Raw genomic sequence first — 114766 nt, forward strand, 5'->3', positions numbered from 1 at the left:
ATGCTAATGAATTCTTGATTCTGGCACGCTTGACCGCAATTGCCTTTGATTTACCAGATCGATTTAATAGAACCAAAGAATACTTTAAACACTCACTCAATGCAGCGCATACTCTTGAAAACACTCGTGAGTATGCCTACTTTTTACATCAACATAATCAATTCAATGATGCTGCTCCATTTTACCAAGAAGCATTAGATTTCTGTCGAATCCTGGCTGAGACTAATCCACAGCCCTATTTTCCAGAAGTGGCTAGGTTACTGAATAATATTGGTAATTTGCAACTGGTAAAAAAAGATTTTCCAGCTGCTGAGACTGCGCTTCTGGAAGCTTTACGAATTAACAGGAGTCTGACTGGAAGCGATCCACAGACCTATCAGCCAGACTTGGCGATTACCCTCATAAATCTGGCGAATTTGAAACACGACAAAAACGATTTTCCAGCTGCGGAGGATGATTATCAGGAAGCCTTAGGGATTTATCGAAGTCTGACAGTAAACGATCCGCAGACCCATTTGCCGGATATGGCGATTACATTAAACAATCTTGCGAGTTTACAGGTTAAGAACGAAACTCCAGAAGCGGAAGCTACGTTTCAGGAAGCTATGAATATATTCACTCGCTTGGCTAAGACCAATCCAAAGGCGTATCAACCATATATAGCGGGAATACTGAACAACTTAGCGACTTTGTGTGCGGACAAAAATGATTTTCCGGCTGCAGGGATTGCATTTCAAAAAGCTTTAACGATTTACCGAGATCTGTCTAAGGACAATCCATTTACCTATTTGCCCGATGTAGCAATGACAGCAGGGAATATGAGCAGTTTCTATTTAAAGAATGTTCCCAAAAGGGCTAAATCTCTTGCTTATGCAAAGGAAGCATTAATTGCCGGATTACCGTTTGTAGAAACTATCCCAGTGGTTCAGAGTTATATAGGAAGCGTGCTAGCAGTTGCCGAGGCATGGGGAATGAATCGAAAAGTTTTTTTTGAAAAAGCAGTCAGTGCATGGCAAAAAAAGTAAAGAAAAAATGTAGGGTTGGCATCTAGCTCGGACAATAGACAGAGAGTGCTACATCTAAGCCGTTATCGGCAAAATTGCTTTCCATATCTGACTTGACGTCGCCTATACTACAGTAACAGAATCAATAAGCGAGCTTATCAGATGTAAATTACAGATAGCGGAAGAACAAGAACAGGTCGCGAATCGAGAATATTATCGATCTACATATTTTTGTTTCGTAATCTACGATTTGTGATTCTGATCTCTTCTCGCATAAATAACCCACATGAATACACCCTTTTTGCTTAATAACGTTCATATCATCCCCTGACATCTTAGTAATTTTTAAGTTAGCTGCGGCTCAAATTACAATAAATACCCGGTATTGGTGCGTATTCCACTGAAAGCTGCCACTGATTCCACGCGAAGGCTGCCACCTAAACCGGTGAAAGCTGCCACCCTATCGGAGCGAAGCGACGCAGGTTTTTTATTTTTACTTGGTTAGTCAGTTTCTGTCAATTTAGCTTGTTTCTTTCGCATAGATTCTCCTCTTAAATTGATCTTATAGGCGTTATGAACCAATCGATCCATAATGGCATCTGCCAAGGTTGCATCACCAATAATGGCGTGCCATTGATCCAAGGGTAATTGACTAGTGATAATCGTCGCGCGTGATCCATGCCGGTCTTCCAGGATTTCCAGCAAATCACGGCGCTGTTCTGCATTTAATTTTTCCAGTCCCCAATCATCCAGAATCAGGACATCGGTTTTGGCCAGACGTGCCAACAGCTTGGCATAACTGCCATCGCCTCTGGCCAAGGGCAGTTCCTGCAACAATCTTGGCAGACGCTGATACCAAGCGGTATGGCCTTCTCTGCATACTTTGTTTGCCAGGGCACAAGCGATCCAGGATTTACCAACGCCGGTTGGGCCGGTAATCAGGATATTGATGGGTTTTTTCACCCATTGGCAGTCACTCAGTTTTTGTAGCAGGGTTTTATCCAGTCCTCGACTCGCTTGATAATCAATGTCTTCCAAACAGGCTTGTTGTTTGAGTCGTGCCTGACGTAACCGGTTGGTCAGTTGGCGATTGTCACGTTCGGTGATTTCTCGATCAACCAGAAGACCTAAACGTTCTTCAAAACTGAATTGCGTTATATCGGCGCATTGCATTTGCTCTTCTAATGCATGACACATGCCATTGAATTTGAGCATTTTGAGTTTATCCAGGGTGGGATGATTTAGCATGGTTGTTTCCTTTTGATTTAATGGTAGTAGCCTGGGCCGCGAATATTGTCATGGTGCTGCAAATTCTGCGCCGGTGATTCTTGCAAAGGTTGGTTATCCAGGTTATTTTTTAAGATGGATTCAATACTTTTATAACGGTGGGTTCCAAGTATAAGTGCGCGCCGACAGGCTGCTTCCAGGCGCTCGGGATGATATGTTCTGGCTAACCGCAAAATACCCAGACAGGCACGATAACCTTGTTGGGGGTGCCGCCGTGAAGTCAGGATGGCAGTAATCACCTGAGTGGTTGCCGGACCTATTTTATCGGCCCAAAGATAAAACCGTTGTGGCGACCAGTCGCCGTATTTACGATGCGCTTCTGGCATGTGTTCATTCAAGGTGGTATGTCCGCCTTGTCGTGCTGAGCGCGGATGACTGGCTACGCGTTGAGCACGGTGAAACATCTCGATTGTCCGCTGGGTCAGCCGCGCATCCAGGGTCTGCTTGATCAGGGTATACGGGACGGAATAGTAATGACCATCCACTTCGACGTGGTAATCGATGTGTACCCGGACTTTTTTCCATTCTGCATAGACATAAGGCTGAACTGGCAAAGGATTCAACGCCGGGTAATCCAGGGTTTTAAAGAGGTGTTCGCGAGATCCGGGTAATTTCTTGAACGATCGTTGATTTAAGCGAATAAGGAGCGCCTGAATAGACTGGTTCAATTCCAATAAGGAGAAGAACGTCTGATGCCGCAGTGCGGCCAGTATCCAGCGCTCTACGATTTGCACTCCGACTTCTACTTTGGATTTATCTTTGGGGTGACGTACGCGTGCAGGCACCACGGCAACACCATAATGCGCAGCCAAATCCTGATAGGTGGGGTTAATATCCGGCTCATACCGATGTGCCTTAGTGACACCAGACAGCAAATTATCGGGCACAACAACCTCAGGTGTGCCATCTAAATAAGTAAAGGTGCGCTGATGGGAGCTGATCCAATCCGGTAAAGCTTGAGTCCAGGTGGCCTCTGCATAGGTGTAATTGGATGCACCCAGTACCGCGACAAAAATCTGAGCGTAACGAATTTCACCACTACCTGGATCGACAATGGGAACCGTTTGGCCAGCATAATCGACAAACAATTTCTCGCCGACCCGATGAGTCTGGCGCATGACCCAGTCTTGTTTTCCTAACCACAACCGATATTGGGAACAGAACCAGCTGTATTGATAGCCTTGATCATGGCGTTCCCGATATTCTTGCCAGAGCAAAAATAAAGTGACACTTTTCTTCTTCATCTCTTGATGAACTTCGGCCCAGACCGGTATGACCCGTTCCGGAACTGAACCTTTGTGCGGCTCTGGAAACAATATTTGTTCCAGTTTGGCATCATCCCATTCATCTGATAGCGGCCAGGATAATCCGGCCTGCTCGGCTCGCCGCAGGTATTCGTTAACCGTGGGACGAGCAATGCCACAGCTGTGAGCAATCTTTCTGTTACTTAGGCCGTTAGCCCATTTCAGACGCAATATTTCTTTTATCTTACGCATGGATAACCTCTTTGCTGGCATCTCAATCCTCTTCACGATGATGAAAAGAATCAGGATGCCGTGTTTAGTTATCCTACGTCGGTTTCGCTATGCCTCCCTAAAATCAGGGTGGCAGGAATCAATGGATTGGGTGGCAGCTTTCGTTTGGAATGGGTGGCAGCTTTGCCGTGGAATCAGTGGCAGCTTTGGTCTGGAATATGCAGGTATTGGAATCGATCTAATTTGATCCAAATCAATTTTCCATATCACCGCAATTGGCATGTTGCGAATCGTTGTAACACAAGGTTTGATTATCAATTGTCCATTAAAAGGTTTCATATGCGAATTTCATACTTTTTTCTAGTACTTGGCGCAGGACATGCATTAGCGTAGCGGCGCCCGCATAAGCGGCCTTTTATCAGCCAGGAAACGGCTTGGGAATAATCTGGCAGCATAAAAAAATCAACTGTTGATTAATTGCTGATAAATTACCGGCAATAGGCGGGAGAGGCGATCCGGCTTGGCTACAATTGCATAACCGCCTCTGCCGAATAGGTAGGGAAAGTAATCCTGCGCTTCATGGTCTATCGTGATTCCAAATACCGATAAACCGGTACGGCGGGCTTCAATGATGGCTTGCCGGGTATCTTCAACACCGTAACGGCCTTCGTAATAATCCAGATCATTCGGCTTGCCATCGGTCAGCAGCAGAATCAGACGGTGGCGTTCGGATCGCTGGCTCAGGAGGTGTTGAGTGTGACGCAAAGCTGCACCCATGCGGGTGTAATACCCGGGTCGCAATGCTGTGATGCGGCGTAATACCTGGGTGTTAAACGATTCGTTAAAATCTTTGATGCCGGTCACGCGCACGTAATCGCGCTTGCGTGAGGTGAACGTGTAAATGGCGAATGTATCCCGGCATGTGGCCAGCCCTGTCGCGAGCGTGATCAATGCTTCTTTCTCGATGTCGAGAATACGCCGCCCGCCAATCCAGCTGTCGGTCGACAAGGAGACATCCATTAAAATGGCGACGCTCAAATCACGCGCATGTTGCCGCACATCGAGATATATGCGATCCGAGCTGTTGCCGGTCGCAGACATGTCACACTGCGCGCGCACCAATGCATCCATATCGAGTTCAGCACCATCCAGCTGACGGCGAAGTATTTCCCGCTTTGGCCGCAGCGCCTCGAATTGACGGCGGATTTTACGCAAACGTTTTCTTGCCTGAAGACCGGGTTCCCAGTGCTCAACGCTTTCCGTGGCATGCTGAAAAATAATCCGGCATTGCCGGTCATGATACTGCCGGCGTCTGAAATCCCATTCCGGATAGGTAAGCTCGGAAATCAATAGCGCCGGATTGACGTCATCCGGAGACAAATCCAGATCAAACTTCAACCGCGTAGCGGCGCGTTGCGTATTAGGACTGAGCGTGATCTCCTCCAGCGCTTTTGCGGCATCCCTGGCGGCATCCGCATCGTCATCCTGCACGGCACGGTTGACATTAACCATTTCAGACCAGCTCATCAGCTTTTCAAAACGATTCAATAGCAGCGGATCATCGCGCATGCTCTGATCCTGCTTTTCCCGTCGGCTTTTCTTTTTGTGCTGTTTCTCATCGGCTTCTGCGCTGGTACCGATGCTATCATCCAGCGTATCCGGTCTGACATTTGCCGATTTCAGGAAGGCGTTCATCACGCCCCATAATGGCACTGGCAGAAAAGTACGATAATGCCGGGAGGCTTGCCAGCGCGAAAATTCTGGCGCGCAATGCCGGATGGCGTGCAAAAAGACACTGCCTAAATCATCTGCACAAGTTTGATTGCACAGCAACGCATGAATCACAGCCTCAACAGCCTGCTCTTGGGGCGTAAGCGCCCGCTGCGGCCGCCGGTTCCAGATGGCGGCGCCAAGACTACGGTAACTGAGCGCCAAACCGGAGTAGCGTTCACAGACATTCACGCTGGTCCAATAAGCGCGGTGCAAAAAAGCCAGATCAGCTTGCAGGGGGTCGGTATATTCAGGACGTAATGGACTACCGGAATCATGCGCCGTGGCGAAATATGCGGCGAGCCAGAAATAGTGCCGCCGGTTCAGGCTGCTATCCGGAAAGTAGCCCAGTGTGTCGGGCAGCAGCATGCGTTCCGCATTGCATTCGATGCGGGCGAGCGATTCCTGCATTAAGCCGAGCCGCTGGCGCAATGTCAGGCGATGCTGCGACGACTGCGGCGTTCCCGCGATGATGCCTATCCCCGGTGAACCACCCAGTCCGCGAAAAAATACACCGAGCGCAACGCGCACGTCCTCCAGCGATACGGCTGCTTCCGGGTAATACCGGTAACTGGCGGTGTTGCCGACCATCCGATGCCAGATACGGCCGGTCTGTTCTTCCAGCTCGGTGAATTCAAGCCATTTCATCGCTAGCCGAAAGCCGCATGAATCAGCTCCATCAACCCCTGCCTGACATCCGGATCATCGCACAAAGGCTCCACCAGAGCCGCTTCGGCTGCCTGATAGGGATCAATGCCATTCTTCAGCAGCGTGGCGCAATAAATCAGCAAGCGCGTTGACACTACTTCTTCCAGATCAACGTCCTTCAATGCGCGCAGCCGTTGCGCCAGAGCAGCCAAGGAGACGCATTGCGATTCGGGCAAGCCGCTTTCGGCGGCGATGATCTGGGCTTCGACCTCGGGTGGCGGAAAATCGAAGCTGATGGAAACAAAACGTTGGCGCGTGCTGGGCTTCAGGGATTTCAGAATATTCTGATAGCCCGGATTATAAGACGCGACCAGCATGAATGACTGCGGCGCTTGCAACAGCTCTCCGGTACGCTCCAATGGCAAAATCCTGCGGTCATCGGTCAACGGATGCAGCACCACTGTCACATCCTTGCGCGCTTCAACAACTTCATCGAGATAGCAGATGCTCCCTTCACGCACGGCGCGTGTCAGCGGACCATCCACCCACCTTGTTTCACCACCTTGCAATAAATAACGCCCGGTCAAATCCGCCGCAGTCAGGTCGTCGTGACAGGAAACCGTGTGCAACGGCCTTCCCAAACGAGCGGCCATATGCATGACAAACCGGGTTTTGCCGCAACCGGTCGGTCCTTTGATCAACAGCGGCAAACCTTCGCGGTAAACCGCTTCAAACAATGCACATTCATTGCCTAACGGGCGGTAAAATGGAATGCCTTCCGTGCCCGGCCGGCCAGGCGCAGTGCCGTGCGCCGCCTGGCCGGTTTTGTTATCGATCATCGCAGTCAGTGCGCGTGCTTTGCCGTCATGGTCTGTTCACGCACCGGCCCTAATGCCGAATAAATGAACATCAACGCGCCGATGATAAAAAATACTCCGGCGCCCAAGCGTAGCCAGTAAAACAATTCGATTTGCGATTGCACTTGCATGTACCCCATCTCCAGTACCCGTTGCAGGTGCGTCTGCAGGACACCGGCGAATATCAACGCAAATGTAATGCCGATCATGGCCGCGTTCATCAGCCAGAAACTCCATATGTTCAGCGTTTGATTGAAAGGTTGCACCTTGCGCAATGCGGGCAGTGCGTAAGTGAAAAACGCCAGATTCAGCATCACGTAGGCGCCGTAAAAAGCCAAATGCCCGTGCGCGGCGGTCAGCTGGGTTCCATGCGTATAGAAATTGATTGATGGAAAACTATGCATCAGGCCAAGTAACCCCGCGCCGATGAAAGCCATGACCGGACAACCCAGGCTCCAGAGAATGGCGGCTTTGTTGGGATGATCCCGGCCGCTTTTTTTGACCAGATAAAAAGCCCACAGCATCATGGCGAAAAACGGCACAACTTCCAGAAAAGAAAAAATGATACCGATCCAGTGCCAGTACTCCGGCGCTCCGATCCAATAATAGTGATGACCGGTGCCCAGCAAGCCGCTGAATAAAGAAAATCCTACGATGACATACAGCCATTTCTCGATGACTTCACGATCGACACCGGTCAGTTTAATCAGCAGGAACGCCAGCATGGCCGCCATAATGAGCTCCCATACGCCTTCCACCCATACATGCACCACCCACCACCAGTACAATTTATCGACAGCGAGATTATCGGGATTATAAAACGCAAACATGAAGAAAATGGCCGCGCCCCATAAACCCAGCAACAACACAATAGACACTACCGTTTTGCGGCCTTTGAGCACGGTCATGGTGACATTGTAAATAAATATCAGAAAGGCAACGGCCATCAAGATCTTGACCCAGAAAGGCTGCTCCAGAAATTCCCGCCCTTCGTGTACGCCCGAAAGATAACTACCGACGGCAGCCAGCGCGGCGAAAACAAAAATACCCAGTTGCAGCCAGGCCAGTTTAGGACTATGAATCTCGCGCTCACTTTCTTCCGGAATCAAAAAATAACTGGCACCAAAATAGCCGAGCAGCAACCAAACCAACAGTGCATTGGTATGAATCATGCGGATGATATGAAAAGGCACCGATTCAGACAGGAAGTTAGGAAACACGTAGACGGTACCCGCCAGGAGGCCAGCCAAAATCTGAATCAGAAATAAAGCAAGTGCAGCGATAAAGTAGGGAAAAGCAAGTGCCTGCGTATGATATTTCATTGCCGTGCCTCCATTGAAACGTCTTGATCAATAAATTCGCCAGAAACTTGTCCGAAAAATTGGACGACTAGCCAGAAATTCCGGGAGGCCAGCCAAGCGTATTGATGCGACTGGTCCATTCAAGAAAATCCACGAGGTCGTCGAGTTCCTGTTCCGATAAGTTGAACTGAGGCATTTGCCGCCGGCCTTCCACGCCGGTCGGTTGAGCGCGCATCCAGGCTTTTAGTCCGGCGCGCGCGCCTTCCGGGCTTTGGTTGCCGCCGTAGCGAATCCAGACATTGCCCAGTTCCGGCGCAAAATATGCACCCTCACCAAGCAGCGAATGACAATTGATGCAGGAATGACGTTCCCAAACATGTTTGCCACGCACTACGGATTCCGTCAGCGTGGATTCATCGGTCGCCACATTCACCATGTAAAAATGCGTGTGAATGGTTAACGCCGCGAAAACAACCAGAAAGAAAATCGAACCGCCATAAAAAATGTTACGCGCGGCTGACTTGGTGAGATACTCGGCCATGTGCGATGCCCTCCTTGATTGATATTTTCAAAACTCTTTTATCGGTCAGATATTTTGCCCATAATTATCAAATGGATATATCGCTTTTCTCGAAACCTGATTCAATTCTAGCTTAAATAACAGAAGATGGAAAGGCGCGCCTGGCGGGATAAGGTTAATAAAAGAGTTTTTCGATGGCGCACCGATACCGATATCCATCTGCTGCATGATCCATGCATAACCAAAGAAAACATACATGGAGAGTATTATCGATAGCTTGTTGCAAATATTTTTTGTCTTCTAATCCGCTGATTCGTGATTTTGATCTCTTTTGTGCATTACCTCATCGCTTGGCCTGGTTCTGTTAGAATCAAGCCAATTAAAGCATTAATCCTTCCGTTCCTCTGAAATAAATCATCCACATGAGCACATCCTTTCCGTTTGATAACATTCGCATCATCCTCAGTCACACCAGTCATCCCGGCAATATCGGCGCGACGGCACGGGCGATGAAAACAATGGGGTTGAGTTCGCTTTATTTGCTTAATCCCAAGACTTTCCCGGATAAGGAAGCGGATGCGCGGGCTGTCAGTGCGCGTGATATCCTGGAGAAAATAAAGATCTGCACTACGTTGGATGAAGCGCTGGAAAACACCGTGTTGACCGCTGCGATGACGGCGCGGCCGCGCGATCTTTCGCATGATGTTTTCAATGCGCGGCAAGGTGCGCGGGAATTATTGCGCTATGCGCGGCAACATCCCGTTGCTCTGCTGTTTGGCACGGAAACTTCCGGCCTGACGACAGCGGAAGTGAGTAAATGCCAGATGATCATCCATATTCCCGCCAATTCCGGATTTACTTCGCTGAACCTGGCGAGCGCCGTGCAGGTAATGGCATATGAGTTACACATGGCGCTGATCGAAAATGAAGAACCCGCAGCCCCGGTTGGGTCACCGGCCAGTTTTAATGATCTTGAATTACTCTATGCGCATCTTGAGCAAGCGATGATTGCGAGTGGTTTCCTCGATCCGCAAAAACCCAGACTGTTGATGCAGCGCATCCGTCGCTTGTTTGGCCGCGCGCGGCTGGAGAAAGAGGAAGTGCAGATTCTGCGGGGTATTTTGACGGCTTTGGGGAAGCGCTGGTAGATGCTGCAAAATTATTCAGCGTTTCCTTAGTTTTCCTTAATCAACGTCCCCACCCCTTGATCGGTCAGAATTTCCAGCAACAACGCATGCTCCACGCGCCCGTCAATAATATGGCAGGATTTCACGCCTTTTTTGACCGCATCCAGCGCCGAGCCGATTTTGGGCAGCATGCCGCCGGAAATGGTGCCGTCGGCGAATAACTCATCAACCCGCTGCGCCGTCAGGCCTGTCAGCAGATTGCCATCCTTATCCAGTACGCCGGGGATATTGGACAACAGAATCAGTTTTTCCGCTCTGAGAATTTCCGCCAATTTACCCGCCACCAGGTCGGCGTTAATGTTATACGATTCGCCTTCGGGACCCACGCCAATCGGTGCAATGACGGGAATAAAATCCTGCGTATCAAGCAACGCGATGAGCGCCGGATCGATTGATTCGATTTCGCCGACCTGGCCGATATTGATCCATTTTCCTGCGGTTTCGCGATCGGCCATGAGCATTTTCCTGGCGCGGATAAAAGCGCCGTCCTTGCCCGTCAAACCAACCGCTTTGCCACCATGACGATTGATCAGATTGACGATGTTTTTGTTGATCGAACCACCTAGCACCATTTCAACCACATCCATGGTTTCGGCATCGGTTACGCGCATACCCTGGATGAATTCGCCTTGCTTGCCGACACGTTTGAGCATGCTGTCAATCTGCGGACCGCCGCCATGCACGATCACCGGATTCATGCCCACCAGCTTCAACAGCACGACGTCCCGCGCAAACCCCTGCTTGAGATTCTCCTCCACCATCGCATTGCCACCGTATTTGATCACAATGGTTTTGCCATGAAATCGCTGGATATACGGCAAGGCTTCAGCCAGAATTCTGGCTTTATTTTTTGCTGTTGACTGGGAAATCGACATGATTCTCTTAATCTCTATTCAGATAATGTTAAATAAAAACGTGTTGACCTGCCGGATCAAACAAAGAATCATCCACGAGCGATCTGCAAGAATTTTTCCTCGCGGATCAGTGCAAACAAACTCAGCTCCTGCCATAAACGACCCCCTGTATCCTGGTACGGCTTGATATCGCTTTGGGATGATTTTTTCCTGACCGTTTTAATCGGGGTGAATTCAGACAAGCTTCTGATTCCCAACATGCTGTTCACGATGAATCCGCCATATAGTTTATCAGCGGGTGATGCTAATAATATTCTTGATTTTTGATTGAACGGATTGGAATCTTTTCCCAGATAAGCACCTAAATCCGTAATTCCATAGAGATTGCCACGCACATTAGCCAAACCCAGAAACCAGGGCTGCGTCAACGGGACATGAGTTAATCTGGGAATCGTTATGACTTCGCTAACCTCGGCCATAGGTACCAGATAGCGATCCTCGCCCACAGCGACACCAAGCACCGCTGATAAGGCTTGGCTATCTTCCGTGCTCGCTCTCTTTTGATTGATCGTCCGCTGCGGTTTTTTTGCACTCATGCTCTCTGTTAGATCACGCTTTGGCTAATGGATTATTCGTTATCCGGTTATTTTACTGTATTATCAGGCCTGAAATTTTGAATTCTGTGGAGTTAATCAAATGAAATATCTTAATTGGCACTGGTTGTCTCTTTTACTTTGTTTTCCTTTATTGACTGGCTGCCCTATGTATTCAGTGAGCACGGCTTCAGGATCGAATTCTTATATTTCAGAAGATCGCAGAACCAGCGGTATTTTTATTGAGGATGAAGGCATTGAACTCAAAACTTCGCGACGCATCCATCAACAATTCGGCAACAGCGTCCATATCAATGTGACCAGCTATAACCGTATTGTGCTATTAACCGGGGAAGCGCCTACAGAAACCGTCAAGACAGATATTGAAAGACTGGTCATGGGCGTCGATAATGTACGCCGGATCCACAACGAAATCGCCATCGCAGCTAACACTGCATTGTCATCCCGCAGCAGTGACACACTGCTGACCTCTAAAGTAAAAGCGCGTTTCCTGGCCGAACGTAAGTTCCAGATCAATCACGTCAAAATCGTTACTGAAAATGGTGTCGTATATTTGCTGGGAATGGTAACACGAGAAGAAGGCGATAATGCAGCTCAGATTGCCAGTCTTACTTCAGGCGTGCGCAAGGTCGTTAAGGCATTCGAATATCTTAATTAATTCTTTCAAGTTAATTTTTTCCCATGCTGCCGGCTAATTTGTTCACCGAACTGCAGCGCACATTCCCGCCCGATCGTTTTTATACTGATCCGGTGGATTGTTACTCGTATGCTTATGACAACAGCCGCAAGATCTTTCCCCCGGATGCTGTACTGTTCCCTTTAACCACGGAAGAAGTGCATCAGATCGTCTCATTGTGCAATCAATATCATGTTCCACTGATTCCCCGTGGCCGAGGTACTGGCACAGCAGGCGGCAGCTTGCCTGAATTTGGTGGTATCGCCTTGTCGATGGAACGCATGCTGAACATCATTTCGATCGATCCCGCCAATCGGATCATCGTGGCTGAACCCGGCGTGCTAAATCAAACGGTGCAGGATGCCGCCAGACCTCATGGTTTTTTCTGGCCACCGGATCCTTCAAGCGCTCAATTTTCGAGTATTGGCGGCAATATTGCCACGAGCGCAGGCGGGCCGCATGCGGTTAAATACGGCACCACACGAGAGCATGTTTTGGGCTTGAAAGCCGTGACCGGCATGGGAAATTTGATCACTACCGGATGTTATACTACCAAAGGCGTGGTCGGTTATGATCTGACCCGGCTTTTAATTGGTTCCGAAGGAACGCTGGCTGTTATTACCGAAGCTACTTTAAAGCTCTCCGCACTGCCCAGCACTGTTGTTGGCATTACAGCGCATTTTAATGATCTCTCAAGTTGCACCCAAGCCATCGTTAATATTATGGCGTTACCGCAACTGCCAAGCGCACTGGAATTTCTTGATGCCGGGTCGCTCAATCTCATTCGCGGACGCTATCCGGATATGCTGCCGATGCATACCCATGCGATGCTGATGATTGAGGTCGATGGCTCTGACCAGGACATTTCCACTTCAATTACCGCCATCCTGGAAGCATGCCGTAGCGATGGATTGATTAGCGCTCAGCAGGCTCATGATACGGCAGCACTGTGGCAGGCACGCAAAGCCTTATCACCCTTACTGAAAGAAATTGCACCGAAAAAAATCAATGAAGATGTCGTGGTACCGGTAAGCACCTTACCGCAATTTTTGGCGGGCTTGAAAAGGCTTAGCGATCACTATCAATTACATAATGTCAATTTTGGCCATGCAGGTAATGGCAATATTCACGTCAATCTGTTAATCAACCCTGACAATGCGGAAGAAGTATCTCGCGCTGAACGCTGTCTGGACGAGATATTTGATTTGGTGATCAAGCTGCGCGGCACATTATCGGGCGAGCACGGTATCGGCAGCGAGAAGCGCGCTTTTGTGACAAAAGAAATTGATCGTGTAACGCTTGATCTAATGAGAAATATTAAGCAGGTATTCGACCCAAACAACATCTTGAATCCGGGAAAAATATTTCCCGCCGGGTCTTAAATTAAATTCTATTTTTCTACGTTTGCAATACTTACCGATTGCTTGTGTAATCGAGGTATTGCAAACGTAGAATAAGCTTCTTCTTATAATACTGATCTAGAAAAAGAAATAGTGATCTACCAATAACGCAACAAACAGCAGCGCTAGATAAAGGATCGAATAACGAAATGCTTCTCGTGCCAATTTATCACTATAGTTACGATAAATTTCTATCGCGTAATACATGAAAACACCGTTTAACAAAATAGAGCTGACCAAGTAGATCAGACCGCTCATCTGCGTGATATAAGGCAAGGTAGTTACCAAACACAAGATAATTGTATACAGCACTACATGTAATTTCGTGAATTGATCGCCATGGGTTACCGGCAACATAGGCATGCCAATTGAGGCATATTCTTTTTTTCTGTAGAGTGCAAGCGCCCAAAAATGCGGTGGTGTCCAAGCAAAAATAATTAGAAACAACAGCAGTGCATCGCTGGAAATCTCTCCGGTTACTGCTGTCCATCCTAATACTGGCGGCATAGCTCCCGATGCGCCGCCAATAACAATATTCTGTGGCGTTAATGGTTTCAGGATTACAGTATAAATAATGGCATATCCCACAAATGTTCCCAATGTTAACCACATCGTGAGCTCATTAATCCAGTAATACAGAATAAAAAGCCCTGTTCCACCAACAAGTAACAAAAAGAACAAAGTTTCGGGAACGCTTACCTTACCTTGTGGCAATGGCCTGCCTTTAGTACGCGCCATTACCGCGTCCATTTTCTGCTCTACAAGGCAATTCAAGGCAGCAGCAGCCCCCGCCACTAACGCTATGCCTAAGGTAGCCAATAACAAGATATCGATAGGTACAGCGCCCGGAACAGCCAGAAACATCCCGATTACCGCCGTAAAAACAATCAACGATACTACGCGTGGCTTTGTCAATCGATAAAATTGATTAATTCGCGAAGCTGTTTCATGCCAAACCATACTAGTGGCCATGTCATAATCTCCTATGTTTATTCTCAAATGTTCTTTGTTGTTGCATCGCATCATGCTGTCGCACGAAGCGCTAAATACTTAATGTTCTATTTGTGAAACGTGCAACAATCGCTTCAAATCGTGCCCCATTTTGGTGCCATCAACTTTTTCAGGAAAACGCATCATTAAATTTCCCATCGGATCAATTAAATAAATATGCTTTGTTTGTGTTTCCTGAGTTTCGATATATCCGAGTATTTCGCTAACTTTTGCACTGACAAAATAAGTGCCTTCATATTGCTCTTTTAATTCATCATCAGGTTTAACATCGTCATTGATTAACCAAAGCCGTTCAATTCGATGGCTTTGCTTTCCTTGCACCAAACGTACTTGGCGCATGAAATAAAGCTTTTCTTTACACGCCTCATCACAGTAGCCTGAATCCACTGTTACCAGTACCCACTTGCCGTGCAGATCTTTCATACGAAGTATCGTATTATCGTTTTGATTCGTACCCGTCCCGACAACCTTGACGATAGGTATCAAATCACCATAGTGAGTACTCTCCGGTCTGTACTCCATAAAATACAAGGCATAAGAAACCACTACGGGAGCGCACATTAAGACCAGCAATAATAGGAACTTACGTCTATTTGACTTCTGAATTTGTACGTTTGACATTCAAAACTATGAAAATAATAAATGTTGTAATTGCTAGTGCAAACCATTGCACCGCATAGCCAATATTTTTCGATGCGCCGGATTCGGGCTTTTCCCATGCCCGCACCAAGCCGTCTTCAATTATATCTTTTTGCAAAACCATGATAGGTTGCATTTTCAAACCTGTAATTTCCTGATACTTATCCAGACTAAATGTAGTCCATACTGGACCTTGTACTATGGTGTTTGAAATTTCAAATGTTCTTATTTCTGGAGATATCACCGTACCAGTAATTATGACTTCCCCTGAATCAGTTGTAATCAAAGGCAATACCGATCTATCATTTCCAGTTGCCACCCAACCTCTATTAATCACCACATGCAGCGGGCTATTCGCAATTTTCAATGGGGTCATCACATGATATCCAGCACGCCCTTGATAGGTCTTATTATCTAGAAAGATCGTATGTTCAATAAGATATTCACCTCGCATTTCAACATCACGATATTGATAGTCCGTTAATTTAACCAGACTGCCTGGTAATGTAACCGCGGGTTGCTTTGAGTACTTCTCTAGTTGCTCATGTTGCGTATTTCTCTCATCCGCTCGAGACAGCTGCCACCTACCCAATGCGACAAAAATTATTACAAACAAAATAGTCAGAACAATTGACCAAAGTCTTGGTTTAAAGCGATACCCCATTTCGATCATTTTTCTGCTTGAGTCTGAGGGAGTGAATTAATTTTTTTAATCATGCTACCGTAACTAATTCAGCTTAAATAACAAATTAATTCACATAGACTCTGAACTAATTCTAGTTTCATGAAACTTGAACACAGAGAACTAAATTACTGCTCAAGCTTCATGAAATCCGGAATCTTGACTCCGCATGTATTAAGCTATTTACATCAAATAAACGAATATAAACAGACCCAACCATACCACGTCAACAAAGTGCCAATACCAAGCCACGCCCTCGAATCCAAAATGATGTTCTGGGGTGAAGTGTCCTGCTGCGCTACGGAAGTAAATCACAATCAACATAATCGTGCCGATTGTTACATGAAATCCATGAAAACCCGTCAGCATGAAAAATGTTGAGCCGTATGCACCCGTTGTCATTTTCAGATTCAAATCGTTATAAGCGTGCACATACTCGTAAGCCTGACAACCAATAAACAACGCGCCTAGAGCTATCGTAGCCAACAACCACAATTTCAAACCATCACGTCTGTTTTCCTTTAATCTCCAGTGCGCTATTGTGACTGTAACACCGGAAGTCAATAGCAACAATGTATTAAAAGCCGGCAGTCCCCATGCGCCCATCGGAGTAAATGCTTCATGAACCCCAGGACCAGCGGTTGGCCAAGTACCATCGTACGATGACCAAAACTCATTCCCTAGCACGGTGCTCTCATCTATCAACCATGGTATGGATAAATTGCGCATGTAGAATAATGCTCCAAAGAACGCACAGAAAAACATCACTTCGGTAAAAATAAACCAGCCCATACCCCAGCGAAATGACAAATCCACTTGTTCTCCATACTTGCCACTTTCACTTTCTCTGGCAACAGTTCCAAACCATCCAAACAACATGTATATCAGAATAGCGAAACCGATCCCTAATAACCCATAGCCAAGCTCTATTTTATTCATAGTCAGTGCAGCGCCTGATCCCATGAACAATACTGCCGTTGATCCAATAATTGGATACATCGACGGAGCTGGGACGTAATAATGTCCAGATTCTTGACTCATTCTTCTCTCCTTCTACTTATGATTTTTCGATATCTAACTAACCACTAACCTAACCACTAACATAATGCTAAGTACAAAAATAATTGCTCCGACAATCCCACCAATAATTACTTGCGCAGGTGTTAATGTTGCCGCATCATGTTCGAGATCGCTTTTTTTCCGAACTCCCATAAAAGCGAACATTACTGCTTTAGCAATTTGCCAAATACGTGCACCAGATTGTTTTTCAGTAATCTTATTCACCTTTCGATTTCCTATTTTTTGACCGGGCTTGCGCCAGCAGGCAACTCAAAAAATGTATATGAAATCGTCACAGTATTTATTTCTGCTGGCAATTCTGAATCAATCACGAACTGAACAGGCATTTGCAGAGTTTCATTTGGCTTTAGCACTTGTTTTGTAAAACAAAAACATTCAAATTTCTTTAAATGCTTATCCAGAAAACGGGGGCTGTAACTGGGGATTGCTTGCCCAGTTACTTCCCGATCTGAATTGTTTGTAATCTCATACATCACATTAATCGGCTCACCTGGGTGTATGCGAGCACTGGTTTGCAACGGCTTAAATTGCCAAGGTAATCCTCTTACATTGGCATCAAACTCAATTGCTATCCAGCGATCTTCATCCACCCGGTTATCTTTAGCCAGTACATCCGGCTGTAACAAATTATTAATCCCGGTCACTTCGCAGAACTTTTCATAAAATGGCACTAAAGCATAGCCAAATACAAACATTATCAATGTGAAAATCAACAACTTTTTCATCATTAAGATATTCGATTTTGAATTAGCTTCTACCATACTTTTAATATAACCGTTATATAAATTGCTACAACCGTAGCGAACAGAATAATTGCCGTTACAAGTTTCTTACGCTTTTTATCCGTTTCTTGTGACATATGTTTTCTATTATCGCTTTACTTAACAATCGGTGGTTTCTCAAAACTATGGTACGGAGCTGGACATGGTAAATGTGTCCATTCCAAAGTTGTTGCACCATCCCAAGGTTTCTCTGGTGATTTTTCTCCACTACGAATGCAACTAATCACAATGTATAGGAAAAGCAATTGTGTCAATCCAAACCCAAATGCACCTATGCTAGATACCATATTAAAATCAGCGAATTGCAGATTATAATCCGGGATTCTTCGTGGCATACCGGCCAAGCCCAAGAAATGCTGCACAAAGAATGTCAAGTTAAAGAAGAACATTGACAACCAGAAATGCCATTTACCTAGCGTTTCGTTGTACATATTACCGGTCCATTTTGGCAACCAGTAATATACGCCTGCAAACAATGAGAACAATGCTCCCGATACCAATACATAATGAAAATGAGCTATTACGTAGTAGGTATCTTGAACCTGTATGTCAATTGGCACAATGGCGCAAATTACGCCGCTAAATCCACCAATCACAAACAAGAAAATAAAACCAATCGCAAATAACATCGGTGTTTCAAACGTCATCGAACCACGCCACATCGTAGCTGTCCAGTTAAATACTTTAACGCCTGTTGGCACAGCAATCAGCATCGTTGCATACATGAAGAATAACTGTCCTACTGTTGGCATACCTGCAGTAAACATGTGATGCGCCCATACGACACAAGACAAAATTGCGATTGATGCCGTTGCATAAACCATTGAAGAATAACCAAACAGTGGTTTACGCGCAAAAGTTGGAATAATTTCCGATACGATACCGAATGCGGGCAAAATCATGATGTAAACTTCTGGATGACCAAAGAACCAAAAGATATGCTGGAACATTACAGGATCGCCACCACCGGCTGCATTAAAGAAGCTGGTACCAAAATGACGATCTGTCAACAACATGGTTACCACACCAGCCAAAACAGGCATAACCAGAACCAGCAAATAAGCTGTAATCAACCATGTCCACACAAACATTGGCATTTTCATCAATGTCATGCCAGGTGCACGCATATTCAAAATGGTTGTAATGATATTGATCGATCCCATGATTGAGGAAGCGCCCAAGATATGAACCGCAAAAATCATCAAATCAACGCCCAATCCACCTTGCGTCGAAAGCGGAGGATAAAATGTCCAGCCACCTGCTGCGGCACCACCCGGCACGAAGAAAGAACTCACAAGCAAAGTTCCCGCTACTGGCAATAACCAAAAACTCCAGTTATTCATCCGCGCAAATGCCATGTCGGGGGCTCCGATCATCAACGGCACCTGCCAGTTAGCGAAACCCACAAAAGCCGGCATGATGGCACCAAATACCATTATCAAACCGTGCAAGGTTGTAAATTGATTAAATAACTCTGGTTGCAGAATCTGAATACCCGGTTGATATAACTCTGCACGAATCCCCATTGCCAGAAATCCACCAATCAGGAACATCGTAAAACTAAACCACAAATACATTGTACCAATGTCTTTATGATTGGTAGTTGTAACCCAACGCATTATTCCACTGGGATGATGATCATCATGTCCGTGTGCGTCACCATGTACTGCTGCCATAATTATCTCCTTTTACTTATTTTCTACATGCATTGATGTTTTAACTGCAGATGCACTTTGCTGAGCCGCTACCCACTGAGTGTAGTCATCCGCCTCCATCACCTCTACCACAATTGGCATAAATCCATGATCTTTTCCACACAATTCAGCGCATTGACCACGATAAATTCCTGCCTTATCAGCCGTGAACCATGAATCACGAATAAAACCCGGAATAGCATCTTGCTTGACGCCTAACGCGGGCACCCACCAAGCATGAATCACATCATTGGCGGTTAGGATAACACGCACTTTCTTACCCACGGGTACTACGACGCGATTATCAACTTCCAAGAGATAGTGCTCACCCTTTGGCTCTTTATTTTCGTATTGCGCTCTAGGCGTAGATAATTTACTAAAAAAACTTATACCCTCGCCCTCTCCCTGAAGGTAATCGTACCCCCACATCCACTGATAACCCGTCGCTTTAATGGTCATATCAGGGCTTGAAGTATCTTTCATCGCAATAACTGTTTTTGTTGCCGGATACGCCATAAAAATAAGTATAAGACATGGTATTACAGTCCATACTATCTCAACCGCAGTACTATGATGAAAATTTGCTGCCTTATAGCCCAAAGATTTCCGATGCTTGAGTATTGAGTAAAACATAACACCGAACACACCAATAAAAATGACCAAGCAAATCCACATGAGCATTATATGCTGATCATAGATATCTTGTGCTATGACACTCTGCGGTTCGGGAAAATTATACTTAGATTGCTGCCCCACCGCCATGCTTGAGTACAAAGTAAAAGCGGACACCCCCGCCCAGGTTATTACTGATTTACTTCCCATATTTCCCCCACATGATTACTAATTTTACAGACTTCAGGTACAACTATGAACGCTACAAACCTGAACCATTATCTTGCTCGGCCAGCTTACGAGCCCCATACGCCACAATCTTGTTTTGTTAAAACCATATCGCGATTGACGACAATCATATTTTTTGGCCGAATTTCCTTATTATCCGCAACTTAGATTTTCTTAGTTATAGATACCTTCTACGTGCTAATTAATCAAGTAGAAATTCTAGCATGCCACTGTTGCCCAAACAAGGAAAATTCATGATTTTTATAGGAATATTCCCATGCTTATAAAATGGTATTGCTATAAAGGGACATCTAAAAACATTGCATAAGCAAAAAATTTCATCCCCATTCATAACGCAGCTTACTGCTTTTCTTATAAAAGAACTTACTCGAAAATTCAACGATCAGTTATGCGCTGCCAAGTAAAAATTCCGGTTTGAGAATGAATTAGCAGGTACGGGAAAACCCAATTTTTCTGGGCATGCTCTTTCTGTCGCCCAGCGTGCTGTTTTGACAGTAAGATTCCTCGGACAAATAAAAACCCGCGCCAAGATGAACAGATTCATGACCAGGAAGTTACTATTAATCCATGCGACAGATGTATCAGCGCACCTGTTCGAATATTGTTGATTCGATATCCATACTTTCCTTGGCCAAACTTCCCTTCAATTGGAATGCGCTCGCGATATCCCTGTCGACGCTGTGCTTTCTGACGCATCAATTCATCTTTGTTTTCAGGTGTAATAGTGAACGTCCCAGTGCAGCTTGTCGACATGCACCAACTCTTCGTCAATCAGATTCACGCTTATCTTTGCGCCAAACTCTGCTGTCTTGCTTTCCCTCTGATGAATAGGCCTGATACAGCTGATTGATACTGACAATGCGATCATTACAGCGTCTGACGTTGGCTTTGTATATCTCATAGCGTTGTCGGTATAGATGGAGCAAATATCCAGTAGCTGCGTAATAACTCACTGGGTAACGGTACGGGTGCGCCAAGTGGATATTCTGTCAACATTTCTTCAATATGCTTTAAATTTCGCTGCAAAAACTGCAATTTCTGCCTAATACCGACACGGCGTTTTTTGTTGCATGGTCGCCTCAGTTTGACCATCTTGAGGTAGGCTTTTCCGGCAATCTCGCCCGCAGTATCCAATCTCTCAGTTTTACCCGACGATTATTGGAATCAAGAATCACGCCGGGCGGTGCATCAAATCCCTCGAGAGGCAGCTGCTTCTGACTGACAGAGCGAGGCATAGCGCACAGTTTTTTTATATTAATTCAAATACTTATTTATCTATTCTACCAAAAACATGCTCTTATTAAGCTTAATCAGATGCTTATACTTTTTGAGTAAACTCTCATTAAGATTCGCCGGAACCGATTGACAGAACAAGGCAGTAAAGAAATAAGCGATAGACTCTTTTGGGTTACAGATAGAGATGAGGAAAAACTTTATGTCAGATGTTACCAAGCAACCAACGGATTAGCGGAGTCAAGCTACATCAGCAAAGGTTCATCCAGATCATTAGATTAATGGACACTCTATATTTACATTTATCATTCGATCAATAATATTGGGGCATCCATTGCTTTTTTTGTTTTTAGGACATCATTGATAATTATTACAAAACAAATTATGCCTATGAATTATTTTCAGCTTAACAGAATAAGGGATTAAGTGATGAAAGGGAAAGAGCTGAATTATCATCCAAACTCCTTAATACGTGTCTGATCCAGACTCAAGTGAAAGTGATATAAATGCATAAATAAATTATGGACAATCTGCTCCAAATACTTATGCGTATCTCATCAAACAATCAAACCAATTTAACCAGTAACAGAATAAATAGTACTATCACAACAATCGGAATAACGAAACTCATCCAATCGGAAGATGTACCTTTTGGACTATTTTTCATCATATGCCGAGTTGCTGGAAACAAGACAACAATAAACATGACTAATGCCAAAGCAGAAATAATTTGCATCCAATCCATGATTCATCCTTCTCTTTTAAATTCCTTTGTTCAAAACAAAACCCCGGCTAAACCGGGGTTTTGAGAGTTATTCTAAGATCTGGAAACTAATCGTCATTACCCATGATACCCAGTATTTGCAGCAAGCTAATGAAGATATTAAAAATTGTCATATATAAACCAATAGTAGCCAGCACGTAATTGGTCTCGCCACCATGGATGATGCGGCTCGTGTCATACAAAATAAAACCACTCATAATCATGATGACAACAGCAGATATCATCAATGACATAGCCGGTATTTGCAGAAATATATTAGCCAGGGCTGCTAGTAACACTAGCAAAAATCCCACCATCAAAAATCCACCGAGAAAGCTGAAATCCTTCCGTGTAGTCAATACATACACCGACAGTCCCATGAATATGGCTCCTGTTCCAGCAAGCGACAATGTAATAATATTTCCACCATTAGGAAGAGACGCATACATGGTTAATATCGGCCCCAGTCCAAATCCTAACAAACCAGTAATCAGAAATACAATCCCAATCCCAGCTGGCGAATTTGCAAAGCGAGGCAATACAAACATTGCAATTACCATCCCGCCAATCACTGATATTAAATAAGTCATTGGCGGCATATTCATAAACATTGATATGGCAGCAGTTAATCCGCTGAACAATAATGTTAGGGACAACAGCATATACGTATTACGCAATACTTTATTTGTTGCTATCGCAGAAGTTGATCTTTGCGAAACGGTTGATAAATTTTGATTCATTATTAAATAGCCTCCACTGTAAAATTTATAACAAACGATTCTAACGATCGATAAGACTACTATATACATAACATAGTTCAAAACACAATATCATGAATTATGCCGTATTTTTTGGATTTTACTCGTTTAAAGCTCTTGCTAAAGTAAAATTATACACAACAAAAAAACCTCCTCGCTCTATCAAAGTAATATTTAAACTAATTGGTCCCGCATCAAAATTGGCAATTCCTGAATAATTAATGCGCTTTTCTCCAACCAACGAGAATGCGCTAACAGTACGAGAAAAATTAAGCGCCTCAATGGATTGAAACCGACCGAAGCTGCGATACAAATCCATCAGCTTATCAAGTTGATCATCGCTTATGGTTTGCTTAGCTTCTGGAGCCAAATGATGCAAAAATACTTGCTTTTCCCAACTCGAAATTTCAGTTAATATTTGAGCAATAGCAGGTTCAGCACTCTTACTGTAAAAATCCTTTTCGCGGTTGGTATAAAAATACAGCATAACCACGAGTGTCAGTAATACGGCTACAATAAATCGCAATGTTTGAATTTGCATGTGTTGATAAGCAATAGAATTAATTATAAATTTCTTTCTTCCCAAAGTTCACCGCTTAATCCGCTGCTTAGTTGCGCAATACCAAAATGCTGATAAGCCGCTGTCGTTGCCATACGCCCCCTTGATGTACGCTTCAGAAATCCTTGCTGAATTAAGTAAGGCTCTAGCACATCTTCAATCGTGTCGCGCTCTTCACTAATCGCAGCAGCGAGATTGTCAACTCCGACCGGACCGCCGTCAAACTTCTCCAATACTGCTAATAACAGTTTCCGGTCCATTACATCCAATCCAATCGCATCGACATCCAACATGCTCAAAGCGGCATCCGCCACAAGACGAGTAATATGCCCATCCGCCTTCACCTGAGCATAATCACGTACCCGGCGCAGTAACCGATTAACAATTCGTGGTGTACCACGCGAACGGCGAGCAATCTCCAGTGCGCCATCAGATGAAATCTCTACTTTTAACAACCCGGCAGAACGAATAACTATTTTGCCAAGTTCTTCCGATGTATAAAACTCTAAGCGTGACACAATACCGAAACGGTCACGCAATGGATTTGTAAGCATGCCAGCGCGCGTCGTTGCACCTACCAATGTAAATGAAGGCAAGTCGAGCTTCACAGACCGAGCTGCCGGCCCCTCTCCTATCATAATATCCAATTGATAATCTTCCAGGGCTGGATAAAGAATTTCTTCCACTATCGGTGAAAGACGATGAATCTCATCGATAAACAGGACATCATTAGGTTCCAGATTAGTCAATAGAGCCGCCAAATCACCTGGACGTTCCAGTACTGGACCAGAAGTTTGTCGCAGATTAACGCCCATTTCGCTGGCGATAATATGCGCAAGTGTCGTCTTACCTAATCCGGGCGGCCCGAATAATAAAACATGATCAAGTGCCTCGCGTCGATTCCTGGCGGCCTCAATGAATATCTGCAGTTGCCCGCGAATTTTTTCCTGACCGACATACTCATTAAGTTGCTTAGGACGTAATGCTCGCTCTAATATTTCTTCTTGTGAAGACGAGGAAATAGCAGTTACAAGCCGATCGGTTTCAATCATTCATACCCTCGTGATTATTTACTATCTTTCTTTAGATAATAATTGCAACGCTTGCCGTATGCCATCGGACACCATCGCATTCGGAGAAATCTGCTTCATAGCCCAACTGGCTTCACGATCGCTATATCCCAATGATAATAATGCATTAAGAATGTCACTCTCACTGGTTGACGATAGAACCCGATCGGAACTGAGCAACGCCAAGTCCAATTTATCCCGCAACTCTAGTAATAAACGCTCCGCCGTCTTTTTCCCAATACCAGGCACTTTGACTAATTGTGCACTATCCTGAATACTCACTGCATGATGCAAATCAGCTACGCTCAAACCAGATAAAAGTGCTAATGCTGTTCTTGCGCCTATGCCAGATATTTTTATCAACTGCCGAAATGTCTGGCGCTCCGGCTCTGTCGCAAAGCCAAACAGTAAGTGCATATCTTCACGTATTACCAGGTGGGTATACAATGTAATTTCGACTCCGATTGCAGGAAGATCATAAAAAGTACTCATCGGTACATCAATTTCATAACCAACCCCCTGCACTTCCAGCAACACCTGAGGCGGGTGTTTTTCCAACAGTTTTCCGGTTAATCGCCCAATCAAACTAACCGCCCGCGCTTCATTCGATAGCCAATTGTCGCAATTTTTCCCAAGCCTAGCCCGCCATTTGCATGACAGATCGCACAAGCCAAAGCATCAGCTGCATCCGCACCTGGACTCCCACTCAACTTAAGCAATCGCACCACCATTTCTTGTACTTGATCTTTTTTTGCATGACCGTTTCCAACAACTGCTTGCTTAATTTGCAAAGCAGTATATTCAGCCACCATCAGATCATTCATTACTGCTGCACAAATCGCCGCGCCACGTGCCTGACCCAGCAATAATGTTGATTTAGGATTGATATTGACAAAAACCTGCTCTATGGAAACATGTTGTGGACGATACCGATTAATAATTTCAGATAAATTATCTAAAATCAACTTAAGACGGAACGGCAGCTCACCTTTTGAGGTTTTAACACTGCCACTGCTGACGTAGGTTAGATTGCTTCCATTCTTATCTATCACGCCAAAGCCAGTAATACATAACCCAGGATCTATGCCAAGAATGCGGATTTTCCCACCTCATGATGGCTTAACTTATTGCTCTTCAAGCACGGCTGTAGTATATACATTTTGCACATCGTCCAAATTTTCCAGCGCATCCAATAATTTCTGCATTTTTATCGCCTCATCACCCGAGAGTACTGTTTCATTTCCTGGCTTCATAGTCACTTCGGCTAATTCTGCTTTAAAACCCGCTTTCTCTAAAGCATCTTTTATATTTATGAACTCATAAGGCGCAGTAACTACTTCGATACTACCATCTTCACTACCAATCACGTCTTCAGCTCCATTCTCCAATGCTGCTTCTATAATCTCATCTTCATTTGTTCCTGGTGCAAAAATTAACTGACCACAGTGTTTGAATAGAAAACTAACGGAACCATCCGTCCCCAGGTTTCCACCATATTTGGTAAATGCATGGCGCACATCAGCCACGGTTCGAACGCGATTATCGGTCATGCAATCCACCATCACCGCAGCCCCTGCTATTCCATATCCTTCATAACGAATTTCTTCATAATCGACGCCATCCAACGCACCGCAGCCTCGTTTAATCGCACGCTCAATGTTATCTTTTGGCATATTCTGACCATATGCTTTATCCATCGCCAAACGCAGGCGCGGATTACTGTCCGGATCTCCACCGCCCATCCGCGCAGCCACTGTAATCTCCTTAATAAGTCGGGTAAATATTTTGCCGCGCTTGGCATCCTGCGCTGCTTTCTTATGCTTAATATTCGCCCACTTGCTATGGCCAGCCATTTATTAACACCCTTAACTAAAGTAAGTTGATATTACCATTCTCTATTCTGTGGATAAAGTGCCTAGCTTCGCAGCGATAAAGATAAGAACATGTTATTCAGTCCCGCGTGAAGATTCTTAGCCGCATATATTCCACTTTCTATTCATCCCAGCCAATGCTACTCAACCGTCACAGCTTTCGCAAGATTCCGCGGCTTATCAACATCAGTATCCTTCACTAAGGCCACATGATAAGCCAGTAACTGTAATGGTATGGTATGTAAGATCGGACTCAGCAAACCCGCATGCTCAGATAGGCGTATTACATGCAGATTCTCGCTTTGTGTTATTTGAGAATCTGCATCTGCAAATACATAGAGTTCACCACCCCGTGCATGCACTTCTTGCAAATTTGATTTAAGTTTACCTATCAATTGATCATTAGGCGCAATTGCTACAACAGGCATTTCATTATCAACCAAAGCCAGCGGTCCATGCTTCAACTCTCCTGCTGCATAAGCTTCGGCATGAATGTATGAAATTTCTTTAAGCTTAAGCGCTCCTTCCATCGCAATAGGGTAATGAACCCCACGCCCAAGAAATAATGCATGACGCTTCTGTGCAAAACTTTTTGCCCAAACCTTCACTTGCGGCTCGATTTGCAATGCATGCTGCAGAGCCATCGGTAAATGTCGAAGCGCCATAATCATCTGCCGCTCATTCTTAGCTGATAATTTATGACGCATTTTTGCCAATACCATTGTCAACAACAATAATGAAGCCAATTGTGCAGTAAATGCTTTCGTTGAAGCCACTCCAATCTCTGGACCTGCATGTGTGAGAAAGCACAAGTCAGCTTGCCGTATTAAGGCACTCTCCGGTACATTACAAATAGCAAGACTATATTGATGGCCTAACTTTTTAGCATAACTTATCGCCGCCAGAGTATCTGCAGTTTCACCGGACTGAGAAATACCGACCACTAAGGCAGCCTGATCTGCCATGGGGTTACGGTAACGGTATTCGCTGGCAATTTCAACATTGCAAGGAATTCCAGCCACAGTTTCCAGCCAATACCTTGCCACTAAACCTGCATGATAACTAGTTCCACAAGTCAAAATCAGAACATCCTTGGTTCCAGAAAATACTTCTTCAGCCTTGTTACCAAATAAATTGGGTGAAATTGATTTAGCATCTAAAATCATTTCTAGAGTATTAGCTACAGCGCTGGGTTGCTCGAAAATTTCTTTCTGCATGAAATGTGCATAGGGCCCCAATTCAATTGCCTCACTTGATAAATTACTTTCGTGAATAGAACGCTTCACTTCTTTCATTAAGTTCGTATTTAGACAATTGACAATACGATATCTGTCGCAGGTAAGTTCAGCCACATCGCCTTCTTCCAAATAAATCATATTTCTAGTTGCTTTTAGCAAAGCAGATGCATCAGAAGCTGCATAATTACCGCTTTCACCTAGACCCAATAATAGCGGCGCCCCATTACGTGCAACAACAATCCTTTCTGGCCGGGCTTCTTCCATAACCGCTATCGCATAAGCGCCCTGTAATTCAGCAATGGAGGCGCAAACTGCTGCTATCAAATCGCCGGTATGCTTAAGGTTAAAAGAAATTAAATGTGCAATTACTTCAGAGTCAGTATCAGAAATAAATTCAAATCCTTCTACCTGCAGGCGTTTTCGCATTGCTTCATGGTTCTCAATTATCCCATTGTGCGTAATGGCTATTCGTGCAAGAGATTCTGATATTTTGGAAAAATGAGGGTGTGCATTACGCTCGGAAGGATCTCCATGCGTCGCCCAGCGAGTATGTGCAATACCGGCGAAACCTTGTATATTCTTTTCATGGGCAAGCTTTTGTAACTCGGCTACACGGCCTGTTGTGCGCAATCTTTGCAGACCATTACAAGTCACCACGAGACCAGCGGAATCATACCCTCGGTATTCTAAATGTAATAATCCACCCAACAACATTGGAACAATATTATTATTTGCTACTGCACCCACTATCCCACACATATCGCATTTTCCTGCTGCTCAGGCTGACAAAAAAACTACTTAGATAGTAGAAAATACCATTCTATTTTTTGATTTTTGGAGGGCGCTTCCATCCACTAACGCTGATCTGCTTGGATCTGGATAAAGTAAGTTGATTCTCGGGTGTTTCTTTTGTAATCGTTGATCCAGCACCAATTGTTGAACCTTTTGATATCTTAACCGGCGCAACAAGTTGCGTATCCGATCCAATAAATACATCATCCTCGACAATGGTAGTGTGTTTGTTAGCACCATCGTAATTACAAGTAATTGTTCCAGCACCGATATTGACATTTTTCCCTACGCATGAATCGCCAATATAACTTAAATGGTTTGCTTTGCTCTCCACGCCAATCTGGCTATTTTTAACTTCAACGAAATTACCGATCTGTACTTTACTGGAAAGTCTAGTTCCAGGTCGGATGCGAGCATAAGGGCCTATCTTGCAATTTTCACTAATTTCCGCCCCCTCTATCATGCTATATGGATGAATAATACTCCCGGCCGCTACTGTTACGTTCCTGAGTATGCAATGAGCGCCTACCCGCACAAAATTGCCTAGCTTTACAGTTCCTTCAAAAATACAATTAATATCAATCTCAACATCGGATTCACAGATGAGTTCACCCCGTATATCAATTCGTGCGGGATCAATTAAACTAACCCCTGCACTCAATAACTCATTGGCACAATGTCTCTGAAATAATCTTTCAAGTTCTGCCAATTGGTATTTATTATTAACACCCATTACTTCCCAGAAATTCTTAACCTGCGAGGTTGCCACATGCACACCATCTTTAACAGCCATCGCAATAATATCTGTTAAGTAATATTCATGTTGAGTATTTTTATTTCTTATCTTAGGTAACCATTTGTGTAAATACACATTGGGTATAAGCATAATACCCGTGTTAATTTCATGTATATCTTGCTGTTCAGCGCTAGCATCTTTTTGTTCAACAATTGCAGTAATTGCCCTGGTATCTACATCACGCACAATTCTGCCATAGCCAAAAGGATTTTCTACGATTGTGGATAACACAGCACAGCTTTTCCCATCTACCACGATCAATAATAATTGGCACAACTCTTGCTCGCTGATTAATGGAACATCCCCATAAAGAACAAGCGTCAAACCATCATCATCAAGCTGAGACAATGCTTGCGTTAACGCATGCCCGGTACCCAATTGTTGCTCCTGTATTACCCACGTCAAATCATCTCCGATGATTGATTGTTTTATTTTTTCTCCACCATGACCAATAACCACACAAATTTTATTAGGCGATAGCTTTCGGGCCGTATTGATAACATGCGTGAGCAGGGGCCGACCTGCCAAAGTATGCAATACTTTTGGAAGAGAAGAATACATACGCTTTCCAGCGCCTGCTGCGAGAATTACTACATTAAGCTTCAACATAATTATGAACGATTTTAAAATAAATATTGCAATCTAATTGAATGAAATAGCTTTTGTAAATTAGCTGATTGCTCATTTTAAATATTTTCCACTTTACTTTAGAAAGAAGACACAAAAAAGGCGACATATGTCGCCTTTTTTGTGTCTTCTTTCTAAAGTAAATATACCACAAGCAAATTGAATAACAATTGCACTCCTCGATTCACTTTTATTCAGTCACTTTTCAACAAAAAATGAAAATCGATCTATATATCAACTAATGCCTGCGTTTTCTTAGTTTATCTATTGCAGCAAGCTGTGCCATTGCTTCTATCAATTCAGCCTGTGCTTTGACATAATCTAATTCTGACTCTTTATTTTTCATAGCTTCCTCAGCAGCTCGTTTTACTTCAAGCGCTTTGGCTTCATCAAGATCGTGGCTTCGCACAGCGGTATCAGCTAATATTGTAACAATATCCGGCTGAACCTCCAGCATGCCTCCAGATACATATATTAGCTCTTCTTCCTTTAATTGAGCTTTTATACGCACCATTCCAGATTTTATTTTTGTCAACATCGGTGTGTGCCGTGGATAGATTCCCACCTCGCCCATCTGAGCCGGAGCGACCATAAACTCTACAGGTCCAGAATAAATTGACTCTTCAGCACTAACTATATCAAGATGAAAAATGGTACCCATCATTATTTTCTCTGAAATTATTGAAGTGTTTTGGCTTTCTCGATTGCCTCTTCGATATTGCCAACCATATAAAATGCTTGCTCAGGAAGATCGTCGTATTCACCCTCAACAATGCCTTTAAAACCTTTAATAGTATCTTTTAAGGATACATATTTTCCTGGTGAACCGGTAAACACTTCTGCAACATTGAATGGTTGAGATAAAAATCGCTGAATCTTACGAGCTCGACTTACAGCTAATTTATCTTCAGGAGACAGTTCATCCATGCCTAAAATAGCAATAATATCCCTCAATTCTTTATAGCGCTGCAAGGTCTGCTGCACCGAACGCGCAGTGTTATAATGCTCCTCCCCTACAACTTGCGGGTCAAGTTGACGTGAGGTTGAATCAAGCGGATCCACAGCTGGATAAATACCTAAGGAAGCAATATCACGCGACAACACTACAGTAGCATCCAGATGACCAAAAGTGGTTGCAGGCGAAGGATCGGTTAAATCGTCAGCTGGTACATACACAGCTTGAATTGATGTAATTGATCCAGTTTTAGTTGATGTAATACGCTCTTGCAATCGTCCCATTTCTTCCGCGAGTGTTGGTTGGTATCCAACCGCTGATGGCATACGTCCAAGCAAAGCGGAAACTTCTGTTCCAGCCAAGGTATAGCGATATATATTATCTACAAAAAAAAGCACATCACGACCTTCATCACGGAACGATTCAGCCATTGTCAGACCAGTTAACGCAACACGCAAGCGATTCCCAGGCGGCTCGTTCATTTGTCCATAAACAAGCGCCACCTTATCAAGTACCTTAGATTCTTTCATCTCATGGTAAAAATCATTTCCCTCACGAGTACGCTCTCCCACACCTGCGAATACTGAATATCCGCTGTGCTCAATCGCGATGTTACGAATCAATTCCATCATATTGACGGTTTTTCCAACGCCGGCACCACCGAATAAACCAACTTTTCCACCTTTAGCAAAAGGGCAAATCAAGTCTATCACTTTGATACCGGTTTCCAGCAATTCCGTCGATGCCGCAAGTTCATCAAAAGCAGGAGCTTCACGATGTATCGACATATGCTGTTCAGCACCAATATCCCCCATCTCATCGATTGGGCGACCCAGAACATCCATAATGCGTCCTAGCGTTTTGGTCCCAACGGGAACATTAATTTGTTTTCCGCTGTTTTGAACTATCATTCCACGACGCAAACCATCTGAAGAGCCAAGAGCAATCGTGCGAACCACACCATCACCCAGATGCTGTTGGACTTCGAGCGTAAGCTCGGAATCCTCCATTACTAGTGCATCATAAACTCTTGGAAGAGATTCACGTGAAAACTCCACATCAATCACCGCACCGATACACTGAACAATTTTTCCTTGATTCATCGTTGTTCCCTAAACTAATACAAAATTTTTAAACAGCTGCAGCGCCTCCGACAATCTCAGACAATTCCTTCGTGATCGCTGCTTGCCTTGATTTGTTATAAATCAATGTCAATTCATCAATAACGTTACCGGCATTGTCGGAAGCAGCCTTCATCGCCACCATTCTTGCTGATTGCTCTGATGCCATATTCTCAGCAACAGCCTGATATATCAATGCCTCAACGTACCGAACCATAACATCATCAATGACCGACTTCGCTTCTGGCTCATAGATATAATCCCATGACGTTTTCTGCTTTTCATCGCTCCCAGCTTCGCTCTGCATAAGCTCATCAGTTAAAGGCAGCAGTTGCTCCATAACTGGTTGTTGCTTCATGGTATTGATAAAACGATTATAAAAAATATATACTTGATCAAACTTATCATGTGTATAACCGTCCAACACCACTTTAACCGCGCCAATGAGTCTAGTAATATCTGGTGTATCACCAAGTCCCACAACTTGAGACGTGATATTCGCACCAATCCGGCTCATAAAACCTAATCCTTTGTTACCAATACAACAAACCTCAATCTGCTCCCCCTCATTATTCCATAGCTTCATTTGACTCAGAGTCTTGCGCAAAACGTTAGTATTCAATCCGCCACATAACCCTTTGTCTGAGGTTACGACAATAATGCCAATCCTTTTGACGGTATCCCGCTCGATCAAGAATGGATGTCTATACTCAGTATTCGCCCGACTCATATGCGCAGCTACATTGCGTATTTTTTCTCCATAGGGGCGCGCCTTCTTCATACGATCTTGAGCCTTACGCATTTTTGATGCCGCAACCATCTCCATGGCACGCGTTATTTTTTGCGTATTTTTTACACTCTTTATTTTATTGCGTATTTCTCTGCTACCGGCCATTTGCTTAATATGTTCCGCTTTGCTTAAATTCCAGGATTGCTGCTGTCAATTCCTTTTCAGTTCCAGCATCAAGCTCTTTATTTCTCTCAATATTATCAAGAATATTTCCATGTTGGCCGCGAATATAGCTTTTCAGTGCCGACTCGAATGCCAAAGCACGAGCGACTTCAACATCATCGAAATAGCCATTATTAATAGCAAATAAAGTAAGTGCCATATCTGAAACGCTAAGAGTCGCATATTGAGGTTGCTTCATAAGCTCAGTCGCCATTTTCCCACGCTCCAGCTGTTTGCGCGTTGCTTCATCCAAATCAGATGCAAATTGAGCAAACGCCGCTAGTTCGCGATATTGTGCTAGAGCCAAACGTATGCCACCACCAAGCTTTTTTATCACTTTGGTTTGCGCTGCACCGCCTACACGAGAGACAGAAACACCTGCATTAATTGCCGGACGTATACCTGCATTAAACAAATCTGTTTCAAGGAAAATTTGCCCATCCGTGATAGAAATTACATTAGTTGGCACGAAAGCGGTTACGTCACCCGCTTGCGTTTCAATGATCGGCAATGCCGTTAAAGAACCTGTCTTTCCTTTTACCGCACCATTTGTTGCTTTTTCAACATAAGCCGCACTCACTCGCGCCGCTCTTTCTAACAAACGCGAATGAAGATAAAAAACATCGCCCGGATATGCTTCACGACCCGGAGGTCGTCTCAGAAGTAAAGAAATCTGCCTATAGGCCCATGCTTGTTTAGTTAAATCATCATAAACAATCAAAGCATCTTGACCTTTGTCTCGGAAGTACTCACCCATAGTACAACCTGAATAAGGCGCAATAAATTGCATTGCCGCTGATTCTGATGCCGTCGCTGCCACCACAATGGTATATTCCATTGCGCCATGCTCTTCAAGTTTGCGCACTACGTTTGCAATCGATGATGCTTTCTGTCCGACCGCAACATATATACAGAGCATATCTTGACCTTTCTGATTCAGGATCGCATCAATTGCAACAGCAGTTTTACCTGTCTGACGATCACCGATGATCAATTCCCGCTGCCCCCGACCAATCGGCACCATGGAATCCACTGACTTCAATCCAGTTTGCACTGGCTGATCAACAGATTGCCTCCATATAACACCCGGTGCAATTTTCTCAATTGGCTCCGACCTAGCGGCTGTAACAGGACCCTTTCCATCTATCGGCTGCCCCAGTGCATTCACGACACGCCCCAACAAACCTTCTCCAACTGGAACCTCGAGAATACGCCCAGTACATTTGACTATATCACCTTCACGGATATGCTCATAGGCTCCCATAATAACTGCGCCCACTGAGTCCCTTTCAAGATTCAATGCCAGACCAAAAGTATTGCCCGGAAACTCCAACATTTCTCCTTGCATTACATCTGACAGTCCATGTATACGCACAATACCGTCTGTTACAGAAACGATAGTTCCTTGCGTACGAATCTCTGCCGTATCCGCAAGTCCCTCAATCCTTTTTTTAATCAGCTCACTGATTTCGGATGGATTTAACTGCATTTAATTTAACTCCTAGCTTTTAAGGGCAACAGCCATGGCTTCTAGTTTCCCGCGAACTGATGCATCCAAAGTTTCATCACCAATTTCCACTTTGACACCACCTATCAATTCGGGATCAACACTCACTTGAGCTTCTATCTTACGATTAAACTTTCGCTCTAAATTATTAATCAATCTATCAACTTGATCGCTCTGCATTTTAAATGCACTTATGATTTTAGCCTCTAAAACACCTTCATGCTGCGCTTTTAGCTGCTCAAACAGTTGACTCACTTGAGATAACAGCAGCACACGTTTATTTTCAACCAGCAACATGATTAGATTCCGCGCATCAGCAGGGAATTTTTTTCCACCAATATCCAGAATCAATTCACTTAACTGACTAACTGATATCCGCGGATTCCCGACAAGAAGCTTCATTTGACCATCTTCTGCTATCGAAGCCGCAAGCTGCAATATTTTTGACCATTGAGATAATTCTTTTTTTTCAACAGCGAACTTATATGCCGCTTCCGCATACGGTCTTGCAACAGTAATTGCTTCAGCCATTATTTTAAATCTTCCCGTATTGCAGCAAGCAGATCAGCATGCGCTTTGGCATCCACTTCGCGACGTAAAATTTTTGCCGCTCCCGCCACTGCCAATTCCGAAACTTGCTGCCTTAGCACTTCTTTTGCACTGAAAATTTCATGCTCTATATCCGCTTTAGCACCAGCAACTATTCGATCACCTTCCTCTTTTGCAGACTTTTTTGCCTCTTCAATAACTTCTGCGGCACGTTTCTCAGCTTGAATAATTATCTCTGAAGCACGTTGTTTCGCATCTCTCAGCACATCCGAAGAACGTTGACTGGCCAATTCCAGTTCATGACGTCCACGCTCACCAGCAGCCAAGCCGTCAGCAATCGTTTTTTGCCGTTCTTCTATTGCGCGCAACAATGGTGGCCATACATACCTGACAGTAAACCAAATGAAGACTGAAAAGGCTATCGCCTGAGAAATTAAAGTAAAGTTAATATTCATTACAAGCCTGTATTATCTGATCTAAACAGCAATGACATTATTACTGAATTACTGCCAGCAATGGATTACCAAATGCAAACAACATTGCCAGACCAACAGCAATAATAAATGACGCGTCTGTCAATCCCAACAAAAGAAACACCTTACCTTGCAAAGTTGGAATCATCTCAGGTTGACGTGCCGCACCTTCAAGAAAGCGGCTACACATAACGCCAACCCCTATACACGCACCAGCCGCACCAAGACCAATCATCAAACCGATGCCTATTCCAGTATATGCCTGAATCATTGCCAAATACTGCAAATTCTCCATTTTAATTCCTTTCTATAAGATTAAAAATATGCAACAACAAAAAAAACCAGAACTTAATGCGATTCATGCGCCATCGACAGATACACAACCGTCAACATCATGAAGATAAATGCTTGCAAAGTTACAATCAAGATATGGAATATCGCCCAACCCGCTCCCAATACTGCGCCAAAGATTGTACCCGATATACCGGTTGCTGCCCACATGCCCAACAATAGGAAAATAATTTCGCCAGCGTATATATTTCCAAAAAGCCGCAGAGAGTGGGATAATGGTTTTGATACATATTCAATAAAATTGAATAATAAATTCAATGGCCATAGCAATGGGTTTTTTCCAAATGGCGTGCAGAAAAGCTCATGCATCCAACCACCCAACCCCTTAACCTTTACATTGAAGAAAAGCATAAGCAGCCAGATTGATAGAGCCAACGCAAAAGTTGTATTAACATCTGTTGTTGGCACTATCTTCCAATTGTGCAAACCAAATGCATGCTCCATAATCCATGCCATAATATCGATGGGCAGAATATCCATGGCATTCATCATCAAAACCCACACAAAAATTGTTAATGCTGCAGGCGCAACAAATACATGCCGATTGCCGTGAAATGTATTCTTGACTTCATTATCAATGAACTCAACAGCCAGCTCGACAAAAGCTTGAGTCTTGGACGGCACCCCAGAAGTTGCTTTACGTACCACCAGCCATATAAATCCCAGGCTTATAACACCCAGAACAATGGATGTCACCAAGGTATCGACATGAAGAACCCAGAATGCCCCTTCCCGGACTTGCGTTGTTAAATAGGTGAGATGATGCTCAATGTATGACGTGGGTGTAAGTTCTGTATCGGATGCCATGTGCTGCCTGCTTTACTTATGAATTTATCTTATCTTCTTAGTATTGTCTGCTACGAATAACACCATGCTATAAACCAAAACCATGAGAATGAACGTTCCAATAAATACAAGCGCATTAACGCTTGCATAAAACTTGAATACCATCCATAACAAGCCAACTATTAATATTATTTTAGCCGCCTCGGCTCTTAGCGCAGTTCTAATCGCATCGCCTGCCGTATATCCTTGATGACGCGATACAATTAATGCAAATACTGCTGATGAAATTACGCTTATCCCTCCACCCAGCATCGCTGAAATTGCGCCGTGCTTGCCAAGAGCAAGCAAAAAGACAATTACTAACGCAAATGTAACCAGCAATTGCACAAGCAGAACAACCCTAAGCGATCTACTCTTTATCCAAGACATTCTTTACCTGCCCTTGGAACAGACAGCATATCTGCACTTAAAAAAGGCGCAACTATAGCCTAATTGTCCCCTTCAGTCAACGCAAACTCGCATTTAACTTTTATGATGTATACGATTATTACGCTTCTTTTTTTACCAGGCATCAAGCAAACCCTACACCGCACCGCTATTCATGTTTTTCAAAGATTGCCGCAATCCCTTGACCGCCTCCAATGCACATAGTTACCAATGCATAGCGCCCACCAGTGCGCTGCAATTCATGCAGCGCCTTGATTGTTAAAATACAACCTGTCGCACCTATCGGGTGGCCTAATGCCACCGCCCCTCCATTCGGATTAGTTTTGTCCGGATCAAATTGCAATTCTTTTGCGACCGCACAAGCTTGTACAGCAAATGCTTCATTGGACTCAATTACATCCAGCTCAGCTAGCTTGATATTTGCACGCTGCAATGCCATTTGCACAGCGGGTACCGGTCCGATGCCCATAAATTTAGGATCTACACCGGCATGACCATAGGCAACCAACCGCGCCATCGGTTTTAAACCCATTTTCCGTGCCGCATCACTCTCCATCAAAACCACTGCAGCTGCACTATCGTTTATACCGGAGGCATTACCTGCGGTTACCGTGCCCTCTTTTTTAAAAATAGATCGAAGCTTGCCCAAACTCTCTAAACTCGCATCTTCACGAGGATGCTCATCAGTATCAAAAAAAATTGTTTTTTTACCGACAACTATTTCAACAGGCAATATTTGCTCTTTGAAATAGCCATTATTAATCGCATGCAAGGCACGACGATGACTTTCCAGTGCAAATGCATCTTGCTCCGCTCTGCTAATTTGCCATTTTTCTGCAATATTCTCGGCTGTGACTCCCATATGCACGAGATCGAATGGATCAGTAAGTGCACCAACCATCATGTCCACGGTATCTCCGTTATTCATGCGCTGCCCCCAACGCAATGCCGGCAATAAATAACCACCTCGACTCATGGATTCCGCACCGCCCGCGACTGCCACATCAGTATCATTAAGCATAATACTTTGGCTGGCCGAAATAATGGCTTGCAAACCGCTCCCGCACAAACGATTAACTGCCAGCGCCGAAGTATGTTGCGACAAGCCGCCATTGATACAGGCCACACGTGCCAGATACATATCGCGCGATTCTCCGTGAATCACATTACCAAAAATCAGATGCCCAACATCATTAGGATCAATTTTTGCTCGCAATACGGCTTCTCGCACTACTTTTGCCGCTAGATCAGCCGGAGCAATCTGCCGCAATGAACCACCATAATCACCTATGGCTGTTCGTACCCCACTTAAAACCACTACATTTCTCATGTATTTTCCTTGGTTAAAACGCACAGAGCAGTCATAATTCAGTACAACGATTATTTGGGTAGCAACCCCCATAGCAAACGATAGCTTGCAATAACTTCAAGAATGAAATTGCAAATACCGACGGGCCGACTTCTATTATAATAATAGTGGCACATTTAGCATCATCTATGCATGCCCCTCGCCCCGGTTCCTGGTTTTAACTCTTACTCCTAACCTATTAACATACATTGCATGGATTATGTCGTTTTGCCAATAATTAGCGTATCATAAGCTTCCAATAAATTAGGTATAATCAGCTTGGCTTCTTGGCGCGTACGATTAATTCGCTCCAATCCGGTTTCTTATGAACAAAACTCGGGGAATATCTCTACTACTGATAACTGTATTGATGGCAATGTCACCATCAATATTTAGTCAGCAAACCAGAAAATTTCCTGTCAATAGTCAACTAGGGAATTTAACCGCCGTTTCCTTTCCTTTATTCGTTATTAATAACCAGCAAATGCAAATAGGACCAGGCGGACAAATCCGAGGGATAGATAATTTGATCATTTTACCCAATGCCGCGAACTATGTTGGCCTCGTCCGTTATCAGTTGGATATTATGGGAAATCTGCATCGCGTTTGGATTTTGACCCCGGAAGAAGCCAAGGAAGCTGAAAACCAAGGACAGCAAATACCTCGATAACACGTAACCTTTTTACACTTCAAGAGCCAATCCGTGAGCAATAAACTTTATATCAAAACCTTTGGATGCCAAATGAACGAGTACGACTCGGAAAAAATGGCTGATGTGCTGCATGCCGCTTATGGCATGGAATCGACCAATGACCCGGCTGAAGCTGATATGATATTATTCAATACCTGCTCTGTGCGCGAGAAAGCACAAGAAAAAGTATTCCATGACCTTGGGCGGGTACGGCACTTGAAAGAACGCAATCCTGATTTGTTGATCGGGGTGGGTGGATGTGTCGCCAGCCAGGAAGGCAAAGCGATTGTCAGCCGAGCGCCATTTGTCGACATCGTATTTGGTCCGCAAACCTTGCACCGATTGCCGCAACTCATAGAAACACGCAAAGCAACCGGGCGCTCGCAAGTTGATATCTCTTTTCCTGAGATAGAAAAATTCGACCATCTACCTCCTGCCCGCACTGAAGGTGTCACAGCGTTTGTCTCAATCATGGAAGGTTGCAGCAAATACTGTAGTTTCTGCGTGGTTCCTTACACGCGAGGCGAAGAAGTTTCCCGCCCGCTGGATGATGTACTGACAGAAATCGCCGTACTTGCCGATCAGGGCATTAAAGAAATCACTTTGCTAGGACAGAATGTCAATGCTTACCTGGGGATGATGACTGATGGTGAAATTGCTGATTTCGCCTTGCTACTCGAGTACCTTCATGAAATACCAGGAATTGAGCGCATCCGCTACACGACATCTCATCCTAAAGAGTTTACTACGCGCCTGATTCAGACTTACAACCAGTTACCCAAGCTGGTCAATCACTTGCATCTGCCGGTGCAATCCGGCTCTGACCGTATACTGGCGGCCATGAAACGAGGTTATAGCGTATTGGAATACAAATCCATTATCAGGAAGCTGCGAACTATACGTCCAGATATTTCATTATCATCAGATTTCATTGTTGGCTTCCCCGGAGAAACCGAGGCGGATTTCCAAGCAACGCTGAAGCTGGTCGAAGAGATGAATTTTGACGATTCATACAGTTTCGTATACAGTCCTCGCCCCGGTACGCCCGCAGCCGACTTACCCGATGATTTGCCACAGGAAAAGAAACTGGAACGGCTGCATCGCTTACAAGCGCAGTTGAGTTTGCAATCCCGCAAAATCAGCCTGCAAATGATCGGCACGGTTCAGCGAGTGTTGCTGGAAGGTGCATCTAAAAAGAACCTCGATGAACTGAGTGGGCGCACGGATAACAACCGTGTCGTCAATTTAGCCGGCAATTCTGAATTGATTGGGCAATTTGTCAACGTACTGATCACTGAAGCCCGCGCGCATTCTCTGCGCGGAGATCTCGTATATGAATAAACATATATCCATAGCATGAGTTTTACTTGCAAAGTATCCCGTGCGCTGCGAAAATCATCCTATCAAAACAGCATTCTCCGACATTGAAACCAACTCCCTTAGAAATTTCTTTTACACCCACCGACAACCAACGCCTTGCCAATCTGTGCGGTGCGCTGGATGAAAATTTAAAACAAGTTGAAACTGCGCTGGATGTCACCATTTCCCGGCGTGGCGAACACTTCAGCTTATCGGGCAAATCCGGTCAAACAAAGCTTGCGGCAAAAGTGCTGCGCAATTTTTACAACCAATCACAACACCACTTAAGCCTGGAGCATATTCAACTCGGCTTGATCGAAGCGATGAATCCACATTACACAACGGAGGACGACAGTGTCACCGCCGATAGTACCGGCATTGCACAACCAGAAACATCCGGGCTGCTGACACGCCGCACCAATTTATATGGCCGAACACCGCATCAAATTCAATATCTGCAGCAAATTCAGGAGCACGACATCACCTTCGCCATCGGTCCCGCCGGTACCGGAAAAACTTATCTAGCGGTAGCCAGCGCAGTCGATGCACTTGAACGCGGCCTGGTATCCCGCTTGATTCTGGTTCGCCCGGCTGTTGAGGCTGGTGAACGTTTAGGTTTTTTACCCGGTGATATGACTCAAAAGGTCGATCCGTATTTACGTCCGCTGTATGATGCGCTATATGATTTAATGGGCTTTGATAAGACAAGCAAACAATTTGAGCGCAATACCATCGAAATCGCGCCACTGGCTTTTATGCGTGGACGCACGCTGAATCAGTCATTCATTATTCTGGATGAGGCGCAAAACACTACACCGGAACAAATGAAAATGTTTCTAACTCGCATGGGGCTTGGCTCAAAAGCAGTCATCACCGGCGATATCACACAAATTGATCTGCCAAAACACCAGAAAAGCGGTTTAATCGAGGCCCAGCACATTCTAAAAAACATACGCGGCATCGCCTTTACCCATTTTCTGTCTGAAGATGTAGTAAGGCATCCGCTCGTTCAACGCATTGTCACCGCCTATGAAAAGCACGGCAAACAAACCCGGCAATCCTGATCATCTTGTACAGAAAACAAATTCATTCAGGCTGATGGTGCAATACGCAACAGAATGCACAACAGTACCCAGCCGACCGCAATTTCGCCGTTGGACCAAAGTTGCATTGATGCAAGAAGCCGAGGTTGTTTTACGGCTCGTCGATGAAAATGAAGGACGAGAGCTTAATCAGCAATTTCGTAATAAAAATTACGCCACTAACGTGCTAACCTTTGTTTATGACGATGCAAAGCCTTTAACGGGCGATATCATACTATGCGCGCCTGTAATTAACGAAGAGGCGCAACAACAGGACAAAAACCTAATGGCGCATTACGCCCATTTAACCATTCATGGCCTGTTACATTTACAAGGCTATGATCACATTGAAGATTCAGATGCTGCATCAATGGAACAATTGGAAATACAAATATTGACCAAACTTGGTTTTACAAACCCTTATCTGGAATATGGCAATGCAAATTTTGTGTCATAGTCCTGTAATACTCTTATCCCCGCGAAGCTGCCAAAGAAAATTTCTGCTTCATTTTTTTTTCACATCCACTGGATTTCAAATACATCATGGACGAACCCCCACCTAAAAGCGGTTGGTTGGAGCGATTAAGCGCAATGCTCATCCGCAAACCGGAGGATCGCGAACAACTGATCACACTGTTGCACTCTGCTTTTGAGCGCAATTTACTCGATTCCGATGCACTCAGCATGATCGAAGGCGTCATGCAGGTTTCCGAAATGCAGGCACGCGATATCATGGTGCCATGCTCGCAAATGGATGTTGTCGACATCAGCAAGAAACCGGAGCAATTCATTCCATTTGTCATTGAAGCCGCGCATTCCCGTTTTCCGGTTACAGAAGGCTGCGAAGATGAAATTATCGGTATTCTGTTGGCCAAGGATTTACTGCGCTATTACGCCGATCCGGAAGAATTCAATATCCGCGGCATGTTGCGTCCGGCTGTATTCATCCCCGAATCCAAGCGGCTCAATATCCTGCTTAAGGAATTCCGCAGTAATCGCAATCACATGGCCATCGTCGTAAATGAATACGGAGGGGTGGCCGGCCTGGTGACGATTGAAGATGTACTCGAACAGATCGTGGGAGAAATTGAAGACGAATACGACTTTGATGATGAGGAAGATAACATCGTCATGGAGTCGGATGGACTATACCGTGTCAAGGCAATCACCGAGATTGACAGCTTCAACGAAGTACTTGGCGCGCACTTCAGCAACGAAGATTTCGATACCATAGGCGGGCTGGTACTCAACAAATTTGGCCGCTTGCCTAATCGCGGCGAAACTGTCGTGATCGGTCACTTTACATTCACCGTGCAACGGGTTGATAGCCGCCGCTTGCACGTTCTTAAAGTGGAAAAACTTGCAGCAGAGGCAGAAATACCTGCAGAATAAATTCGTTCTTAAATTTTGCGCACTATTACTTCTTCGATACATGACCAGGATCACTACCCGTTCATATAATTTACAGTCTTTCCAAATGCTGCATGACTGCGGATTACCTCCGGTACTTGCACGTATTTTTGCTGCACGGGGCATTGAAGACTCAAGCCAGCTCGAAACCGAACTGATACGCCTGATTCCATTCGGGCAACTCAAAAACATCACGGTGACCGCGGCCCTGCTTGCCGATGCCATTGCCGCAAAAAAGCGTCTGCTGATAATAGCTGATTACGACTCCGATGGCGCTACGGCATGTGCGGTCGGTATGCGCATTTTACGCAAGTTTGGCGCCACCATTGACTATCTGGTACCCAATCGGTTTGAATTCGGATATGGCCTGACTCCGGAAATCGTACATCTGGCACACGAAACTAAGCAGCCTGATCTACTGATTACCGTCGATAACGGCATCGCCAGCGTTGAAGGCGTATCAGCCGCCAACCGCCTGGGCATGCAAGTAATCATCACCGATCATCACTTGCCCGGCAATGAATTGCCTGCGGCCATGGCTATTATCAATCCCAATCAACCGAGCTGTCTCTTTCCCAGCAAAAGTATTGCCGGTGTAGGCGTCATTTTTTATCTAATGCTGGCGCTACGCGCAGAATTGCGTCAACGTGGCGCTTTCGCAACAAGCCAGGAGCCGAATCTTGCCGGTTTCCTCGATCTGGTCGCACTAGGTACCGTCGCCGATGTCGTCAAACTGGATAGTAATAACCGCATCCTGGTACAGCAGGGCTTAGAGCGGATCCGGAAGGGACGCGCTTGCGCGGGCATCAATGCGCTATTGCAAGTATCACGGCGCGACTATGCGCAAATCTCCACCTATGAACTGGGCTTTATGCTGGGACCGCGACTCAATGCAGCGGGGAGATTGGACGATATGTCACTCGGCATTGAATGCTTGATTACCGATGATGAAGCCTATGCATTGGAAATTGCCAAACAGTTGGATGAACTGAACCGGCAACGCCGGGAAATTGAATCCACCATGCAGGAAAGCGCGTTGATCAAGCTGGAGGAAACCCTCAAAACCCGCGATGAACAAATTCAGACCGCCTATAGCATCTGCCTGTTCGATCAAGATTGGCACCAAGGCGTCATCGGCATACTCGCATCACGCATCAAGGATAAATATCACCGGCCGGTAATCATTTTTGCACCCGGCAGTCACGGCGAAATCAAAGGTTCCGGGCGATCAATCAACGGTTTTCATTTGCGCGATGCACTGGATCTGGTCGCTAAACGACACCCCGAGCTGATTAGAAAATTCGGCGGTCACGCTGCTGCTGCGGGATTGACTATCAATACCGGCGATCTTGAGAAATTCCGCGATGCTTTTGAGCGGGTGGCGCAAATCTTGCTGACACCCGCCAATTTGACACAAGTCATCGAAACCGATGGTGATCTGGAGCCTGCAGAAATCAACCTGGAATTGGCGGCATACCTTGATCGTCAGGTGTGGGGGCAAGGTTTTCCTCAACCTTCGTTCAATGCCCGGTTTTATGTCGAAAGTCAACGCATTGTCGGCGAAAAACACTTGAAATTGAAGCTCAGAAAACTGGATTGCGCAGACAACGATCAATTACGAAAATCGGATAATACTTTCGACGGCATCCTGTTTTTTCAGAACGACCCGCTGCCTGAGATCATCGACGCGGTGTATCGATTACAACTCAATGAATACAATGGCAAAACATCTCTACAATTTCTGCTTGAACACTGGTTTCAAGCAGACTTACCCATAATCGGCAATGCATCCTGAATTCACACTTAATGGCGAATTAGCGGCTTTGCCGCATTTTCTAACCAGCCTGGCGATCGGCTTGCTGATCGGGTTGGAACGTGAGCGTAGCCCGGGATCTCGAGCAGGATTAAGAACTTTTGCGCTGGTTGCATTATTCGGCACGCTGGCTGCCATGCTGTCGGAAAAAGCCACGCCCTGGCTGCTGCCGAGCGGCTTGGTGATTGTCGGTCTGATGACCATCTCCGCTTATCTCCGCGCCAAAGACAAAAACGCGGATCCGGGCACTACGACAGTAGCCGCGATCCTGGTCTGCTATGGCCTGGGTGCCGCAGTGTGGTACGGTTACAATAACCTGGCCGTCATGCTGGCGATTATCACCACAATATTGCTGTATTTCAAAGCGGAATTGCACGGCATCACGCAGAATCTGAGCCGGCGCGATTTGATTTCGGTATTACAGTTTGCCGTACTGTCGTTTATTATCCTGCCGATCCTGCCGGATAAGAATTTTGGGCCTTATGAGGCAACCAATCCTCATCAGATCTGGCTCATGGTGGTATTGATATCGGGCGTCAGCCTGGCGGGGTATATCGCACTGCGGCTCATCAGGCAACGTCATGGCGGCGCTATTTTGGGGTTATTCGGCGGACTGGTTTCCAGTACCGCCACAACGCTGGTATACGCGCGCCGCAGCGTTGAAAATCAGAGTTTCACTCAACTGGCCGTCGTGGTTATCCTGATCGCCAACCTGACCGTGTTGATCCGTTTGGCCATTATCAGCACGGTGGTTTCTCCCGCCATATTGCCGCAATTGCTACCCGTTCTGGGCAGCGGCTTTCTATTAGGGGCAAGTGTTACGGCTTACTGGTGGCACAAACTCAGCAGGCTGCAAGAAGATGCACCCATGCCGGAAATCAAGAATCCTACCGAGATTCGCACCGCAGCGACTTTTGGGCTGATTTATGGCGTTGTTCTGTTCTGTGCCGCATGGCTTTCCGACATCGCAGGCAGCCGAGGATTATACGTGGTCGCGCTGATCTCCGGCTTAACCGATGTCGATGCCATCACCTTGTCAAGCTTGCGTTTATACGAACTGGGCAAACTGGAAATCTCGCAAACCGTCATAGCCATTTCATTGGGATTGCTCTCCAACATCGGCTTCAAACTGGGGCTTATTTTTTTCTTCGGCCACCGTTTATTAGCGAAACAATGTATTTCGGGCATGCTGGCAACGGCTGGCGGCATTGGACTGGCGTTGCTGTTTTTGATTGAGCCGATCTGACAAGAAATTTCCGCACATGAGTTTTCCCATCGATATCCGTGAACAAGCCGGGGTGCGCACATTGCATTTCGGCTCCGACTGGATCCAGGGCGCGATGCGCATTGCGCGCCCCTGGCGCTTGGAACTCGACTACACCCGGGAAATGATGGCCAGCCTGCTGCTGAGAGACCATGCGAACTTTCCGCGCACCGTGCTGTTGATCGGCCTTGGCGCAGCATCACTGACCAAATTTATTTATCGTCACTATCCGCTAGCGGAACTCACCGTGGTCGAAATCGAACCGAGCGTGGTAGCCGCAGCCAGGCAATTCTTCAAACTGCCGCAAGACCCGTCACGCCTCAATATCGTAATTGCAGACGGCTCACAGTATATCGCCGGTCATGACACGACTTACGACCTGATCCTGGTGGATGGTTTCGATGCCAATGCGCGCCCCGGTGAACTGAATAGGCTGCCGTTTTACCGGATGTGCCGCGCGCGATTGAACCATAACGGCATTCTTGCAGTGAATTTACTCGGGCGCAGCCGCGGGTACCAGTCCAGCCTGGAGCGCATCAAAACATCGTTCGGCGAACGCGCCCTGGCTTTCCCTTCGTGCGACAGCGGCAACGTCATAGCGCTGGCCACAACCGGAGAGAAAATAGAAATCACACTGAATGAACTCAGGAAACAGGCTCTCGAACTGAAAGAAAGAACCGACCTCAACCTGCTGCCGACGCTGGTGCGCCTGGAGCAGGCAAAATCCTGTCCGGGTGGAATTCTGACTATTTAACAAAAGGTAAAAAGAACTCTGCTGACCCCGTTTTCTGCTAATCACACACTCCCAAATTTTGCAATGGATTATCCAATTCAAAAACAATGTTTCCATTTTGTGATAACTCAGGAGCAAAACGCAGTGATGCCCAATATTCGTTAACATTACCATCCTGACTAATCACAGTGACTCTTGGAATATGCAGACGGAAATTATCATCCACTAGAGAACCGGTTCGAACACAACCGTCTTTTTCTACAACCACACCAGTCAATTGACTGCACTGATCTTCTTTATTTCCCCCAACCACATTGCCCCCTCCTGTAGGAGCCGGCGCATTCTCTTTACATTGTAGATTACCTTTAATTTTATTCTGCTGGATTTCAATGCTGGCGGTATTCTGAAAAACCTGCACACTACCTCCTACCTGGTTACGCAATGCTTTGAATGGCGACGCGTTGCTCTCGAATTGGATATCGCCATCAATGATGCTGTCGCTAATGACGCTGCCTCCCCCTTGCTTCAACTGAACTGATCCACCAATCCTGGAATTATCCAGGATATTGATTTGTTGTGAATTATCAGCCTGAATATTACCGATCACCACTATTCTCTGTGCGACCAGTGTTGCATTATTTTCAATCTTGATGGTGCCTAAAACTCGCGTGCTATCCAAACTACAGTTCGTATTACTAGGCACCAGCAAATTATCAACCGTGGTAACACCAAGACTACTGCTACAAATCGTTTCTTCAGCAATTGCCGTGGCAGTCAGCATGATCAATACAAAACCAAGAAGTTTTGGATGGCTATTGAGGATAAATCTATACATAGTTTTAACTCCTTATAAAATACATACATTTAATGCCGAAACACAATGATAACAAGAATGTCAGAGACCGAATTAGTTTAGTTTTTGAGCTCATAAAATGAGCAGAATCCGAGAGCGTCAAGCAAATAAAATTAACAGATTTGCCAGTTCACAAACAAAAAGTGCAGAATCAAGAATATAGATTGTCAAGCTTAAATATTTGCGATTCATCGACAACGTGATTCGGTGCCTGAACTCGTTCTCAGAGTTTCTTTCGATGCGGAGTCACTGATAGATAGCATTATTATGGAAGATCCAGCCATTCACATGAATTCCTTCAGGATCATCATGTGTCCAATGAATGACTCCACCTTTATCATTCCATTCATATTCCCCGAAAAATTCAATTTTATCATTTAGGGATAATCCATCAATTCTTGGCGCTAAATCTATATTATGAGCGATCAGCAGCGTCTGCTTTGATTTTAACTCAATGATAAATCTTTGATGACGGCTGCCGTCGAGATCATCCGATAAAATGGAAATCACAACACCTGATCCATAAACTTGCACATTACTCTGACCACTTCCGAATAATTGAGCGAGTAATTCATCGCTATCAGGCTCCAACGCTATAAAATTCGAAATTACTCCGACTTTTAAAAGCCCATTGAAAACATCACCATAAGCATAGACATCTTCTCCGACAGTTCCAAGATAATTGCCTGTATCGGGATAGTAGCGCACCAAATAATTATTTAAACTAAACGTTCCTGTGTTAGCAGGACTAAAAAACTCCGGATAAGATTCTTCAGCAAAATTAAATAATTTATTACTATTCACCAAGAGGTTTTCAGCACATGCAATTACCGGAGCTAATATTAAAAACAATAAAATAGTAAATCTCATGGCTAGGCGTTGATTCCCAATATAACTAACTCATAAACAATCAAGGATATTTTTCTCATAAAAAGCATTCATATAAAAAATGAATGGGTAGATTCGTTACGGCAGGATTTTATGAATCTAAACTCTCACGCAGACACAACAGCGCCGCTCTTGTGTAGTATTGATGACAGATTGGCTAGGTGGATTGCTAAATTTCCTATATAGTCCGACTCATGGATGAAAATCGAGATCCGGATAGCGGCTTACCACGATACAAATTATGACAAATTCGGATTTACTGTATTCGCAAATACCTATAGAAAGAATTGATTCGATTGGTCATCAAACACTGCTACAGGAATTTCAGGAAGTTGGTGAAGCTTTTCTAAGGGAATTTAAGATACGCTGCAATCTCCTTCCAAACAGTAGTTTTATGGATATTGGCTGTGGTATAGGACGGCTCGCGATTCCGTTGACCGATTATCTGGATGCTACAGGCCGCTATGAGGGATTCGACATAACACCAGAGAATATCAAATGGTGTCAACATCATATTACGACTTGCCGCTCGAATTTCAGCTTTCAGGTAGCAGATATCTTCAATCATCGTTATAACCCAAAGGGACGTTATCCAGCCCGAGAGTATCTGTTTCCTTATCAAGAAAATACATTCGATGTTGCCTGCGCTGCATCTGTTTTCACTCATCTTCTTGCAGAAGATAGTGAGCATTATCTTTCTGAAATAACAAGAGTTCTAAAACCAGATGGTTATTTTCTTGGAACATACTTTTTACTCAATGAGCCATCTGTTAAAGCACTCAAAGAGCAAAAAAGTAGCCAGCCGTTTTTTCATGAGATTAAGAATTGCTGGGTCATTGATCCACAGATTCCGGAAGCTGCCGTCGCATACGATGAAGCTTTTATAGCTGAGATTTATCGTAAGGCTGGATTAGAAATTAAGGAAATACACTATGGTTTATGGTCTGGAAGAGAACCGACAGTTTATGGCGGCTATCAAGATATGATCATAGCAAAAAAATGACATCGTAATTATTGTTTCAAAATAAACAAAGGGGCAAGGGCAAGCACAAAATCGAAAATATAGATTATCGAACATAAATATTTTCGATTAACGATTTCCCATGATGATAAATTCAAGCAATTGATATTAATATAGAATTCTATTATAATCTACGATCTCTCCGAACCGCCTTCCAATACATTCCATTCTCATGTCGGCATGTGAATTCTAAAATTTCATAAGCAACAAGAGTATTATTCACCCTGTTCTGAATGTTGGGTGAGTTAATATTGGAACCCAAGCTATAAGATACTTACCGGTATCGGGTTCTGCTGCCATTAGCTCTCAGTCAAATCAATATCATACAGTTAATCAATTTATAACCAAGGCATTGTGTTAGACATTCAATCTTTAACCTACTTACAGGGTGGCATGCCGTTGCTGGAGAATTGCAATTTGCAAATTTTTTCCAATCAGCGCGTGGGCCTGGTCGGTAAGAATGGCAGCGGCAAATCGACTTTGTTCCGGTTGATTCGCGGCGTGCTCAAACCGGATAGTGGAGAAGTGAGCTTCCAATCCGGGAAAACGGTCGCTTTTGTCGAACAGGAGATCATCGATTCTGATCAATCGGCTATTGCATTCGTGTTGGATGGCGATGTAGAGCTGTGTCAGCTGGAGAAAATTCTGGCGCAGGTCGAACATGATGCAGCCTGGTTTGAAGCGCAGCAACGCTACGAAACGATTGGTGGCTATAGCGCACGATCACGGGCAGCGCAGTTATTGAATGGATTGGGATTCGCTCATTCTATATTGGAGAAACCGGTCAATCATTTTTCCGGCGGCTGGCGCATGCGTCTGAATCTGGCCCGTGCCTTAATGCATCGCGCTGACTTGTTGTTGCTGGATGAGCCTACCAATCACCTGGATCTCGAAGCCATTCTTTGGCTGGAGCAGTATTTGGCACGCTATCCGGGAAGTGTGATCGTTGTTTCTCACGATCGTGAGTTTCTCAATGCTTGCGTGCAGCGCATTGCGCATATCAACAACCGGAAAATTGATAGCTATAGCGGCAACTACGATGATTTCGAGCGCGCGCGGGCTGAACATCTTGCGCAACATGTCCAGGCGTTTCAACAACAACAGAAACAGATTGCGCACATGGAAGATTTTGTGCGGCGCTTTCGTGCCAAGGCAACCAAAGCCAAACAGGCGCAAAGCCGGATCAAGGCCTTGGATCGGCTGGCGCGTCTTGCACCGGTGCACATTGAAGACGGTCATTTTGGGCTACAGATTGAAGCGCCTGAACGCAGCCCTGATGTTTTGCTGCGGATAAAAGACATGAGCTTTGGTTACGGTGATCATCAGCTATTCCAGCATGTCAATCTTGTGCTGCAAGCCGGTGCGCGCATTGCATTACTGGGACCGAACGGTGCTGGAAAATCCACCTTGATAAAATTAATGACCGGGGAAATCAAGCCCACTTCAGGTTTTATTGAGCAAGCGCCTAACATCGGGATTGGCTACTTTGCCCAGCATCAGCTGGAAAATCTCGATAGTGAATCCACACCTTTGCAACATATGAAACGGCTTGATCCGGCGCAAACCGAATTGAGTTTGCGTAATTTTCTGGGCAGGTTTGGTCTGGGCGGGGATCACGAAGATCGTCCGGTAGCAACCTTCTCCGGTGGAGAAAAGAGCCGCTTGGCGCTGGCAATGCTGGCATGGCAAAAACCCCATTTTCTATTGCTGGATGAACCCACTAATCATTTGGATCTGGATATGCGCGATGCCCTAACGCTGGCGTTGGAGGCCTATACCGGGGCTGTGGTGCTGGTTTCGCATGATCGCAGCCTGGTGCGTGCGGTAGCGGATGAATTGTGGCTGGTGGCGGATGGTCAAGCGCAATTGCTGGATGGCGATTTGGAAGATTATAAACGCTGGATAGAGGCTCGCCGTGCCAGAGAAGCTGAAGAATTACGCTCAGCCGCACCCAAAACGCAAGTTAAGGTAGCAGCCAGACCAAACAAGAAGATTCTGCTGTCCAGGCAATCAAAACTTGAAGCTGCTTTGACGATTGCACAGAAAGAATTGACCGAGGCAAACCGCCGCTTGGCAGATCCGGCTACTTATGCGAACTGTTCCCGGAATGAAATTGATCAACTGAGTGAGACGCTCGTCACACTCGAGAAAAAAGTAGCGGAATTGGAGGAAAATTGGCTGGAGCTGGAAATGGCGCTGGAAGAATAGCGCAAGCGATATCTGCACCGCCTGCGGGCAGAGTCCGGTTAAACCTGCATATTCATAATTTCCTGGTAGGCGGTTACCAGCTTGTTTCTGACTTGAACCATCGATTGAAAGGAAACGTTGGCCTTTTGCAGTGAAATCATTACCTCATGCAAATCCACATTGGATTGGTCGCTGACAAACTGTTCGCTCAATCTGTCAGCACTCACCTGCGATTTATTGACTTGATCAATAGCGGATTTAAGCTTTTCGCTAAAATCAACGCTGGCTACTTCATCATTGCCCAATTGTTTTTTGGTGCCGGAAGCAAGCGCTGAAGCCGCTTGCAACTGCTGCAAAATATTATCAATTCCGTTCTTGTCCATGATTCACCTCAACATCAATTTTTCAAACTATCGCTCAGAATCCAGAAATGCTCAAATATTATATAAAGTTGCGCGTAACTGTCTATAGGCAATAGGTGTTACGTTGTCATACGATATTGTTGTAATTTATAGCGCAAGGTTCGCTCTGAAATACCTAACCTTTTAACGGCCAGTTTACGCGAACCATTAACAGCTTCAAGCGTTTCCAGAATATGCTTTCGTTCGAGCGCCTTGATATCCTGAATCGATGATTCTGCAGTCATTTGATTTTTTTCATGCGCTGAAGCTGTTTCCGGCAAATGGATATGTTCGCTCTCAATGGTGTTATCCATTGCCAGAATGATGGCGCGCTGCATGACATTCTCCAGCTCTCGGACATTGCCTGGCCAGTAATATCGGGTCAACTTTTTAATGGCTGGCTGGGTCATTCTGCAAGATGGTTTTTCTGAGCCGATTGCCGCTGCCGCCAGTATACGCTGCGCCAAGGGCTCTATATCCAGCGGCCGTTCACGCAGCGATGGAATTTCGATAGGAAACACATTGAGCCTGTAATACAGATCTTCACGGAATCGGCCATTTTTTACCATTGCCATCATGTCACGGTTCGAGGTTGCCAAAACGCGGATATCCAGTTTGATTGTTTTATGTCCGCCTACTCTCTCCACTTCTCTTTCCTGCAATACGCGTAATAGTTTTGCCTGCAACTCCAAAGGCATTTCAGAAATTTCATCCAATAGCAGCGTACCGCCTTGCGCTTGCTCAAATTTTCCGGGTTGAGCCTGTACCGCACCGGTAAAAGAACCCTTTTCATATCCAAATAGAGTGGCCTCCAGAAGATTCTCCGGAATAGCCGCACAATTGATCGCCACAAACGGTTTAGCGGAACGTACTGAATGTTGATGAATAAAACGTGCAATCACTTCCTTTCCGCAGCCGCTTTCACCTGTCAGCATGACGGTCGCCGGTGATTGCGCAACGCGTTTGGCCAGTGACAATAATGATCGTGTGCGCGGATCTTTAGCCACTACTTTATCGTCCTGTCCGGATTCGGATAATGCATAGCGTTTGATTTGAACCAGCAGACTATCCGGATCAAAAGGTTTCAGCAGATAATCGCAAGCACCGACACGCATCGCGGCAACCGCCTTTTCGATATCTGCGTAAGCGGTCATTAGCAATACGGGCAATTCCGGATCGAATGCTTTGGCTTTTGTTAACAATGTAAATCCATCGATAGGCTGCATTTGGACATCACTGACAACCATCCCTATCTGGCGCTCTTGCAGCACTTGCATGGCATCGTTTCCATTGCACGCGGCGGAGGTCTCATAGCCGCTTAATTTCAGGGAGGTGCAAATCGCTTCCAATAAATCCTGATCGTCTTCTACGACTAGAATAGGTAATGTTTTCATTGTTTCAATCTCCATTGCATCTGGGCAGATGTATTACAAACTCGGTACCCGTCCCGGTTGAGGAGTTGATCTGTATACTGCCGCCCATAGACTGTATAACGCTTCTAGCAATGGCCAAACCCAAGCCGGTGCCTTCGGAGCGAGTGGTAAAGAAAGGCTCGAACAGCCTTTCCTGCAGCATCGAATCAATACCTGGCCCGTTATCCAGGACGCTGAAAACGATATTTGATTTTTCCAAGCGGATTGTGAAACAAATCCGGCCACCCGCAGGCGATGCCTGAACTGCATTTTCCAGAAGATTAATCAGTGCGCCGCACAAGGCTTGGCGATCAGTTACCAGAAATTCGTCCGCACTATAATCATTCACCGTAAATTGCAAATCATGTTGCTTCATTTGTGGCTCGATAACTTGTTGCAACTCTGCTATTAAGCTACTAATGACAATAGTCTCAAGTTGGTTTGTCTCACCTTTTACAAAACGCAGCATATCTTTGGTTAAATGCTCCAGATGATGCAAGCGTTCAATCGTTTTTGCAGCAAGCTTGTTACGCTCGCTCGGAGCCAGGGCATCACCTCCCAAGTGATTGGCATAGATTAATGCGGTTGAGAGTGGAGTACGCAGTTGATGCGCAAGATTCGCCGCCATTTCTCCCATGGCGGTTAGCCGTTGATTTCGTCTGATTTGCTCCTGTACCGCATAGGCTTCGGTAATATCGTTGATTAACAGAATTCTTCTTCCGGCTGAATCGGCCGCGCTGCTCTCGATACGGATACGCCGCTGCTCGGATGTTTTTTGCAACTTAACGTACCATTCATTAACAAGTCCCGTCGATGTTAACCGCTTCTGCAGCACCTGTTGCCATGTCATACCCAGCAAGGGGACGCCAAGCATATGGGTTGCTGCAGGATTGACTTGCTCGATGCGTTCTTGTGCACTAAGAGAGACTACTCCGCCCGGCAAGGCATTTAACAGCAGGCTTAATTGCTGAGACAAATTTTCTTTCGCAATGAGTTGTTTATGCAACTCACCATTAGCCAGCGCCAACTCCTGAGTCAATTCCGCGACTTGATGCTGCAATTCCTGATAAGCGCCGGACAATTGCTCTGATGCCTCATTAAATGCGGCAAATGCAAGCTGCAGCTGCTCCGGATCCAATGGTACCGATTGCGTCTCAGTAGATTCTCTTGTTTGCACTGGTTTGAATTAGCCATTAGTAGAAATTGCCGGTAGCTTAACATTGTTACCAGCTCTGATAATGATACGAATAGGGCAGGCAAACCTATTCTTTTTAAGCGATCAGATTTTGCGAATTTATCGATAATCATCACACTAATAAAAATCTATTCAGAACTTGCGCAATCTGGATATAAATAAAATAAATATTTTTACGGAATCATGAATGCCGAACATATTGCTTGTTAAATAAGCACCCAATGACAGCAGTTTCTTGCAAACATAAGATAAGTAATTTTCTTGAAAAAAATATCACTTTTACTGATAAGTGAACTGGAAATATAAGTAGGAGAATAGTACGTGGCAACAGTACCTAGTGAATCCAATGCAGCAAGCCCCGCGCCAACCAATAGACTGGAACACCTCAGTTCCCTGTCTAATCAAAAGAAACTTGGATTGATTACTTCTGCAGCCGCGGTTATTGCCTTATTAGTGGGTGCTTTGATGTGGAGCCAGGCCCCAGAGTACCGCGCCCTTTATAATAATCTATCGGATCATGATGGTGCGGCCATTATCAGCGCATTGCAGCAAATGAACGTACCTTATCAGTTTTCCGCAGGCGGCGGCACGATTCTGATTCCTGAAAAACAGGTTCATGAAGTCCGTCTGAAACTGGCGGGCCAAGGGTTACCTAAAGGAGGACTGGTTGGATTTGAATTAATGGAAAACCAGAAATTTGGCTCCAGTCAATTTCTTGAGCAAGTCAATTATCAGCGTGCACTGGAAGGCGAATTGGCACGTTCGGTTCAATCACTGTCGGCAGTGCAAAGTGCGCGCGTACATTTAGCCATAGCTAAACCCTCCGTCTTTTCGAGAGAAAAACAACAACCGAGCGTCTCTGTATTGCTTAATTTATATCCTGGCCGTGTACTGAGTATTGAACAGGTCAGTGCGATCGTACATTTGATGGCCAGCAGTGTACCGGGTCTGCCGGTAAAAAATGTAACTGTCATAGATCAAAATGGAAATTTGCTAAGCTCCCAAAACGACAAAAAAGAAGATTCCCGGTTTGATGCCAAACAATTAGCGTATATACAGGAGCTTGAAGAAAATTATATCCGGCGTATTGAAACCATATTAACCCCCATCACCGGAGCCACTAATGTTCGCGCGCAGGTGACGGCTGATGTCGATTTTTCCCGTATCAAACGCGCGGAAGAAACATACCGCCCTAATAACACAGAGGCGGACCGTGCCTCGATTCGCAGTCAGCAAACCCATGAATCTATATCCATAGGTTCAAAATTCGATGGAGGAATCCCTGGAGCATTGACAAACCGGCCACCAGAGCCTGCGATCGCACCCATCGAAGCAGGTGGAAAAAAACCTGCCGGAGATAAAGCTGAGGGTGATGAAGAGGAGACTGACAGCGCTCCCCCGCTACCCACCGACAAAAAGAAAGAATCAACAATTAACTATGAAGTTGATAAAACTGTTCAGCACATCCAACAATCAACCGGAAATATCAAACGGCTATCTGCCGCAGTGGTCGTCAATTACCGCAAGAAAGTAGATGAAAACGGGGAAATCACTTATGAACCATTAAGCGCCGAAGAAATTAAAGAAATTAATAATCTCGTGCGGGAAGCCATGGGCTATAACGAGAAACGGGGGGATTCGCTAACTGTTACGAACGGTTTATTCACGGGAGAAACTGCAACAGCCCTGGAAGTTCCGTTCTGGAAAGATCCAGATGTCATCATGCTGGCAAAGGATTTTGCGAAACAGCTGTTAATCATAGGCGTTGTCTTATTTTTCCTGCTAAAAATTCTGCGGCCATTTCTCAAAAGTCTGGCGCCGCCACCACCGGTCCCGGCCTTGACTGATAATACAACACAAGTTGCCGTTGATGGAGCTGCGCTGGAACAATTTCCGGGGCAAACGGATGGAACTGCGATGCAGGCTATTCAAAAATCGATGTTTGATGAGAATCTCAAGCGTGCTAAACAATTGGCCATAGATGAGCCAGCCATAGTCGCTAACGTTGTTAAGGATTGGATAGTTAAAAATGGATGACGAAGGACTCAAGAAAAGTGCCATTCTGCTGATGACCTTGGGTGAACAGGAAGCAGCATCGGTCATTAAATTATTAGGCCCGAAAGAAGTGCAAAGACTGGGTGAAACCATGTCCACACTGCAGAATATTACGCGGTCAGAAATTGAAAACATCGTATCCGAGTTTTGTGATGAGGCTGAAGGCAGGACTACCTTAGGACAAAATTCATCAGATTATATTCGTAAAGTTTTAACCAGCGCACTGGGTGACGAAAAAGCGGCCAATCTGATAGATAGAATCCTGCAAGGCGGGGATACCAGCGGTATTGAAGGACTGAAATGGATGGATGCAGTATCGGCGGCTGAGATGATTAAGAACGAGCATCCGCAAATTATTGCGACTATCCTCGTTCATCTGGAGCGCGATCACGCTTGTGAGATTTTAAGCCTGTTTACCGAACGCTTGCGCAACGATACGTTACTGCGCATTGCTACGCTCGATAGCATTCAGCCCGATGCGTTACGTGAACTCAACGATGTATTAACAAAATTGCTATCGGGTAGCGCCAATGTCCGCAAAGCAGCTATGGGCGGAGTCCGCGCGGCTGCCGAAATTCTCAATTTTTCCCCATCGGCTCAAGAAGCCAGCGTTATTGAAAACATTAAGCAGTACGATGAAGAATTAGCGCAAAAAATCATGGATGAAATGTTTGTATTTGATAACCTGATTGACATTGACGATCATGGCATTCAACTACTGCTCAGAGAAGTTCAATCGGAATCTTTAATAGTCGCCTTGAAAGGAGCGCAGGAGGAATTGCGCAAGAAAATTTTCAAGAATATGTCGCAACGTGCCGCGGAAGCTCTTCGTGAAGACCTTGAAAGTAAAGGTCCAGTGCGTATTTCTGAAGTTGAAGCGGAACAAAAAGAAATTCTTAAGATTGTGCGTCAATTGGCGGACGATGGGCAAATTGTTCTGGGTGGAAAGGGTGATGACGGTTTTATCTAACGAAACGCTGAATAAATGGCTTCTTACTATTTAGTTCAAAACTCAAGGCTTACCGATGATAACCAATAATTTTGTTCCAAAAGAGGAACTCAACGCTTATCAACGCTGGGAAATGGATTCTTTGGAAGAATCTGATTTATTGATAAAACCACCGGAAACTGAAAATCATTCCCTAGAAGAAGATAACGCTGAACAGGAAGCGGTCGCACTACCCAATGAAGAAGAAATTTCTGCCGTCTATCAGCATGCCCAGGAAACAGGCTATGCAGCGGGACTTCAACAAGGCCACGCAGCCGGATATGCAGAAGGTAAAAAAGCAGCGGAAATAGAAGTAAAGGTCGAAGTAGCGCACATTCATTCACTACTCACGCAGTTGTCTCAAGATCTTCATAAGATGGATCAACAGGTTGCTGACAGTTTACTGGACTTGTCGATTGCGCTTGCAAAGAAGCTGGTTACGACAGCATTAAAGATAAAACCTGAATTGATCATACCTATCGTGCAAGAAGCTATTCGTAATTTGTCGCATTCGATGCAACATTCACGGCTCTATTTACACCCTGAAGACGCCAAGCTTGTCGCCGCACACCTGCAAGCGCAAGTGGAACAGGATAACTGGTGCATCCGTGAAGATGAACAATTATCCCGGGGTAGTTGCCGCATTGAAGCGGATGGCAGCGAGATCGACGGCAGCATGGAAATGCGTTGGCACAAAACCCTATCGACCATTGGTCACGATAACCAATGGCTTGAGATGAAAGACTAGAATGTCACGGCATGAACAATGGAGCAATTTTTTAAAAAATTGCACGCAAGTCATTAATCCCGCCAGTTCCTTCTTACTCAGCGGAACAGTAACTAAGGTTACAGGATTGGTTATGGAAGCAGTCGGGCTCAGGTTGGCGGTTGGGAGCAGTTGTACCGTTTTCTTATCGAACGGGCAGAGCGTTTCAGCTGAGGTTGTAGGGTTCTCGGGAGAACGTTTATTTTTGATGCCATCAAGTGATGTTTATGGATTATCACCCGGTGCCAGAGTATTTCCTTCCGAAGTTCTCAACGAGCCTCCCCGCATCGGCAGTGTTCAACATCCACGAAGACGCGCTGCAGATCGCGCAAAGCATGTAATCGTTGGGCCAGAGTTGCTGGGCCGTGTATTAAATGGCGTGGGTGAACCACTCGACCGGCTAGGATCGACCCACGCGGAACATAGCGTACCGCTCTACAGCCGTCCTTTTAATCCATTAGAACGCACCCCTGTCAGCGAACCGCTTGATGTTGGAGTAAGGGCCATTAATACGCTGCTTACCGTCGGAAGAGGACAGCGCATGGGTTTGTTTGCGGGAAGCGGGGTGGGAAAAAGCGTATTACTTGGAATGATGGCGCGTTACACCACTGCCGATGTGATTGTCGTCGGTTTAATCGGAGAACGGGGGCGCGAGGTTAAGGAATTTATTGAAAATATTCTCGGCAAGGAAGGGCTCGCGCGCTCAGTGGTTGTTGCCGCACCGGCGGATACATCACCATTATTACGTTTACAAGGCGCTGCCTATGCAACGGCCATTGCCGAATATTTCCGGGATAGCGGCAAGCATGTATTGCTCATTATGGACTCATTGACTCGTTATGCCATGGCACAGAGAGAAATATCGTTGGCTATCGGCGAGCCTCCCGCCACTAAAGGTTATCCGCCATCGGTATTTGCGAAACTACCCCAATTAGTGGAACGCGCCGGCAACGGCAACCAAGCTGGCGGTTCAATTACAGCCTTTTATACTGTGCTGGCGGAAGGAGACGACCAGAATGATCCGATTGTAGATAGCGCCCGCGCCATTCTTGATGGGCATATCGTTTTATCACGAAGATTGGCGGAAGCGGGACATTATCCAGCAATCGATATTGAGGCCTCGATTAGTCGCGTGATGACCAGTGTGGTGCCACAGAAACAAATTGATATGGCGCGGCAATTTAAAAGCCTGTATGCACGCTATCAGCGTAGTCATGATTTGATCAGTGTTGGCGCGTATGTCGCTGGCACAGACCCGGAGCTTGATCGAGCCATCAGGCTTTACCCGGCATTTGAAAGATTTTTACACCAGACCATGTCGCAATACGAGAATTTTGCCGATAGCCTTGTGAAACTCACAAAATTATTTGAAATTGAAGGATAGAAAATACGGCACTCAAGGAAAGCATTCTTATGTCAACAAAGTCATCGCTAAAAATTCTTCTGGATTTGGCGCAACAGAAAACCGATGCGTCAGCAAGAAAACTGGGGAAGCTGAATACCCAACAGCAAGAGGCAGAAAAAAAATTAAATCTGCTTCTGCAGTATCGCCATAGTTATCAATCCTATATGCAGGATTCAACAAGAACCGGACTCGATCATATTGAGTGGCTCAATTTTATTGCTTTCATAAACAAGCTTGAGGCCGCTATAACAGAGCAGCGCCAGGCCGTATTATTTGCCCAGAATAAAAAGATTGCCGGAGGTGATGAGTTTCTATCCAGCCAACAAAAATTAAAATCCTACGATACGTTATCGCAACGAAAAAGAAGTGCGGAAGATTTAATACAAGCAAAGAATGAACAGAAAATACAGGATGAATTCACCTCAAACTCCTTTTATCGCAATTCATATCCATCCAAAAATGGTTAACCGCATCCAGTGCTTATCACACTGGTATGAATATTGCTTTTTGATTGGTAGCATTATTAATCGTATGAGACCAGAAACTTATGTTAAACCTATCTGTTGCAACGCAAATCAGCTCTTCAACTGAAAATAATATTGCAGTAACGAGCAATTCGAATCCATCAGGAAAGAATGAATCCGACGGTGAAGAGTTTGGAAAAGTCTTGCAGCGTGAAGTCTCCGAAGCAGCAAACAAGCATGAGAAAAACGATACGCCCACTACCAATGAACGCTCCGACAGTCCAATATCCCTGGAAGAAAGTAATAATAACGATACCATCTTAACCGTACCTGAACCGGTAACTGCGGGTGATACGGTTAGCTTTATTCATACTCTGCTGAATAATTCGACACATCCAGCCAACCTTAATCACTCACAACTTCCAGTGGATTCAATGTTCGATCACCCTGCAAAGACTGCATCATCGAATATGCCACAAGTATCAGCCATGATATTTTCGAATTCATTGATTCCACAGGACGGTAAGCAGACTCTGAGTATTATGGTTCCAACCGCGAATCCAATGCTTCAGCAAAAACTGACACAACATAACTTAATGGCGAATGATTATTTCTCGCTGTCCAATAATATCTGGCAGTCATTGAGTGCGGAAAATTCTGCCGTTGACGGCAATTTATTGCCATTTCCTTCAGAAATGAGCTTAATCACGCCGAGTACTGTGGAAGAATCGATATTTTCTGCGCATAACGAGCCACTCACATCACAATCATTTGCATCACAATCACTTAGCCTAAGCAGTACTGGTACGGTAAACACTGCACCGCAGGATATTCATGTTGACCTTCCAATAAATCAGCCAAAGTGGGGAGGTGAATTCGCCCAGAAAGTAGTTTGGTTGACTTCTCAGCAAAATCAAGTGGCTGAGATTCATCTGAATCCAGCGCATTTGGGCCCTGTCGAAGTGATGTTGACCATCACGCAGGATCAGGCAACCGCCCAATTTGTATCCCCGCACTTAGCGGTACGCGAAGCTATCCAGGAAGCCTTACCAAGGCTAAGAGAGATGATGGCCGATAACGGCATCCAACTGGGCAATGTCATGGTCGGTGCTGATTCATTCCAGCAAGAAAACAAACAACAGCAGAGTTATCAATCAGCAAAAAATACAACTAACATACTTGACCAGGAAGCGGAAACCGGAAAACATGTTGAGACAGTCACCATACCTGGGAGGCATCTGGGCATGGTCAATACTTATGCGTAATATTTCATTAGACCCGCGCCATTCGGTTTCCAGATATTTACCCCTCATGCATTAAGTATCGGATTGCCGGAAAATAGCCAAGACAGCGCTTATCCGACAATCCTGCTCTATCCATCACGCAAACAAAATCGAATTGAATTGTGTGGTAAAAAATTTTGTTTTCATATCCCTGCGACTACGATTTCCTTCCAGAAACCGGAATCTTTAAATACTTGAGACTCTCCAACGAGTTTGGGTATCTGAAAATAGCGACACTATTTCACTGTTATTTGGCATATCGATTTATTGTTACGTCGAAGATAATAAATTTCGTCAAATAGCGGAGTTGAACCAAATGTCAAAATCTAGTGCAACACCCCCTGCCGCAGAGGGAAAAAATAACAAAAAGGGGCTGATAATTATTATTCTGATTGCGATCATCGCAATCTGTGCCGGTGCCGGGGGGACCTGGTACTTCATGCAGATGTCGGGAGACGGCGAAGGCGAAACTGAGAAACCAAGGCCAAAAGCAAAACCGACAACCTTCATAGATCTCGATATTTTTACCGTCAATCTTCAACCGGAAGAAAACAATCAATACTTGCAAGTGGGATTAACTATCAAAGCCAGAGAAACCGAAGTCGTGCAAGAAATAACCAAACAAATGCCACTGATTCGAAATCGTATTCTTATGTTACTTTCCAGTAAGAAGGCGGCTGATATTTCGAGCATTGCCGGCAAACAACAATTAAGCCAACAGGTTTCTGATGAAATCAGACAATCCATTGATTCCGAAGATCTGCAAGAAGACGTGCGAGAAGTATTATTCACCTCGTTTGTGATTCAGTAAATCGAACATGGCCGAAGATTTTCTCTCACAAGATGAAGTTGACGCGCTTCTGAAAAGTACCACGGGTGAAACCGATGAGGTAACCGAAGAGGCAGAGAAAGGGGGTATCCGCAATTATAATCTTGCGACACAAGAGCGCATTGTCCGGGGACGGATGCCCACTTATGAGATTATCAATGAACGGTTTGCAAGATTACTGCGTATCGGCTTATTCAATTTTATGCGCCGCACTGTGGATATCGCGGTTGGTCCGGTTAAAGTAATCAAGTTCAGCGAATTTGTACGTAACCTGGTTGTGCCCACTAATCTCAATATGGTTCATATGAAACCATTACGCGGCACAGCGCTGTTTGTTTTCGATCCCGAACTTATTTTTCTGATTGTGGATAACCTGTTTGGTGGCGACGGCAGATATCACACGCGCGTTGAAGGAAGAGATTTTACTCAGACAGAGCAGCGAATTATCCAGCGCTTATTAGGTGTGGTTTTTGACGAGTATGAAAAGTCGTGGAAATCCGTTTACCCGATTCAGTTCGAATACATCCGATCCGAGATGAATCCCCAGTTTGCTACGATCGCTACACCAAACGAAGTGGTGGTTTGCGTGACATTTGATATTGATATGGGAAATAAAGGCGGGGGATTGCATGTCTGTATTCCCTACTCCATGGTCGAACCGATTCGAGATACTTTATATAGCGCATTGCAAGGGGATCATTTGGAAGTCGACAAACGCTGGATTAAGTTATTGTCGCAGCAGGTTCAAGGCGCTGAGGTGGAATTGGTTGCCAACCTCGGGGAGGCAAAAGTTACATTTGAACAAATTCTGAGCATGCAATCCGGGGATATTATTCCACTGGAAATCCCAAAATCCATTTCGGTATGCGTTGATGGGGTGCCCGTAATGGATTGTCGCTACGGCACTATGAACGGGCGCTATGCACTTAGGGTGAATTCAATGATTTCCAGATCGGAATTCGAATAATTTATTGGAGAGCAAGATGTCAGAGTCAACAGGAAATGAGCCAACAGAAACCGACGATTGGGCAGCTGCCATGGCTGAACAAGCGACAGCCTCACAAAGCAATGTCAGCAACGGCGATGGGGATACTACCGATGATTGGGCGGCAGCCATGGCTGAACAGGCAACTGCAGAGCAAAGTAGCGCAAATTCCCTGGCATCGGCTGACAAAGAACGGAATACATCGGTATCGGGTTCACAAAATGCCAGTCCATCAGTATTTCAGGAATTCTCAAAGGATGGCGAATCGCATGGAACCCGTCATGACATAGATTTGATTCTGGATATTCCAGTACAGATGACGGTGGAACTCGGTCGCACCAAGATTGCCATCAAGAATCTATTACAGCTTGCACAAGGCTCTGTAGTAGAACTTGACGGTATGGCGGGTGAACCTATGGATGTGCTGGTTAATGGTTGCCTGATTGCACAAGGCGAGGTTGTCGTAGTGAATGATAAATTCGGCATCCGCTTGACCGATATCATTACGCCAAGTGAACGGATTCGCAAACTTAACCGCTAGGACTCATAAAATGCTAAGCCGTTATTTATTGCTTTCTATCATGACCGTTCCGCTTCAGGCAGTGGCCGAAACTGGAAAACCAGGTTACCTCCCTCCTCCCGCCGTGATCTCAACCGAGAGTACGTTACAAATGATGGGAGGATTACTGCTGGTATTGGCGCTTATAGGAGGAATCACTTGGCTGCTTAGGCGATTTTCACTAATACCGGCAACTTCTGCGGGCATTGTTAAAGTTATTGCAGCTACCGGAGTGGGACAACGAGAGCGAGTGGTCGTAGTTGAAATTGATAGCACCTGGCTGGTTCTTGGCGTGGCGCCCGGCCGCGTGAGTAAATTACACGCAATGACCAAGCCTGCGGCAGAAACATCCGACCCGATATCGCAAGGATCATCTGCTGTAGCTTTTGCCGAGCAACTTAACCAGAGTATAAAAAAAGAAAATGCATAACAAGCTTCCTGCACCGATTATTCATTTACCTTCAGATCTCACTGGGATTATCCATGGATTGTGGTCAGATCGCTTACGGTATCTGAACAAGGCAAGAATGTCCCGATTGTTGCGGATAGTATTTTTCCTCACTGGTTTCATTGCCCTGCCAGCATTTGCCCAGCAATCCGGTTTTCCAGCATTTACCAGCACCGCTAACGCCGATGGAAGCGCAACCTATACATTGAGCTTACAAACGTTATTGTTGCTCACGTCACTGACGTTCTTGCCTGCCCTGGTATTAATGATGTCAAGCTTTACCCGCATTATCATTGTATTGTCATTGCTGAGAATGGCACTGGGCACGCAATCTTCCCCACCTAACCAAGTGTTGCTTGGATTAGCATTGTTTCTAACTTTCTTCATCATGTCGCCGGTTATCGATCGTGTTTATGCGGAAGCTTACCTGCCTTTTTCTGAAGATAAGATAAGCATCATGGAAGCGGCTGAAAAAGCGAGCGTGCCATTGAAATCATTTATGTTGCATCAAACCCGGGAAACGGATTTGGCACTTTTTGTTCAAATCTCCGAAAGCGAAGAGCTTGAAAGCCGGGATGAAGTGCCGCTGAAAATACTGGTACCGGCTTATATCACCAGCGAATTGAAAACGGCGTTCCAGATTGGTTTTGTTATCTTCATCCCTTTTCTGATTATCGATCTGGTTGTTTCCAGCGTATTGATGGCCATGGGTATGATGATGCTGTCGCCAATGATTATTTCACTACCCTTTAAATTAATGCTTTTTGTTTTGGTCGATGGCTGGCATTTAATTATTGGTTCATTGACCCAAAGCTTTTATACTTAAAAGGAAACTTATCATGACTCCAGAAGGAGCGATGGCCATCGGTCGGCAGGCGCTTGAAATTACATTCATGATCTCTGCGCCGCTGCTGCTTGCGGCTTTAGCAACGGGTTTGCTCGTCAGCATTTTTCAAGCGGCAACTCAGATCAACGAAATGACCTTATCATTCATACCAAAATTATTAGTCATGTTCCTGGTTATGGTATTCGCCGGACCCTGGATGATCACTATCATGACAGATTATATGCACCGTTTGTTCACAAGTATTCCGTGGTTGGCAGTTGGTTAGGTTAGGGCTTGATGATCAATTTAATTTTCTTTAGCCAAAAGAGCAATGGGCTAATAGCATGATCAACATAACTACCGCTGAATTCAATACATTACTGGCAGCATTTCTTTGGCCACTAAGCAGAATTCTGGCGCTGATCGCAAGCGCCCCTATTTTAGGAAACCCCAGCACTCCGGTCAGAGTAAAGCTGGGGCTGGCAATCATGATTACGATTCTGGTTCTGCCACTCGTCGAAAAATCCTTGCCGCAAATTGACCCCGCCTCCGGGATCGGTTTGGTAATCCTGTTGCAGCAAGTATTGATTGGCGTAGCCATCGGATTTGTCATGCGCATTGTTTTTGTCGCTGTTGAAATGGCGGGTGAGCTAATTGGCCTGCAAATGGGACTGGGTTTCGCAATATTCTTTGATCCCCAGAATTCCGGACAGATAGACATTATCGGACGTTTTCTGGGAGTAATCGCCAGTCTGGCATTTCTTGCCATGGATGGTCATCTGTTGATGATTGCCTTAATTTCACAAAGCTTCAGCACCTTACCGATAGGCTCAGCGGCACTGACAGAGGTTACATTTACCACGCTCGCAAACTGGGGGGGAGAAATTTTCAAATCCGGGTTGCAATTGTCACTTCCTGTCCTGACAGCATTACTGATCACCAATCTTGCTCTCGGCATCCTGACCCGGGTCGCACCGCAACTCAATATCTTCGCAGTCGGTTTTCCATTAACCCTAGCCGTTGGCTTCCTTGTTTTAGGGCTCAGCATACCTTTTTATACCCCCATTCTGGAATATCTGGTGCACGATGGTTTGAAGTTGATGATGGGCATTCTTAATATCGATGATATCAATATGCCATAGAAGTTATCAGATATCGCCGAAACAAATCTTGATAGACATTAATTTAAATTTTTCTCGGATAAACAGGTAATATTTCCCTTCTTTTTCAAGGCAAATCTATTATCTAAAAACTGCTAAAGTAGTTATCCATTTTCTGGAAATCGCTTATTAACATGGATAATTCCAATAACTGCTGGTTTGGTTAAAATTTATGACATTCAAGTCACGCTTATTCAATTCACTGCGTAAATTCTCTTCATCGACGGAACCGCATCCAGATGATACGTTGGTTTTATCCACCGAAGATTCAGAGTATTGCAATGTGTCGAGTGAAAATCAGCAGTTTGCATCAGCGGATGAAATTAAACAATTGTTGGATACCGCATTCCGCGATCGACTGAGTGTTGAAGATCAAGCGATCAAAGAGGCGCATAGGCGAATTGAAGCAGAGAATATTGCCAGGGTAGCCGCTGAAGCAAGAGTCCGGGCAGAAGCCAATGCCCGAATTGCAGCTGAAACCCGGATCCAGGCTGAAGCAATGGCTACTGACCAGGCTCGCGCTAGAGCAAAGGTTGAAACACTGGCATTTAGAGAAGCCAATGCTCGCCGGGAGCTTGAAATAAAAACCAAACTACTTGCGGATGAGAAAGTAAAGGCTGAAAAAGCCTTGAATGCCTTATTGGAAGCTAAAATCAAAGCAGAAGCTTCGATTGTTCAGAAAATGCAGGAACGTGTTGAACAAGAAGCAACGATGCTGGATAAGGCACACGCAGCCGCACAAAAAGAAAAAGAAGCCACAGAAGCAGCTAAATATCGGACTCAAATGGCAAATGACGCGCATCTTGCCGCACTGACTGCAATCGAAGCGGAGACCAGAGCTGCTGCACTGGCAACAGCCAGAATCCAGGAAAAGCAAAAAATCATCGCATTGGCGGGAGCGCAGGAAGAAACTGAAAAGCAAGCGCTCGAAGAGTTGCAAATGCGCGCACGAATTGAGGCGCAAGTCCTGGCGCAAGCTTCTCGGCGCTTGGAAAAAGAGAAGCAGGCAAGAGAAATGGAAGAAGAAAGGCTGAAAGCCGAAACGATTGCCACAAATGCAGCACTGGAAAGAGCTGAGGTTGAGGCTGTCGCTGCAGAGCAGGCTCGAAAAAGAGCTGAGTCAGATATTCGAGCAACAATTGCCGCGCGCGATAAAATTGATGCGGAGAAAATTGCGGCAGAAATGGCAGAGTCCATTCTTGCACAAGAAAATGCAGCGGCTGCAGCTATCCAGACCCGGCTGGCTCTGGAATCCAGGCTGCCTGAAGAAGCCAAGCAGCGGATGCAGATTGAATCAGAGGCATTGATTGCTGCCGAAATGGCTCTAAATGCAGAAAAAGAAGCTGCCGCAATTGCAAAAGAAAAGCAAAAATCCGAAGTTGCTGCAACAAAAGAATATCAAAAACGCGCCAAGGCAGATGAGGAAGCCATCAAAGAAGCCAAAGCACGTGCCGAAGCTGAAAAATCCGCGCGGGATGCCGCGAAAAGAAAAACTGAAGCTGAAGTAAAATTAAAAGCAGCCATAGAAGCAAAGACCCAAATGGACATTTTTATCGCTCAAGAGACTAATAGCAAAGCTGATTTGGAACAACGCTTGCACGAAGATGCAGCAATTCGCGCCAAGACGATAGCGGATGCAAAGCAGGCAGCAGCGGAACGTCTTGAGATTGAACAAAAAATTACAGGCCTGGCAATCACCCGAGCGCAAGCCAAAATTATGGCTGCCAATAAAGCCAGAGGACAACTTGAGGCCGAAAAGAATGCCACCAGAATTGCATTGGAGAAAGCGAGAAAAGAATCCTCAGCTCTGGCCGCCATGCAAGAACGTATAGCCCTGGAATCAGCCGCACTGGAAGCTGCCGCAGCCAGAGAAGCTGTTGAGACAATGGCAAAGGAAGCACTGTTTGCCCGTTCTCAAGCCGATAAAGAGGCAACCGCCGCAGCTACTGTAAGAATACGGGCAGAAATTGCCGCTGCAGAACATTCCCGCAACAACATAACCTCAGAAACAAGAAATCAACTTCCGCATAATTCCAAGTTAACTCCCGCAACCGCAAGCTCTCTTTCCGGCGCATCGAAAGCGCAGTAATCGCAACTGAATCGACAGTTAACCAGATTTATCGAAATATGCCTCTAAGCCATTCTCAGGTCAACCTGAGAATGGCTTAGAGGCATAAACTAAAAAGTCTCCGGAAAATCCGGGGCGATTCATTTGCAGATTATTTAAATGCTCTGATGGATACTTCAGTATAGAAAAAATTGGAGCCCCCATCAGCTTCTCCAAATGCGGCCAGCTGTCTATTTTTCACAAACCCTCCATTCATAAAACGCGAATACCCAATCGTCACATCAACTAGAGGGGCCAGTTTGTAGTTAATACGAGCGTTAATCGATTGCCCGATAAAATCTCCACTCTGACCGGTACTGTCACGATTAAAGACGGTAGGGGTCGAAACATTCATCAGATTGTTAAAACGATCGGTAGTGCTTGCCAGCCAGAACCAGCTATAACCGCCATCTATGGATACATCTTTGTGCGGCGAGAATTCAAACACTAGTTTGGGCGCCTTAACGTTTTCCATAATAAGATAATCATCGGGTGACCAAGGACGAGCAAACCCGAAGAACCGTTCAAAACGATTATCGGTATTGTCATTTGGATTACGATCGCCACTTACAAAGCCATAGAAGGCACTCAATCTTGGCTTCCAATCATGTTTAATGGAATATCCTACTTCCAATAAATAAGACCAGGCCGATTTCTTCCTGCCATTATCCTGACCAAACTGGTAAATGGTACCAAAATCGAAATCAATGCCGGTATTGGGTACGACCCCGTAAACACGTATGGCAGGGGAGTAGATATCCCGCTCAGCTTGCCGCCCATGCCTGTCATCCTGCTTTAGGCCCATGAAATAAGGCTGTATTGTCATTACATCAGACCATTTGCGCCAATGTCCCACAGCACCATAGAACCACTGGTCTTTGCTGCGCCCATCAAATTCGTTGATGTTACGAATGACAGGCTGCATTCCCCATGCATCAAGCTCCCAATCATTCGATTCTTGTCCGAAAGTGACACGAAAGCCTTCGAAATTATTGGTGGTATTACGCCATTGATTGTTGCCCAGCAATCGCCGGTCTACTGCTTCCCAGGACATGCGGCCACCTCGAATTCTGAGCGGACGATTGTTTCCCAAATCATCCTTGCCTAAAGCGTCCTTGAAATACAATTCACCATATGTCTGAATCAGCTCAAAAGGATTCCAGTCACGATTATCTTTTGGAAAATGGCTATTGTAGCCTCGAGAATCCTGAAATTCGACCGCCATACGAAAAGGGTCGAGTATATTTCTGATACCGATATAGGCACGAGTTCGAAGCAGGAATTGATGATCAGTTAAAACTTGATTACGACGAATATCATCATTACGCAACTCATAGCGTGTTCGATGATCAATTCCAACATCTAACCAGTCAAGATTTCTGAATGCTTCATATTCAGTTTTGGCCAAGTTACGCACGTAACGGGGTGGATCCGACTCAGGGTGAGTGGAATAACTGCGGGCACGCTGAAAATAGGTTGTTTTTTTTGTAACTTCTGATTCTGCGGTTGCTGCATGAGCAACTGGTTGAGTTGTCGGCTGATCTGCAGACACCTGAATAGGATTAATAGATATTGCACTTAAAATCGCAGTGTGTAACAAAAGCAAAAGAAACTTCACTTTATTCTCCTAAGTGAACTCTCCGCTGCTACGGTTAAGTCACTGATATCTTATTGTTCTTTAACCTCCTATTTTTAGGTCAGTACTATATCATTGTTTTTGGGCTAATCTGATCTTAATTATCAAATCAAGAATTAATCAAGCTGGAAAAGCGCCCTACACTTGGGTATTTATTAATGGTGCTTAGTATTGTTGACTATTTACTGCTATTCCTTCAGTCGGTACCGGAAATGTTATTTAGCAAAGTAAACATTCATGTTTAATACAAGCTTGGGATACTAAGGCGAGGAACGCTTGATGTATATTGGCCAAACTATTATTATTTATAGGATACTCAATTAGATGAACTACAACTAATACCTAGGATTTCTACGCGTTTCTATTAGATTTACTGAACGAATCAAATTGGAGAGAAATTAAGTTTTACTGGATTAATTTTTCAACATATTGAAATAAAATTAATTATAGTATTCAATGAAGCACTTCGATCCATTGAGCCAAGCGGCTTGTTGCGTGTCGCACGGAATCTCGACTAGCATATTTAGATACAAAATTATCTCTAGTACCATATTTTTATTTCGGAATGGAAATACATGATTATTATTATCTCACCGGCCAAAACACTGGATTTTGAAACCCCGCCCATCACTCGGGAATATACGCAACCTGTTTTTCTCGATGACTCCGCCAAGTTGATCAGTGCGCTCAAGAAACTGGAACCGGAGCAAATCAGTCAGTTAATGTCGATCAGCCCCAAACTGGGTATTTTGAATTCAAACCGTTATTACGCCTGGAATCGCCCATTTACGCTGAAAAACTCAAAACAAGCGATGCTTGCATTCAAAGGGGATGTTTATACCGGCCTGGATGCCGGAACTATGACTACTGCGGAATTGGCTTTTGCTCAGGATCATTTGCGTATTTTGTCCGGCTTATATGGCATGTTGCACCCACTGGACCTGATACAACCCTATCGACTGGAAATGGGTACGCAATTTAAAAATCCCCACGGCAAAAACCTGTACGAGTTCTGGGGAGATAGAATCACTCAAGCACTGAGTCTGGATTTAAAGAAACAGAAGGACAGCATTCTGATCAACCTGGCATCCAACGAGTATTTCCAATCCATCCATGCAAAGAACCTGGAAGCGCGTATCATTACGCCTGTTTTTAAAGACGAAAAAAATGGAATTTATAAAATCATCAGTTTTTTTGCCAAGAAAGCCAGAGGCATGATGAGTCGCTATATCATCCGAAACAAACTTACAAATCCCGAAGCCATTAAAAAATTTGATGTTGCAGGCTATCAATTTGACGCAAGAAGCAGCAATCAGGATGAATGGGTTTTCACTCGCGCAGAATCAAAAGCAGCGTAATTCGCAGCACACGATTTAATAGGCTTCCGGCAGGAAAATGCTATGACCACCAATCTATTCATCGAACGAGCCAAAAAATACGTGACGTTATCCAACGATCATGATCTTGCACGCATAAAATGCTTGTTTGCTGATGATGCCACTTACCACTCCGATTATTTCGGTACATACCACGGCAGCGACGCGATCCATACCATGATGACCAGCTTTTTTGCACGCTTTCCCGATGCATACTGGGAAGTCCCCGAGTATCGCGACAACGGGCAAAATGGTATTGAATTCGCATTTGTCATGACTGGCACGGATGTCTCTACCGGCGAGCCGGTAACACGGCATGGACTGGAACGCATCTACTTCACTTCGACGGGACTAATTCAGCATATCGCGGTCTACAAGCCGGCGTAGTCGCTTGGTAAAAAAACCGCGGGCGTACACATGGCCGCAATCGCGTATTTGGTTCGATACCTCTATCTTCCGGCAAGAATGTAATCTCCCGATTAAGCTGGGAACAGCACATGAGAAAGCTAATTCTTCCAATGGAAACCATTAGATAAAAAACAGGGTTTCCCCAATATACTCACTATATCGAGTCCATTATTATGACAGTCATGAATTCACCACTGGAGGAACTGATCATGAAAGCACAAAAATTATTTGCACTAATCTCTATTTTGGCATTCAGTTTAACTGTTTCATCAGCATTCGCAGTAGAAGGTATTGATGACAACGATCATGCCGCATTGGCGCAATATTATGAAAATGTTGCCAAGGAAACCGAAGCAAAATTACAAAAAAATAAAGCGGCACTCGATGAATACGAAGCACATTCTTACTACTATGGTAGACGAGGCCAGGATTTCAAATCACACACAGTTGCGAATATTCGTGAATACGAAGCAGTGTTGGCAGAAAGCCTGAATAATGCAGACCTGCATAAAAGAATAGCAATGGATCAAGGTAATCCAGCAATCAACAAAGCTCAACTTAATCTTAATCAAAGCACATCAGCAACCAGATAATCTAATCATACCCTAATTGGATCCGATAGGATTCAGTCGAAAAAACAGCCATCAATTTATCGATGGCTGTTTTTTTATTCCGATAACGGTATTCTCCAATCGTAATAACAAAAACCATCATAATCTTCCCTATTCATAGGTAATAGCAATTGGCATCTTATTAATATTCCTGCTTATTCCGGTATAACCGAGCGTCCCGCAACATCACATAAAAGAACGTAGCATCTCACTCGACCGCATCAATCTCATAAAGCATGATTGACGCCCCCCCCCCACTCCGGCATGATGCAAGTCCTTCGATGTCACAGCGTCTTTGGTAGATCTCTCATCACTAAAATTCAAATCTTATGACCATTACTCCCAATCGTGAGTGGGCTTTGATAGCCGGTCCGCTGCTTGCAATCATTATGTTCTTTGCGATGTCTCGGTCTGGTTGGGAGGAATATGCCTGCTGGACCGGAGCTGTGGCTATTTTATGCGTAATTTGGTGGATTTTTGAACCGATCCCGATTCCCGCAACATCGATTATTCCGTTAGCGGTTTTACCACTCCTCGGTGTATTGCCACAGGAAAAAGTAGCTATGGCGTATGGTAACGAGCTGATTCTACTGATGCTCGGTGGTTTTATCTTGTCAGCGGCAATGGAACGTTCCGGCGCACATCGACGGATTGCACTCGGAATGGTCAATCTAGTGGGCGGTACCAGTAGCCGCCGCATTGTGCTGGGATTCATGGTAGCTACTGCCGCGTTAAGCATGTGGATCTCAAACACGGCAACAACATTAATGATGCTGCCGATTGCACTGGCGGTCATTACGCAGAGCCCCGACAAGAAACTGGCCGTACCTCTGCTATTGGCGATTGCCTACGGCAGTAATATCGGCGGTCTGGGCACACCGATCGGTACACCGCCAAACCTGGTTTTCATGCAGCAGTATGAGAATTTTACCGGAACGGCAGTGAGTTTCTCACAGTGGATGAGTTGGGGATTACCCGTCGTGGTGATCTTTATCCCGATTGCCGGACTATGGCTCACGCGCGCATTGGATTATCGCGGCACATTGGTAATTCCTCCAGCAGGAGATTGGCGTCCCGAAGAACGCCGCGTGCTAATCATTTTTGGTTTGACCGCTTTGGCATGGATTACGCGCCTTGAACCCCTTGGCGGCTGGAGCACCTGGTTTGATCTCAAGGGGGCGAATGATGCGATTGTCGCTTTAGTTGCTGTAGTAATTTTGTTTCTGGTACCCAACGGTCATGGTGGCAAGCTGCTCGATTGGCAGACCGCAGAGAAAATTCCTTGGGGCATTCTCATTTTGTTTGCCGCAGGTATTTGCATTGCCCAGGCCTTTGTCGAATCCGGACTATCCCGCGCAATCGGCGATCAACTCGCAATTCTTGCCAGCTTGCATCCACTGATCATCATTGCTGTCATCGCGTTGAGCATGACTTTTCTTACTGAAACCACGAGCAATACCGCGACCACCATATTATTGATGCCGATCCTGGCGTCCGCTGCGCTAGCGGCAGGCATTGAGCCAAGCCTGTTAATGGTGCCTGCTGCGATGAGCGCGAGCTGCGCCTTTATGCTGCCGGTTGCCACCGCACCAAACGCCATCGTCTTTGGCAGCGGTCATATTCCTATTGCTCATATGGTGAGAGAGGGGATAGTACTGAATTTTATCGGCGCTATAGTGATTACAGTGGTGTGTTATTTATTAGTTGCATAGCGAACCCGAAGCCGGAATGAATAATACGAAAAATTATTGGCGTTAGAAATAGCCGTCAGATAACCCCCACGCTTTCCATCCGGCCAGGCACAAGAGGGTAAAGAATGCAGCCAGTAAATCATCGAACATAACGCCAAATCCACCTTTCAGACGATTCTCGTAATAACGGATGGGCTGAGGTTTAGCGATATCGAACAGACGAAACAAGGCAAATGCGGCTAATTGCCACGCCCAGTGATGCGGGGTAAAGTACAGCACCAAAAGAAATGCCACCGTTTCATCCCATACCATGCCGCCGTGATCGGGATCTCCCAGCGCCTTACCGGTAATACCGCAAGCCCAGATGCCTAAGATAAAAAAAACATCAATCAGCAACAAAAGATAAGCAGGACTAAGGTAATGATTAAGTAAAGAAAATAATGGAAAAGCAACTAATGTTCCCACTGTTCCCGGCGCAACAGGGCTTAATCCCGCCCCACCGGAGAACGCAATCATATAAGCGGGGTGGCGGTAAAGAAAATCCACATTCGGCCGGAATGATGAAGGTGAAGCACCGGATGATTTGTGAATATCAGAATCTGAAATGGTCATAGCCTTGAATTTCCAAAGTCATTGTGCCTCCCTGTGCGTCCTTCACAATTAAGCCCTCCCCTGAATAAATCTCGCCGATGCGGGTGAGCGGGATAGCCAGCTCGGAAGAAAGCATTTCAATTTTCCGGCGATTTATTTTCGGCGCTGTAAAGCAGAGTTCATAATCATCACCGCCAGCCAGCAGGCAATTCATTGCTACTGATTGCTGACGATATTTTTTCAATACTGAGGAACAGGGTATATCAGTCATCTTAATCCAGGCTGCTTTTCCTGAGGCAGTCAAAATATGTCCTAAATCGGCCATTAATCCATCAGAAATATCGATGGCACTGTGTGCCAGGCCAATCAAACGTTGGCCAAGCTCTACCCTGGCGGTCGGTGCCCGTAGCGCTGGCAGACATTGCTCAATCTCAGCGGCAGGCAAAGTGAATTGCCCCAATTCATGCTGCAGTGCCAAAGCCGCATCACCTATTTCACCGGAAACCCAGATATCGTCATCCAGCTTGGCGTCACCTCGGCGTAACGCTTTACCTGCCGCAACCTCACCAATAATTTGTACCCCGATATTCAGCGCTCCTGCGGTAGTGTCTCCCCCGATCAACTCAATGTGATACAAATCAGCCAAGGCAAAAAAACCATCACTGAATCCAGATAACCAGGCAATATTCTGTTTCACCAAATCCTCAGGCAATGTCAGAGTCAGCAATACCCAACGTGGCTTGGCGCCCATTGCCGCCATATCGGACAAATTAACTGCGAGGGATTTATATCCAAGATTGTAAGGATCTGTTTCAGGGAAGAAATGCTTACCACACACCAACGTATCCGTTGAAATGGCAAGCTCGATTCCTGCTGTTGATGCAATGAGCGCTGCATCGTCACCGATCCCCAGCACCGCACCTGATGCAGACCGCTTGAAATACCGGTGAATGATATCGAATTCTGAGCACATGCTGGAAAATCACACGCGATTCTTAATCGCCTTTTGCATTTGAATCTCGCTGCTGCGCAATTGAATAGCCAATTTATCCAGCACACCGTTGACGTATTTGTGCCCGTCACTACCCCCGTAGGTTCTGGCTAATTCGATCGCTTCATTGAGAATGGCGCGATAAGGAATCTCTGGGTGGTGGATGAGCTCGAAAGTACTCAATAATAAAATTGCAAACTCTACCGGGCTCAGCTCATCGAGAGAGCGATCTAAACAAGGCCGGATAATCTTTTCCAGCTCGTCAACATGTTGCAGCGCACCTTGCAGCACATGGGTAAAATGCTTTTCATCGACATGTCTGAATTCGCCGGATTCACGCAACTGCTGTTCGATAAAACTCGTTGTACCACCCACAGTCCGCCATTGATATATACCCTGCAATACAAATTCACGCGCAATCCGGCGACGGCTTTTATATTTCTCCGTTTTCTTTTCTGTGGGGGAGTTTGCGTCAGGAAGTGTGCTGATCATATATCGACTTCATCAATTTTGATATGTAAATTGGCCACTTCCAGCGCAACCTGAGCGGCTTCCATGCCTTTAACGCTCATCCGAGCAATTGCTTGATCTTCATTATCGGTCGTCAATATGCCATTGGCAATAGGAATCTCAGCTTCAAGCTGCACCATGAGCAAACCACGTGCGGACTCAGTGGCAACTATTTCGAAATGATACGTATCGCCGCGTATCACCGCGCCCAGTGCGATCAGTGCATCAAACTGATCGGACATGGCCATTCTTTTGATCGTGAGCGGAATTTCCAATGCACCCGGTACGGTTACGATGAGAATATTTGAATCCTGCATGCCATTCTTTTTCAGCTCTGCGGTACAAGCACTCAGGAGTCCTTCACCAATATCGATATTAAAACGGCTCATGACAATACCAACACGCAAATCCGACCCATCCAGATTCGGTTCAAATTCAAGAATATCGTCATAATACGGCATAACAAGCTCCTGTTTATTTAGTATAAGTGATTACTATTAATTAATTAGAAGTTAAAGTTTATTGATTGTGCGTCTCAACGTAGCTCGTCACTTCCAATCCAAACCCTGTCACGCTGGGCATTTTTCTTGGGGCCGCCATTAAGCGCATTTTTCCTACACCGAGATCTTTAAGTATTTGAGCGCCAATACCATGATCGCGCAAATCTGTCTTAATCGCGTTGGAAAAATGAAGTTCCTGTAATTGAATGCGCTCAATCAGTCTGGCCGAGCTTTCTTTTCGATGCAACAGTACGATAACGCCATGCCCTTCTTCAGCAATAAATTTCATCGCCGCATGGATACTCCAGGGATGCGTGCTGTCATGAATATCCAACAAATCAATGACCGACAATGGCTCATGCACGCGCACCAATGTTTCGGTTGCGGGGTTTATTTGGCCTTTGACCAATGCCAAATGGATCATATGCGTTATCTCATCACGGTAGGCCGTTAGCTGAAATTCACCATGCAAAGTTTGGATGGCCCGCTCAGCAACTCGAGTAACCAGGCTTTCTGTCTGATTACGGTATTGAATTAAATCCGCGATCGCGCCAATTTTAAGCTGATGCTTATGCGCAAACGCCATGAGATCGGGTAATCGCGCCATATCGCCATCCTCTTTCAGAATTTCGCAGATTACCGAAGCCGCGCTCAAATCCGCCATCCTGGCTAAATCACAACCCGCTTCAGTGTGTCCGGCACGCATCAACACGCCACCTTTCTGGGCCATCAACGGAAAAATATGCCCTGGTTGCACAATATCTTCTGGCTTTGCATTTTTCTTAACAGCGACTTGAATGGTGCGCGCACGATCCGCTGCCGAAATACCCGTTGTAACGCCACTAGCGGCCTCGATAGAAAGTGTAAAATTCGTACCCAGCGGCGCACGATTAGAAGATACCATCAAAGGGAGATCCAGTTGATGGCATTTCTCCTCGGTTAAAGTCAAACATATCAATCCGCGGCCATAGGTCGCCATGAAATTGATGGCTTCCGGTGTTACAAAATCCGCCGCGAGAACCAGATCGCCTTCATTCTCCCGATCTTCCTCGTCAATCAGGATGACCATTTTACCCAACTTTAGGTCGGCAATGATCTCCTGAATCGCACTGATACTCATAGTCACTTTTTCCGAAGTACGTTAAATGTTTAACAACTTTGCTACATAGCGTGCCAGCATATCAGTTTCCAGATTTACGCGCATTTCCGGCGCAAGCTCTTTTAAAGTGGTCATTGCTAACGTATGCGGAATAAGATTGATAGAAAATTCATTTCCCTCAACCTGATTAACCGTCAGGCTGACCCCATTCACTGTAATCGAACCTTTATGGGTCAGATACCGCAGTATTGAATCCGGTGCCCGAATAATCAATTCATAACTTTCTCCAGCGGGTTCAAATTTAACTACGAGACCAATCGCATCCACATGGCCGCTAACCAGGTGACCACCCAACCGGTCTGACAAACGCAGAGCTTTCTCCAGATTGACGCGTATGCCGGACTGACTAAGCCCTTCAGTGCAGTTTAGTGTTTCTTGCGAAACATCTACGGTAAATTTACCAACGATCAATGAAGTAACTGTGAGACAAACGCCGTTCACAGCAATGCTATCACCGATCCTGACATCATCCAGATCCAGCTTTCCAGCAGAAATACATAGAGATAAACCATTATTGCCATGACCGATAATAGGCCGGACCTGAGTTATTTCACCCACCGCTTGTATGATTCCGGTAAACATCTCGCTATGTGTTGCTTCGAATGTAAAAAAGATGACAGGGATTGTGAATCAATGTTCGTTCAATAACCCGTTCGCTATAGCTTTTGCAAGTATACCTTGCTGAAATTGTAAATACTTATCTCTGGGAAATTTTTACTTGAAGTTAAATTACTGGCCGGCTGACGTTTGGGTTCCAATAAATAACACAACATGGAATTAAGGGCGCCTCCAAGAATCCGCATTTCGTCATAATACGTTGTTGTTCACAAAAAATACCCATTACCTATCAATTATATGCTGCACTAATATTTTTTGTTCTCGCCACTTCTTGTTTAATACTCTGAATTTTTAGAGGTACCTTTAATAGATTAACGGAATGTCATTTTCCGCAACTCAATCTGGCTACATATTTCCGATTATGCCTGCAGCCAATAGAAAGACCGTGCAGGGCAGATTAAGCTCTCATCCGCTACATGCAAGGTTTCTCCACTCAATAAATCTCTGATTAATTCGTACTGAAAGAAACCCATGTGTTGAAGTGGAGGCAGCTTTAAGGGTTGCGGCTCGTCATCAAAATTTCCAACCACCAGGACTCGCGGGCTGTTATTGATTTGATCAAATCGTGAAAATACAAAAAGATGAGGATTGTCCACATTCAATAATTCGCGATTATTTCTATCTGCAAAAGCTGGTATCTCCTTGCGCACAGCAATCATTTTCTTCATCGCGCAAAAAATGCTGTATTCGACCGTTCCCGGTTGTGTCCTTAACATTGCCCTGTTCCAGTCCATTTTGGGACGATGCGCCCAACGGTTATCTGTACTCTTTGATTCATCATCAAGATAGGAATCATCATTGAGCGTCCCGATGGCATCTCCATAATAAAGCATCGGAATCCCGCCAAAAGAAAGGATCATTCCGTGTAACAGGAGAATGATCTTAATCGCCGTATTCGTGGCATTAGCGTCATTATTCGCCAGCGCGTGCTTAAGTCCCGCGAGCGAAGCCAGCGATCCTGAAATACGCGCATCGCCCGTCTCCAAATTTCTTCCAAAAGCGAGCCCGGCTGCCAGTGATTCTTCAAAATTCCCAGTAAAATAATCAATCAGGAAGCGTCTATGCGATAACGGCTCATACCCGGCCGAGACAATATCCGCATCACTGAACCCCAAGCCAATATCATCATGGCTACGTGCGTAATTGAGCCAGGTGGCTCGTTCCAGTTTCTGAGGAATATTCTGTATACCGATATTGAGCAGTGTGGCTTTTTTTGTCGCAACGGCGTCCCACAACAACGCCATATAAGTTGCATTGTAGGCAATCTCGCACTCTTTCGCATTGATCGCATCCTCGCCGAAATACTTAATAATCTCGGTAGGAGAGACTATGGCTTCCGCGATAAACAAAACGCCTGGGGCAGTAACTTGACAGCAATCTTTCATGAGTTGCAGTATCAGATGCGCTTCACGCTCATTCTGACAGGAACTGCCTATTTTTTTCCATAGAAATGCTACTGCATCCAATCGAAGAATATCGGCGCCATGATTGGCCCAAAACAAAATAATGTCGAGCATTTCTATCAGCACTGTCGGATTCTGATAATTTAAATCCCACTGATAGTGGTTAAATACAGTCATTGCCCACTTATCCATCTTTTCATCCCAAGTGAAGTTACCCGGCGCGGTTTCCGGGAACACTTCCGGCATTGACTCTTCATAAATGTCCGGAATCGACCGGTCGTCAAAGATAAAGTAGTAATCCTGATAGGTCTTATCGCCTTCGCGCGCTTTCTCGGCCCATTCATGCTGATCGGAAGTATGATTCACCACCACATCCAGAACCAGCAACATATCGCGCTTTTTCATGCTGGCGGCCAATTTATCAAAATCCTTAAAGGTGCCGAACCGGCTATCGATCTTGCGATAATCCCTTACGGCATAGCCGCCATCGCTCTTACCTTGAGGGCAATCACAGATAGGCATAATATGCACCAAATTAACACCCAACTCCTGCAGGTAACTTAATCTTGAGAGCATACCCTTCAGATTGTCGGCGTATCCATCGCAATACAGGGCCATGCCCACCCATTTCTGGCTTAGAAACCAGTTGTGATCCTTTTCCCGCTCCAGATCCATTTTCCTTAGATGGCTTGGTCGATTGACATATTGCCGCATAAGCGTTTCCACCAGATTCCGCATATGTTCTTTGAAATCCGGGCGATTCCCGTAAAGTGTATTGAATAGAGAGTAAATCGCATAGAAATTTGCACCCAGGCGCGTATAAAAAAGTTGCAGATTCTGAGGCTTTGATTTTTGCCTCAATTCAACCAAAATATCATTTAGCAATGAATGTGAAATCTGTTCATACATAATTTTTTACACCCGCAATTATCCGTGATCCGCAATTCGCCAGCCATAGTGCGCCAGCCCTTCCAGAATGCCATCCGCCTGATGTCCCCGGGCAAAGTATATCCGCTCCATGCCCCGCAGCTGCTCAAGCTCCAGGCCGTGATTGCCAACCACTATACCTAGCGTATCACCCAGCAGCATTTCCTTATCATTACCAGAGTCGCCCACGACCAAAAAATTCTCCAGAGGCAACTCCCACTTGTAGGCCAGATAGCGGATAGCATGTCCCTTGGAAGCACGTACCGGCAACACATCCAGAAACTGGTCATGCGAATATATCAGCCGCGCATGCAAACGATGTTCCCTCAGTAACCGGTAAAGATCATGCAGCGATGGCATTTTCTCTGACACGACGTTATAACTCAGCTTGAATTTACGTTGATTTACGGCAGGCTGAAGCGTCAACCCGGGAATGTCGGACAATACCTGCTCCAGGGCTTCCCGCCGCCACAAATGCGCGATACGATTCGCCCAGCCGACATCCGGTTGAAGCTTATAGCTATAATTAATTTCGCTACCCACTGAAGTGATTAATACGTTGGGAATTGGAACCCGTGCATTTTTGAGCACATTGACCGCACTTTCCAGAGAACGTCCTGTCGCAATACCGAAGGCTATTGATCCCGCATGATTTTTCAGCCAGGCAATCAGTTGCTGCAATCCCTTCTTATTGCCTATCAGGGTATTGTCTATGTCGCTGATCAGTGCTTTGCGCGCCAATGGCATGGGTGATTTGCCATCTTGCATGGTAAACGCAATCTGGCGACGCATGCGTTTACGATCGCGGCGCAGCAACTTGCGCACCTCTCTCACGTACTTGCTTACGTGAGCGTCCCAACTATAATGACGACGCGCACCCGCGACGCCATTTTTTGCCCACAATCGCCATTGCTGTTTATCCGATAGCGCGCTGTCAAGCGCGCAAGCAATAGCGGCTGGATCCAGCGGGTTTACCAGCAGGCCGTTACAACAATTGGCCACAATGTCGCATGGCCCGCCGTCTTCCGTAGCCACAAAAGGCAAGCCGCTAGCGGCTGCTTCAATCAAGGTCAGACCGAAAGGCTCGGTTAATGCAGGATTGACAAATACGCCGCGACGACGCGCAGCAAGGCGATATAACTCCGGAACATCTTCAGCGTTATGATGCTTGGGTATTGCAACCTTACCCCATAAGTCATAGCGATCAATATCCAACAGCAGCTCCCTCAGGATTTTTTGCGACGCTCCATCGAGTTCGCATATATCGTCGCGATTGCCTGCAACAATAACCAGATTAGCCTTTTCTTGTAATGCTGAACTGCTCCCGTAGGCATCAATCAGCCCTTTAAGATTCTTATGAATGGCAGGACGGCAGATTGCAAGTATCATCGGCTTGGCAGGATCAGAAAGAAATTTATCCACCATATGCATGACATTGGAATTAATTTTTCTGCGCCCCGGCGGTGAAAATCGGGCAATATCGGTGCCCGGAGGAATCACGACAAAACGGGCACTTGCGTGGTTGTGATACATCCCGTATTGCGCGGTAACTTCCTGTCTGGTGCTCGTAATCACCATGGCAACGTTAACCAGCAAATCCTCTTCTACCGTGATACGACGCTCAAAATTGAATTGTCGTTCAATAGCGGTTTCTTTTCGTCCACTGGTCAACAAGCGGGATTGTTTGGGGCGTCCCAGTGAATGACCTGTATGTATTTGCGGTATGCCTAGAAGCTGCGATAGTTGTTGCCCCACATATCCGGCATCCGCGTAATGCGTGTGAATCAGATCCGGCAATCGGCCCCGCTCGCGCAAAAAATGCAGACTGCGATCCACCAGTTGATCCAGATGCGGCCATAGCAACTCCTTCCGCACGTAGTGTGGCGGACCGAAGGGCAAACGGAGAATACGCGCGCCATTACCGATATCTTCAACGGGCTGCGAATAATCTGACGCCAGCGCAGGATCTGTGATCAACCGAGTCAATAAATCGACTTGCCCGACCTCGCGATGGCGAACCAATGCACGCATCAACTCCACTACATAGGTGGTTTGCCCGCCTGTATCGGCATCACGCCCCAACTCCATATTTTTTCCCCTGATCAATCCATGCGGACTAATCATCAAAATATACAAGGCATTCTCATTATTATTCCAATCCATCGTCATCTCTTCCAATCCGCAATAAACGGTCCATAAAAATCAGAAGAATCAGGAATAGCTCCCCGTATTTCGCACAAAGCTGCGGCAAAGGCATTAGCGCGCGATAAGGTAAGCATAATAGGCCATTTGCGCAAAAGCCCAAGGATATACACAGCTGCAAAACCATCTCCGGCACCGACTGTATCCATCACAGGGCGTGAAGATATCAATCCCTCTATATTGGTCACTTTGCCATCTTTATCGAGTTGCCAGGCACCTTCTTCGCCACAGGTGATCAGCATGCTATCCAAGCCAAACCGTTTGAGCAGTGCTGCTGCTTTTTGTACTCGGCTTACACCGGTCAGCCGAAAAAGTAGTGCCAATACATCCAGCTCTTCCTGATTTATTTTAATCAAATTTGCATGTATCAAAGAATGCTCTATGGTGCGCAAGTCATACCAAGGCTTGCGTAAATTGATATCCAGCAAGCATGGCGCCTTGCCTTGATTACTGAGTAGCAATGCTGCCAAGGCATGAGCGGATATCGCGTTGCGCTGCGCCAGGGTACCAAAGTAAATTAATTGCGGACACATGGCCAGAGAAGTGCTATGCGACATACCTGCATGGATAAAGTCATAAGCCTGTTCCGGCAAAATTTCAAAACGATGCCCACCTTCTTCCAAGTGAACCATGACTTGCCCGGTCGGGTGTAAATCATCAAGCTGTATACCGTAATCATCCATCCCGGTATCTTTGATCTGAGCAAGCAGTTCTCGACCCAACTCGTCATTTCCGATACGCGAAATTAATACCGGATGCAGACCAAATGCCTGCAAATGACGCGCAACATTAAACGGAGCACCGCCGAACACTCTTCGGTCACCGAATATGTCTGCCAGAACTTCCCCGAATAATATTATTGTTTCCGATCTGATAGAGGACATGGCTACCAACCACTTTTTTGGTTTAATTACATAGCGAAAATCCTGAGGTTCGCTGCAGCGCAGGATAGTTCATAATGAAACCGTCTCAGACAATAAGCTTTTGAGACTACTGAAAACAGCTATTGCTTATCTTGGTCAAGAAATAGCATTTTGTGCGACACAGAATTGCCAGCGAACATCCTTTACACCTTACCACACCCAGTGCGTAAATAGGAAATCGAGCAATAAATTGATGATAACTTCCATTGTTACCATCCTCAAGGATTAAATCCAGTTCAGCAGAATAATTCTTTACTCAGTTGATTCCAGAATCAACTATTCAATGCCATACAGAATGACAAAACCAGACTTGAAATCGATTCCGATTTAACCAAAGAATCATCAGGCAGAAAAATAACCGGAGGCATACCCGTGTTTACAAGGCAAACGACAGATTAGTAGTTTTTGACCAAATTTGGCGCGCCCAACACGATTCGAACGTGCGACCCCCGCCTTCGGAGGGCGGTACTCTATCCAACTGAGCTATGGGCGCTCTGATAAACAAACGGGTTACATATTTGCCGAGCGACAGAATAACCGCTTTTATTATTCCCGTCCAACCGGGATTGTGCAGGGTATAACAATCCTACGCAGTAGAAGCGCTAAAATTAATACTTCTCTCATCTGATCATTCAGAATGCTTTGCTTCAACTTCTGCAGAAGCAGGGAAAATTTTAACAGTTTTTACAATTCTATTTTTAGTTTGAATAACCTCCATTGGATAACCAGCAATATTGAGACCCGTGCCTGCTTCGGGAATATCTTCAAAATATTCTAAAATTAATCCATTGAGAGTTTTCGGCCCATCCAGCGGAAACTGAAAATCAAGTTTGCGATTCAATTCGCGCAACAATGTTCTTCCTTCGACAATAATACTGCCATCTTCCTGCTTCAGAAAAATACTGGTTTGGGTAGGCGCTTGCGTAGTAAATTCACCAATAATTTCTTCAATGATATCTTCCAGTGTGATCAACCCCATCCATTCTCCATATTCATCAACCACTAATCCCACTCTTTTCTGGTTTTCCTGAAATAGCTGTAGCTGTGAGAATAATGAAGTACCCGAAGGAATGAAATAAGGTTCACGCATCACTTTTTCCAGAGTAGATGCTGTGATTTTTCCTCCTTGCATTTGATTCAGCACCTTACGCACATGCACAAGACCAACAATATTATCCATGCGCTCACGATAAATTGGCAGGCGTGTATGATGACAAGTCAACAATTGCGCATGAATAAGCTCATCATCAGCGTTTAGATCAATTGCTTCAATCTGGTTACGTGGAACAATGACATCATCAACTGTAATTTGTTCAAGATCAAACAGATTCAACAGCATATTCTGGTGCTTATGCTGTATGAAGTGTCCTCCTTCCAAAACCAGCATCTTAAGTTCTTCCGTGCTTATTTTTTGCTCCAGTCCTGTGCTTTGAGGCTTCAACCGAAACAGGATTAATAATCCACTGACAAACAAATTGACAAACCACACAATGGGATAGCAAATAATCAACAGGGGCGTCAACACATAGCTCGCCGCTAACGCGATACGCTCGGGATAAGCGGCAGCAATCACTTTGGGAGTAATTTCGCTAAATACGAGAATGGCAAAGGTAACTGCTATTGTTCCCATAAACAACGCAAACTCATCTTGCACAAAGAGTGTAGCAACAATAACCGCCACTAGCGTTGCAGAAGCGGTGTTCAACAAGTTATTTCCGAGTAATATGACACCCAGCAACCGATCCGTTTTTTCCAGCAATTTTATCGTTAATCTGGCACCACGGTGACCTTGCTTGGCAAGATGTCTTAATCGATAGCGGTTAATTGCCATCATACTGGTTTCGGATAACGAGAAAAAACCTGACACAACCAACAAAATAACCAATATAATCAGCATGATGTGCAATGGCATATCATCCAAGGAGCACCTCTACTTGAAATAATGAATTGATAGTAATTTTTAGCAAACTGTTGTTATTCTGAATTCAAATCGATGTTTGTCAATAAGAAAAAATAATAATTCATCGCGCTCATCTTATAAACTCATATACATCAACGATCGAAATTCTGAATTGCAGCACAATCCACAATAGTTCTGAGAATTTGTTCTGTACGTGTAAACCAATTGATTTAGAAAGCGTTAGGATGAAGTTTTCTTCTTAATTCCAAATCTTATGTCTGACAGCTTTAATTCCAATGATAATGGTATAAAAGATATCAAGTTTCTGGAAATTAAGCACCTGAACGGCCCGAATATTTGGACTTATTACCCTGTGCTTGAAGCAATAGTTGACATTGGTGAACTGGAAGACTTTCCTTCCGATAAGATCCCGGGTTTTTATGATCGCCTATTACAATGGCTCCCAACCTTAATTGAACATCGCTGCAGTTATGAAGAGCGTGGCGGTTTCCTGCGCCGAGTGAAAGAAGGCACTTGGCCATGGCCATATTCTTGAACACGTCACACTGGAATTGCAGAACCTGGCCGGTATGCGCGGCGGTTTCGGCAGAGCTCGCGAAACTGCAGTGCGTGGTGTCTATAAAGTAGCTGTAAGCGCCTGGCATGCAGAAGTGACAAATCTGCGATGTATGCAGCGCGTGAATTAGTCCTGACGGCAATGAATTTTCAACAATTGCGCAATCCAGCTTTTGATGTCGGGCGCACTATTGAACATCTGCGGGATTTGGTTGATTCACTTTGGCTTGGCCCTTCAACAGCATGTATTGTAGATGCAGCTGTAGCACGCAATATTCCAGCAACCCGTCTTACCGCAAAAGGAAATCTGGTACAGCTTGGCTATGGAGTTCGTTGCCGTCATATCTGGACTGCCGAGACAGATTCTACTCCAGCCATTGCAGAAGGTATTTCACGTGATAAAGACTTAACCAAGACACTATTGCAATCCTGTGGCGTTCCTGTTCCTGCAGGGCGCATTGTAGAAAGTGCCAAGGCCGCAATGGGAGGCCGCCAAAGATATCGGATTGCCAGTTGTCATCAAGCCATGTGATGGAAATCATGGACGCGGGGTCTTCATTGAATTATTTCATCAGAGTGAAATTGAATCCGCTTACCGGATTGCTTTAAAAGAAGGCTCAAGTGTTCTGGTTGAACGTTATGTTGCAGGTACTGAACATCGCCTGTTAATTATTGGAGGAAAACTGATAGCCGCGACCAAGGGCGATTCAGTTTCAGTAATCGGAGACGGCGTTGCCACTATTACTGAATTAGTCGAATCACAAATCAACTCTGATCCGCGGCGTGGATCAACAGAAGATCACCCGCTCAATCCAATCCGTTTGGATAGCGCTGCTCAAATGGAAATCGCACATCAAGGATATCAGAGCGATTCCATTGTGCCTACTGGGATCAAAGTTTTGATTCAAAGAAATGGCAATCATGCATTTGATGTGACAGATCAGGTTCATCCTAGCACTGCAGCTGCAGCATCATTAGCTGCGCGTGTCATTGGACTGGACATCGCTGGCATAGATTTTTTCGCGCCCACTGAATGAACAAGGAGGGGCTATTGTTGAGGTCAATGCGGACCCTAGCTTGTTGATGCATATCGAACCAGCGGTGGGTATGCCTCGGCCGGTTGGAAAGACTATCATAGATCACTTATTTCCGGATCAAGAAAATGGCCGGATTCCTATAGTTGGGGTTTCTGGCAGTTATGGCAAAACATCAGTAGCTTCATTAATTGCAAGATTGCTTATTCTTTCTGGGAAACAAACCGGTTTGGCATGCAGCGATGGACTTTATCTCAATAATCGGCAAGTTGATAAACACAATTGTGCCAATTGGGCAGCGGCAAACCGTACGCTAATCAATCCAACAGTTGAGGCCGCAGTTTTTGAGAATGGTTTTGATGCTCTGATGAATGAAGGCTTGGCATACGATAGTTGTCATGTCGGCGTAATTACCAATATTCATCCGGCCAATCATCTGGGTCGTCATGGAATCGAAACGCACAAACAAATTTTCACGGTATTCCGCACACAAGTCGATGTGGTAACACCCACGGCTGCGGCCATTGATGATGTCGATACAGCGGTAAAGCTACCTATTGGGGCCGCGGTGCTCAATGCACGGAACGGGATGTTGATCGAGATATCTACACTCTGCCACGGCGAGGTGATTTTCTTCAGTATCGAACCCGAATTACCAGTGATCATCCAGCACCGCACGCATGGAACTGGATCACGCCTTGGCAAGCAGGCTGTCATAGTACGCAATGGCATGATTATGCTTGCATCGGGTGCAAATGAGTTGCCACTGATAAGTATTGGCACCATAGCCGGCACATATAATGCCCAAGCTCTGGAAAATATTCTTGCAGCTGTCGGTGCGGCATGGGCACTGGGAATTGAACCTGATCTTATGCGCGCGGGAATTAACGCCTTTGGTTTCCTCCAAGAAAAATATGTAACAGAGAATCAGTCTGTTGCAATAGATTTATAGACTCAGGGAAATGGTTTATGAAAATACTGCGTATTCGTACATTGCGTGGGCCTAATTTATGGAGTCAGCACACTTCTATTGAAGCTATTATTCGTTGTGTCGGTTCTGAAAATAATATAGAAAACATCCAAGGTTTTAAGGCACGATTACATAACTGCTTTCCTGAAATTTCTTTGCTACAGCTTTCCGATCAGCATGAAACCATCACAATAGCGCATGTGCTCGAATCTGCCACACGCGATTTGCAACTGCAAGCGGGTTGTCCAGTAAATTTCAGTCGCACGGCTCAAACATCCGAGGTTGATACATTTCATGTCATAGTCGGTTACAGCGAAGAAAAAGCAGGGCAACTTGCATTTGAGTTGGCGCAGACCTTATGTATATCAACTATCAATGATACCGGCTTTGATTTAGCCAATGCTTTGCACCGATTACGCAAACTCTATGAAGCTATTCGTCTGGGCCCCAGCACGGGCGCAATTGTTCAGGCTGCTGTTGCGCGTGGAATTCCTTTCCGCCGGTTAACTGAAGGCAGTTTGGTGCAATTTGGCTGGGGTAGTAAGCAACGCCGCATTCAGGCTTCCGAGAGCGACAGGACTAGCGCAGTTGCCGAATCAATAGTGCAGGATAAGGAATTAACCAAAACTTTGTTGCATGCCGCCGGAATACCTGTCCCTCTGGGCCGGAACGTAAGTAACGCGGAGGATGCCTGGGCAGCCGCTCACGAAGTAGGTATGCCGGTAGTCATAAAACCACGGGATAGCAATCAAGGAAAAGGCGTAACCGTTAACCGGATTAACGAAAACGATGTGAAAGCGGCTTACATGATTGCAGCTGAAATTAGCGATAATGTGATCGTGGAGCGCTACATTCCCGGATATGATTATCGTAGGCAACAGATTAATCGCAGCAGCACGACGCGATCCGCCGCAGGTGATTGGAGACGGCATTCGTAACATTCAAGAATTGGTAGAACCAATTAATCGTGATCCAATGCGGGGGGAGGGACATATCGCTTCATTGACCAAGATTCAACTGGATGAAATTTCTCTCGCTCATCTTGCCACACAGGGATTGACAGCAAAGTCAGTTCCGCTTAAAGGAATGCGTGTTGTATTGCGAAATAATGCCAATTTATCCACAGGTGGTACGGCTACTGATGTAACTGATGATGTTCATCCCGATTTAGCAGCACATGCGATTGCTGCAGCGCAGGTAGTAGGCCTGGATATTTGCGGCGTTGATGTAATTTGTAACACCGTGATGAAATCTTTGGAAGATCAAGGGGGCGGCATAATAGAAATTAATGCATCGCCGGGCTTACGCATGCATATACAACCTTCTTTCGGTAAAGGTCGCGCTGTAGGCAAAGCTATCATTGATTACATGTTTGCGCTAGAAGAAGACGCGCGCGTTCCGGTTATCGCTGTGACGGGCAACAATGGCAAAACCACCACTACCCAGCTGATAGCCAGTATTCTGGAACAAAACAACAAACGGACAGGCGTCGCTTGTACAAATGGCGTTTTTATTGCCGGACAATGTATCGATACTGGAGATTGCAGTGGTCCTAAAAGTGCCAGAAATATTCTTTCTCATCCAGATGTTGATGCTGCAGTACTAGAAACTGCACGAGGTGGATTATTGCGCGAAGGCTTGGGATTCGATCACTGTGATGTAGCTGTTGTAACGAATATTGGCATGGGCGATCATCTCGGCATGGCTTACGTCAATACTGTGGAAGAGCTGTCTTTAGTCAAACGGGTTGTTGTCCAGAATGTGAAATCCGAGACTGGTTTTGCTGTGCTTAATGCGGCGGATCCGCTCGTCGCCAGCATGGCTGAATATTGTCCTGGCTCCGTCATTTTCTTTGCGCACGATAGCCATCATCCGGTATTGACGATGCATCGCGCTCAACATAAGCGTGTGGTCTATGCCGAAAATGGCTACATTGTCGCTGTGAATGATTGCAGTGAATATCGTATTCCGTTGAGCGAAATTCCATTAACAAAAAATGGCACAATCCGGTTTCAAATCGAAAATGTAATGGCAGCTGTTGGCGCTGGTTGGGCACTAGGAATAGGATGGTCAGATATTTGTGCCGGTGTAACTAATTTTGTAAATAATACACAAACTACACCGGGTCGCTTTAATCTTTTTAATTACCGCAATGCAACCTTAATTGCGGACTACGGGCATAACCCAGACGCCATACAGGCGTTGGTAAGCGCAATCGAAAACATTCCATCCAGGAAACGATCGGTGGTTATTAGTGCAGCCGGAGATCGACGTGACGAAGACATTCGCCAGCAGACACGGATTCTCGGTGACGCATTCGATGAAGTCGTTTTATATCAGGACAAATGCCAGAGAGGACGGGCAGATGGTGAAGTTTTATCTTTATTACGGGAAGGCTTGGAAAACGCGAAACGTACACAAAAAATAAGAGAAATCATCGGCGAAGCTATTGCAATTGATACAGCACTATCCAATTTACAGGATGGCGATTTATGCCTTATTCTTGTAGATCAAGTTGAGCAATTACTGGGGCAAATTAATAATCGCATTGCATCAGTAAAGCACTCTCCTAAGCTGTACACTGTGTAGGCGGAATAGGCTCTGACTGAGATATGCTGATTTTCATGGAGTCCGAAGTTTCATAAAATGGAATGTCAATCGGCATTGAAAACTTCCCAGGTATTGGCGTCGAAAAGTTTCCACCCGGTATAGTTGGTTAATCGGTTTTTATACACTTTTTACGATGCTTGAATCGGTAAGATTCATTCCCTGTTTCCACAATACGCGTACCAGACAGGTTCTGAAAACTTTCAACAGGTGTTCAATGTAATCGGCGAAAGGTGGTTATTTGCCGTAACAATGGTTGTTCTTGTTGAAAGCATTCAGTAATTGTTCGTGATGGGAAGTCAGGGTGTTGTCGTGCCGATAACTCATGACACCGCTTTTCTAACCAACGATTCAGATCATCCAGAGTCTCGAATTTTACACGTGGCGTAAACAGCCATTCTCTGACATTCCCAGCTTGATTCTCAACTTTCCCTTTCTCCCATCCAGCTACCGGTTCAAACAAATAGTGGTTGGCCAATGCCATAAACCGCCGGTTAACTGTCACCCCTTGCCCACAAAAACAGTATCCACAATCGTTTTAGGATTGTCATAAATCATCTGCAAGGTCACGCCGCCATAAAACGCAAATGCTTTATCATGCGCATCCATCACCATTTCTTGTGCTTCTCTGAGATAGGCGACTACAAACATTTTACGGCTGCATGCAAGGCGAAAGTGCGCCGCTTTGATGGCTTGCTTTAATGAAGGTGTATTCTTGTAACTGGCCTTCCATTGTTTAACAAATCGCCGAATACTGTCATAAGCACCTGTATAGCCCTCATCAACCAAACCTTCAAATAATCGCATGGCTGCACGGCGTCGCTTTTGGGCAGCAATGCTTCCGCTTCAAGCCATTTCATTAATAACACCTTGAATTCACTCAGTTTGGGCGCAATTTGAATTTGACACTGATATACCGGCTCAGCTTCTGTCTGTAAATGTTTCCTGACCGCGGGGCGTAATACCCTCAATGAACGAGCTATCGAACTGATACTTTCCTTGCTAACAAAATGACGCCCTCTTATTTCGGCAATTATATCCATTGTTATCACTCCAGATTTCTCCGACTAAGTGCCGGATATTTAACAATCCTGGGTGGAAACTTTTCAACACCGACTTACCCAAAATCCTGGAAAGTTTTGCACGCCGATCGACACACCGGGAATGTGGTTAACCTTAGAAATCCAGCCCCGACCAGCCGTAATATTCATAAATTTGCTGTACTTCTTTTTCAGCTCTCTTTATGATTGAGCTGGCGATTTCCCCTGTACGTCTTGTGCCTGAAAGGCAAAAATGCTTTTATTTAGGGGATCGGTAATCATTTCATGGTTTCAAGACACAGAAAACTCCTCTTGTCCGTCGCGGATTACGCCGATACTGAAGCCTGGCTGAATGAGCTGGCTGGGCAGTTTGCGCCTGCCGAAATGATGCTGTTGCGCCAGGCATGCGCGATGGCCGCGCCGCTCTACAGTGAGCAGCGCACGCTGACCGGCATGCCATTGCTGCAGCATGCCATGGGTGCGGCATCTATCCTCATCGGCATGCGCATGGATGCCGAGACCGTCGCGGCCACCCTGCTGCACGCGGTAGCTGAGTATCTGGGCGATTGGCATGCACTGGTGGAGAGCCAATTCGGCGCCAACGTCGCCCGCTTGGTGGAAGGCATTGCGCGCATGGAGCAAATCCACCAGTTCAGCGAAATTGAGCAGTTGCACGCACCAGACAGAACGGGCGACCAAGTGGAGCAGATCGAGAGTCTGCGCCAGATGTTGTTAGCCATGGTGCAAGATATCCGCGTGGTGCTGATCAAGTTGGCCGAGCGCACGCAGACCCTGCGTCATCTCTCTGGCGCCAGCCACGAGCAGCAGCAGCGAATCGCTCGCGAGACGCGGGGTATCTTCGCGCCGCTCGCCAACCGGTTGGGCGTATGGCAGATCAAATGGGAGCTGGAAGACCTCGCGCTGCGCTACCTGGAGCCGCAGCTGTACAAGGAAATCGCCCGTCTGCTGGACGAGCGACGCGTGGATCGTGAGCAGTACATCGAGGATGTGCTCGCCCAGTTCAGGCAGGAACTGCTGCAGGCTGATATCAAGGGAGAAGTCAGTGGACGGCCCAAGCACATCTACAGCATTATCAACAAGATGCGTCGGAAGCATCTGGAATTCAGCGAACTCTACGATGTACGTGCAGTGCGTATCCTGGTGGACGATGTCAAGGACTGTTACGCTGCGCTGGGGCTGGTGCATCACCTGTGGCAACCGATTCCCGGCGAGTTTGATGACTACATTGCTCGTCCCAAGAGTAATGGTTACCGCTCGCTGCACACCGCCGTGATCGGCCCGCGTGGTCTGGCGCTTGAGGTGCAGATCCGCACCCACGACATGCACCACAGCTCTGAGTTGGGCGTAGCCGCGCACTGGCGCTATAAAGAAGGTGGCAAGTCGAATAGTGAATTCGATGAGAAAATCGCCTGGTTACGCCAGATCCTGACGTGGAAGGATGAAGTCAGCGACGGCGGCGATTTGCTCGAGCAATTCAAGAGCGAGTTGTTCAAGGACAAAGTTTTTGTGCTCACGCCGCAAGGAAAGGTGATCGACCTGCCTAAGGGCTCGACGCCTATCGATTTTGCCTACGCCCTGCACACTGACCTCGGCCACCGCACACGCGGCGCCAAGGTAGACGGCAGCATCGTACCGCTCAACACTCGGCTGCAGAATGGCCAACGCGTGGAAATCCTCACCTCTAAGATGGGTGCGCCAAGCCGCGACTGGCTTAACCCTATGCTCGGCTATCTGCAGAGCCCGCGCGCACGAGCCAAGGTGCGCCACTGGTTCAAGTATCAGAATTTCGAGGAGAATGTGGCAGTCGGACGCGCCAAACTGGACCGCGAACTCCATAGGGCCGGGGCTGGTAGCGTGAATCAGGAGAAACTTGCACAAAAGCTGCGCTACAACCATCTTGAAGACCTGCTCGCCGCCGTCGGCCGTGGCGATGTCAGTGAGCACCAACTTGCTCTCGCCATTCAAGAAGCTATGCCGCCCAAGCTCGTAGAAGCACTCCCAGCCTTCACCAACAGGCGCACGCACACGCCCAAAGCGCCGTTAGGTATCGTGGTGGAGGGTATCGGCAATCTGTACACCAACCTGGCCAAGTGCTGCAAGCCGGTACCGCCGGAGGTCATCGTCGGTTACATCACGCGCGAGCGCGGGGTAACCATCCACCGCCAGGCCTGCGCCTTCATTACTGGCCTGCCGGAAGAGCGGCGTGGTCGCCTACTGTACGTGCACTGGGGTGCTGGCGCAAATTTCGTCGCCAGCGTCGATATCGAAGTGGAAGCCCATAACCGCCAGGGCTTGCTGCGTGACATCAGCGACCTGTTCGTACGTGAGAAGATCAACGTTACCAAGCGCAATACCCTAAGCCGCGGCAATCTGGCAAAGATGCAGTTTTCGCTTGAGATTGTCGATTTGGATCAGCTGCAGCGCCTGCTAATACTGATCCGGCAGGTGCCTGAGGTTATTTCAGCGCAGCGGCGGGAGTGATTCTCACTTGTTCGCACGCACTGTGTAGCCTGCCTGACGCAACAGGAATAAAAGCTCATCAGTGCTGCATGCGAGGCATCACCCACAACTGACCATACATGGACGCTCACGTTATGCCAAGCTTTCAGTCGATGATTTTAAGAAGGTAATGGAGGTGAGCTGGGCAAATGATCTGACTGACTGGATCTAGAGTATTAAGTGTGAGCCGCTATTGCCTGTTTTGTTCAGCAAGAAATTATCCCTTGCAAAAATAACCCAACAATAGAATAATAAAAAAGCGCTGATTTGTTTCGATTGCGGGCGCATTATAAATACTGCTAAACCGAGAGTCGATAACCCGTTCTCTTACGCTGCTGAGAAACGGGTTTTGCTTTTTATGTCGCCGATTTACCGATACTTGCGGGCGACTCATAAATACCGCTAAACATCGCCATAATCCTCCTCTCCCAGGGAACCGGCGATCACCGGGATCAATGGGGAAGGAGAATTCACATGAAACAAATCAATATCACCGATTTGTATTGGGTACAGCCGCTCAGCACGCAAAAATTGGCTTTTAGAAATCAGATCAGAGGCGCCCAATGAATCGCCGGGAATGCTTAAAAGCGCTTGCAGCACTGGGAGCGAGTCTGTCGTTGCCTGCTTTGGCCATAGAATCCGCAAGTCAAAACGATATCAATGCAGCGTGGCTGAAATTGCAATCCTCAAGCGATCATGGATTGGCTGATCATCCTCGCGTCGTGTTGCTCAGAAATGATGTTCTGGATCTGCCAGTGGATAATGAATACAAAGCGCACCTTCTAAATTCGGTCGAAAAATATCGCGAGCAGATAATAAATCGCCCGGTATATGCCCCCGACGAAGGCTGGGATGATTTGGAAGTGATTCAGCAGGTTACGCTGGGCGATATGAATGCACGGTGGTTCAGGGAGCAACAAGCAATTCAAGTGCATGAAGAAAAGAAATCCAGCCATGGGAAATCCAAGTACTTTGAATCTTCTACACATCACGAGCAGTTTGATATTGATAAAGAATATATTTCACTCTGGTTATCTTACCGCCGTCATTCTGGATGCAGAAGCCCTGAAAATATTAGGGCACATGCAGACTGGCCGATCTATCCTCAAGCCTCGATCAGTGGCATGGCGGCTGGCGCTGTTGCCTGGCAGTCGAAATTGGAAATCGATAGCAATACCACAAAAGAAGAATTGACCTCAGAGGTGGTCGCGAAAGTAATGGACAGAGAATACATTATCCGAGGTGGGTGGGTTGCCTGGTCAGAGTCTGAGCAAATCCGCATTTTAAAAACATCACATCCTTGTTTCTCAATGCGGAAATATCCACATATTGAGACATACAATTGTATTCTGTATTACCCCGAGGCTATGACAAAAGAAGAGCTTATTAATAACGCTGTAGGGATTACGAATACATGGTGCCCTACGGCACATGTCGTTCTGTCGGAGAACGAGGTCATCTATCCACTGGAATATATGCTTCAGCAAGCTCTATTATCCAGGAATAAATGAAAACCTGATTAATTTCGTGAGTACAACACTGATATGGGTGAAAGATGTCGAGAGAACAACAAGCAATTCAAGCGCAAATAGAGGGGAGCATAGCAAAGGAATGCCAAAGAACACATAACCTAATTGGCGAAATACTTGCACCGAACTAGGACCGGTTAACACAATCTAACTGCTTCGACAAAATTTCTTGAGTCTGTGTTATCGCATTAGAAGCCAGATTAGGTAAAGTAATTTCGCTGAAGACTTATTGCTTGCTATAGATGATCAGAAAAGAAGGAATAAAAGTTTCTGAAAAGAGCGGTAGCGTATTCGGATTTCTCGTGTTTGCAGATTTATATAATATTCTGTTTATAAGGATAAAATTTCTGTGTACCAGAACCTGAATAAACAGCGAAGATGCGAGATTTGAAGATATTTCAACCCAAAAGAGGTTAATCATTTTCCAGAAAATAATATCAGGTGGTCAGTCTGGAGTGGATCGTGCAGCGCTGGATTGGGCAATACAAAACAATATCCCTCATGGCGGCTGGTGCCCTAAAGAGCGACGGGCGGAAGATGGCGTTATTTCTGATCGTTATGTATTGGAAGAAACCGAAAGTAAAGGCTATAGGCAGCGAACGAAATGGAATGTTCAAGATAGTGATGCTACGTTGATTATAACGCTGGTACCAGAAATAGCTGGTGGGTCACTTTTTACCTATGAATATGCCAAAAAAATTGCAAAGCCATGTCTTCACGTTTTTCCCGATAGTCAATGGCGTAAAAAGACTCAAGTATTTTTGGAAGCAAATCCAATTCAGATACTGAATGTGGCAGGACCACGCTGTTCAAATGCAGTGGGTATTGAGCAATTTGTTTATGAAGTTCTGAATGAGATAGTAATAACAATATCTTTTTGAGACTAACAAATAGCTTGGTCAAAGTCTGAGCAAATCCGCATTTTAGAAACATTACAGCTTTGGTGGGTGTTCGTCGTAGCGGAAAGCAAGGTTGCGGTGCCAAGGGAAAAACCCCAGTACTGGTGACAATTGAGAACCGGAGCAAGTGTGCTGGGTTTATCTGTAGTAGTTCAGATCTGATCTGGTTTTCCAGGGACCTCGCCGGTGAATGACTTCAGCCTTATACAAGCCATTGATGCTCTCCGCCAAGGTCAGATGGTGAGGCGTTATGCTCACCTTGCACCTGAGCAATTTGCCCAGCATGCCCGGGTCTTGGATGGCGTGCTAAATGTCACAAATTTGGCACAATCGAAGTAAAAATGGTTCGGTTATGTTTCTAAGTTATTGATAATTGGTGCTGTTGAGAGGAGTCGAACCTCCGACCTACTGATTACGAATCCATTCTAATCAATAAATTACAACACATAACAACAAACTAAAGCAATTCTATCAAATAGTTAATTCATGACTCTTGTTGCTGCTTGTCATGCTTTTTGCTGGTTTATTATCTGTGAGTGCCCCACTATTGCCCCATATCAATGCCTTCGGCAAATACAACAGTACGAAAAATTTGAATAATCAATTTCCTGATTATGTTATTACCTTAATGCTCATAACTTTGCATATCTTCAGATTATTAAAATGGCAAGAAGTCAATATAGTCGCAACCTAATCCATGTTCTCTTGATTTCCAATCAAAAACATATTCATTCTCGTCTAAGTCTTCGCATGCCATTCCAGGAAATAAGTTTTCTCGTTTATTAGTCACAATCTTCTTTGATATATAATTCCAAGCAACTAATTTTGAATTTTCTATTTCAGGCTCGAAACGTGAAAGTTGGATAACTCCACAAGCTCCAATAGGCTCCCCTTTGGCAACCCAGGTATAAGCACCGGAAACTTCATCTATGATAAGCCGAAAACTTTGCTTCCAGTTATTTGAACTAACTCCACAAGTACGCATTCTTCTATCAAACTCTGCACGAGCCATAGCTAGGTAATTTTCTAGTGTCTTTGATTTGCAGTAGGCATTAGATATTTTAAGAAGATTAATTAAATCTTTTTTCTCCATTTCTGACATGCTATTAATCTTTTCTTGTTGAATTATATTCTGCCCTTGTTTATGGCCTTGCAGTACCAATATGTATTCGTTCATATCCGTACATGCTTGGGATATTTCTTTTCCTTCCCTTTCATTACTTGATTGAAACAATTTTCGCGCTTGATCAAGTTGAGATGTCAATTCTTCAGCCTTCACTTTTTTTTGTACTCGTGTTTGCGTGAATTCACAATCAAGTAAATCGTTTCGAGTTTTCTCGCAGAAGTAGGTTAGTGCATTAGTTTCTTTTGTGTTGTGAACAATCCCTTTATCAGGGGCCTCATTTGCAAGCACTTTGCACGGAATTAACAATGATAAAAAAATGTAAATAAACCCGACTCTCATTTTGTGATGTTCCAAAATATTAAAATTAGATATCAGAATTTAGCTTTGTATTTTGCTTATCTCATGCCCCCCATACACCGGAAATAAGTTTCTCCCATAACGAAGCCCGAAGCAGCTAAACATGATTGCTCTTTCTGTTCACTAGCTGCTTTCATTTGATCTAATTGCATCAAACAATTTGAAAATTCTGGGGTGTTAAGTTTGAACCCATAAGATGTACATTTACTTATCATTTGCTGTCTCACCTGCTCTGGAGTTACGCAACCAAGTACCGCAAACGTAATAATATACATAATTATCAATGATTTAATGTTTGTCATATTTATATATCCACATTTATAATTTCTTATTGATTTTATTTACCTACTCTATTTTCAAATAATCTACTTTTCTGATGTATTTCCAATAGTTCTTCTTCTGAAATACACGCATGTTTACCATCTAGCTTTCTTTGGAAAGCACCCGAAATAGTGCCATCAGATTCAATAATTAATTTGAGAATCCTAATCTCTTGAGATTGAATTTTTGCAAAATCTTCCAGCTTGCGTAATCGGTCTTGAAGTTTCATTGTTTAATTGGCTTTAGTGATCCAGCGTCATCAGCTTATTAATACTTAGTTGCAAATCATTGTTATTGTTTTTTACCCATTCTTGCAGTTCACTTTTATTACACATAGCTGTGATTCTGGCATTTAGCTCCTCATCACTTAAATGCTGTAATCCACTTGGTTGCAATTTTTCGAGTTTCACAATTCTATTTTTAAGCTTTGCCATTGTTAAGGTTTTCCAATGCTTCTATTCGTTTCTCGATATCAGCTAGCTCTATCAATTTGCCAATCTGCGACAACATATATATGAATCTTGAACCATCTTGAGAATTAATACGGCCTGACCTTGCATCCCGATATACGCTTGCCATTTCCCGTCTACAATCGTCAATGGTAGCAAGCTTAATCTTGGGGGTAGGTATAGCTTGTAACACTTGCCCTTCAAGGATTACAGGCGAATTTATTTCTCTATCGTACATAATAATTCTCCAAGCTAAATAGTAATCTCTAGAAATCTGACCACAATAACCACAAAAAGAATTGCATCAGAGCTTCTGTGGTTTTTGTGGTCAAATTCCAAGGCTTATTTTTCTAAAATTATAGGATTAACTTCATAAATCCGACTTGGTCTGCCTTGAGCTTGCTTCAATGCCCTTGGTCGGATGTAGTGCCGCTCGATCAATACTTCCATAATTGGCTCAAGCTCGGCTGTGCGCTTATATCTTGTCTTGTGAGCATAATGGCAATCCCTAAATGTAAATTCTGACTTGCCTTCGCGCTCAATCCATCGTAATACTACGCGGGCGCCATCAAGTGCCGGGTCTGCCCCCATCAGATCAAATACAGCGAAAGCATGTATACTTAACACATCAGCCATGCGTAATGCTGCGCTCATATCTTCTAGGTTGATTTCCTTTTCCCATGGTTTTACAAGTGCATGCCGTGCAATGTGAAGCAAGGCGGCAATTCTAATGACCACACCTGCCAATTTACCCGCCCAATCCGTCAAGTGTGCATAGGTTCCACCTTCCCTCAATTCAGCTTCTACTTTAAGACCAAAGGATTCCCAAGTTTGCAAAGCATCAGCCGTAATTTTTAAGGTATGTGGCAAAGGTTCATCTTTGCTACCAGCCATTTCCTGATTGAGTATGCATGTTAAAATCCCCTCATAGCGGGCTTTGTAATCTGGAAATATTGGGCTTGCATCAAGTGTGCGATAACCTAAATTGGATGCTGGCAGCACATATAGGAAGCGCCCTAATAATCCACGGCCTCGCAAACTAGGTTTTTCTGTCAGTCCGCGCAATACATCCGGCTGTGGTGATAATCCAAAGGTTAGAGCAGGCGTTTGCATAAACACAGGCGGGCGGCAGCCACGATTTACCCTTACCGCGCTTCCTGCATGGCCTTGCAGAAATAAATCAAGATTTGGAATGCCACCAGAATAACGTCCGCCCAAAATATCGAATATTCCCGCTTCATCACTTAAGATAGCCATTCTTTCATTATTATTTGCCATGATAGTACCCAGATTCTCAGGGGTTACATCCTGGGCCCAAATCTGTGGAACTGCTGGAATTTCTGGTAAATTAGCTTCTATATCGGCAATCTCATTTTTTAACTGCTCAAATTCTGCACCCTTAGCCTTACTAGCTTGTTTACGTAGGAAGTTTAATTGCTCACGAATTGTTGCATCATCGGCCTGTGCTTTCTTGATAGCAGGCTCTAATTTTTCACGCTGTAAATTTTCCCATTTAGTCAACGGTGCAGTGGCTGCCATTTGCACGGCTGTTTTACGGCTACCCGGTGGAAGGGCTGCACATGACCAAATATTTACAGGCTCAAAATAATCAGCTTTAACACGCACCCGGTATTTACCTTGAGCGGCAGCGCTTATGGCTGCCAGCACCAACATTGCAGATAATTCAGGCGGGGTTTCAGTGGATTCACTCAAAGCCCTTACAAAATCCTGAATGCTGCCCGGAAAGACATCATCCGGCCATGGTGGAAGCTTGGCAGATTCCAAGCTGATCGGCGCTTGCCAATTGGTTGTGTCTGCCTGTTCTGATGTTACTTTCCATTCATCAGGCACTGGTTTGCAATGCTGTTGTGCTGCTTCTTTAAAATCATTCAGCAAAGCACCATTTTCAATGAGGCTTTGTGGTAATGGCTCATATCCATCCCAATTCGGTAAAACCTCATCAATATTAGATATTATCCAGTCGATCACATCCCCAGCGGGCGGAAGGTTTGGCAAACGTACAATAAATAGGGCGGGCGGCTCATCAAGGCTCATCAGGATTGCAGCCACGGCCTTAATATAGCTTTCGCCAGCCTCATCATTGTCAGGAAGCAAATAAATCCGCTTCCGCCCATTTAATGGCTTCCAGTCTGCTTTATGGGCTGCATTGCTGCCGCCTTGCGAAGTAATCGCCACCAATCCCAAAGATTGCAGGGCAGCGGCGGCTTTTTCGCCTTCAACAATTAATACAGATCGATCATCAGTAGCTTGGTTTAATATGTCCAATCCAAACAGTGGACGCGGTTCGGTTGCGCTGCCATGCTGCCAGCTGTGCCCGTTGATTCGTTTAAAATAAGGCACAATCTCTTTTTTCTTGCCATCATCAAAGCGGGCAACGCAGCCAATCGGTTCACCTTGATTGCTGCGGTATTCCCATACATGGCGGCGCGGCTTGCCGTTAAATGTTTGAGGTATGCCCTGCATCATAACCCCCATTCAGTAGATAGTTTTTGCACCGCTTCAGGGAAGCTCAAACCGTCTCTTTGCTGAATATAGGCGATAATATCCCCGCCCTTAGTTCCACATGAGAAGCAAATAAATGCCCCGGTTTCAAGATTCACTCGAAAGCTTCCGGCTTGTTTATCAGGATGGAATGGGCATAATCCGCCATCGCGCCACCCACCCCCTCGCGGGGGCGGCATTGCAGGTAATTCGTTGCGGTAAAAATCAATGGGGCGAATATATGCTTTTACATTTTGAAGTGATTGAATAGCAGTTTTCATATTGCATCACCCATGCTATTCTCTGGCGTATCGGTTTCTTGCCTATGGACTCCGTCTGCTTTATCGGCTGGAGTGGGTGCAACCACTTCAGCCACCAACACATAACACACTACACGGTGAATTTTTCCGCAATCGCTTGCCCTGTCGATTTCGATTGTTTTGATTCCGACACCACGCTTGCGTAACTCCATCACACGCGCTGCCGGGTGCATTACGTCTAGTTCTTTGCGTGCTGTTAGCGTATCAAGTGGGCGGTTGCGCAAAAAATCCAAGATTCGATTGCGCTGGGCTGCTGCTGAAATGAAGGCGCTCATTTTGCACCTCCTTGCTGTTGATCAATCCATTGAAAGAACTTGGCTTCATCTATCAGCAATTTTCGACCAATACGCACCAAGGCGACATTTAGCCCATTGCCTTGGATTGTGCCTCGGGATGTTGTGCGATTATCAGAAAGGAAAATAAGATTGCGAAGGCTGCCTTGAGTGAATGCCGGATGTTTGTCGCTGAATTGTCGAACACTCAATAGGGTGCGGGGTGGTAGAAAAACTGGATAAGCATCTTTAATTGCTTGCGATTCTAAAATTTGATTCATTTAGACTCTTCTCCTTTGTTATTAAAAACATCACGATATTGCTGTGATTCGGGGAGAGCTTCGCACATGCTATTCTTGGAATAGCGTTACACTAAGAATCATAGGTTAAGTTTTTTTAATTTCGGTCAAAATATCCCGCAGTCTTTTGTAATTTAGTTTTTTTTGAGCATTAGGCTTATCCCCTCGCTTCATGAAAAAGATAATTTCTGCATCGTCATCAACCTCAGTAAATAAAACCCCCGTTGGGTTGCTTGTCGATTCATAATAATCTAAACACTTATCAGCGTCTTTCAATTCATCTAGAACATCATCAAACTTAGTCGAGTGAATATTTTTACTGATTATCTTTATGCTAGCTTTAGGCTCATATATTTTTCCTTTTCGTCTGCTACCACCTTTTTTGAAAAGTTCTAATCTTTCTAAATGCCGCAAAATATTTTGTTGCGCTAAAAGTTCATTTTCCAGAGATCGTGCATTACGTTCTGACTCATAACGCTGCATCTCCCAAGAGGCTTTTATCATTGAGTCAACACGATTTTCAGCAGCTTCCGATAATACCAATATTGCAGAAACATATTGATAGCCAATATCTTTATCTAAATCCAGCAAAAGCGGATAAGCTTCTTTGCGCAACTTTGACAATAAGTCTGCATAATCCAGTATAAAATCCCCAGCACATACATAAGGAGGGCAATCCTCAAATTCACGGTCTTTATATTCACCATTCAAAGGCTGTTTGCCAAAGGCAAGTTTCCAATCTATAAAAACATTCTCAAGTTGATTTCTTAATTCAGTTATTCTAGATTCATTTCCCCAATCCTTTATAAGAATCATTCGGGCATCATGTACTTGTTTTATTAAAGCCCTATTTTTTACTTCCCCTAAAAACCATGATTTTGTTGATGTCGGAAAAATTCCTGACCAACTTATTAAATTAAACATGAATTTAGATGCCAAATATTTTGCTGTTCATAGAAGCTACTACACGGGCTGTGTGGCCTTCGGACAAGTGCGCATATCGCTTCACCATCTGTAAGGTTTTATGTCCTAATACTTCGGCTATTTCAGCTAGGCTTGCGCCATTCATGGCTAAGTAACTTGCTGCACTATGCCGCAAGTCATGAAATTTGAAATCATGCAGCTCTGCTTTTTTAACGGCTGTTTCCCATGGCGTACGTAAGTCCATGGGCTTTTGTGGTTTTTGTGGTGCGTTTTCTTTAGCCGGGAAAAGTAAATTGCAATCAATCCGGCGCACTTTGGAAAGTTCTTTTAATAATTCCAAGGCATGGCCAGTAATCGCCACGGCGCGGCGTTCACCGTTTTTTGTTTCGTGCAGAATCGCCCGGCCTTGGTTTAAATCCACCACATCCCAGGTTAATCCCATGATTTCACCTTGACGCATTCCAGTCGAAAGTGCCAGCACAACAACGGTGTATATATAAGGATTACTGGATTCCTTGCAGGCTTGCAGTAAGCGCATGCGCTCATCATCGGATAGGAAGCGAACCCGTCCGCGTGATTCCTTGGGTTTGGTTACTTTACGCATTGGGCTATCCTCTAACCAGCCCCATTCTTTTACTGCAATAGTAAGCGCGTGAGAAAGCGCAGCCATATACCGTACAACACTGGCAGGTGAACGTAACTTTTTTCTCACTGTGATTTCGCGGCCTAACTTGTCTCTACATTCGCCAATAAGTGAAGGCGTTATATCTGCAAGTGAGTAGCTGCCGATTTCAGATTTCCACCATGCAAGTTGCTGTGTTTGGTCTTTTGCGCTCTTCTTGCTTGGTAATACATCACGGCAATAGCGATCTATCATTTCCGCTAATGTGTGGCGTTTGGCTTCGGTGGTTTTGAAGTGGCGGCCTTCTCGAATCGCTGATTCGGTTTGCTGTGCCCATTTCTTGGCATCAGTCAGGCGTTCAAATGTGGCAGATTGGGAAGGAAATCCTTTTAAGCGTATTTTTGCCCGGTAACTGGTTTTACCATAATTAGAAATACGTTTTTCGATGTTTGCCATGATTGCCTTTGCAAGTGATTAATCACTGTAAATAGATTACAACAAAAAGGCAATAAATAACAACTTATGATTAACATTCATACGTAATAACAATTATTAATAATAAATATTAATTACTTATTTGTATAAAACATTTCAAAGGGACACTAATGGGGTAATTGAAAATTATAAGTGAGACTTTTGTGGTTATTGTGGTGTGATTCTGAAGGAAAGAAAATGAAAACTAGCTAGAAAGTTTATTGCAGTTTGTTATTTTTTAGTGACCCATAATTGCCCCATTTAGGGTGGCTGCAAGATGCTATTCTATTTAACTTATTGATTTTATGGTGCTGTTGAGAGGAATCGAACCTCCGACCTACTGATTACGAAGCCTAGTTATAAATTTTGTGTTTATATAAATCAATCACTTGCAATGCTTGCCAAGCATAAAATCAGTGTCACACAACTACATATGATGGTATTTCAGGCGCAGTTTGGCACAAATCTGGCACAATCAATTTTGCAATCTGTAACATTTAAAATTGTATCAAAATTTAACTGCAAGAGTTGGCTTGCTATTATTGATACAATGAAACCTTGGTAGTTTTATTTGATCGCATATACAGCTCCGATCCTATTGCCAAGATTCGTTGTCGGAGATGGAACTTAAGGAAGCTAAATAAAATACAATGAAAAATAAAGGGATAAGCTGGAGTGATGATTTCCAGGAAAAATAGATGGCATATTTCGTGTTGATAATTTTATCTGATGATATTTTGTCATGAGTGTGACTTTACAACGGGTTATAGCATTAGTTAGTAACGGGGATGTCCGTATATCTGAACATGGTTATGATGAGTTGTCACACGACAATATCTTTGCAAGAGATATTCTCTCAGGTATTGGTGAGGCGATAGTCGTGGAAGATTATCCAGACTATCCGAAAGGCCCATGTGTACTGGTGTTACAAAAAGATAAAAAGAACAAGCCAATTCATGTAGTGTGGGGTATTCCTAGAAATGCAAACATACCAGCTGTTGTCGTTACGGCTTATCGCCCTGACTGTAATAAGTGGAGTAATGATTTTTTGAGGAGATTACGATGAATAATAAACATCTAACAAAATTGGTACGAGAAGGCCAATACATTGCGGAAGTTGAGATCGAGTTGATAGACGCAGGAGAAGGCTGGTCGCCCTATTTGTCGATTGAAGACGCATATAAATTAGATGATGTTCGTGCTGCCTTGCAACGCGGAGATATTCGTACCGCAGGAAAATTTGGTAGAGTTTATACGTTGACGCCTTTAGCAGTATAAATTTTGAGTATTGGTATTAGCTAGAAACTGACTAATAATCTATGTACTTACGCAGCAGGGGCACCTATGTGCGGCGGAATTGAATATCAGAGTGAAAAGATATATTTCCCGCAACTGGGGCGCGGTTGCCGGTGCGTTTGCGAGATGGCAGTGTAACTTGGATAGCCTGGGGCAGACGCAAGGATGAAGCCACTGGTAATTTCCGGTCGGCGGCTGGGCACGACTGAATTCCATCAAAAGCGGAAAATGGAAGCCCTGGCATCCAAGACCGGTTTTAATCGCTGCTGATCAGTTTATGGAAAAGATCACGACAACCAATTCCACTGGATACCCTTGGATACAAGAATGGCGATTCGAGGACTATTGGCAGAAAGAGATGATGAAATGCGGTTTATGTGGTGACTATCAACACGCCACCTGAATATGCCTGGATACATGACCGCTGGCCGAGATTGGTGCGATTGACGGATCAATAATTAGAGTCTTTTTCAATCTGACATTGATTGACTGGATTCGGCCAAAACCGATCTATCTATCAATAAATAATTCCAGATTAACGACGGGATATAGCCTTAAAACTGCCGTTCAACGCTGCGCTTACCGGTAAATTAGGAGCGCAGCGAGTAATTTATCCGTGTGCAGTGCTTTGTTAGAGCTATTCATTTGGGATTGGATTAATCAACCCTCTACTTCGCCATCTATTGCTGTTAACAAGCGTTTCAAACTCCGTTTCATCTGAGAGTTTTAGATCATCAGCATGGTCAGTTACGATTATTTGAGGGGAAAAACCGTCTTCTTTTTCTGTTTCAGTGCAATAAATAGACAGTTGACTAAAAAGGTTCTCTACCGCTTTCATGTCATCATCAATCTGTCTTTCACCTTCGGCACGTTGTTCCATCTCCTTTATTGATTCCTTATTAAAGGTATCTGACTTATCGAATTTAAAGCTCGGGAAATAAACTTGCGTTGGCTGATCAAGGAACAGAATTGAAGGAATAGCGCACTGCTCGCCGAGGGATGCAAAGTATTTATGCAATGCAAGAAACAGAGCAACATGACTATAAAGCCAGTTCGCACCGCTCCCCATCGAACGCAGGAAGATCTTTTCGTCTTTTGGAGTTAAGTGGTAAAGATCAAAGGTTTCGAAGGAAAAGTGCAAGTTAATCGGTTTATAGCTGTCTTCAAACTCAAAATGCTGACCAATTTTATTCATAATGGCATTTACAACATCATTAGCTTTATTTAAACCGTCTTTGTAGTCGTATTCTTTTAGTTGTTGGTCTAACTTGCGAAGCGCGTCTTTGGCTGCCTTCATCCGCTCTTCGACCTCTGCATCGTTAGCAAGATTGAGTGAATCTAGTAGCATATCAAGTTTGGCTTTATAGAGTAGAATGGACTCATATAGGTTTTTCTTCTCACTCAAAACCTTCTCAGACCTCTCGATTTCTATAATTTGCGAAGAGATATTCGTAACTTCCTTTGACAAACCTTCAGTCTGCCTTTGCACATCAACGAGTGAAGACTCAAATTTTGCACGCATCGGTTTGGCTTGCTTGAGGTTGCTAGAAAGTTTGGAAATGGCTTGCTGCAATTGCTCGGCGCTTCGCAGTAACTGCTCGTGTTCGGTATGGCAGAATGGACACACAGATTTTGCGATATGTACTGTTTCACCAAGCTGATGGATTACGCCACTTGCCACAAACTTTTCTTCCTCTGCTATATGGTGCTTTATCGAACCTGCTTGCCGCTGTAGGCGACGCAATTCACTAGTTTTATCAGCTAAATCTTCTTTCAACCTTAAATACAGTTGGGTAATAGCGTCTGACAAAGGCACAATCTTTTCGGGGCGTAGAATTTTTTCTAGCCTTTCTTTAGAATCTTGAGGATGTCGCAGGATATCCTGTAACGAAATAGGATCTTCACTAAATCCCATAGCCGCATAAAGTTGTCGAAGCACAGGCTCTATTTTTTGCTTTTGATTTTCAGCAAGACGTTTATTACTTTCCTGTTCACGCTTTATTCGATTGACTTCGGTTGCTAGTCGTTCTTTTTCCTGTGATAAATGAAAGAACTTCTGATCGACCAGTCCCAAAAATATTTTCGTATGTTCAATAACTTGCTCTCTTTTCTCTTTTTCATCGAAGCGATAGAACAAAGCGTGTTTATTTGCGACCAGATTTTGGTGCTGTAACATAAAAGAAGTAAAACTACGAATAGACGGTGTGGGAGCTTTCGCGTTGAAACGCCTATTTTCTCTAGCCGCCAATGAATCATCGACATCATCGATATCTAAAAACAGTGCCCTAACATGCTTTTTGAAATCACTTAACGTCATAAAGTGACTATCTAGAAAATAATCACGATTGATCTTCTCTGGATAATAATTCTCTTCACGCCTAAAGAAAGCCTTTTTGTCACCATCGGGCAAGCGACCAAGCACAACATCTTGTCCATTCACGTTTAAATATACATAGTAGAGCGCTGCACTGTCAGTGATCACTCCTTTGGGAACGGTATACTCACCACTACCAAAGCAATAATCAAATATCTCTATTAGCGCACTTTTACCAGTCGACGATTTCCCAGTAACAACGTTAAGGCCTTGTTTAAACCTAACTGGGTGAGTTTTACCTGTTTTATCTAGCACCCCCAGTTCATGAATATAGGCTTTCATCGCGGCGTCACTCCTAACAACGCATATATCTCCACCACAGAAAGGTGACTAAACAACTTTCCTAAATTGACCGCACTTTTTTGTTTTACAAACGATAACTCGCTTGTCGGAATTGGATTCACTCCCAGATTTTCTGAATCAATCTCTACCCAATCATTCACCAGGCAATATTGTAACCCTTGGTCAGTCAACGATTTGAAACCATCAAGACGTTCTTGCAAATCATACAATTGGCTTCTATCATTAAAGACCGTCCAGATGGTACTTTTGCTTTTAGAACCAAACTTTGCATTTGAAAGCTTATGAAAGTACAGTGGGTGGCTACACAAAGGGATTATCAACTGCGACAAAAGAAGGTTATTGTCTACACTAATTAACTCTGAATAGAATGAAGCCAGAAACTCGCCATATTTAAATGGGTTGTATTTTGCATGATACAGCGCGTCGGTCAAACTGGTCATGGCTCAACCCTCCATTTTAAATTTTGCTCTTCATCGTCCATTGCGTCATGTATAAGACCATTTTTATATTCAATGGGAGGAATTTCAGAATCCATATTCAGTGGAGATTCACTAATCGTTTGGTTATAAAATATTTTTGAATCCCGAGTTGGAGATGTGCTATTTAGCTTTGCTGAGGAATAATTCAGCTTTAGTCTTTTAATAAGCTTGTGTTGATACTCAACAGTTTTATTCCTAAAGTAGGGAAATTCATCTAATTCCCCATTCAAGGAATTCTGAAGCTCTATCCAATTGCCTACTGCATCAGGTATGACTTCGTAATGTTCGATATCATTTATTTTCTTAACAAAGGGCTTTTCATCATGTTGTTCTAATTCTTCGTTTGTTGCCTCATGGCCTTTAAATAAAGGGAATGTAAACTTCTTGCGGCAATAAGTAGAAGTGAGCTCTTCACACTTGGTATCGAATGCAGATTTAGTAATTACCCATTCTATCGAATCTGCACTTTCGTAGACAAATCCAACAATACCGTGCAGGTAACTTAGCTGATTATTCTTGGGAATACCTGTCAGGTAACCAAGTATTTTACCCCTTACCAATTCTTCATCATCCGCTTCTGTAAACAATACAACCTTAGCCAACACGGCTTTAAGTTTTTCAGTTTCAGCGGTCATCACTGTTTTTTGCAGTTGGACGATAGGTTTAGGTTTTTCTGCTATCAGCTCTTCATTAGTCCTTGTATGAAAAATATCGTGTAGGGTTTGCAATCGCTTATCAGTAGCTTGTTGATTCCAATCCTTCAAAGACGATTTGACACCAAAAGCTTGAGTAGTGTGTAGTACCAATGAGCTATATATCTCGTGATTAAACTCAGGTGCCAGCCAGTTTTTTAGGGTTTTCCAAAAATTCTCGTGGTGGTCAGTCAACGCATCAGCATAATTTTTAACTTCAGCCTGTGTTGATTCATCAGCCGAATTGCCAATGAAGCTAACATCACCGTCCCTTTCAAACCAGACTGATTGACCTTCCTGCATCGCAAAACATTGTTTCAGGCCAATCAATACTTGATAGTGGAAAGCAAGCGACGTCGTTAATGCTGCATTCTTAGTTTGACCGCCTCCCATAAGCACTCCATAGAATTTATAAATCTTACTTTATGGTCTTCAATTTACGTTTGTCTAGTTACGACAGCACTAGCAAGTTATTATCCAAGTCAAGCTAACTTAAGCCTTTTCTTACTTAGCCGTCAAGAATCATCTAAGACACTAGATTTTCTAAACGGTATAGCCTTCTTTTATTCGTGAAAAACGGATCTGGATAAGTCAGAATGTTCAATCACTGGAATTGACTGCCTGGTTATTTGCCCTTCTTTGACATTTAGAAAAAAGTTGTCAGAATGGTCGATGAAATAACTGTGGGCATTAACAGCACCTACAGTATAATTTTCCCCAGGGAATTGTTATACCTTGATGATTCCCTGGTACTTCCAATCAAAACACACCCAATCGTATTATTTCTTTTTTTCAGTCTGTTTAGGTTTTGCTGATTTAGCTGCATTGGTTTTCTTAACAGAAGCCGCTGCATCTGATAGGGCTTTACCTGGTTTGAATTTAACGACTTTCTTGGCAGGAATTGTCATGGTTACACCAGTCGCTGGATTGCGGCCTTCACGACTTGCACGTTCTGTCACTGAGAAAGTACCAAATCCCACAAGCTGAACATCGCTGCCACTAGCCATGGCTTCCTGAATAACTTCAAGCAATTCGTTCAGCATGGCGGTTGTTTGGGCTTTGGTAGTATTAGAGCGCGTAGCAATGGCTTCAATCAATTCGGTCTTGTTCATGGGGATGCCCTATTAGTGGTTTAAGAAGTGGTTGATAATCTAGCATTGCTTATGAAGATATGATGTTGCAAGCTTCAGGTAAGGCAATACAAACAAAAATTACTGGAATTTGATCCAGTTAGTTAATTTAAATAACGACTATTCTATGATCTTTCCAAGATTTGGATCATATCTATAATTCACAATTGACCTATTTCGGATCTTCTCAATCGTTTCATCAATCACGAATAAAGGAACTAAGAACCATTCGCGCGGCACTACAGGATTCCCAAACCTATCCATAATTTCAATATCAAGTTTTGCTGGTTCAAAAAACCTGTGAATCAGGTTCTCCAGCTTTGTGCGATTAATGTTCGAAAGTTCATAAGTAGCCACAATCTCAACATCAGCCATGAGGAAAGTGGGGTCTAGCTTGGCATTGCTGATTCGTCTTTCAATATTGCCGTTGGTTACGCCGATTTTATGAATAACATCGCGGTGTTCCTTAATTAAGGGATGTTCAGATTTACTGCGCAGCACATAAATTGTGCCTGCTTCCATATCTTCCTCTTCAATAACATCGGAAAATAGCGGGCCTGGGGAAGGATCGGTAATCCTGCGACTGGCTTCATCTTTGTTTAGTGCCCGTTGCAGTGATCTCATTAAAATATCGCTTTCGGTACCATTGTCGTATATCACACGCAACCTACGGTCTGGTCGTCCATACTCTGCAATGAATTCAACACCTATTTCTGCAACATAGATTTTTTGGCCCCCGAGGATAAAGAAATCCCCTTGTCTGATCTGCGCATCATCTTTGAATTTACGGGTTAGGCGAATACCGGATGCCAATTCTTCTTGCACCTTGACAAATAATGGCTTGAATTTGTCAAAATCCATGCATGGATTACGTTTGGCGATCTCTTCAGCAGCTTTGATTTCTGCGCGGGATTTTACATACGTTAACTTAGTGATGTCATTTTCACCAGTATCCAAAATACCTAACTCAGACAATAACGCATCATCGTCCAGATTATCCAAATCATTCACAACAGCAGTCGGTTCACCGGCAAGAAGACCATGTTTATCTTTATCCGCTAGAACGGCCCGGCATTCTTCGGAAGCACGGATTTTATCGAGCCTTATTGCATAAAGCCGCTCAAAAATATCGCGATCCTCGCCGTGTGCAGGGGCACGTCCATGCTGTTCATAGAACCGCTCAATATCTTCAAAACCGGCAATGATGCGTTCTTCGCGTGGCGTGTGGCTTCCCGTATTTTTAACCTCCACCTCAACACCAAGCTCAGCAAGAAGCGCATCATCTTCATCAGTAAAACTTGCTTTAGCCATTTGCTGCCTCCGCTTTCACTCGCGCTAGAAATGCAATACCCTCGGCCATTCGTTTTTCCCAAGGATCTTGTGATGTCAGCGATGGAAGCCTTCCACGTTCTTGCTTGAATTTCAGTGCACGCTTGGCCAGTTCGCGTGCTTCCTCGATGGTGAGATTCACTTTCTTACCGGCAATCACCAATGCCACTTGCTTTAGACTGTCCTCATTCATGGCCTTGGCCAGAATTGCATAAGCTTCACCAAAAGGGTTGATACGATCAATCAAATCAATATCAAGATCACGCACATCCATCGCAAACTTGCGAACCCCGTCGATAAGAGCGGTATTGCCAGCTTTTAATGCATCGTCAGCGGAATTGAGGATTTTCTTAGCCTGCTGAGTAAGGTTCAAGGCGGCAATCGCATGCTGACGCACAGCTTCTTGATCATTTTCATCCAGTTCCGGGTATTTATCTTTGACGATTTTACCCATACGCACTTGCGTGAGTTCTTCTGGCACCATCTCGGAATCAAATAAGCCCCGTTCCAACGATGTTTTATCCTGCACAAATGCCGCAATGACCTCGTTCAAATCTTCTTGGCAAATGCGGGTAGCTTCTTTGCTCTTTGGTTCAACCAGCCCTTTAATCTCTATCTGAAACTGTCCGGTCTGCTGGTTAAAGCCGACATTCTCTTTTTTAGGATCGTAACCGCCTTCACCGTAGTCGAAGCCATCTACTGGAACGCTTTGGCTGTTTTTGGGCGTGAAATTGAACTTGGGTGCCAGCACCTGTTCCATCAGCAAGCTGGCCGCAATTGCCTTGAGCGTATCGTTCACCGCATCCGTTACAGCATCTTCGGCGGCATCCGGTTCGGCAATCAGGTTAGTAAAGCGTGCCTTGGTTTTGCCTTTAGCATCACGGGTAGCACGGCCAATGATTTGAATGATTTCCGTTAAGCTGGAACGGTAGCCTACAGTCAATGCATGCTCGCACCAAATCCAGTCAAAACCTTCCTTGGCCATACCGAGAGCGATAATGATATCAACATGCTCACGGTTATGTTTGGCTGCCGGATCACGTAAGGTATTGAGTACAATATCTCGCTTAGCCTCATCATCGACCAGGTCGGCAATCTTCAGTACACCAATAGGAGTTTTTACCAGGTGGAAGCCAGTTTTATCGTCAATGCCCTGCCATTCACCAAGCTCATGGATGATATGTTCCACTTCTTTGATCTTATCTTTAGTGCTTTCCCGTGAATTGACGTTGGGAATATGGATAATCGTTTTTTCCTCTGGGTTCAGCACGCTGAGGATTTCATCAGTATATGAGCCGGTGTAAAAGTAATATCCGATATCCAATTGCTTCAAGTACTGATAGCCGTTTAGCTGTTCATAATAGGTATAAGTTACTACCTCGAATTTAGCTTCATCGTGCGGTGCAAGCACAGCCTCGGCATCGCCACGGAAATAGGAGCCGGTCATGGCGACGATATGTACTTTATCTCGTGCAATGAACTGACCGAGTTGAATTCCCAGTTTATTATCTGAATTTGCACTGACATGATGAAATTCATCAACAGCAATCAAACATCCATCAAACGCTTCCACTCCGAACCTATCCACTGCAAACCGGAAAGTGGCGTGCGTACAAATCAGCACGCGGTCTGTACTATTGAGGAAGCTTTTTACCGCTCCCACTTTACCGCCATTATCATCCCCCGGCGCATTGCAAAGATTCCATTGCGGAGCAACTTCCCAATCCGCCCAGAAACCGTATTTGGTCAGCGGCTCGTTGTTGAAGCTAGCGCCGATGGTTTTCTCCGGCACCACGATAAATGCTTTTTTCAGTCCTTGGTTATATAACTTATCCAGTGTAATAAACATCAACGCACGACTTTTGCCGGATGCCGGTGGGGATTTGATCAGCAGATATTGCTCGCCGCGTTTTTCATATGCACGTTCCTGCATCGCACGCATACCCATCTCGTTGGCCTTTGTGGAACTGCCATTGCAGGCGTAGTTTACGGATACGGAAGGGATGGATTTAATGTCAGTCATGTAAGGCTACCTTTTTTGTTTTGCTGGCTATATCATTGTTGACGCTAACTCAAAACTGACCAGAAAAGGCTGTTTGTGCTAACTGAATTTTGACCAGGTAATCCACGTATCCTGCTTAATTTTTAAGCGGG

108 protein-coding genes, 1 tRNA gene and 3 pseudogenes (1 of these 112 only partly in view) are annotated in these 114766 nt (G+C 44.9%); 40 read left to right on the plus strand and 72 right to left on the minus strand.

Translation table 11 applies throughout. The annotated features are described in order from the left end of the window. A protein-coding gene (locus C4S39_RS00870; protein WP_181023711.1) for a tetratricopeptide repeat protein crosses the window boundary here: on the plus strand, positions 1-1025 show its 3' portion. The gene continues 490 nt to the left of window position 1, outside the view; the window shows 1025 of its 1515 coding nt (coding positions 491-1515); its start codon lies beyond the left edge, outside the window; it ends in the stop codon at positions 1023-1025. A gap of 480 nt (positions 1026-1505) precedes the next feature. On the opposite strand, the gene istB is transcribed toward C4S39_RS00870, so the two are convergent. The 6 genes from istB to C4S39_RS00900 form a co-directional block, all read right to left on the minus strand. Next, positions 1506-2252, minus strand: coding sequence for an IS21-like element helper ATPase IstB (gene istB, locus C4S39_RS00875; RefSeq protein ID WP_103965167.1), 747 nt, complete (start codon positions 2250-2252; stop codon positions 1506-1508). 17 nt (positions 2253-2269) lie between these two features. Further along, positions 2270-3808, minus strand: coding sequence for an IS21 family transposase (gene istA, locus C4S39_RS00880; RefSeq protein WP_103965168.1), 1539 nt, complete (start codon positions 3806-3808; stop codon positions 2270-2272). Between the two features lie 420 nt (positions 3809-4228). Next, on the minus strand, positions 4229-6184 hold the full coding sequence (locus C4S39_RS00885; RefSeq protein ID WP_103965169.1) for a nitric oxide reductase activation protein NorD: 1956 nt from the start codon (positions 6182-6184) through the stop codon (positions 4229-4231). A 2-nt stretch (positions 6185-6186) separates the two neighbouring features. Next, complete coding sequence (locus tag C4S39_RS00890; RefSeq protein ID WP_103965170.1) at positions 6187-7023, minus strand: CbbQ/NirQ/NorQ/GpvN family protein; 837 nt, start codon at positions 7021-7023, stop codon at positions 6187-6189. Positions 7024-7028: 5 nt separating this feature from the next. Then, positions 7029-8363: a cbb3-type cytochrome c oxidase subunit I gene (locus C4S39_RS00895; protein ID WP_103965171.1), complete on the minus strand. Its 1335-nt coding sequence runs from the start codon at positions 8361-8363 to the stop codon at positions 7029-7031. A 67-nt stretch (positions 8364-8430) separates the two neighbouring features. After that, positions 8431-8883 carry a c-type cytochrome gene (locus C4S39_RS00900; RefSeq protein ID WP_103965172.1) on the minus strand — a complete coding sequence of 151 codons (453 nt, stop codon included), beginning with the start codon at positions 8881-8883 and terminating at the stop codon, positions 8431-8433. Positions 8884-9284: 401 nt separating this feature from the next. Here C4S39_RS00900 and C4S39_RS00910 point away from each other — a divergent pair, with 401 nt between their 5' ends. Further along, positions 9285-10010, plus strand: coding sequence for an RNA methyltransferase (locus C4S39_RS00910; protein WP_103965174.1), 726 nt, complete (start codon positions 9285-9287; stop codon positions 10008-10010). Between the two features lie 26 nt (positions 10011-10036). Here C4S39_RS00910 and argB read toward each other — a convergent pair whose 3' ends face one another. Then, positions 10037-10924, minus strand: coding sequence for an acetylglutamate kinase (argB, locus tag C4S39_RS00915; RefSeq protein WP_103965175.1), 888 nt, complete (start codon positions 10922-10924; stop codon positions 10037-10039). A 68-nt stretch (positions 10925-10992) separates the two neighbouring features. Further along, positions 10993-11499, minus strand: a complete 507-nt coding sequence (locus C4S39_RS00920) for a chemotaxis protein CheW (protein ID WP_103965176.1) — start codon at positions 11497-11499, stop codon at positions 10993-10995. A gap of 100 nt (positions 11500-11599) precedes the next feature. Here C4S39_RS00920 and C4S39_RS00925 point away from each other — a divergent pair, with 100 nt between their 5' ends. Further along, positions 11600-12175 (plus strand): BON domain-containing protein, encoded by a 576-nt coding sequence (locus C4S39_RS00925; protein WP_103965177.1) that lies wholly within the window; start codon positions 11600-11602, stop codon positions 12173-12175. Between the two features lie 23 nt (positions 12176-12198). Continuing rightward, positions 12199-13575, plus strand: coding sequence for an FAD-binding oxidoreductase (locus C4S39_RS00930; protein ID WP_103965178.1), 1377 nt, complete (start codon positions 12199-12201; stop codon positions 13573-13575). Between the two features lie 96 nt (positions 13576-13671). Here the strand turns inward: C4S39_RS00930 and cyoE are convergent, their stop codons facing one another. The 28 genes from cyoE to C4S39_RS01070 all read right to left on the minus strand — a co-directional run bounded on the left by cyoE (position 13672) and on the right by C4S39_RS01070 (position 38520). Further along, positions 13672-14565, minus strand: coding sequence for a heme o synthase (gene cyoE / locus C4S39_RS00935; RefSeq protein WP_103965179.1), 894 nt, complete (start codon positions 14563-14565; stop codon positions 13672-13674). Between the two features lie 78 nt (positions 14566-14643). Next, complete coding sequence (locus C4S39_RS00940) at positions 14644-15126, minus strand: SCO family protein (RefSeq protein WP_258039222.1); 483 nt, start codon at positions 15124-15126, stop codon at positions 14644-14646. Between the two features lie 67 nt (positions 15127-15193). After that, positions 15194-15916 carry an SURF1 family protein gene (locus C4S39_RS00945; RefSeq protein WP_103965181.1) on the minus strand — a complete coding sequence of 241 codons (723 nt, stop codon included), beginning with the start codon at positions 15914-15916 and terminating at the stop codon, positions 15194-15196. A gap of 192 nt (positions 15917-16108) precedes the next feature. Then, a complete protein-coding gene (locus tag C4S39_RS00950; protein ID WP_103965182.1) occupies positions 16109-16966 on the minus strand; it encodes a cytochrome c oxidase subunit 3 in 858 nt (285 codons plus the stop codon). Between the two features lie 33 nt (positions 16967-16999). Continuing rightward, positions 17000-17209, minus strand: a complete 210-nt coding sequence (locus C4S39_RS00955) for a DUF2970 domain-containing protein (RefSeq protein ID WP_103965183.1) — start codon at positions 17207-17209, stop codon at positions 17000-17002. An 11-nt stretch (positions 17210-17220) separates the two neighbouring features. After that, positions 17221-17766 carry a cytochrome c oxidase assembly protein gene (locus C4S39_RS00960; protein WP_103965184.1) on the minus strand — a complete coding sequence of 182 codons (546 nt, stop codon included), beginning with the start codon at positions 17764-17766 and terminating at the stop codon, positions 17221-17223. A 116-nt stretch (positions 17767-17882) separates the two neighbouring features. Further along, positions 17883-19463 carry a cytochrome c oxidase subunit I gene (gene ctaD, locus C4S39_RS00965; RefSeq protein ID WP_103965185.1) on the minus strand — a complete coding sequence of 527 codons (1581 nt, stop codon included), beginning with the start codon at positions 19461-19463 and terminating at the stop codon, positions 17883-17885. A gap of 12 nt (positions 19464-19475) precedes the next feature. Continuing rightward, a complete protein-coding gene (coxB, locus tag C4S39_RS00970) occupies positions 19476-20303 on the minus strand; it encodes a cytochrome c oxidase subunit II (RefSeq protein WP_103965186.1) in 828 nt (275 codons plus the stop codon). Between the two features lie 579 nt (positions 20304-20882). Further along, positions 20883-21095 (minus strand): hypothetical protein, encoded by a 213-nt coding sequence (locus C4S39_RS15205; protein ID WP_181023714.1) that lies wholly within the window; start codon positions 21093-21095, stop codon positions 20883-20885. Positions 21096-21239: 144 nt separating this feature from the next. Continuing rightward, entirely contained in the window at positions 21240-21476 is a 237-nt protein-coding gene (locus C4S39_RS15210) for a hypothetical protein (RefSeq protein WP_181023715.1), read from the minus strand. A 930-nt stretch (positions 21477-22406) separates the two neighbouring features. Continuing rightward, positions 22407-23078, minus strand: a complete 672-nt coding sequence (locus C4S39_RS00985; RefSeq protein ID WP_103965188.1) for a Bax inhibitor-1/YccA family protein — start codon at positions 23076-23078, stop codon at positions 22407-22409. Positions 23079-23196: 118 nt separating this feature from the next. Further along, positions 23197-23637, minus strand: coding sequence for a hypothetical protein (locus tag C4S39_RS00990; protein WP_103965281.1), 441 nt, complete (start codon positions 23635-23637; stop codon positions 23197-23199). 23 nt (positions 23638-23660) lie between these two features. After that, positions 23661-24707: a Holliday junction branch migration DNA helicase RuvB gene (gene ruvB, locus C4S39_RS00995; protein WP_103965189.1), complete on the minus strand. Its 1047-nt coding sequence runs from the start codon at positions 24705-24707 to the stop codon at positions 23661-23663. Positions 24708-24728: 21 nt separating this feature from the next. Next, positions 24729-25310 carry a Holliday junction branch migration protein RuvA gene (gene ruvA, locus C4S39_RS01000; protein ID WP_103965190.1) on the minus strand — a complete coding sequence of 194 codons (582 nt, stop codon included), beginning with the start codon at positions 25308-25310 and terminating at the stop codon, positions 24729-24731. Next, the gene (ruvC, locus tag C4S39_RS01005; RefSeq protein WP_103965191.1) at positions 25307-25825 is read right to left on the minus strand and encodes a crossover junction endodeoxyribonuclease RuvC; all 519 of its coding nucleotides are present in this window, start codon (positions 25823-25825) and stop codon (positions 25307-25309) included. The genes ruvA and ruvC overlap by 4 nt, the downstream gene beginning before the upstream one ends. A gap of 24 nt (positions 25826-25849) precedes the next feature. Continuing rightward, positions 25850-26578, minus strand: a complete 729-nt coding sequence (locus C4S39_RS01010) for a YebC/PmpR family DNA-binding transcriptional regulator (protein WP_103965192.1) — start codon at positions 26576-26578, stop codon at positions 25850-25852. 158 nt (positions 26579-26736) lie between these two features. Further along, positions 26737-28593, minus strand: coding sequence for a glutamine--fructose-6-phosphate transaminase (isomerizing) (gene glmS, locus C4S39_RS01015; protein WP_103965193.1), 1857 nt, complete (start codon positions 28591-28593; stop codon positions 26737-26739). Between the two features lie 61 nt (positions 28594-28654). After that, complete coding sequence (gene glmU / locus C4S39_RS01020; RefSeq protein WP_103965194.1) at positions 28655-30031, minus strand: bifunctional UDP-N-acetylglucosamine diphosphorylase/glucosamine-1-phosphate N-acetyltransferase GlmU; 1377 nt, start codon at positions 30029-30031, stop codon at positions 28655-28657. 256 nt (positions 30032-30287) lie between these two features. Next, the gene (locus tag C4S39_RS01025) at positions 30288-30710 is read right to left on the minus strand and encodes a F0F1 ATP synthase subunit epsilon (RefSeq protein ID WP_103965282.1); all 423 of its coding nucleotides are present in this window, start codon (positions 30708-30710) and stop codon (positions 30288-30290) included. A 17-nt stretch (positions 30711-30727) separates the two neighbouring features. Further along, positions 30728-32107, minus strand: coding sequence for a F0F1 ATP synthase subunit beta (gene atpD / locus C4S39_RS01030; RefSeq protein WP_103965195.1), 1380 nt, complete (start codon positions 32105-32107; stop codon positions 30728-30730). Positions 32108-32135: 28 nt separating this feature from the next. Then, positions 32136-33020 (minus strand): F0F1 ATP synthase subunit gamma, encoded by an 885-nt coding sequence (gene atpG / locus C4S39_RS01035; protein ID WP_103965196.1) that lies wholly within the window; start codon positions 33018-33020, stop codon positions 32136-32138. A gap of 4 nt (positions 33021-33024) precedes the next feature. Then, positions 33025-34566, minus strand: a complete 1542-nt coding sequence (atpA, locus tag C4S39_RS01040; protein ID WP_103965197.1) for a F0F1 ATP synthase subunit alpha — start codon at positions 34564-34566, stop codon at positions 33025-33027. A 12-nt stretch (positions 34567-34578) separates the two neighbouring features. Next, complete coding sequence (locus C4S39_RS01045; RefSeq protein WP_103965198.1) at positions 34579-35115, minus strand: F0F1 ATP synthase subunit delta; 537 nt, start codon at positions 35113-35115, stop codon at positions 34579-34581. Then, complete coding sequence (locus C4S39_RS01050; RefSeq protein ID WP_103965199.1) at positions 35115-35588, minus strand: F0F1 ATP synthase subunit B; 474 nt, start codon at positions 35586-35588, stop codon at positions 35115-35117. The genes C4S39_RS01045 and C4S39_RS01050 overlap by 1 nt, the downstream gene beginning before the upstream one ends. Positions 35589-35628: 40 nt before the next feature. Then, positions 35629-35901: a F0F1 ATP synthase subunit C gene (gene atpE, locus C4S39_RS01055; RefSeq protein ID WP_013646518.1), complete on the minus strand. Its 273-nt coding sequence runs from the start codon at positions 35899-35901 to the stop codon at positions 35629-35631. Positions 35902-35954: 53 nt separating this feature from the next. After that, positions 35955-36764: a F0F1 ATP synthase subunit A gene (gene atpB / locus C4S39_RS01060; protein ID WP_103965200.1), complete on the minus strand. Its 810-nt coding sequence runs from the start codon at positions 36762-36764 to the stop codon at positions 35955-35957. 24 nt (positions 36765-36788) lie between these two features. Next, positions 36789-37130 (minus strand): ATP synthase subunit I, encoded by a 342-nt coding sequence (locus C4S39_RS01065; RefSeq protein WP_258039223.1) that lies wholly within the window; start codon positions 37128-37130, stop codon positions 36789-36791. A 208-nt stretch (positions 37131-37338) separates the two neighbouring features. Further along, on the minus strand, positions 37339-38520 hold the full coding sequence (locus C4S39_RS01070; RefSeq protein WP_103965202.1) for an acetyl-CoA C-acyltransferase family protein: 1182 nt from the start codon (positions 38518-38520) through the stop codon (positions 37339-37341). A 394-nt stretch (positions 38521-38914) separates the two neighbouring features. Here C4S39_RS01070 and C4S39_RS01075 point away from each other — a divergent pair, with 394 nt between their 5' ends. The 8 genes from C4S39_RS01075 to C4S39_RS01110 all read left to right on the plus strand — a co-directional run bounded on the left by C4S39_RS01075 (position 38915) and on the right by C4S39_RS01110 (position 46911). Beyond that, positions 38915-39208 carry a hypothetical protein gene (locus tag C4S39_RS01075; protein WP_103965283.1) on the plus strand — a complete coding sequence of 98 codons (294 nt, stop codon included), beginning with the start codon at positions 38915-38917 and terminating at the stop codon, positions 39206-39208. A 33-nt stretch (positions 39209-39241) separates the two neighbouring features. Continuing rightward, a complete protein-coding gene (gene miaB, locus C4S39_RS01080) occupies positions 39242-40570 on the plus strand; it encodes a tRNA (N6-isopentenyl adenosine(37)-C2)-methylthiotransferase MiaB (protein WP_103965203.1) in 1329 nt (442 codons plus the stop codon). Between the two features lie 83 nt (positions 40571-40653). Next, the gene (locus tag C4S39_RS01085; protein WP_103965285.1) at positions 40654-41652 is read left to right on the plus strand and encodes a PhoH family protein; all 999 of its coding nucleotides are present in this window, start codon (positions 40654-40656) and stop codon (positions 41650-41652) included. Continuing rightward, a complete protein-coding gene (ybeY, locus tag C4S39_RS01090) occupies positions 41618-42127 on the plus strand; it encodes an rRNA maturation RNase YbeY (protein ID WP_181023716.1) in 510 nt (169 codons plus the stop codon). The genes C4S39_RS01085 and ybeY overlap by 35 nt, the downstream gene beginning before the upstream one ends. 86 nt (positions 42128-42213) lie before the next feature. Then, a complete protein-coding gene (locus tag C4S39_RS01095) occupies positions 42214-43062 on the plus strand; it encodes an HlyC/CorC family transporter (RefSeq protein WP_103965204.1) in 849 nt (282 codons plus the stop codon). A gap of 40 nt (positions 43063-43102) precedes the next feature. Further along, positions 43103-44875: a single-stranded-DNA-specific exonuclease RecJ gene (gene recJ, locus C4S39_RS01100; RefSeq protein WP_103965205.1), complete on the plus strand. Its 1773-nt coding sequence runs from the start codon at positions 43103-43105 to the stop codon at positions 44873-44875. Then, on the plus strand, positions 44865-46139 hold the full coding sequence (locus C4S39_RS01105) for an MgtC/SapB family protein (RefSeq protein WP_103965206.1): 1275 nt from the start codon (positions 44865-44867) through the stop codon (positions 46137-46139). Before recJ ends, C4S39_RS01105 begins: the two co-directional genes overlap by 11 nt. A gap of 16 nt (positions 46140-46155) precedes the next feature. Then, on the plus strand, positions 46156-46911 hold the full coding sequence (locus tag C4S39_RS01110) for a fused MFS/spermidine synthase (RefSeq protein WP_103965207.1): 756 nt from the start codon (positions 46156-46158) through the stop codon (positions 46909-46911). Positions 46912-46948: 37 nt separating this feature from the next. Here the strand turns inward: C4S39_RS01110 and C4S39_RS01115 are convergent, their stop codons facing one another. Together C4S39_RS01115 and C4S39_RS01120 are read right to left on the minus strand one after the other, a co-directional pair. Next, positions 46949-47725 (minus strand): hypothetical protein, encoded by a 777-nt coding sequence (locus C4S39_RS01115; protein ID WP_181023717.1) that lies wholly within the window; start codon positions 47723-47725, stop codon positions 46949-46951. Positions 47726-47989: 264 nt separating this feature from the next. Continuing rightward, positions 47990-48613: a DUF3465 domain-containing protein gene (locus C4S39_RS01120; RefSeq protein WP_103965208.1), complete on the minus strand. Its 624-nt coding sequence runs from the start codon at positions 48611-48613 to the stop codon at positions 47990-47992. Positions 48614-48872: 259 nt separating this feature from the next. Here C4S39_RS01120 and C4S39_RS01125 point away from each other — a divergent pair, with 259 nt between their 5' ends. Further along, positions 48873-49634 (plus strand): class I SAM-dependent methyltransferase, encoded by a 762-nt coding sequence (locus C4S39_RS01125; protein ID WP_103965209.1) that lies wholly within the window; start codon positions 48873-48875, stop codon positions 49632-49634. A 372-nt stretch (positions 49635-50006) separates the two neighbouring features. Further along, positions 50007-51860 carry an ABC-F family ATP-binding cassette domain-containing protein gene (locus C4S39_RS01130; RefSeq protein ID WP_103965210.1) on the plus strand — a complete coding sequence of 618 codons (1854 nt, stop codon included), beginning with the start codon at positions 50007-50009 and terminating at the stop codon, positions 51858-51860. A gap of 38 nt (positions 51861-51898) precedes the next feature. On the opposite strand, the gene fliE is transcribed toward C4S39_RS01130, so the two are convergent. From fliE to C4S39_RS01145, 3 genes are all read right to left on the minus strand, one after another. Then, positions 51899-52222 (minus strand): flagellar hook-basal body complex protein FliE, encoded by a 324-nt coding sequence (gene fliE, locus C4S39_RS01135; protein WP_103965211.1) that lies wholly within the window; start codon positions 52220-52222, stop codon positions 51899-51901. Between the two features lie 98 nt (positions 52223-52320). Next, positions 52321-53634 carry a sigma-54-dependent transcriptional regulator gene (locus C4S39_RS01140; RefSeq protein WP_103965212.1) on the minus strand — a complete coding sequence of 438 codons (1314 nt, stop codon included), beginning with the start codon at positions 53632-53634 and terminating at the stop codon, positions 52321-52323. 4 nt (positions 53635-53638) lie between these two features. Next, on the minus strand, positions 53639-54829 hold the full coding sequence (locus tag C4S39_RS01145) for a sensor histidine kinase (RefSeq protein ID WP_103965213.1): 1191 nt from the start codon (positions 54827-54829) through the stop codon (positions 53639-53641). 339 nt (positions 54830-55168) lie between these two features. On the opposite strand from C4S39_RS01145, the gene fliF reads away from it, so the two are divergent. From fliF to C4S39_RS01215, 14 genes are all read left to right on the plus strand, one after another. Next, complete coding sequence (gene fliF, locus C4S39_RS01150; protein ID WP_103965214.1) at positions 55169-56884, plus strand: flagellar basal-body MS-ring/collar protein FliF; 1716 nt, start codon at positions 55169-55171, stop codon at positions 56882-56884. Next, positions 56877-57872 (plus strand): flagellar motor switch protein FliG, encoded by a 996-nt coding sequence (fliG, locus tag C4S39_RS01155; protein WP_103965215.1) that lies wholly within the window; start codon positions 56877-56879, stop codon positions 57870-57872. The genes fliF and fliG overlap by 8 nt, the downstream gene beginning before the upstream one ends. Positions 57873-57927: 55 nt before the next feature. Next, positions 57928-58638 carry a flagellar assembly protein FliH gene (locus C4S39_RS01160; RefSeq protein ID WP_103965216.1) on the plus strand — a complete coding sequence of 237 codons (711 nt, stop codon included), beginning with the start codon at positions 57928-57930 and terminating at the stop codon, positions 58636-58638. Between the two features lies 1 nt (position 58639). Then, positions 58640-60040 carry a flagellar protein export ATPase FliI gene (gene fliI / locus C4S39_RS01165; RefSeq protein WP_103965217.1) on the plus strand — a complete coding sequence of 467 codons (1401 nt, stop codon included), beginning with the start codon at positions 58640-58642 and terminating at the stop codon, positions 60038-60040. A gap of 29 nt (positions 60041-60069) precedes the next feature. After that, positions 60070-60528, plus strand: coding sequence for a flagellar export protein FliJ (fliJ, locus tag C4S39_RS01170; protein ID WP_103965218.1), 459 nt, complete (start codon positions 60070-60072; stop codon positions 60526-60528). An 80-nt stretch (positions 60529-60608) separates the two neighbouring features. Further along, positions 60609-61790 (plus strand): flagellar hook-length control protein FliK, encoded by a 1182-nt coding sequence (locus tag C4S39_RS01175; RefSeq protein ID WP_103965219.1) that lies wholly within the window; start codon positions 60609-60611, stop codon positions 61788-61790. A gap of 334 nt (positions 61791-62124) precedes the next feature. After that, on the plus strand, positions 62125-62619 hold the full coding sequence (fliL, locus tag C4S39_RS01180) for a flagellar basal body-associated protein FliL (RefSeq protein ID WP_103965220.1): 495 nt from the start codon (positions 62125-62127) through the stop codon (positions 62617-62619). 7 nt (positions 62620-62626) lie between these two features. Further along, on the plus strand, positions 62627-63604 hold the full coding sequence (gene fliM / locus C4S39_RS01185; RefSeq protein ID WP_103965221.1) for a flagellar motor switch protein FliM: 978 nt from the start codon (positions 62627-62629) through the stop codon (positions 63602-63604). 16 nt (positions 63605-63620) lie between these two features. Further along, entirely contained in the window at positions 63621-64163 is a 543-nt protein-coding gene (gene fliN / locus C4S39_RS01190) for a flagellar motor switch protein FliN (protein WP_103965222.1), read from the plus strand. 40 nt (positions 64164-64203) lie between these two features. Next, positions 64204-64611 (plus strand): flagellar biosynthetic protein FliO, encoded by a 408-nt coding sequence (gene fliO / locus C4S39_RS01195; RefSeq protein ID WP_258039224.1) that lies wholly within the window; start codon positions 64204-64206, stop codon positions 64609-64611. A gap of 97 nt (positions 64612-64708) precedes the next feature. Then, the gene (gene fliP / locus C4S39_RS01200) at positions 64709-65455 is read left to right on the plus strand and encodes a flagellar type III secretion system pore protein FliP (protein ID WP_103965286.1); all 747 of its coding nucleotides are present in this window, start codon (positions 64709-64711) and stop codon (positions 65453-65455) included. A 13-nt stretch (positions 65456-65468) separates the two neighbouring features. Then, the gene (fliQ, locus tag C4S39_RS01205) at positions 65469-65741 is read left to right on the plus strand and encodes a flagellar biosynthesis protein FliQ (RefSeq protein WP_103965224.1); all 273 of its coding nucleotides are present in this window, start codon (positions 65469-65471) and stop codon (positions 65739-65741) included. 58 nt (positions 65742-65799) lie between these two features. Continuing rightward, complete coding sequence (fliR, locus tag C4S39_RS01210) at positions 65800-66597, plus strand: flagellar biosynthetic protein FliR (RefSeq protein ID WP_103965225.1); 798 nt, start codon at positions 65800-65802, stop codon at positions 66595-66597. Positions 66598-66787: 190 nt separating this feature from the next. Further along, the gene (locus tag C4S39_RS01215) at positions 66788-68704 is read left to right on the plus strand and encodes a hypothetical protein (RefSeq protein WP_103965226.1); all 1917 of its coding nucleotides are present in this window, start codon (positions 66788-66790) and stop codon (positions 68702-68704) included. A gap of 130 nt (positions 68705-68834) precedes the next feature. On the opposite strand, the gene C4S39_RS01220 is transcribed toward C4S39_RS01215, so the two are convergent. Next, the gene (locus tag C4S39_RS01220) at positions 68835-70340 is read right to left on the minus strand and encodes an alginate export family protein (RefSeq protein ID WP_103965227.1); all 1506 of its coding nucleotides are present in this window, start codon (positions 70338-70340) and stop codon (positions 68835-68837) included. Positions 70341-70933: 593 nt separating this feature from the next. Between C4S39_RS01220 and yaaA the strand changes: the two genes are divergently transcribed. The 4 genes from yaaA (at position 70934) to C4S39_RS01240 (ending at position 74465) form a co-directional block, all read left to right on the plus strand. After that, complete coding sequence (yaaA, locus tag C4S39_RS01225; protein WP_103965228.1) at positions 70934-71716, plus strand: peroxide stress protein YaaA; 783 nt, start codon at positions 70934-70936, stop codon at positions 71714-71716. A gap of 42 nt (positions 71717-71758) precedes the next feature. Further along, the gene (locus C4S39_RS01230) at positions 71759-72121 is read left to right on the plus strand and encodes a nuclear transport factor 2 family protein (RefSeq protein ID WP_103965229.1); all 363 of its coding nucleotides are present in this window, start codon (positions 71759-71761) and stop codon (positions 72119-72121) included. Positions 72122-72351: 230 nt separating this feature from the next. Continuing rightward, positions 72352-72735: a hypothetical protein gene (locus C4S39_RS01235; protein ID WP_181023718.1), complete on the plus strand. Its 384-nt coding sequence runs from the start codon at positions 72352-72354 to the stop codon at positions 72733-72735. Positions 72736-73082: 347 nt separating this feature from the next. Further along, the gene (locus tag C4S39_RS01240) at positions 73083-74465 is read left to right on the plus strand and encodes an SLC13 family permease (protein WP_103965231.1); all 1383 of its coding nucleotides are present in this window, start codon (positions 73083-73085) and stop codon (positions 74463-74465) included. Between the two features lie 42 nt (positions 74466-74507). Here C4S39_RS01240 and C4S39_RS01245 read toward each other — a convergent pair whose 3' ends face one another. From C4S39_RS01245 to C4S39_RS01295, 11 genes are all read right to left on the minus strand, one after another. Continuing rightward, positions 74508-75056 (minus strand): phosphatidylglycerophosphatase A family protein, encoded by a 549-nt coding sequence (locus tag C4S39_RS01245; RefSeq protein WP_103965232.1) that lies wholly within the window; start codon positions 75054-75056, stop codon positions 74508-74510. Beyond that, the gene (gene thiL, locus C4S39_RS01250) at positions 75037-76008 is read right to left on the minus strand and encodes a thiamine-phosphate kinase (protein ID WP_103965233.1); all 972 of its coding nucleotides are present in this window, start codon (positions 76006-76008) and stop codon (positions 75037-75039) included. Before thiL ends, C4S39_RS01245 begins: the two co-directional genes overlap by 20 nt. A 9-nt stretch (positions 76009-76017) precedes the next feature. Next, positions 76018-76518, minus strand: coding sequence for a transcription antitermination factor NusB (gene nusB, locus C4S39_RS01255; RefSeq protein ID WP_103965234.1), 501 nt, complete (start codon positions 76516-76518; stop codon positions 76018-76020). Next, a complete protein-coding gene (gene ribH / locus C4S39_RS01260; protein WP_103965235.1) occupies positions 76515-76997 on the minus strand; it encodes a 6,7-dimethyl-8-ribityllumazine synthase in 483 nt (160 codons plus the stop codon). The genes nusB and ribH overlap by 4 nt, the downstream gene beginning before the upstream one ends. A 58-nt stretch (positions 76998-77055) precedes the next feature. Beyond that, entirely contained in the window at positions 77056-78156 is a 1101-nt protein-coding gene (gene ribBA, locus C4S39_RS01265; RefSeq protein WP_103965236.1) for a bifunctional 3,4-dihydroxy-2-butanone-4-phosphate synthase/GTP cyclohydrolase II, read from the minus strand. Between the two features lie 21 nt (positions 78157-78177). Next, entirely contained in the window at positions 78178-78777 is a 600-nt protein-coding gene (locus C4S39_RS01270) for a riboflavin synthase (protein WP_103965237.1), read from the minus strand. A gap of 395 nt (positions 78778-79172) precedes the next feature. Further along, complete coding sequence (locus C4S39_RS01275; protein WP_103965238.1) at positions 79173-81125, minus strand: amylosucrase; 1953 nt, start codon at positions 81123-81125, stop codon at positions 79173-79175. Between the two features lie 18 nt (positions 81126-81143). After that, the gene (locus tag C4S39_RS01280; protein WP_374953006.1) at positions 81144-83312 is read right to left on the minus strand and encodes an HAD-IIB family hydrolase; all 2169 of its coding nucleotides are present in this window, start codon (positions 83310-83312) and stop codon (positions 81144-81146) included. Then, entirely contained in the window at positions 83309-84229 is a 921-nt protein-coding gene (locus C4S39_RS01285; RefSeq protein ID WP_103965287.1) for a carbohydrate kinase family protein, read from the minus strand. The genes C4S39_RS01280 and C4S39_RS01285 overlap by 4 nt, the downstream gene beginning before the upstream one ends. A gap of 455 nt (positions 84230-84684) precedes the next feature. Next, positions 84685-84761, minus strand: a tRNA-Arg gene (locus C4S39_RS01290). Positions 84762-84896: 135 nt separating this feature from the next. Beyond that, positions 84897-86180, minus strand: coding sequence for an HlyC/CorC family transporter (locus C4S39_RS01295; protein ID WP_103965240.1), 1284 nt, complete (start codon positions 86178-86180; stop codon positions 84897-84899). A 262-nt stretch (positions 86181-86442) separates the two neighbouring features. Between C4S39_RS01295 and C4S39_RS01300 the strand changes: the two are divergent. Together C4S39_RS01300 and cphA are read left to right on the plus strand one after the other, a co-directional pair. Further along, positions 86443-88730, plus strand: a pseudogene (locus C4S39_RS01300) (cyanophycin synthetase). Positions 88731-88747: 17 nt separating this feature from the next. Further along, a pseudogene (gene cphA / locus C4S39_RS01305) lies at positions 88748-91337 on the plus strand (cyanophycin synthetase). A gap of 232 nt (positions 91338-91569) precedes the next feature. Here cphA and C4S39_RS01310 read toward each other — a convergent pair. Beyond that, the gene (locus C4S39_RS01310; RefSeq protein ID WP_103965241.1) at positions 91570-91839 is read right to left on the minus strand and encodes a hypothetical protein; all 270 of its coding nucleotides are present in this window, start codon (positions 91837-91839) and stop codon (positions 91570-91572) included. Between the two features lie 17 nt (positions 91840-91856). After that, a complete protein-coding gene (locus C4S39_RS01315) occupies positions 91857-92162 on the minus strand; it encodes a hypothetical protein (protein ID WP_103965242.1) in 306 nt (101 codons plus the stop codon). Positions 92163-92680: 518 nt separating this feature from the next. Here C4S39_RS01315 and C4S39_RS01320 point away from each other — a divergent pair. From C4S39_RS01320 to C4S39_RS01335, 4 genes and pseudogenes are all read left to right on the plus strand, one after another. Next, complete coding sequence (locus tag C4S39_RS01320) at positions 92681-94897, plus strand: RelA/SpoT family protein (RefSeq protein WP_103965243.1); 2217 nt, start codon at positions 92681-92683, stop codon at positions 94895-94897. A gap of 581 nt (positions 94898-95478) precedes the next feature. Further along, a complete protein-coding gene (locus C4S39_RS01325; RefSeq protein WP_103965244.1) occupies positions 95479-96426 on the plus strand; it encodes a hypothetical protein in 948 nt (315 codons plus the stop codon). Positions 96427-96878: 452 nt separating this feature from the next. Beyond that, entirely contained in the window at positions 96879-97325 is a 447-nt protein-coding gene (locus C4S39_RS01330; protein WP_258039228.1) for a putative molybdenum carrier protein, read from the plus strand. Between the two features lie 56 nt (positions 97326-97381). Further along, positions 97382-97486 (plus strand): annotated as a pseudogene (locus C4S39_RS01335) (IS1595 family transposase); the annotation flags it as partial. A gap of 515 nt (positions 97487-98001) precedes the next feature. Here C4S39_RS01335 and C4S39_RS01350 read toward each other — a convergent pair. The 11 genes from C4S39_RS01350 to C4S39_RS01400 all read right to left on the minus strand — a co-directional run bounded on the left by C4S39_RS01350 (position 98002) and on the right by C4S39_RS01400 (position 104991). Further along, a complete protein-coding gene (locus C4S39_RS01350) occupies positions 98002-98808 on the minus strand; it encodes a hypothetical protein (RefSeq protein ID WP_103965246.1) in 807 nt (268 codons plus the stop codon). Between the two features lie 56 nt (positions 98809-98864). Further along, positions 98865-99128, minus strand: coding sequence for a hypothetical protein (locus C4S39_RS15425; protein ID WP_103965247.1), 264 nt, complete (start codon positions 99126-99128; stop codon positions 98865-98867). A gap of 35 nt (positions 99129-99163) precedes the next feature. Beyond that, entirely contained in the window at positions 99164-99376 is a 213-nt protein-coding gene (locus C4S39_RS01360; RefSeq protein ID WP_103965248.1) for a hypothetical protein, read from the minus strand. Between the two features lie 13 nt (positions 99377-99389). After that, positions 99390-99581 (minus strand): hypothetical protein, encoded by a 192-nt coding sequence (locus tag C4S39_RS01365; protein WP_103965249.1) that lies wholly within the window; start codon positions 99579-99581, stop codon positions 99390-99392. Beyond that, positions 99568-99834 carry a hypothetical protein gene (locus tag C4S39_RS01370; RefSeq protein WP_103965250.1) on the minus strand — a complete coding sequence of 89 codons (267 nt, stop codon included), beginning with the start codon at positions 99832-99834 and terminating at the stop codon, positions 99568-99570. The genes C4S39_RS01365 and C4S39_RS01370 overlap by 14 nt, the downstream gene beginning before the upstream one ends. 104 nt (positions 99835-99938) lie before the next feature. Continuing rightward, positions 99939-102083 carry a YfjI family protein gene (locus C4S39_RS01375; RefSeq protein ID WP_181023719.1) on the minus strand — a complete coding sequence of 715 codons (2145 nt, stop codon included), beginning with the start codon at positions 102081-102083 and terminating at the stop codon, positions 99939-99941. Continuing rightward, positions 102080-102379 (minus strand): CHC2 zinc finger domain-containing protein, encoded by a 300-nt coding sequence (locus C4S39_RS01380; RefSeq protein WP_103965252.1) that lies wholly within the window; start codon positions 102377-102379, stop codon positions 102080-102082. The genes C4S39_RS01375 and C4S39_RS01380 overlap by 4 nt, the downstream gene beginning before the upstream one ends. Then, positions 102376-102693 carry a helix-turn-helix domain-containing protein gene (locus tag C4S39_RS01385; RefSeq protein WP_103965253.1) on the minus strand — a complete coding sequence of 106 codons (318 nt, stop codon included), beginning with the start codon at positions 102691-102693 and terminating at the stop codon, positions 102376-102378. The genes C4S39_RS01380 and C4S39_RS01385 overlap by 4 nt, the downstream gene beginning before the upstream one ends. Next, positions 102690-102971, minus strand: a complete 282-nt coding sequence (locus C4S39_RS01390; RefSeq protein ID WP_103965254.1) for a hypothetical protein — start codon at positions 102969-102971, stop codon at positions 102690-102692. Before C4S39_RS01390 ends, C4S39_RS01385 begins: the two co-directional genes overlap by 4 nt. Before the next feature lie 105 nt (positions 102972-103076). Then, positions 103077-103913 (minus strand): hypothetical protein, encoded by an 837-nt coding sequence (locus tag C4S39_RS01395; protein ID WP_146059732.1) that lies wholly within the window; start codon positions 103911-103913, stop codon positions 103077-103079. Positions 103914-103917: 4 nt separating this feature from the next. Next, positions 103918-104991 (minus strand): tyrosine-type recombinase/integrase, encoded by a 1074-nt coding sequence (locus C4S39_RS01400; RefSeq protein ID WP_103965256.1) that lies wholly within the window; start codon positions 104989-104991, stop codon positions 103918-103920. A gap of 760 nt (positions 104992-105751) precedes the next feature. Between C4S39_RS01400 and C4S39_RS01405 the strand changes: the two genes are divergently transcribed. After that, positions 105752-106075 (plus strand): DUF4258 domain-containing protein, encoded by a 324-nt coding sequence (locus C4S39_RS01405; RefSeq protein WP_103965257.1) that lies wholly within the window; start codon positions 105752-105754, stop codon positions 106073-106075. Continuing rightward, positions 106072-106287: a hypothetical protein gene (locus tag C4S39_RS01410; protein ID WP_074722694.1), complete on the plus strand. Its 216-nt coding sequence runs from the start codon at positions 106072-106074 to the stop codon at positions 106285-106287. The genes C4S39_RS01405 and C4S39_RS01410 overlap by 4 nt, the downstream gene beginning before the upstream one ends. Positions 106288-106942: 655 nt before the next feature. Here the strand turns inward: C4S39_RS01410 and C4S39_RS01415 are convergent. The 6 genes from C4S39_RS01415 to C4S39_RS01440 all read right to left on the minus strand — a co-directional run bounded on the left by C4S39_RS01415 (position 106943) and on the right by C4S39_RS01440 (position 114635). Further along, entirely contained in the window at positions 106943-108961 is a 2019-nt protein-coding gene (locus C4S39_RS01415) for a DUF3732 domain-containing protein (RefSeq protein WP_103965258.1), read from the minus strand. Continuing rightward, positions 108958-109422, minus strand: coding sequence for a three component ABC system middle component (locus C4S39_RS01420; protein WP_103965259.1), 465 nt, complete (start codon positions 109420-109422; stop codon positions 108958-108960). The genes C4S39_RS01415 and C4S39_RS01420 overlap by 4 nt, the downstream gene beginning before the upstream one ends. Next, positions 109419-110546 carry a hypothetical protein gene (locus tag C4S39_RS01425; protein ID WP_103965260.1) on the minus strand — a complete coding sequence of 376 codons (1128 nt, stop codon included), beginning with the start codon at positions 110544-110546 and terminating at the stop codon, positions 109419-109421. Before C4S39_RS01425 ends, C4S39_RS01420 begins: the two co-directional genes overlap by 4 nt. A gap of 386 nt (positions 110547-110932) precedes the next feature. Then, a complete protein-coding gene (locus C4S39_RS01430; RefSeq protein ID WP_103965261.1) occupies positions 110933-111265 on the minus strand; it encodes an HU family DNA-binding protein in 333 nt (110 codons plus the stop codon). Positions 111266-111403: 138 nt separating this feature from the next. Further along, entirely contained in the window at positions 111404-112594 is a 1191-nt protein-coding gene (locus tag C4S39_RS01435; protein WP_103965262.1) for a GIY-YIG nuclease family protein, read from the minus strand. Further along, complete coding sequence (locus C4S39_RS01440; protein WP_103965263.1) at positions 112587-114635, minus strand: DEAD/DEAH box helicase; 2049 nt, start codon at positions 114633-114635, stop codon at positions 112587-112589. The genes C4S39_RS01435 and C4S39_RS01440 overlap by 8 nt, the downstream gene beginning before the upstream one ends. Positions 114636-114766: the final 131 nt, after the last annotated feature.

It is taken from the genome of Nitrosomonas ureae, assembly GCF_900108305.1.
Lineage (GTDB): Bacteria > Pseudomonadota > Gammaproteobacteria > Burkholderiales > Nitrosomonadaceae > Nitrosomonas > Nitrosomonas ureae_B.

What these genes read in the sequence shown, in the direction of transcription:
- coxB (WP_103965186.1), bottom strand. Translation starts at nt 20,303, where the DNA reads ATGGGAAGTAAATCAGTAATAACCTGGGCGGGGGTGTCCGCTTTTACT.
- C4S39_RS01350 (WP_103965246.1), bottom strand. Translation starts at nt 98,808, where the DNA reads ATGAGAGTCGGGTTTATTTACATTTTTTTATCATTGTTAATTCCGTGC.
- C4S39_RS00910 (WP_103965174.1), top strand. Translation starts at nt 9,285, where the DNA reads ATGAGCACATCCTTTCCGTTTGATAACATTCGCATCATCCTCAGTCAC.
- ctaD (WP_103965185.1), bottom strand. Translation starts at nt 19,463, where the DNA reads ATGGCAGCAGTACATGGTGACGCACACGGACATGATGATCATCATCCC.
- C4S39_RS01235 (WP_181023718.1), top strand. Translation starts at nt 72,352, where the DNA reads ATGAAAGCACAAAAATTATTTGCACTAATCTCTATTTTGGCATTCAGT.
- C4S39_RS01050 (WP_103965199.1), bottom strand. Translation starts at nt 35,588, where the DNA reads ATGAATATTAACTTTACTTTAATTTCTCAGGCGATAGCCTTTTCAGTC.
- C4S39_RS01315 (WP_103965242.1), bottom strand. Translation starts at nt 92,162, where the DNA reads ATGCGATTATTTGAAGGTTTGGTTGATGAGGGCTATACAGGTGCTTAT.
- C4S39_RS01025 (WP_103965282.1), bottom strand. Translation starts at nt 30,710, where the DNA reads ATGGGTACCATTTTTCATCTTGATATAGTTAGTGCTGAAGAGTCAATT.
- C4S39_RS01390 (WP_103965254.1), bottom strand. Translation starts at nt 102,971, where the DNA reads ATGAATCAAATTTTAGAATCGCAAGCAATTAAAGATGCTTATCCAGTT.
- fliO (WP_258039224.1), top strand. Translation starts at nt 64,204, where the DNA reads ATGACCGTTCCGCTTCAGGCAGTGGCCGAAACTGGAAAACCAGGTTAC.
- C4S39_RS01310 (WP_103965241.1), bottom strand. Translation starts at nt 91,839, where the DNA reads ATGGCATTGGCCAACCACTATTTGTTTGAACCGGTAGCTGGATGGGAG.
- C4S39_RS01325 (WP_103965244.1), top strand. Translation starts at nt 95,479, where the DNA reads ATGAATCGCCGGGAATGCTTAAAAGCGCTTGCAGCACTGGGAGCGAGT.
- atpD (WP_103965195.1), bottom strand. Translation starts at nt 32,107, where the DNA reads ATGAATCAAGGAAAAATTGTTCAGTGTATCGGTGCGGTGATTGATGTG.
- fliJ (WP_103965218.1), top strand. Translation starts at nt 60,070, where the DNA reads ATGTCAACAAAGTCATCGCTAAAAATTCTTCTGGATTTGGCGCAACAG.
- fliG (WP_103965215.1), top strand. Translation starts at nt 56,877, where the DNA reads ATGGATGACGAAGGACTCAAGAAAAGTGCCATTCTGCTGATGACCTTG.
- fliM (WP_103965221.1), top strand. Translation starts at nt 62,627, where the DNA reads ATGGCCGAAGATTTTCTCTCACAAGATGAAGTTGACGCGCTTCTGAAA.
- ribBA (WP_103965236.1), bottom strand. Translation starts at nt 78,156, where the DNA reads ATGAGTATCAGTGCGATTCAGGAGATCATTGCCGACCTAAAGTTGGGT.
- ribH (WP_103965235.1), bottom strand. Translation starts at nt 76,997, where the DNA reads ATGCCGTATTATGACGATATTCTTGAATTTGAACCGAATCTGGATGGG.
- nusB (WP_103965234.1), bottom strand. Translation starts at nt 76,518, where the DNA reads ATGATCAGCACACTTCCTGACGCAAACTCCCCCACAGAAAAGAAAACG.
- C4S39_RS00900 (WP_103965172.1), bottom strand. Translation starts at nt 8,883, where the DNA reads ATGGCCGAGTATCTCACCAAGTCAGCCGCGCGTAACATTTTTTATGGC.
- fliN (WP_103965222.1), top strand. Translation starts at nt 63,621, where the DNA reads ATGTCAGAGTCAACAGGAAATGAGCCAACAGAAACCGACGATTGGGCA.
- C4S39_RS01420 (WP_103965259.1), bottom strand. Translation starts at nt 109,422, where the DNA reads ATGACCAGTTTGACCGACGCGCTGTATCATGCAAAATACAACCCATTT.
- fliE (WP_103965211.1), bottom strand. Translation starts at nt 52,222, where the DNA reads ATGGACAAGAACGGAATTGATAATATTTTGCAGCAGTTGCAAGCGGCT.
- C4S39_RS01160 (WP_103965216.1), top strand. Translation starts at nt 57,928, where the DNA reads ATGATAACCAATAATTTTGTTCCAAAAGAGGAACTCAACGCTTATCAA.
- C4S39_RS01395 (WP_146059732.1), bottom strand. Translation starts at nt 103,913, where the DNA reads ATGTTTAATTTAATAAGTTGGTCAGGAATTTTTCCGACATCAACAAAA.
- C4S39_RS01140 (WP_103965212.1), bottom strand. Translation starts at nt 53,634, where the DNA reads ATGAAAACATTACCTATTCTAGTCGTAGAAGACGATCAGGATTTATTG.
- cyoE (WP_103965179.1), bottom strand. Translation starts at nt 14,565, where the DNA reads ATGGCCACTAGTATGGTTTGGCATGAAACAGCTTCGCGAATTAATCAA.
- C4S39_RS01430 (WP_103965261.1), bottom strand. Translation starts at nt 111,265, where the DNA reads ATGAACAAGACCGAATTGATTGAAGCCATTGCTACGCGCTCTAATACT.
- fliP (WP_103965286.1), top strand. Translation starts at nt 64,709, where the DNA reads ATGTCCCGATTGTTGCGGATAGTATTTTTCCTCACTGGTTTCATTGCC.
- glmU (WP_103965194.1), bottom strand. Translation starts at nt 30,031, where the DNA reads ATGTTGAAGCTTAATGTAGTAATTCTCGCAGCAGGCGCTGGAAAGCGT.
- C4S39_RS01385 (WP_103965253.1), bottom strand. Translation starts at nt 102,693, where the DNA reads ATGAGCGCCTTCATTTCAGCAGCAGCCCAGCGCAATCGAATCTTGGAT.
- C4S39_RS01435 (WP_103965262.1), bottom strand. Translation starts at nt 112,594, where the DNA reads ATGGCTAAAGCAAGTTTTACTGATGAAGATGATGCGCTTCTTGCTGAG.
- C4S39_RS01425 (WP_103965260.1), bottom strand. Translation starts at nt 110,546, where the DNA reads ATGGGAGGCGGTCAAACTAAGAATGCAGCATTAACGACGTCGCTTGCT.
- C4S39_RS01370 (WP_103965250.1), bottom strand. Translation starts at nt 99,834, where the DNA reads ATGTACGATAGAGAAATAAATTCGCCTGTAATCCTTGAAGGGCAAGTG.
- C4S39_RS00930 (WP_103965178.1), top strand. Translation starts at nt 12,199, where the DNA reads ATGCTGCCGGCTAATTTGTTCACCGAACTGCAGCGCACATTCCCGCCC.
- C4S39_RS01400 (WP_103965256.1), bottom strand. Translation starts at nt 104,991, where the DNA reads ATGGCAAACATCGAAAAACGTATTTCTAATTATGGTAAAACCAGTTAC.
- C4S39_RS01380 (WP_103965252.1), bottom strand. Translation starts at nt 102,379, where the DNA reads ATGAAAACTGCTATTCAATCACTTCAAAATGTAAAAGCATATATTCGC.
- C4S39_RS01125 (WP_103965209.1), top strand. Translation starts at nt 48,873, where the DNA reads ATGACAAATTCGGATTTACTGTATTCGCAAATACCTATAGAAAGAATT.
- istA (WP_103965168.1), bottom strand. Translation starts at nt 3,808, where the DNA reads ATGCCAGCAAAGAGGTTATCCATGCGTAAGATAAAAGAAATATTGCGT.
- C4S39_RS01175 (WP_103965219.1), top strand. Translation starts at nt 60,609, where the DNA reads ATGTTAAACCTATCTGTTGCAACGCAAATCAGCTCTTCAACTGAAAAT.
- yaaA (WP_103965228.1), top strand. Translation starts at nt 70,934, where the DNA reads ATGATTATTATTATCTCACCGGCCAAAACACTGGATTTTGAAACCCCG.
- C4S39_RS00960 (WP_103965184.1), bottom strand. Translation starts at nt 17,766, where the DNA reads ATGGTAGAAGCTAATTCAAAATCGAATATCTTAATGATGAAAAAGTTG.
- atpE (WP_013646518.1), bottom strand. Translation starts at nt 35,901, where the DNA reads ATGGAGAATTTGCAGTATTTGGCAATGATTCAGGCATATACTGGAATA.
- C4S39_RS00885 (WP_103965169.1), bottom strand. Translation starts at nt 6,184, where the DNA reads ATGAAATGGCTTGAATTCACCGAGCTGGAAGAACAGACCGGCCGTATC.
- C4S39_RS01405 (WP_103965257.1), top strand. Translation starts at nt 105,752, where the DNA reads ATGAGTGTGACTTTACAACGGGTTATAGCATTAGTTAGTAACGGGGAT.
- C4S39_RS00940 (WP_258039222.1), bottom strand. Translation starts at nt 15,126, where the DNA reads ATGGAGTACAGACCGGAGAGTACTCACTATGGTGATTTGATACCTATC.
- C4S39_RS01070 (WP_103965202.1), bottom strand. Translation starts at nt 38,520, where the DNA reads ATGAGAAATGTAGTGGTTTTAAGTGGGGTACGAACAGCCATAGGTGAT.
- C4S39_RS01360 (WP_103965248.1), bottom strand. Translation starts at nt 99,376, where the DNA reads ATGAAACTTCAAGACCGATTACGCAAGCTGGAAGATTTTGCAAAAATT.
- C4S39_RS01105 (WP_103965206.1), top strand. Translation starts at nt 44,865, where the DNA reads ATGCATCCTGAATTCACACTTAATGGCGAATTAGCGGCTTTGCCGCAT.
- fliI (WP_103965217.1), top strand. Translation starts at nt 58,640, where the DNA reads ATGTCACGGCATGAACAATGGAGCAATTTTTTAAAAAATTGCACGCAA.
- C4S39_RS01375 (WP_181023719.1), bottom strand. Translation starts at nt 102,083, where the DNA reads ATGATGCAGGGCATACCTCAAACATTTAACGGCAAGCCGCGCCGCCAT.
- C4S39_RS00950 (WP_103965182.1), bottom strand. Translation starts at nt 16,966, where the DNA reads ATGAGTCAAGAATCTGGACATTATTACGTCCCAGCTCCGTCGATGTAT.
- fliQ (WP_103965224.1), top strand. Translation starts at nt 65,469, where the DNA reads ATGACTCCAGAAGGAGCGATGGCCATCGGTCGGCAGGCGCTTGAAATT.
- C4S39_RS01415 (WP_103965258.1), bottom strand. Translation starts at nt 108,961, where the DNA reads ATGAAAGCCTATATTCATGAACTGGGGGTGCTAGATAAAACAGGTAAA.
- C4S39_RS01440 (WP_103965263.1), bottom strand. Translation starts at nt 114,635, where the DNA reads ATGACTGACATTAAATCCATCCCTTCCGTATCCGTAAACTACGCCTGC.
- C4S39_RS00890 (WP_103965170.1), bottom strand. Translation starts at nt 7,023, where the DNA reads ATGATCGATAACAAAACCGGCCAGGCGGCGCACGGCACTGCGCCTGGC.
- glmS (WP_103965193.1), bottom strand. Translation starts at nt 28,593, where the DNA reads ATGTGTGGGATAGTGGGTGCAGTAGCAAATAATAATATTGTTCCAATG.
- istB (WP_103965167.1), bottom strand. Translation starts at nt 2,252, where the DNA reads ATGCTAAATCATCCCACCCTGGATAAACTCAAAATGCTCAAATTCAAT.
- C4S39_RS01410 (WP_074722694.1), top strand. Translation starts at nt 106,072, where the DNA reads ATGAATAATAAACATCTAACAAAATTGGTACGAGAAGGCCAATACATT.
- C4S39_RS01215 (WP_103965226.1), top strand. Translation starts at nt 66,788, where the DNA reads ATGACATTCAAGTCACGCTTATTCAATTCACTGCGTAAATTCTCTTCA.
- C4S39_RS00920 (WP_103965176.1), bottom strand. Translation starts at nt 11,499, where the DNA reads ATGAGTGCAAAAAAACCGCAGCGGACGATCAATCAAAAGAGAGCGAGC.
- C4S39_RS01285 (WP_103965287.1), bottom strand. Translation starts at nt 84,229, where the DNA reads ATGTCCTCTATCAGATCGGAAACAATAATATTATTCGGGGAAGTTCTG.
- atpA (WP_103965197.1), bottom strand. Translation starts at nt 34,566, where the DNA reads ATGCAGTTAAATCCATCCGAAATCAGTGAGCTGATTAAAAAAAGGATT.
- C4S39_RS01120 (WP_103965208.1), bottom strand. Translation starts at nt 48,613, where the DNA reads ATGAGATTTACTATTTTATTGTTTTTAATATTAGCTCCGGTAATTGCA.
- C4S39_RS01365 (WP_103965249.1), bottom strand. Translation starts at nt 99,581, where the DNA reads ATGGCAAAGCTTAAAAATAGAATTGTGAAACTCGAAAAATTGCAACCA.
- fliL (WP_103965220.1), top strand. Translation starts at nt 62,125, where the DNA reads ATGTCAAAATCTAGTGCAACACCCCCTGCCGCAGAGGGAAAAAATAAC.
- C4S39_RS00925 (WP_103965177.1), top strand. Translation starts at nt 11,600, where the DNA reads ATGAAATATCTTAATTGGCACTGGTTGTCTCTTTTACTTTGTTTTCCT.
- ruvB (WP_103965189.1), bottom strand. Translation starts at nt 24,707, where the DNA reads ATGATTGAAACCGATCGGCTTGTAACTGCTATTTCCTCGTCTTCACAA.
- C4S39_RS01075 (WP_103965283.1), top strand. Translation starts at nt 38,915, where the DNA reads ATGTCACCATCAATATTTAGTCAGCAAACCAGAAAATTTCCTGTCAAT.
- argB (WP_103965175.1), bottom strand. Translation starts at nt 10,924, where the DNA reads ATGTCGATTTCCCAGTCAACAGCAAAAAATAAAGCCAGAATTCTGGCT.
- ybeY (WP_181023716.1), top strand. Translation starts at nt 41,618, where the DNA reads ATGAAAAGCACGGCAAACAAACCCGGCAATCCTGATCATCTTGTACAG.
- C4S39_RS01245 (WP_103965232.1), bottom strand. Translation starts at nt 75,056, where the DNA reads ATGACCATTTCAGATTCTGATATTCACAAATCATCCGGTGCTTCACCT.
- fliR (WP_103965225.1), top strand. Translation starts at nt 65,800, where the DNA reads ATGATCAACATAACTACCGCTGAATTCAATACATTACTGGCAGCATTT.
- C4S39_RS00895 (WP_103965171.1), bottom strand. Translation starts at nt 8,363, where the DNA reads ATGAAATATCATACGCAGGCACTTGCTTTTCCCTACTTTATCGCTGCA.
- C4S39_RS01280 (WP_374953006.1), bottom strand. Translation starts at nt 83,312, where the DNA reads ATGACGATGGATTGGAATAATAATGAGAATGCCTTGTATATTTTGATG.
- C4S39_RS01295 (WP_103965240.1), bottom strand. Translation starts at nt 86,180, where the DNA reads ATGCCATTGCACATCATGCTGATTATATTGGTTATTTTGTTGGTTGTG.
- C4S39_RS01045 (WP_103965198.1), bottom strand. Translation starts at nt 35,115, where the DNA reads ATGGCTGAAGCAATTACTGTTGCAAGACCGTATGCGGAAGCGGCATAT.
- C4S39_RS01270 (WP_103965237.1), bottom strand. Translation starts at nt 78,777, where the DNA reads ATGTTTACCGGAATCATACAAGCGGTGGGTGAAATAACTCAGGTCCGG.
- C4S39_RS01320 (WP_103965243.1), top strand. Translation starts at nt 92,681, where the DNA reads ATGGTTTCAAGACACAGAAAACTCCTCTTGTCCGTCGCGGATTACGCC.
- C4S39_RS01240 (WP_103965231.1), top strand. Translation starts at nt 73,083, where the DNA reads ATGACCATTACTCCCAATCGTGAGTGGGCTTTGATAGCCGGTCCGCTG.
- C4S39_RS15425 (WP_103965247.1), bottom strand. Translation starts at nt 99,128, where the DNA reads ATGACAAACATTAAATCATTGATAATTATGTATATTATTACGTTTGCG.
- atpB (WP_103965200.1), bottom strand. Translation starts at nt 36,764, where the DNA reads ATGGCATCCGATACAGAACTTACACCCACGTCATACATTGAGCATCAT.
- C4S39_RS01110 (WP_103965207.1), top strand. Translation starts at nt 46,156, where the DNA reads ATGAGTTTTCCCATCGATATCCGTGAACAAGCCGGGGTGCGCACATTG.
- C4S39_RS01115 (WP_181023717.1), bottom strand. Translation starts at nt 47,725, where the DNA reads ATGTATAGATTTATCCTCAATAGCCATCCAAAACTTCTTGGTTTTGTA.
- thiL (WP_103965233.1), bottom strand. Translation starts at nt 76,008, where the DNA reads ATGTGCTCAGAATTCGATATCATTCACCGGTATTTCAAGCGGTCTGCA.
- recJ (WP_103965205.1), top strand. Translation starts at nt 43,103, where the DNA reads ATGACCAGGATCACTACCCGTTCATATAATTTACAGTCTTTCCAAATG.
- C4S39_RS01095 (WP_103965204.1), top strand. Translation starts at nt 42,214, where the DNA reads ATGGACGAACCCCCACCTAAAAGCGGTTGGTTGGAGCGATTAAGCGCA.
- C4S39_RS00990 (WP_103965281.1), bottom strand. Translation starts at nt 23,637, where the DNA reads ATGCAAATTCAAACATTGCGATTTATTGTAGCCGTATTACTGACACTC.
- atpG (WP_103965196.1), bottom strand. Translation starts at nt 33,020, where the DNA reads ATGGCCGGTAGCAGAGAAATACGCAATAAAATAAAGAGTGTAAAAAAT.
- C4S39_RS00985 (WP_103965188.1), bottom strand. Translation starts at nt 23,078, where the DNA reads ATGAATCAAAATTTATCAACCGTTTCGCAAAGATCAACTTCTGCGATA.
- C4S39_RS01010 (WP_103965192.1), bottom strand. Translation starts at nt 26,578, where the DNA reads ATGGCTGGCCATAGCAAGTGGGCGAATATTAAGCATAAGAAAGCAGCG.
- C4S39_RS01230 (WP_103965229.1), top strand. Translation starts at nt 71,759, where the DNA reads ATGACCACCAATCTATTCATCGAACGAGCCAAAAAATACGTGACGTTA.
- C4S39_RS15205 (WP_181023714.1), bottom strand. Translation starts at nt 21,095, where the DNA reads ATGTCGACAAGCTGCACTGGGACGTTCACTATTACACCTGAAAACAAA.
- C4S39_RS01275 (WP_103965238.1), bottom strand. Translation starts at nt 81,125, where the DNA reads ATGTATGAACAGATTTCACATTCATTGCTAAATGATATTTTGGTTGAA.
- C4S39_RS00945 (WP_103965181.1), bottom strand. Translation starts at nt 15,916, where the DNA reads ATGATCGAAATGGGGTATCGCTTTAAACCAAGACTTTGGTCAATTGTT.